The organism is Salipiger sp. ABN3_019 (assembly GCF_056158605.1).
The window spans coordinates 1-112,297 of the sequence record NZ_JBSWTP010000006.1; the positions used below are offsets into that span (position 1 = coordinate 1).

The 112,297-nt window shown below is 62.3% G+C and carries 104 protein-coding genes and 2 pseudogenes (1 of these 106 cut by a window edge); 58 read left to right on the top strand and 48 right to left on the bottom strand.

The features are described from left to right. Positions 1–125 precede the first annotated feature (125 nt). Both ACXAD2_RS06380 and ACXAD2_RS06385 read right to left on the bottom strand, forming a co-directional pair. On the bottom strand, positions 126–1,088 hold the full coding sequence (locus tag ACXAD2_RS06380; protein ID WP_475168330.1) for an alpha/beta hydrolase: 963 nt from the start codon (positions 1,086–1,088) through the stop codon (positions 126–128). An 80-nt stretch (positions 1,089–1,168) separates the two neighbouring features. Next, positions 1,169–2,101 carry an alpha/beta hydrolase gene (locus ACXAD2_RS06385; protein WP_475168331.1) on the bottom strand — a complete coding sequence of 311 codons (933 nt, stop codon included), beginning with the start codon at positions 2,099–2,101 and terminating at the stop codon, positions 1,169–1,171. A 117-nt stretch (positions 2,102–2,218) separates the two neighbouring features. On the opposite strand from ACXAD2_RS06385, the gene ACXAD2_RS06390 reads away from it, so the two are divergent. After that, positions 2,219–3,124 (top strand): LysR family transcriptional regulator, encoded by a 906-nt coding sequence (locus tag ACXAD2_RS06390; RefSeq protein WP_475168333.1) that lies wholly within the window; start codon positions 2,219–2,221, stop codon positions 3,122–3,124. Here ACXAD2_RS06390 and ACXAD2_RS06395 read toward each other — a convergent pair. The 3 genes from ACXAD2_RS06395 to ACXAD2_RS06405 form a co-directional block, all read right to left on the bottom strand. After that, positions 3,065–4,099 carry an ion transporter gene (locus ACXAD2_RS06395; protein WP_475168336.1) on the bottom strand — a complete coding sequence of 345 codons (1,035 nt, stop codon included), beginning with the start codon at positions 4,097–4,099 and terminating at the stop codon, positions 3,065–3,067. The two genes, ACXAD2_RS06390 and ACXAD2_RS06395, sit on opposite strands and share 60 nt — an antisense overlap. Next, positions 4,096–5,301 (bottom strand): low temperature requirement protein A, encoded by a 1,206-nt coding sequence (locus ACXAD2_RS06400; RefSeq protein WP_475168337.1) that lies wholly within the window; start codon positions 5,299–5,301, stop codon positions 4,096–4,098. Before ACXAD2_RS06400 ends, ACXAD2_RS06395 begins: the two co-directional genes overlap by 4 nt. Before the next feature lie 355 nt (positions 5,302–5,656). Next, positions 5,657–6,751: an aldo/keto reductase gene (locus ACXAD2_RS06405; RefSeq protein WP_475168339.1), complete on the bottom strand. Its 1,095-nt coding sequence runs from the start codon at positions 6,749–6,751 to the stop codon at positions 5,657–5,659. 91 nt (positions 6,752–6,842) lie between these two features. On the opposite strand from ACXAD2_RS06405, the gene ACXAD2_RS06410 reads away from it, so the two are divergent. From ACXAD2_RS06410 to ACXAD2_RS06420, 3 genes are all read left to right on the top strand, one after another. Continuing rightward, complete coding sequence (locus ACXAD2_RS06410) at positions 6,843–7,730, top strand: LysR family transcriptional regulator (RefSeq protein WP_475168343.1); 888 nt, start codon at positions 6,843–6,845, stop codon at positions 7,728–7,730. Positions 7,731–8,677: 947 nt separating this feature from the next. Then, positions 8,678–9,433, top strand: a complete 756-nt coding sequence (locus ACXAD2_RS06415; protein ID WP_475168347.1) for a DeoR/GlpR family DNA-binding transcription regulator — start codon at positions 8,678–8,680, stop codon at positions 9,431–9,433. Beyond that, complete coding sequence (locus ACXAD2_RS06420; protein ID WP_475168349.1) at positions 9,426–10,613, top strand: MFS transporter; 1,188 nt, start codon at positions 9,426–9,428, stop codon at positions 10,611–10,613. The genes ACXAD2_RS06415 and ACXAD2_RS06420 overlap by 8 nt, the downstream gene beginning before the upstream one ends. Positions 10,614–10,859: 246 nt before the next feature. On the opposite strand, the gene ACXAD2_RS06425 is transcribed toward ACXAD2_RS06420, so the two are convergent. The 4 genes from ACXAD2_RS06425 to ACXAD2_RS06440 form a co-directional block, all read right to left on the bottom strand. Next, the gene (locus ACXAD2_RS06425) at positions 10,860–11,303 is read right to left on the bottom strand and encodes a hypothetical protein (RefSeq protein WP_475168351.1); all 444 of its coding nucleotides are present in this window, start codon (positions 11,301–11,303) and stop codon (positions 10,860–10,862) included. A gap of 137 nt (positions 11,304–11,440) precedes the next feature. Further along, positions 11,441–11,677 (bottom strand): hypothetical protein, encoded by a 237-nt coding sequence (locus ACXAD2_RS06430; RefSeq protein WP_475168353.1) that lies wholly within the window; start codon positions 11,675–11,677, stop codon positions 11,441–11,443. Between the two features lie 660 nt (positions 11,678–12,337). Beyond that, a complete protein-coding gene (locus tag ACXAD2_RS06435; protein ID WP_475168355.1) occupies positions 12,338–13,372 on the bottom strand; it encodes a DUF7146 domain-containing protein in 1,035 nt (344 codons plus the stop codon). A 353-nt stretch (positions 13,373–13,725) separates the two neighbouring features. Further along, positions 13,726–14,121, bottom strand: a complete 396-nt coding sequence (locus ACXAD2_RS06440; protein ID WP_475168356.1) for a DUF3768 domain-containing protein — start codon at positions 14,119–14,121, stop codon at positions 13,726–13,728. Between the two features lie 471 nt (positions 14,122–14,592). On the opposite strand from ACXAD2_RS06440, the gene ACXAD2_RS06445 reads away from it, so the two are divergent. Genes ACXAD2_RS06445 through ACXAD2_RS06455 form a run of 3 tightly spaced genes read left to right on the top strand, consistent with a single transcriptional unit; the run spans position 14,593 to position 15,335 of the window. Next, the gene (locus ACXAD2_RS06445) at positions 14,593–14,775 is read left to right on the top strand and encodes a hypothetical protein (protein WP_475168358.1); all 183 of its coding nucleotides are present in this window, start codon (positions 14,593–14,595) and stop codon (positions 14,773–14,775) included. A 13-nt stretch (positions 14,776–14,788) separates the two neighbouring features. After that, entirely contained in the window at positions 14,789–15,055 is a 267-nt protein-coding gene (locus ACXAD2_RS06450) for a type II toxin-antitoxin system ParD family antitoxin (protein ID WP_475168359.1), read from the top strand. Beyond that, the gene (locus tag ACXAD2_RS06455) at positions 15,042–15,335 is read left to right on the top strand and encodes a type II toxin-antitoxin system RelE/ParE family toxin (RefSeq protein WP_475168362.1); all 294 of its coding nucleotides are present in this window, start codon (positions 15,042–15,044) and stop codon (positions 15,333–15,335) included. The genes ACXAD2_RS06450 and ACXAD2_RS06455 overlap by 14 nt, the downstream gene beginning before the upstream one ends. 85 nt (positions 15,336–15,420) lie before the next feature. On the opposite strand, the gene ACXAD2_RS06460 is transcribed toward ACXAD2_RS06455, so the two are convergent. Continuing rightward, on the bottom strand, positions 15,421–16,032 hold the full coding sequence (locus ACXAD2_RS06460; RefSeq protein WP_475168365.1) for a hypothetical protein: 612 nt from the start codon (positions 16,030–16,032) through the stop codon (positions 15,421–15,423). A 1,124-nt stretch (positions 16,033–17,156) separates the two neighbouring features. Here ACXAD2_RS06460 and repA point away from each other — a divergent pair. From repA to ACXAD2_RS06475, 3 genes are all read left to right on the top strand, one after another. Beyond that, positions 17,157–18,338: a plasmid partitioning protein RepA gene (repA, locus tag ACXAD2_RS06465; protein ID WP_475168366.1), complete on the top strand. Its 1,182-nt coding sequence runs from the start codon at positions 17,157–17,159 to the stop codon at positions 18,336–18,338. Further along, entirely contained in the window at positions 18,338–19,348 is a 1,011-nt protein-coding gene (gene repB, locus ACXAD2_RS06470) for a plasmid partitioning protein RepB (protein ID WP_475168369.1), read from the top strand. Before repA ends, repB begins: the two co-directional genes overlap by 1 nt. A gap of 331 nt (positions 19,349–19,679) precedes the next feature. Beyond that, positions 19,680–20,861 carry a helix-turn-helix domain-containing protein gene (locus tag ACXAD2_RS06475; RefSeq protein ID WP_475168371.1) on the top strand — a complete coding sequence of 394 codons (1,182 nt, stop codon included), beginning with the start codon at positions 19,680–19,682 and terminating at the stop codon, positions 20,859–20,861. A 1,268-nt stretch (positions 20,862–22,129) separates the two neighbouring features. Here the strand turns inward: ACXAD2_RS06475 and ACXAD2_RS06480 are convergent. Beyond that, entirely contained in the window at positions 22,130–23,392 is a 1,263-nt protein-coding gene (locus ACXAD2_RS06480) for a helix-turn-helix domain-containing protein (protein WP_475168375.1), read from the bottom strand. A gap of 229 nt (positions 23,393–23,621) precedes the next feature. Next, on the bottom strand, positions 23,622–24,371 hold the full coding sequence (locus tag ACXAD2_RS06485) for a hypothetical protein (RefSeq protein ID WP_475168378.1): 750 nt from the start codon (positions 24,369–24,371) through the stop codon (positions 23,622–23,624). Between the two features lie 287 nt (positions 24,372–24,658). Here ACXAD2_RS06485 and ACXAD2_RS06490 point away from each other — a divergent pair, with 287 nt between their 5' ends. From ACXAD2_RS06490 to ACXAD2_RS06560, 15 genes are all read left to right on the top strand, one after another. Beyond that, positions 24,659–24,943 (top strand): hypothetical protein, encoded by a 285-nt coding sequence (locus ACXAD2_RS06490; RefSeq protein WP_143015445.1) that lies wholly within the window; start codon positions 24,659–24,661, stop codon positions 24,941–24,943. Positions 24,944–25,055: 112 nt separating this feature from the next. Continuing rightward, positions 25,056–25,631, top strand: a complete 576-nt coding sequence (locus ACXAD2_RS06495) for a lytic transglycosylase domain-containing protein (protein WP_475168385.1) — start codon at positions 25,056–25,058, stop codon at positions 25,629–25,631. Positions 25,632–25,643: 12 nt separating this feature from the next. Next, on the top strand, positions 25,644–25,931 hold the full coding sequence (locus ACXAD2_RS06500) for a TrbC/VirB2 family protein (RefSeq protein WP_194137103.1): 288 nt from the start codon (positions 25,644–25,646) through the stop codon (positions 25,929–25,931). A 19-nt stretch (positions 25,932–25,950) separates the two neighbouring features. Continuing rightward, on the top strand, positions 25,951–26,280 hold the full coding sequence (locus tag ACXAD2_RS06505; protein ID WP_475168388.1) for a VirB3 family type IV secretion system protein: 330 nt from the start codon (positions 25,951–25,953) through the stop codon (positions 26,278–26,280). After that, positions 26,280–28,634, top strand: coding sequence for a VirB4 family type IV secretion/conjugal transfer ATPase (locus ACXAD2_RS06510; protein ID WP_475168389.1), 2,355 nt, complete (start codon positions 26,280–26,282; stop codon positions 28,632–28,634). The genes ACXAD2_RS06505 and ACXAD2_RS06510 overlap by 1 nt, the downstream gene beginning before the upstream one ends. Then, positions 28,631–29,347 carry a TrbJ/VirB5 family protein gene (locus tag ACXAD2_RS06515; RefSeq protein WP_475168391.1) on the top strand — a complete coding sequence of 239 codons (717 nt, stop codon included), beginning with the start codon at positions 28,631–28,633 and terminating at the stop codon, positions 29,345–29,347. Before ACXAD2_RS06510 ends, ACXAD2_RS06515 begins: the two co-directional genes overlap by 4 nt. Positions 29,348–29,362: 15 nt before the next feature. After that, entirely contained in the window at positions 29,363–29,623 is a 261-nt protein-coding gene (locus ACXAD2_RS06520) for an EexN family lipoprotein (RefSeq protein ID WP_475168393.1), read from the top strand. Positions 29,624–29,653: 30 nt separating this feature from the next. Beyond that, positions 29,654–30,541, top strand: coding sequence for a TrbL/VirB6 family protein (locus ACXAD2_RS06525; RefSeq protein WP_475168396.1), 888 nt, complete (start codon positions 29,654–29,656; stop codon positions 30,539–30,541). 47 nt (positions 30,542–30,588) lie between these two features. Next, positions 30,589–30,789, top strand: a complete 201-nt coding sequence (locus ACXAD2_RS06530) for a hypothetical protein (RefSeq protein ID WP_475168397.1) — start codon at positions 30,589–30,591, stop codon at positions 30,787–30,789. Continuing rightward, entirely contained in the window at positions 30,786–31,472 is a 687-nt protein-coding gene (locus ACXAD2_RS06535; protein ID WP_475168399.1) for a VirB8 family type IV secretion system protein, read from the top strand. The genes ACXAD2_RS06530 and ACXAD2_RS06535 overlap by 4 nt, the downstream gene beginning before the upstream one ends. Continuing rightward, positions 31,469–32,320: a P-type conjugative transfer protein VirB9 gene (gene virB9, locus ACXAD2_RS06540; protein ID WP_475168401.1), complete on the top strand. Its 852-nt coding sequence runs from the start codon at positions 31,469–31,471 to the stop codon at positions 32,318–32,320. Before ACXAD2_RS06535 ends, virB9 begins: the two co-directional genes overlap by 4 nt. 2 nt (positions 32,321–32,322) lie before the next feature. Next, on the top strand, positions 32,323–33,510 hold the full coding sequence (gene virB10 / locus ACXAD2_RS06545) for a type IV secretion system protein VirB10 (protein ID WP_475168403.1): 1,188 nt from the start codon (positions 32,323–32,325) through the stop codon (positions 33,508–33,510). Further along, on the top strand, positions 33,510–34,568 hold the full coding sequence (gene virB11, locus ACXAD2_RS06550; protein ID WP_475168406.1) for a P-type DNA transfer ATPase VirB11: 1,059 nt from the start codon (positions 33,510–33,512) through the stop codon (positions 34,566–34,568). Before virB10 ends, virB11 begins: the two co-directional genes overlap by 1 nt. Next, positions 34,565–36,697: a type IV secretory system conjugative DNA transfer family protein gene (locus ACXAD2_RS06555; RefSeq protein WP_475168408.1), complete on the top strand. Its 2,133-nt coding sequence runs from the start codon at positions 34,565–34,567 to the stop codon at positions 36,695–36,697. The genes virB11 and ACXAD2_RS06555 overlap by 4 nt, the downstream gene beginning before the upstream one ends. Then, a complete protein-coding gene (locus ACXAD2_RS06560) occupies positions 36,690–38,306 on the top strand; it encodes an LPD7 domain-containing protein (RefSeq protein ID WP_475168409.1) in 1,617 nt (538 codons plus the stop codon). The genes ACXAD2_RS06555 and ACXAD2_RS06560 overlap by 8 nt, the downstream gene beginning before the upstream one ends. 189 nt (positions 38,307–38,495) lie before the next feature. Here ACXAD2_RS06560 and ACXAD2_RS06565 read toward each other — a convergent pair whose 3' ends face one another. Beyond that, complete coding sequence (locus tag ACXAD2_RS06565) at positions 38,496–39,686, bottom strand: Fic family protein (RefSeq protein ID WP_475168865.1); 1,191 nt, start codon at positions 39,684–39,686, stop codon at positions 38,496–38,498. Between the two features lie 319 nt (positions 39,687–40,005). On the opposite strand from ACXAD2_RS06565, the pseudogene ACXAD2_RS06570 reads away from it, so the two are divergent. The 7 genes and pseudogenes from ACXAD2_RS06570 to ACXAD2_RS06600 all read left to right on the top strand — a co-directional run bounded on the left by ACXAD2_RS06570 (position 40,006) and on the right by ACXAD2_RS06600 (position 47,561). Further along, a pseudogene (locus tag ACXAD2_RS06570) lies at positions 40,006–40,923 on the top strand (DUF6635 family protein). Between the two features lie 363 nt (positions 40,924–41,286). Next, a pseudogene (locus ACXAD2_RS06575) lies at positions 41,287–41,588 on the top strand (helix-turn-helix domain-containing protein); the annotation flags it as partial. A 243-nt stretch (positions 41,589–41,831) separates the two neighbouring features. After that, complete coding sequence (gene arfA / locus ACXAD2_RS06580) at positions 41,832–43,337, top strand: arabinosylfuranosidase ArfA (protein ID WP_475168415.1); 1,506 nt, start codon at positions 41,832–41,834, stop codon at positions 43,335–43,337. Between the two features lie 3 nt (positions 43,338–43,340). Further along, positions 43,341–44,414, top strand: a complete 1,074-nt coding sequence (locus ACXAD2_RS06585; RefSeq protein ID WP_475168419.1) for an ABC transporter ATP-binding protein — start codon at positions 43,341–43,343, stop codon at positions 44,412–44,414. A gap of 68 nt (positions 44,415–44,482) precedes the next feature. Further along, on the top strand, positions 44,483–45,769 hold the full coding sequence (locus tag ACXAD2_RS06590) for an extracellular solute-binding protein (protein WP_475168422.1): 1,287 nt from the start codon (positions 44,483–44,485) through the stop codon (positions 45,767–45,769). 77 nt (positions 45,770–45,846) lie between these two features. Then, the gene (locus ACXAD2_RS06595; RefSeq protein WP_475168425.1) at positions 45,847–46,734 is read left to right on the top strand and encodes a carbohydrate ABC transporter permease; all 888 of its coding nucleotides are present in this window, start codon (positions 45,847–45,849) and stop codon (positions 46,732–46,734) included. Continuing rightward, positions 46,731–47,561 carry a carbohydrate ABC transporter permease gene (locus ACXAD2_RS06600; RefSeq protein WP_475168427.1) on the top strand — a complete coding sequence of 277 codons (831 nt, stop codon included), beginning with the start codon at positions 46,731–46,733 and terminating at the stop codon, positions 47,559–47,561. Before ACXAD2_RS06595 ends, ACXAD2_RS06600 begins: the two co-directional genes overlap by 4 nt. Before the next feature lie 158 nt (positions 47,562–47,719). Here the strand turns inward: ACXAD2_RS06600 and ACXAD2_RS06605 are convergent, their stop codons facing one another. From ACXAD2_RS06605 to ACXAD2_RS06620, 4 genes are all read right to left on the bottom strand, one after another. Continuing rightward, the gene (locus ACXAD2_RS06605) at positions 47,720–48,499 is read right to left on the bottom strand and encodes a FadR/GntR family transcriptional regulator (RefSeq protein WP_475168430.1); all 780 of its coding nucleotides are present in this window, start codon (positions 48,497–48,499) and stop codon (positions 47,720–47,722) included. Between the two features lie 752 nt (positions 48,500–49,251). Further along, a complete protein-coding gene (locus ACXAD2_RS06610; RefSeq protein ID WP_475168434.1) occupies positions 49,252–50,310 on the bottom strand; it encodes a 2,3-butanediol dehydrogenase in 1,059 nt (352 codons plus the stop codon). 66 nt (positions 50,311–50,376) lie between these two features. After that, positions 50,377–52,176 (bottom strand): NAD(P)/FAD-dependent oxidoreductase, encoded by a 1,800-nt coding sequence (locus ACXAD2_RS06615; RefSeq protein ID WP_475168438.1) that lies wholly within the window; start codon positions 52,174–52,176, stop codon positions 50,377–50,379. Positions 52,177–52,315: 139 nt separating this feature from the next. Continuing rightward, a complete protein-coding gene (locus tag ACXAD2_RS06620; RefSeq protein ID WP_475168440.1) occupies positions 52,316–54,046 on the bottom strand; it encodes a sigma-54-dependent Fis family transcriptional regulator in 1,731 nt (576 codons plus the stop codon). Positions 54,047–54,262: 216 nt separating this feature from the next. Between ACXAD2_RS06620 and ACXAD2_RS06625 the strand changes: the two genes are divergently transcribed. From ACXAD2_RS06625 to ACXAD2_RS06640, 4 genes are read left to right on the top strand one after another with little or no spacing between them, the layout of a single operon-like run. Further along, positions 54,263–55,288 (top strand): ABC transporter permease, encoded by a 1,026-nt coding sequence (locus tag ACXAD2_RS06625; protein ID WP_475168441.1) that lies wholly within the window; start codon positions 54,263–54,265, stop codon positions 55,286–55,288. Between the two features lie 2 nt (positions 55,289–55,290). Next, the gene (locus ACXAD2_RS06630; protein WP_475168444.1) at positions 55,291–56,187 is read left to right on the top strand and encodes an ABC transporter permease; all 897 of its coding nucleotides are present in this window, start codon (positions 55,291–55,293) and stop codon (positions 56,185–56,187) included. A 5-nt stretch (positions 56,188–56,192) separates the two neighbouring features. After that, a complete protein-coding gene (locus tag ACXAD2_RS06635; protein ID WP_475168446.1) occupies positions 56,193–57,035 on the top strand; it encodes an ABC transporter ATP-binding protein in 843 nt (280 codons plus the stop codon). Further along, the gene (locus tag ACXAD2_RS06640; RefSeq protein WP_475168448.1) at positions 57,032–57,778 is read left to right on the top strand and encodes an ABC transporter ATP-binding protein; all 747 of its coding nucleotides are present in this window, start codon (positions 57,032–57,034) and stop codon (positions 57,776–57,778) included. Before ACXAD2_RS06635 ends, ACXAD2_RS06640 begins: the two co-directional genes overlap by 4 nt. Positions 57,779–58,021: 243 nt before the next feature. On the opposite strand, the gene ACXAD2_RS06645 is transcribed toward ACXAD2_RS06640, so the two are convergent. Both ACXAD2_RS06645 and ACXAD2_RS06650 read right to left on the bottom strand, forming a co-directional pair. Continuing rightward, entirely contained in the window at positions 58,022–59,611 is a 1,590-nt protein-coding gene (locus ACXAD2_RS06645) for an ABC transporter substrate-binding protein (protein WP_475168450.1), read from the bottom strand. Between the two features lie 37 nt (positions 59,612–59,648). Next, positions 59,649–60,797, bottom strand: coding sequence for a mandelate racemase family protein (locus ACXAD2_RS06650; RefSeq protein ID WP_475168453.1), 1,149 nt, complete (start codon positions 60,795–60,797; stop codon positions 59,649–59,651). A 211-nt stretch (positions 60,798–61,008) separates the two neighbouring features. Between ACXAD2_RS06650 and ACXAD2_RS06655 the strand changes: the two genes are divergently transcribed. Further along, a complete protein-coding gene (locus ACXAD2_RS06655) occupies positions 61,009–61,770 on the top strand; it encodes a FadR/GntR family transcriptional regulator (protein ID WP_475168455.1) in 762 nt (253 codons plus the stop codon). A 142-nt stretch (positions 61,771–61,912) separates the two neighbouring features. On the opposite strand, the gene ACXAD2_RS06660 is transcribed toward ACXAD2_RS06655, so the two are convergent. The 8 genes from ACXAD2_RS06660 to ACXAD2_RS06695 all read right to left on the bottom strand — a co-directional run bounded on the left by ACXAD2_RS06660 (position 61,913) and on the right by ACXAD2_RS06695 (position 70,576). Beyond that, positions 61,913–62,428 (bottom strand): nucleoside deaminase, encoded by a 516-nt coding sequence (locus tag ACXAD2_RS06660; RefSeq protein WP_475168456.1) that lies wholly within the window; start codon positions 62,426–62,428, stop codon positions 61,913–61,915. Further along, positions 62,421–63,371, bottom strand: a complete 951-nt coding sequence (locus ACXAD2_RS06665) for an ABC transporter ATP-binding protein (protein ID WP_475168458.1) — start codon at positions 63,369–63,371, stop codon at positions 62,421–62,423. Before ACXAD2_RS06665 ends, ACXAD2_RS06660 begins: the two co-directional genes overlap by 8 nt. Next, the gene (locus ACXAD2_RS06670) at positions 63,368–64,336 is read right to left on the bottom strand and encodes an ABC transporter ATP-binding protein (RefSeq protein ID WP_475168459.1); all 969 of its coding nucleotides are present in this window, start codon (positions 64,334–64,336) and stop codon (positions 63,368–63,370) included. The genes ACXAD2_RS06665 and ACXAD2_RS06670 overlap by 4 nt, the downstream gene beginning before the upstream one ends. After that, entirely contained in the window at positions 64,333–65,763 is a 1,431-nt protein-coding gene (locus tag ACXAD2_RS06675; RefSeq protein ID WP_475168460.1) for a chlorohydrolase family protein, read from the bottom strand. The genes ACXAD2_RS06670 and ACXAD2_RS06675 overlap by 4 nt, the downstream gene beginning before the upstream one ends. Beyond that, positions 65,760–66,941, bottom strand: a complete 1,182-nt coding sequence (locus ACXAD2_RS06680) for an amidohydrolase family protein (RefSeq protein ID WP_475168462.1) — start codon at positions 66,939–66,941, stop codon at positions 65,760–65,762. Before ACXAD2_RS06680 ends, ACXAD2_RS06675 begins: the two co-directional genes overlap by 4 nt. A 2-nt stretch (positions 66,942–66,943) precedes the next feature. Continuing rightward, positions 66,944–67,918, bottom strand: coding sequence for an ABC transporter permease (locus ACXAD2_RS06685; protein ID WP_475168464.1), 975 nt, complete (start codon positions 67,916–67,918; stop codon positions 66,944–66,946). Beyond that, entirely contained in the window at positions 67,911–68,903 is a 993-nt protein-coding gene (locus ACXAD2_RS06690) for an ABC transporter permease (RefSeq protein ID WP_475168466.1), read from the bottom strand. The genes ACXAD2_RS06685 and ACXAD2_RS06690 overlap by 8 nt, the downstream gene beginning before the upstream one ends. 95 nt (positions 68,904–68,998) lie before the next feature. Then, entirely contained in the window at positions 68,999–70,576 is a 1,578-nt protein-coding gene (locus tag ACXAD2_RS06695; protein ID WP_475168467.1) for an ABC transporter substrate-binding protein, read from the bottom strand. 163 nt (positions 70,577–70,739) lie between these two features. Here ACXAD2_RS06695 and ACXAD2_RS06700 point away from each other — a divergent pair, with 163 nt between their 5' ends. Together ACXAD2_RS06700 and ACXAD2_RS06705 are read left to right on the top strand one after the other, a co-directional pair. Continuing rightward, complete coding sequence (locus ACXAD2_RS06700; RefSeq protein ID WP_475168470.1) at positions 70,740–71,426, top strand: GntR family transcriptional regulator; 687 nt, start codon at positions 70,740–70,742, stop codon at positions 71,424–71,426. Then, complete coding sequence (locus ACXAD2_RS06705; RefSeq protein ID WP_475168472.1) at positions 71,423–72,070, top strand: flavin reductase family protein; 648 nt, start codon at positions 71,423–71,425, stop codon at positions 72,068–72,070. Before ACXAD2_RS06700 ends, ACXAD2_RS06705 begins: the two co-directional genes overlap by 4 nt. 275 nt (positions 72,071–72,345) lie before the next feature. Here ACXAD2_RS06705 and ACXAD2_RS06710 read toward each other — a convergent pair whose 3' ends face one another. Together ACXAD2_RS06710 and ACXAD2_RS06715 are read right to left on the bottom strand one after the other, a co-directional pair. After that, positions 72,346–73,044, bottom strand: a complete 699-nt coding sequence (locus ACXAD2_RS06710; RefSeq protein ID WP_475168475.1) for a FadR/GntR family transcriptional regulator — start codon at positions 73,042–73,044, stop codon at positions 72,346–72,348. Positions 73,045–73,073: 29 nt separating this feature from the next. Beyond that, positions 73,074–74,075 carry a Gfo/Idh/MocA family protein gene (locus tag ACXAD2_RS06715; RefSeq protein WP_475168478.1) on the bottom strand — a complete coding sequence of 334 codons (1,002 nt, stop codon included), beginning with the start codon at positions 74,073–74,075 and terminating at the stop codon, positions 73,074–73,076. A gap of 224 nt (positions 74,076–74,299) precedes the next feature. Here ACXAD2_RS06715 and ACXAD2_RS06720 point away from each other — a divergent pair, with 224 nt between their 5' ends. From ACXAD2_RS06720 to ACXAD2_RS06740, 5 genes are all read left to right on the top strand, one after another. After that, positions 74,300–75,301 (top strand): Bug family tripartite tricarboxylate transporter substrate binding protein, encoded by a 1,002-nt coding sequence (locus ACXAD2_RS06720; protein WP_475168479.1) that lies wholly within the window; start codon positions 74,300–74,302, stop codon positions 75,299–75,301. 72 nt (positions 75,302–75,373) lie between these two features. Continuing rightward, positions 75,374–75,847 (top strand): tripartite tricarboxylate transporter TctB family protein, encoded by a 474-nt coding sequence (locus ACXAD2_RS06725; RefSeq protein WP_475168483.1) that lies wholly within the window; start codon positions 75,374–75,376, stop codon positions 75,845–75,847. Next, positions 75,847–77,367: a tripartite tricarboxylate transporter permease gene (locus ACXAD2_RS06730; RefSeq protein WP_475168486.1), complete on the top strand. Its 1,521-nt coding sequence runs from the start codon at positions 75,847–75,849 to the stop codon at positions 77,365–77,367. The genes ACXAD2_RS06725 and ACXAD2_RS06730 overlap by 1 nt, the downstream gene beginning before the upstream one ends. A gap of 37 nt (positions 77,368–77,404) precedes the next feature. Continuing rightward, positions 77,405–78,139 carry a ribonuclease activity regulator RraA gene (locus ACXAD2_RS06735; protein WP_475168488.1) on the top strand — a complete coding sequence of 245 codons (735 nt, stop codon included), beginning with the start codon at positions 77,405–77,407 and terminating at the stop codon, positions 78,137–78,139. 2 nt (positions 78,140–78,141) lie between these two features. After that, the gene (locus tag ACXAD2_RS06740) at positions 78,142–79,656 is read left to right on the top strand and encodes an aldehyde dehydrogenase (NADP(+)) (protein ID WP_475168867.1); all 1,515 of its coding nucleotides are present in this window, start codon (positions 78,142–78,144) and stop codon (positions 79,654–79,656) included. An 88-nt stretch (positions 79,657–79,744) separates the two neighbouring features. Here ACXAD2_RS06740 and ACXAD2_RS06745 read toward each other — a convergent pair whose 3' ends face one another. Beyond that, positions 79,745–80,236, bottom strand: coding sequence for a lactoylglutathione lyase family protein (locus tag ACXAD2_RS06745; protein ID WP_475168490.1), 492 nt, complete (start codon positions 80,234–80,236; stop codon positions 79,745–79,747). Positions 80,237–80,335: 99 nt separating this feature from the next. On the opposite strand from ACXAD2_RS06745, the gene ACXAD2_RS06750 reads away from it, so the two are divergent. Beyond that, positions 80,336–81,220 carry a LysR family transcriptional regulator gene (locus tag ACXAD2_RS06750; protein ID WP_475168493.1) on the top strand — a complete coding sequence of 295 codons (885 nt, stop codon included), beginning with the start codon at positions 80,336–80,338 and terminating at the stop codon, positions 81,218–81,220. Between the two features lie 47 nt (positions 81,221–81,267). On the opposite strand, the gene ACXAD2_RS06755 is transcribed toward ACXAD2_RS06750, so the two are convergent. Next, the gene (locus tag ACXAD2_RS06755; RefSeq protein WP_475168494.1) at positions 81,268–81,831 is read right to left on the bottom strand and encodes a carboxymuconolactone decarboxylase family protein; all 564 of its coding nucleotides are present in this window, start codon (positions 81,829–81,831) and stop codon (positions 81,268–81,270) included. Positions 81,832–81,966: 135 nt separating this feature from the next. Between ACXAD2_RS06755 and ACXAD2_RS06760 the strand changes: the two genes are divergently transcribed. Further along, complete coding sequence (locus ACXAD2_RS06760; protein ID WP_475168496.1) at positions 81,967–82,578, top strand: TetR/AcrR family transcriptional regulator; 612 nt, start codon at positions 81,967–81,969, stop codon at positions 82,576–82,578. Here ACXAD2_RS06760 and ACXAD2_RS06765 read toward each other — a convergent pair. From ACXAD2_RS06765 to ACXAD2_RS06785, 5 genes are all read right to left on the bottom strand, one after another. Further along, the gene (locus ACXAD2_RS06765) at positions 82,557–83,864 is read right to left on the bottom strand and encodes an MATE family efflux transporter (RefSeq protein WP_475168497.1); all 1,308 of its coding nucleotides are present in this window, start codon (positions 83,862–83,864) and stop codon (positions 82,557–82,559) included. The two genes, ACXAD2_RS06760 and ACXAD2_RS06765, sit on opposite strands and share 22 nt — an antisense overlap. Next, positions 83,861–85,144 (bottom strand): TRAP transporter large permease, encoded by a 1,284-nt coding sequence (locus tag ACXAD2_RS06770; RefSeq protein ID WP_475168499.1) that lies wholly within the window; start codon positions 85,142–85,144, stop codon positions 83,861–83,863. Before ACXAD2_RS06770 ends, ACXAD2_RS06765 begins: the two co-directional genes overlap by 4 nt. Beyond that, positions 85,144–85,683: a TRAP transporter small permease gene (locus ACXAD2_RS06775; RefSeq protein ID WP_475168500.1), complete on the bottom strand. Its 540-nt coding sequence runs from the start codon at positions 85,681–85,683 to the stop codon at positions 85,144–85,146. Before ACXAD2_RS06775 ends, ACXAD2_RS06770 begins: the two co-directional genes overlap by 1 nt. Positions 85,684–85,732: 49 nt before the next feature. Continuing rightward, positions 85,733–86,719 carry a TRAP transporter substrate-binding protein gene (locus ACXAD2_RS06780; protein ID WP_475168502.1) on the bottom strand — a complete coding sequence of 329 codons (987 nt, stop codon included), beginning with the start codon at positions 86,717–86,719 and terminating at the stop codon, positions 85,733–85,735. 168 nt (positions 86,720–86,887) lie between these two features. Then, positions 86,888–87,583 (bottom strand): GntR family transcriptional regulator, encoded by a 696-nt coding sequence (locus tag ACXAD2_RS06785; protein WP_475168504.1) that lies wholly within the window; start codon positions 87,581–87,583, stop codon positions 86,888–86,890. Between the two features lie 223 nt (positions 87,584–87,806). Here ACXAD2_RS06785 and ACXAD2_RS06790 point away from each other — a divergent pair, with 223 nt between their 5' ends. The 6 genes from ACXAD2_RS06790 (at position 87,807) to ACXAD2_RS06815 (ending at position 95,583) form a co-directional block, all read left to right on the top strand. Then, positions 87,807–88,901, top strand: coding sequence for an ABC transporter ATP-binding protein (locus ACXAD2_RS06790; RefSeq protein ID WP_475168507.1), 1,095 nt, complete (start codon positions 87,807–87,809; stop codon positions 88,899–88,901). Next, positions 88,898–89,893: an ABC transporter permease gene (locus ACXAD2_RS06795; protein WP_475168509.1), complete on the top strand. Its 996-nt coding sequence runs from the start codon at positions 88,898–88,900 to the stop codon at positions 89,891–89,893. Before ACXAD2_RS06790 ends, ACXAD2_RS06795 begins: the two co-directional genes overlap by 4 nt. Before the next feature lie 5 nt (positions 89,894–89,898). Further along, positions 89,899–90,780, top strand: a complete 882-nt coding sequence (locus tag ACXAD2_RS06800; RefSeq protein ID WP_475168510.1) for a carbohydrate ABC transporter permease — start codon at positions 89,899–89,901, stop codon at positions 90,778–90,780. Positions 90,781–90,818: 38 nt separating this feature from the next. Beyond that, positions 90,819–92,384 (top strand): extracellular solute-binding protein, encoded by a 1,566-nt coding sequence (locus tag ACXAD2_RS06805; protein ID WP_475168514.1) that lies wholly within the window; start codon positions 90,819–90,821, stop codon positions 92,382–92,384. 121 nt (positions 92,385–92,505) lie between these two features. Continuing rightward, positions 92,506–94,815: a DUF4962 domain-containing protein gene (locus ACXAD2_RS06810; protein ID WP_475168516.1), complete on the top strand. Its 2,310-nt coding sequence runs from the start codon at positions 92,506–92,508 to the stop codon at positions 94,813–94,815. Positions 94,816–94,839: 24 nt separating this feature from the next. Beyond that, positions 94,840–95,583: an SDR family NAD(P)-dependent oxidoreductase gene (locus ACXAD2_RS06815; RefSeq protein ID WP_475168517.1), complete on the top strand. Its 744-nt coding sequence runs from the start codon at positions 94,840–94,842 to the stop codon at positions 95,581–95,583. Positions 95,584–95,869: 286 nt separating this feature from the next. Here the strand turns inward: ACXAD2_RS06815 and ACXAD2_RS06820 are convergent, their stop codons facing one another. Next, positions 95,870–96,265 carry a hypothetical protein gene (locus ACXAD2_RS06820; RefSeq protein ID WP_475168520.1) on the bottom strand — a complete coding sequence of 132 codons (396 nt, stop codon included), beginning with the start codon at positions 96,263–96,265 and terminating at the stop codon, positions 95,870–95,872. Positions 96,266–96,594: 329 nt separating this feature from the next. Continuing rightward, positions 96,595–97,107 (bottom strand): TetR/AcrR family transcriptional regulator, encoded by a 513-nt coding sequence (locus ACXAD2_RS06825; protein WP_475168521.1) that lies wholly within the window; start codon positions 97,105–97,107, stop codon positions 96,595–96,597. Positions 97,108–97,189: 82 nt separating this feature from the next. Between ACXAD2_RS06825 and ACXAD2_RS06830 the strand changes: the two genes are divergently transcribed. Beyond that, positions 97,190–98,260: an alcohol dehydrogenase family protein gene (locus ACXAD2_RS06830; RefSeq protein ID WP_475168523.1), complete on the top strand. Its 1,071-nt coding sequence runs from the start codon at positions 97,190–97,192 to the stop codon at positions 98,258–98,260. Positions 98,261–99,048: 788 nt separating this feature from the next. Here the strand turns inward: ACXAD2_RS06830 and ACXAD2_RS06835 are convergent. Both ACXAD2_RS06835 and ACXAD2_RS06840 read right to left on the bottom strand, forming a co-directional pair. After that, the gene (locus tag ACXAD2_RS06835; RefSeq protein ID WP_475168524.1) at positions 99,049–99,873 is read right to left on the bottom strand and encodes an aldo/keto reductase; all 825 of its coding nucleotides are present in this window, start codon (positions 99,871–99,873) and stop codon (positions 99,049–99,051) included. Positions 99,874–99,927: 54 nt separating this feature from the next. After that, positions 99,928–101,109: an MFS transporter gene (locus ACXAD2_RS06840; protein WP_475168526.1), complete on the bottom strand. Its 1,182-nt coding sequence runs from the start codon at positions 101,107–101,109 to the stop codon at positions 99,928–99,930. A 43-nt stretch (positions 101,110–101,152) separates the two neighbouring features. On the opposite strand from ACXAD2_RS06840, the gene ACXAD2_RS06845 reads away from it, so the two are divergent. Then, a complete protein-coding gene (locus ACXAD2_RS06845; RefSeq protein WP_475168529.1) occupies positions 101,153–102,091 on the top strand; it encodes a LysR family transcriptional regulator in 939 nt (312 codons plus the stop codon). 9 nt (positions 102,092–102,100) lie between these two features. Here the strand turns inward: ACXAD2_RS06845 and ACXAD2_RS06850 are convergent, their stop codons facing one another. Beyond that, a complete protein-coding gene (locus ACXAD2_RS06850; protein ID WP_475168532.1) occupies positions 102,101–103,138 on the bottom strand; it encodes a zinc-dependent alcohol dehydrogenase family protein in 1,038 nt (345 codons plus the stop codon). Between the two features lie 140 nt (positions 103,139–103,278). Here ACXAD2_RS06850 and ACXAD2_RS06855 point away from each other — a divergent pair, with 140 nt between their 5' ends. Continuing rightward, positions 103,279–103,758, top strand: a complete 480-nt coding sequence (locus ACXAD2_RS06855; protein ID WP_475168534.1) for an Lrp/AsnC family transcriptional regulator — start codon at positions 103,279–103,281, stop codon at positions 103,756–103,758. Positions 103,759–103,984: 226 nt separating this feature from the next. On the opposite strand, the gene ACXAD2_RS06860 is transcribed toward ACXAD2_RS06855, so the two are convergent. Continuing rightward, positions 103,985–104,893, bottom strand: a complete 909-nt coding sequence (locus ACXAD2_RS06860) for a LysR family transcriptional regulator (RefSeq protein ID WP_475168537.1) — start codon at positions 104,891–104,893, stop codon at positions 103,985–103,987. Between the two features lie 132 nt (positions 104,894–105,025). Between ACXAD2_RS06860 and ACXAD2_RS06865 the strand changes: the two genes are divergently transcribed. Continuing rightward, on the top strand, positions 105,026–105,706 hold the full coding sequence (locus ACXAD2_RS06865; protein ID WP_475168538.1) for a type 1 glutamine amidotransferase domain-containing protein: 681 nt from the start codon (positions 105,026–105,028) through the stop codon (positions 105,704–105,706). Between the two features lie 49 nt (positions 105,707–105,755). Here ACXAD2_RS06865 and ACXAD2_RS06870 read toward each other — a convergent pair whose 3' ends face one another. The 3 genes from ACXAD2_RS06870 to ACXAD2_RS06880 form a co-directional block, all read right to left on the bottom strand. Further along, positions 105,756–106,868 (bottom strand): zinc-binding dehydrogenase, encoded by a 1,113-nt coding sequence (locus ACXAD2_RS06870; protein ID WP_475168539.1) that lies wholly within the window; start codon positions 106,866–106,868, stop codon positions 105,756–105,758. Positions 106,869–107,181: 313 nt separating this feature from the next. After that, positions 107,182–107,883, bottom strand: a complete 702-nt coding sequence (locus tag ACXAD2_RS06875; protein ID WP_475168541.1) for a glutathione S-transferase family protein — start codon at positions 107,881–107,883, stop codon at positions 107,182–107,184. After that, complete coding sequence (locus tag ACXAD2_RS06880) at positions 107,870–108,478, bottom strand: NAD(P)H-dependent oxidoreductase (protein WP_475168543.1); 609 nt, start codon at positions 108,476–108,478, stop codon at positions 107,870–107,872. Before ACXAD2_RS06880 ends, ACXAD2_RS06875 begins: the two co-directional genes overlap by 14 nt. Before the next feature lie 133 nt (positions 108,479–108,611). Between ACXAD2_RS06880 and ACXAD2_RS06885 the strand changes: the two genes are divergently transcribed. Then, positions 108,612–108,989: a winged helix-turn-helix transcriptional regulator gene (locus ACXAD2_RS06885; RefSeq protein ID WP_475168546.1), complete on the top strand. Its 378-nt coding sequence runs from the start codon at positions 108,612–108,614 to the stop codon at positions 108,987–108,989. Positions 108,990–109,300: 311 nt separating this feature from the next. Further along, the gene (locus ACXAD2_RS06890; RefSeq protein WP_475168549.1) at positions 109,301–109,495 is read left to right on the top strand and encodes an MHC class I heavy chain; all 195 of its coding nucleotides are present in this window, start codon (positions 109,301–109,303) and stop codon (positions 109,493–109,495) included. Positions 109,496–109,525: 30 nt separating this feature from the next. On the opposite strand, the gene ACXAD2_RS06895 is transcribed toward ACXAD2_RS06890, so the two are convergent. The 3 genes from ACXAD2_RS06895 to ACXAD2_RS06905 all read right to left on the bottom strand — a co-directional run. Then, positions 109,526–110,275 carry a hypothetical protein gene (locus ACXAD2_RS06895; RefSeq protein WP_475168551.1) on the bottom strand — a complete coding sequence of 250 codons (750 nt, stop codon included), beginning with the start codon at positions 110,273–110,275 and terminating at the stop codon, positions 109,526–109,528. A 715-nt stretch (positions 110,276–110,990) separates the two neighbouring features. Further along, positions 110,991–111,281, bottom strand: a complete 291-nt coding sequence (locus ACXAD2_RS06900) for a hypothetical protein (RefSeq protein WP_475168554.1) — start codon at positions 111,279–111,281, stop codon at positions 110,991–110,993. 381 nt (positions 111,282–111,662) lie between these two features. Beyond that, positions 111,663–112,297, bottom strand: the 3' portion of a protein-coding gene (locus ACXAD2_RS06905) for a HEAT repeat domain-containing protein (RefSeq protein WP_475168556.1). The gene runs 919 nt beyond the window's last position; 635 of the gene's 1,554 nt are visible here — the last part of the coding sequence; the start codon falls outside the window, past its right edge; its stop codon occupies positions 111,663–111,665.

Here is a 112,297-nt window from a genome sequence, read left to right on the forward strand (position 1 = left end):
GCACCGAGCCCAAAGCGGACCCATACAGCCCCCGGTCCAGATCAGCGGCGGACCAAGAGACCTTAGCTGACGCTTTCAGCATGCAACGGCTCGATCCCGCAGCGCAGGACCGAGCCGTCTTGTCGTCAGTCAGCTTCGGCAGCGGCGGTGTCTTCTTCGCCGAGATGCGTATTGAAGAATGGAACGATCTTCTCCAGCGCCAAGCCGACCGGCTCTTCCCGGTCGTAGAGGTCGTAGTGGGACCAATCCTGCAGTTCGACCAGTTGCCGGTCCTTTGATGCCATCGCGCGGCCGTAGATTTCCATGCCGTCCCGATAGGCCCCAAAGGCGCCGACCTTCTGGCCGATGACCACCATCATCGGCTGGGTCAACAGCGTCTCGGCGAAGGCAAAAGCATCCCATGACAGGGTCTTCTGGGCATGGCTGAAGACCATGCGTGTCGCGCCCCCAGTCGCCTGACCGCGCGGGGTCTTGTAGTAGTCCGTCGCCTCGAAAACGTCGCGCTCCGTCATCCCCGCCTCGCGGGCCGCATCAAGGCTGGCAGGCAGCAGTTCATTGACTTGCAGCTCTGCGCCGCGCGCCTCGGCGCTGCGCTGTGCGGCCATGGCGGTCAGCGCGCCGACCGGATCGAAGCCGCTGAACCCCTCTCGGAAGAGGCGACCGAGGTTCACCGGGGTGATCCCGACCACCGCCTTGATCCGTTTCTCGGTCAACGCGGCATTCAACGCGTAGCCGCCACCACCGCAGACGCCGATGACCCCGATCCGATCCGCATCGACGAAAGGCAGCGTCACCGCGTGGTCGATCACATGGCTGACGTCCTCAACTCGCTGGCTCGGGCTCTCGGTCCAGCGGGGGCTGCCACCGGACGCGCCCTGATAGCTCGCGTCGAAGGCAATGACGACGTAGCCCTGCTCGGCGAGCGCCTTGCCGTAGACGCTGCCCGAGGTCTGCTCCTTGCAGCTTCCGAAAGGGTGGATGCTGACGATCGTCGGGTAGCGCTTGGCCGCGTCGAAGGCGGGCGGCAGGAGAATGTCCGCCGCGATGTGCCAGGCCATGTCGGGGTTCTGAAATGTCACGCTTTCCATGGTTTGAACTCCTTGGGTGTTAAATTGGCAGAGGCTGCCCCGCCCGCGATCCGGGCGGGGCACGCATCGTCCGCGCCGGGTCAGGCGCCGAGCTTTTCCTGGAAGAAGGGTGCCAGCACGCTGACCGCCTCATCGACGAATGTCGCGCCGTCGTAGAGGTCCATGTGGTTGGCGCCGTCGACGACGTGGAACGTCTTGTCGCCGCTTGCGGCACGGGCATAGAGGTCGTCGCTCATCCATTTGCTGCCCGCGACACTGCCCGCCACGATCTGCAGGGGCTGGGTCAGGAAGGCCTCGGCGAAGTTGTAGGCGTCGTAGCTGATCAGCTGGGTCAGGCTGCGGGCCAGCCCGTAGCCCGGGGCGGTGGCGCATTGCGCGCGCTGGGTGTGGTAATACTCCCAGGCCTGGCGAAGCTCCTCGTTGGGGGCATCTTCTTCCTTCAGCGGCGCCATCGGGATCTGCGCCAGATCGCCGCCGGTGGCGAGCGCCTGTGCATCCGCAGTGCGGGCGGCGGCGCCAGCTTCGAGGAAGGGCAGCGCGTCGGCATCGGCCACGTCGTTGTCCCAGCCATTGCGGAACATCGCGCCGATGTTGACCGCGCTGACCGTGCCGACGGCCTTGATCCGGTGATCGTTGATGGCCGCGTTGGCGGTGTAGCCGGCACCCGCGCAGATCCCCATGGCACCGATCCGGTCGGTGTCGACGTAGTCGAGCGTGGTCAGATGGTCGATGACCGCACTGACATCCTCGGTGCGGATGTAGGGGTTCTCGAGCTGGCGCAGGCTGCCGCCGGACTCGCCCTGGTAGGAGGCGTCATAGGCGATGGTCACGAAGCCCTGCTTGGCCAGTTCCGCGGCATAGGTGCCGGCGGTCTGTTCCTTCACGCCGCCGCCGGGGTGCGAGACGACGATGGTCGGGTATTTGGCGCCCTCTTCGAAGCCCTCGGGCAGGTTGATGACGGCCGACATCTCGACGTTCGGGTTGTTGGTGTTGGCGAAGGTGATCTTGGTCATGGTCGTCTCCTTATGGGTGGGATCGAACCGATCCGTTGGTGATGGAGCCAATATGACGCTTGAGCCGCTCAGTGATTAGACGGTAAGTTCTTCATAGACCTATAAGTGGGATGATAAATGCGGCGCGAGGATATCGCCGATCTGACGGCCTTTGTGACGGTGGCCGAAGAGGGCAGCTTCACCAAGGCCGCAACCCGGCTGGGCATATCTCAGTCCGCGCTGAGCCAGATCGTGCGGCGGCTCGAGGATCGCCTCGGGCTGCGCCTGCTGGCACGCACGACGCGCAGCGTTGCCCCCACGCCCGCAGGCGACAGGCTGGTCCGCCGCCTTGGTCCGCTGCTGCGCGAGATCGACAGCGATCTCGCCGAGCTGAGCGAATTCCAGGACACGCCGACAGGCAATATCCGCATCACCTCGGTCGAACATGCGGCTAAGACCATCCTCATTCCAGCACTGGCCGAGGTGCTCCCCGACTATCCCGACGTGAACGTCGAGGTCATCGTCGATTACGGGCTCGTCGATGTCGTGGCCGACAGGTTCGATGCTGGCGTGCGGCTCGGCGAGCAGGTGGCGAAGGACATGATCTCGGTGCGTATCAGCCCGGACATCCCGATGGCGATCATCGGCGCTCCCGCCTACCTCGCGCAGCATCCCGTGCCGAAAACCCCCGAGGACCTCGTCGAGCACCGGGCGATCAATCTGCGACTGCCGTCATCCGAGACGATCAACGCCTGGCGGCTGGCAAAGAACGGCGCGGCAAAGCGGGTCCGGGTCGAGGGCGCGCTCAGTTTCAACACCGTCGAACTGATCCGGAAAAGCGCTCTTCTGGGGCAAGGTCTGGCCTATCTCCCGCGAGACCAAGTCGAAGACGATCTGGCACGGGGGGCGCTGAGCCAGGTGCTGGTGGACTGGACGCCGCCGCTGCCGGGCTATCACCTCTACTACCCGAACCGGCGGCACAGTTCACCGGCGTTCCGGCTTGTCGTCGACGCGTTGAAGGCTCGGCTTCGCCGTCTCTCCTGACTTGCCGCTGGCCACCTTGCGACTGTCGAAGACATGGCCGCAGGCGGGGCAGCAGCACTCCCCGCGCGGCACCTGCCGCAGACGGACCTCGGAAAGGATGGCATGGGCGATGTCGCGGCTGATGCCGAGCTCGCGTCGCAGCCGCTCGATCTGGCGGCCCTCCTCGAGATCGATCTTGCCGTCCTCCAGCGCCAGCCGAAACTCGTTGCGCAGATGGTCGCGGCGGCGGTGCAGGTGATCGGCAAGACCGCTGGCGATGATACCGGCGGGCAGTGCCGCCATGCCGACGCCGAGCACGGTGATGAACCCGCCGAAGACCTTGCCCAGAGGCGTGATCGGCGTCACGTCGCCGTAGCCCACCGTGGTCAGCGTCACCAGCGCCCACCACATGGCGGCGGGGATCGAGCCGAACTCCGAAGGCTGCGCCTCGTGCTCGACGAGATAGGCGCCGGTCGCTGCGAAGACGAGCAGGATCGTCAGGATCGAGAAGGCCGCCACCAAAGCACCCGCTTCCTCGCGGATCACCGAGATCAGCACCGAAAGCGCCGGGGAATAGCGCGTCAGCTTGTAGATGCGGAAGAGCCGCAGGATGCGCAGCATCTGCAGGTTCGAAGTGAAAAGGAGCCCGATGAAGAACGGCAGCACCGCGCCGAGATCGATCAGCGCCATCGGGCTGCGCATGTAGTGCAGCCGGGCGCGCCACGGCGGCAACTTGGGCTCACGCTCGGCGCTGGCCCAGACCCGCAGCATGTACTCGACCGAGAAGATCGCGACCGAGATCGTGTCGAAGGCCCGGAAGCTGGCATGATGCGTGGCGTAGATGCGCGGCACGGTCTCCAGCGCCACGGCAATCACGTTGGCGATGATCAGCAGGATGAGCGCGACGTCGAGCACCCGCGCCAGCTTCGGCCCGGTCCCGGGGTGTTCAAGCAGCAGGTAGGCCCGCCGCCGGAGGCTTTCCTTGCCGGCGCTCACGATGCCGGGGTAGCGCGCAGGTCACGGACTGCGCGGTAGAGCGGCACGCCGATCTGCGAAAAGAGCGCGATGCCCCAGCCGAGGTTGCCGATGATCGCGGGCACGTAGGAGTGGATGAAGAACATGAAGATCGCCATGGCCACCCCGAAGAGCCGCAGGCCGCCGGTATGGTAGCGCCGGGTCTCGTCGCGGCCCTCGACCAGCAGTTGCAGCACCCAGAGCGCCGCCAGAAACACCGCGAGCCCGATCGTGCCAAGCGCCCCGTAGCCCGGCGGATAGGGCTCGAGAAAGCCGACGTAGACCTCGCCTGCAAGCGCCACGCCGATGGTCACCGCCGCCCAGAGGATGGCGATATGGGCAAACCAGTAGCATAGCATCAGCGGCACCTTGCGTGTCTTCAGCTTGGCCATGCCCGCGCTGTCAAAGTAGATCCACGCCAAGGCAAAGAGCGACAGCCCCCCCATGGCGATGTTGAAAAACGTGCCGGGATAGGCCTCGTCGATGCCCTTGTCCGCGAGCGTGACGCAAAGCTTGAAGAAGCCCTCGCCAAGCAGGATCAGCATCAGCAGACCGAAGCGTTCCGACAGGTGGCCAAGCCGCGGCAGGAAGCGCTCGAAGCGCAGCGTGCCGATGCCCGGCAGCAGGTACATCAGCTGGATCATCACGATCCCCGCGCCGAACACCCAGTAGGCAAGCGGCCGCGGGAGGACGGCCGAGACCGCGAAGACCGCAGCAAGGATGAAGAAGTTCCGCCCCATCTCGGAGGCCAGCGAGGTGCTCTCGGCGCCGAGATGCCGCGCCCGCCAGTAGAGCCATGCGGTGAGCGCCCGGTTCAGCGCGTAGCCGAGCGCGAAGAACGGCCAGCCTCCGTGGGTGATCTCGGGGATCGCCGCGGCGATGAACATCATGGTGACGATCTGCACCGCCATGGCCACGCGGTGCGGGATGTCGGTCGAGATGTAGAGCGAGTTGTAGACCGAGTTGTCGGCCCAGGCGAAGAAGATCGCGATGAAGAGGAAGCTGTAGGTCCAGAACCCGGCCCAGTCGAGGTGATGCGACAGGTAGTTCCCGAGCAGGAAAATCGTCACCACATGCACGAGGTCGTAGAAGAGCTCGACCCAATGCACGTGGTTGCTTGCGCCCCCCTCGACATCCAGATGGTGCCGTGGGCGGGTCCAGATCGGAAAGTCCTTGAGCGGCATGTCTTCTCCCTCGCGAAGCGATGTCTGCCCTATAGGGGTAGAGAAGGAACGGCAGGTCGCAAAACTCTTTTTGGATTGAGGAAGGTGCTAAGCCCGGGCTGACGGCCTGATCCTGACAGCATCGGCGTGACTGCGGATGGGCAATGGCAGCTTTGTCCGCTTCGCTCCCGTTCAGGCAGCATGCGGCGAAGGTCGGCAGCAAGCCCAGATTTGCCATCCGTGGACGGGACTGCGAGGGCCCGAGAACAAGAGAAGTTTCATCTTCGGCTCCGCGCTTCCGCCCTGTGAAGGTCATTGCCTGCTGGTGGAACGGAGCATCTCTGCCCCGCTCCCAACAAATCCCGTCCGCCCTTGATCAGGCAGGCCGAGCCACCTTCATGCCGCCATGGAGCATTTCGCTGGGTAGATTGAAGATGAAATACGGATTGAGGGACGGCAGCACGCTTGCGGCGTCGAGGCGCGCGCGATGATCCTCCGTCATTTCCAGCGACAGAGCGGCGAGGTTGCCTTTAAGTTGCTCCGGTCGGCTCGCTCCCAGAAGAAGCGAGGTCACGCCGCGTTGGCCCAGCACCCAGGCCAGGGCAACCTGCACCATCGGCACCTCGAGCTCGGCGGCGATGTCGCGAACGGCGTCCACGATGTCAAAGTTCCGCTCGGTGAACAGCATCCCACCATAGGGGTTGGCCCCGTTCAGACGTTCCCGCGGTTGATCCTCGGCGGTGTCGGCTGCATTGGGCACCGTGGCGCCAAGGGATGCGGCGCCGAGCTTTTCCCGACCGTACTTCCCGGTCAGCAACCCGCCGCCCAGAGGGCTCCACGGCATCATACCAAGGTCGAATTCGCGGGCCATGGGCATCAGGTCCAGCTCGACCCCACGCTCCACCAGAGACCAGGCGTATTGCAGGCCGATTGGCCCCGGCAGGCCGTGCGCCGCGGCCAGGGTTGCAATCTTGGCCACATACCAGGACGGCGCGTTCGAGAAGCCGTAGTAGAGGATCTCGCCCCGCGCGACGGCATCGGCGAGCGTGCGCAGCACTTCCTCGGCAGGGGTCAGCTGATCCCAGACATGGACCCAGAGCAGGTCAATTCGGTCCACACCCAGCCGCTTCAGCGACCCCTCGATGCCAAGGCGGATGTTATAGGCGCCATTACCTGCGTGCATCGGCGTGCCTTCGGACCGCGAAAAGCCCGCCTTGGTCGAGATCACCAGCCGGTCGCGCATGCCGCTTTCCTTCAGGAAACGGCCCAGCATCCTCTCGCTTTCTCCACCGCTGTACACATCGGCGGTGTCGATCAGGTTGCCGCCAGCTTCGACATAGGTGTCAAAGATCGCGCGGGCGGTCTGCGCGTCGCTCCCCCACCGACCTGCGCCGAAGGTCATGGTGCCAAGTGCAAGCGGACTGACGATGAGGCCGGAACGGCCAAAGGGTCTGTATTCGGTCATGTGCATGGTGTTCTCCTTTGTCCCCCCAAAGGTAAGAGGCTGCATCGTCGCGGATTAGATGGTACCTGTGCCATGAGCCTGTGAGGACAATTCAGCAATGGCACGAATGCCACTCAATGATCTGGCCGCCTTCGCCGCGGTGGCCCGCACGCGCAGCTTCACCGCCGCGGCGGCAGAACTGGGCGTATCCCCCTCTGCCCTCAGCCATGCGATGCGGGGTCTGGAAGAACGCCTCGGCGTCCGTCTTCTGGCGCGCTCGACACGCTCCGTTGCTCCGACAGAGGCGGGAGCGTCCCTTCTGGATCGCCTCGGCCCGGCCTTGGCAGAGATCGACGCCGGCTTGGTGGAGCTTTCCGCCTTTCGTGACGAGCCCGAGGGGATCGTCCGGATCACCACCTTTCACTGGATCGCGCAGACCTTTCTGGCGCGGCGATTGCCTGCGTTTCTGGCGGCGCATCCCGGCATCACCGTGCAGGTCACGGTGGACGACAAGCTGCAGGACATCGTCGCGGATGGCTTCGACGCGGGGCTGCGGTTTGGCGATGACATCGAAAAAGACATGATCGTTGTGCGCGTCGGCCCGCCGCTGCGGCATCTCGTCGTGGCAACGCCAGACTATTGGGCGCGCCATGGCCGCCCGGCGCAGCCACGCGACTTGAGTGAGCATCCTTGCGTTGCTTACCACAAGCTGAGCAGCGGGGGCATCGCTCCCTGGGAGTTCGAGAAGGACGGGCGCGAGCTGCGGCAAAGGGTGGAGGGGCCGCTGATCTGCAATTCCTCGGATCTTGCGCTGTCGCTGGTTCGGCAAGGTGGCTGCGTCAGTCTCCACATGGAGGAAGACGTGGCCGCGGACCTTCGCACGGGCCGTCTGGAAGCAGTGCTGGAGGATTGGACGCCGCCCTTTGACGGCGTTCATCTTTACCACCCCAGCCGCCGACAAAGCCCGCGCGCACTGCGCGCCCTGATTGATTTCCTGAAAGGGTAGCGAGGCTGGGCCCGTCCGGGCTCTGCCGATTGGAGACCCGCCTACAGCAAGGCTGGCTGTCCGGATCACAGCACGCAATCGGCCGGGTAAAGGTCCGCAAGGTCACATCGGCAGTGCCGCCGCTGCTAACAACTTCATTGTCACGCTTCATTTGCACCGACTGGTCGAAGAATGACAGAAATGTCCCGCACTACCGACGCTCCTGACCGCCACAGCGAAGGTCCGCGTCGAGTTAGGCCCCGCAGTCAGAGGCAATGCTTCTGACGACAAGGGCAGAGCTAAGTGGTGCCGCTCACACGCGGGAAGACCGTCACCCGAAGGGACGAGACTTACCCGCTGCATCAACCATGTCGGCGCGACGCGGCCGGGCTCGTAGAGACCGGACGCATCGCACTCGGCCGGCAGGGAGATCTGAGGACAATGCTCGGGGAGCGCGCCGGCAACGCCGGGGCGTTCCTAGGGCCCGATCCTGGGTGCCCCCGGTCGGGAGTTGCCCAGGCCTCCGATCCGCGTGACAAAGAATTGCCGACGGGCCACACTTTCTCTAGCTCTATACGCATGACGCCCGGCTCCGAAAACGTGACCTGCCTTGCCGCCTATCGCGCGGAGAGGCTCCGTGCGCAAATTCGGCACTGTCTCTGGGAACTCAGGCAGCGCAACGGGTCCCGGTCCCGTCCTGAGATGAAGTCACTCGAGAACGAGCTGAGCATCATGTGCCTCCATCTCGCCAAGCTCAATGAGGCCCAGGAAACCCGGTAGTCGAGCCATACGCGCGGGCCAAACCCGCACCCTCTGCGCTGTGTCGATCTGCCATCACCACACTCGGCAAAGCGTGAAAGACTCCCCTTTCGCCGACATCGCAAAGCACAAGCACCGCGCAATATTGCACAACACAGCAAAATTCAGCATATAATTGCAAATTGTGGAAACAACCCGCAGGCTGGCACATGGCCCTCACCCTTCCCGACGCGCGGCAAGACGCACTCCGCGCGCGTCTGACACGCGGCCAGACGCTCGAGCTTTCCGCGCTTTCTCAGGAATTTGCGGTTTCGATCGACACCGTGCGTCGTGACCTGAAGACGCTCGAGGCAGAAGGTGTCGCGCGCTGCGTGCGCGGCGGGGCAATGCCCGTGAGCCGCCCTTCCGGCACCGCGCTGCAGCGCATGGCATTGGCCGAGCCAGGCCACGACGCTCTGGCATCAAGAGCTCTGCCGCTAATCGAAGATGGCATGGTTCTGCTGCTCGACGGCGGGGCAACGGTTCACGCGCTGGCGCAACTCCTGCCAAGCCTCCCGAACAGCCTTGTGGTTACCCCGGCTCCGGCGGTGGCGCTGGCCTGCCTTGCGGCGGGCATTGACACGCAGCTTGTCGGGGGACGCTTGTCGCCGAGCGGTGCAATTTCCGTCGGCCATGGCGCTGTCGCGGCGCTTTCCGACGTCGCGGCGGACATCGCTTTTCTCGGCGCCTGCAGTCTCGATCCGGCCTTTGGCCTAGGCGCCGATGATCTGGGTGAGGCCGAGGTGAAGCGCGCCATGGCCGCGGCAAGCCACCGGTCCATTGCCTTGGCCGGCGCGGAAAAACTGGGGCGGCGCAGCCGTCACCGCGTTCTCAACTGCCAGGACCTCGACATGCTGATCACGGATGCCAGCCCGGAAAGCGTCACCCTATATAAAGAGCAAGGGGTCGAAATCTGTCATGCCTGAACTCAGAACTCCCTGGCGGGCGGTAGCCGCCGCGTTTGCCTTGAATGGCGTTCTGCTCGGATGCTGGGCCTCGCGCATTCCCGCCTTCGTCGACCGGCTTGGCCTCGACGAGCGTACGCTCGGCAGCCTCCTTCTGGTCATGGGGGCCGGGGCTCTGACCTCGTTTCCGCTGGCCGGGCGGCTCTCCGATCGGTTCGGTGCGGTCCGGCTGACGCGCTGGATCGCGCTGGCCTACCTCGGGTCGGTGATCGTCCTGGGGATATCGCAGTCGCTGGTCGTGCTTGCCGCTGCGCTCTTCTTCTTCGGAATGTGCCACGGCTCGATGGATGTGGCGATGAACAGCTGGGCCAGCGAGGTCGAGCGCCACATGAAGCGCTCGGTCATGTCGTCCTTCCATGCCATGTGGAGTCTCGGCGCGGGGCTCGGCGCGGCCGGTGGCTATTTGGCGACCCTCGCGGGCGCCTCGACCGGGGTGCATTTTGTGCTGGCCGCGGTGCTCTCTGCGGTGCTCTTCGGGCCGTTCCTGCGCCTGCCATGGCAATCCCAGATGCGTCTGGCACAGGCGGGCGAGCCTCGCGCGCCGATCTTCGCGGTGCCGCGCGGATCACTGCTCCTGGTGGCGGTCATGGCTCTGGCGGCGGGCTTGGGCGAAGGCGCGGCGGTAGATTGGAGCGCGGTCTTCCTGACCGACACGCTGGGCACGCCGGAGGCGCAGGCGACATTCGGCTACGCGGCGTTTTCCATCACGATGGTCATCATGCGGTTGACCATCGGCACCCTCATCACCCGCTTCGGCGCAATAACGGTCGCGCGTGGCAGCGGGCTGCTTGCCGCGGCGGGCTACGCGATCTGCGCCGGCACCGACGCGCTGCCGATCGCTCTCGCTGGATTCATCTTGATGGGCATGGGTTATGCTGCGGTGATCCCCATGGCCTTTTCCCGCGCTGCCAATGACCCCGTGGTGCCCGCCGGGCAGGCCATCGCCTCGGTCGCAACGCTGGGCTATGGCGCCATGCTCTTCGGACCGCCGCTGATCGGTTTCATCGCGCATGCGACCTCGCTGAGGGTACCCTTCGCCATGGTCGGCGGCGCAGCGCTTCTGATCGCGATCTGCGCTGGAGCGCTCGGCACGACCCGGAACTCCCCGGATGCTTTGCCTGGAGAAGGTGGCCGGGCCTGAAGAGGTTTGCGGCCGTACTGCTCGGCTCGCGCAAACATTGCCCGATAGGGTCCGCGGAAATCTCAATGAGGGACGCTGAATCCGGAACTCTGTCGCTGCAAGGCCAAGTCCGGCCGACAAGAATGCGAGCTCGGCGCAATTTGGAGCGTCTCGCCAACCTCAATGGCACGCAAACGGCAAGACGTCGGGCAAAAGGGTGCCAGGTCGCGCTTCTGAACCGACGGCGGTCTCCACGCGCCGCCGCTGTCAAACCGGTGTAGAGGCCGTACCGACTGGCTTTGAGCTTGCCGCTTCGGGATACTGCGCCTTCGCCGCTTCCGACACGGCCGCGGTGGCATCGTCAGTCGCCTCCGCCGTCAACTCGCTCATCGCCGTCCCGCAGCCCTTCATGACCTCGGCAAGTGCAGCGGCCACGTCCTGAGCGAGCTGGGCCTGTGCCTGCGAGAACTCCCCAAGCGCGGGACCATATTCAGACCGTTCCCGGACTTCGGACAAAGTCCTTAGATTACCCAACGCTTTCTTGGTCGACGATGCGAAAACATCCGTCGACAGAGATGCGGCTTCCAGAGCGATGCTCGCGAACTTCCCTTGGAATTCCGAAAAAGCGGCGAAGCTGGACGTAACAGCTGCCGCGTCATAGGGCACCGACATGCTGTATGGAGCCTTTCCGAAGGCCGCTTGGGTTCCCATGCTGATCTCCTCGAATGCAGGGTAAGTGAATGGCAAAAAGTGTGTTCGCTGCGCTGCAGCATAACAAGAGATTCCTTAGACGGTGTTCAAATGTCAGGGCTGAGTGGTGAAGTGGTCCCTGAAAATCGGACACTTTGCTAAGCTTGAGCGCCGGCGGCGTGGTCGAGGATCAGGCTGGTCATCAGTTCGGTCAGCGTTACCCGCGCCTCCTCCGGCAACGTCTGCCAGTGCGGCGCCGGGACCAGATCGGCGTCGCTGGGGCGAGTGAACAACTCGAGCTGTTGTGGTGCTGGTCGGCATGGCATCGGCATCTCCTGGAATCGCCTGTTGGGAGCTCGATGTTGCGCTCGAATCTGGCATTTGCGATGCGCCATCACGAACGCCGGCCGCATCGTGCAGCAATGCCGCCATAGCTCGCAAAGCCGCCACTGAGGCAACCGGCGTCACCGCGACTTGCCAGCACTGGCAGGCCGCCCGATCGAACATCCAGACGGGAACCTCCAGCCGTCGATCCGACGAGATACCGCTCAGGCTACAGCGAAACGCAGCCCAGCCCGCCTTCGCGATCACGTCGTGTACGTGAACAACTCGCTCCGTCCAGGGGTGCCAAAGGTAGAGCACCTCGCGCTCCTCGGTCCCGTGGGTGTTCTGTGATTGAGTTGTACAACACCGAGCGCCCGCATTCGGCACTCGGCGGCAGAACACCGGTCGAGGCCCATCAGGGCCCTGACCTACAGGCGGCAGCATGATCACCAGGCAAGCTTAGCAGCGCCGCAAACCTGTCCGGGAAATGGGGGCCACCTCATGGCGAGTAGTCGCCGGTAAGCATCTCCTGGCGCTGCGGCAATCGCGCAGGCCGCGAATGGAGACGCCCGGAAATTGAGCACTGCAGCTTGGGCCTTTGCACGCAAAGAACATCGAGGCTCCCATCCACCTAGTTGCCCACCGCAAATGTGGATAACTCCGCGCACCGGCCGGTTTCACGCAGTGACGCAATGGCGGCCACTTGATGCGCAACGCTCAGGGTCGCCCTCTCAACTCTTCAGCGCGATGCGCGCCAGATCGGCGCGCTCGAGCTGGCCAAGAAGCCGCTGCCGCAGCGCGGCTACGCCATCCTCCCGCAGGTCATCGTTGAAATCACCGCGTCTAGGCACGAGCACCGAAACCGAAATGCCTGCGTCCCTGGCCCGAGCGCTCAGCTTGTCCGCTGCGGCCTGCCCGGCATCGTCGAGATCTCGCGCAATGTAGAGCTGGCGGATCCCTTCGGGCAGGTCGACGGCGCCGAGGTGCGCAGCAGAAAGCGCAGCCCAGACCGGAAGACCCGGGAGGGCTTCGCGGAGCGAGAGCATGGTCTCAAGACCTTCACCGATCGCAAGGCACTCGCCCGGGGCGTCGATCTTCACGGCGTTGCCCAGAAGTTCCCCCATGGCCCGGCGTTGCACCTCGACCGGCGCCTTGTCCGACCCATCCTCTGCCAGCCAGGTGCGATGTACGCCGCGAAGGCGCCCTGCCCTGTCGGTCACCGCCGCGATCAGCGCGGGACGCGGCTTGGACGCGGTCTCGTCATGGTCTCGATGCCAGCAGCGGGGATGAAAGCGCAGCGCCGATGCGGAGGCCGCGCGGGTGATACAACGGCTCTGGAGGTAGGTTTCTGCGAGACTCCCGGGAAGTGGTATCGTCCCCTCATAGAGACGCTTTGCGGATGTCCGTTTGCCAGATGGGCTCTTGCGCGTTCGAGGCGTGCTCGGATGCGCCGCCGGCATGGGGCGCCCGAGATGTGCACGGACCTCCGCCAGCAAATCGGGGAACCGGGCGATCCCGGTCCGCGCCTTGATGATGTCGAGCAGGTCGCCGTATTCGCCCGTCGCACCATCGGTCCAGCGGCCGCGTGCGCCCTTGCCTTCATCAGGGCCGGTAAGGCGCACGTAGAGCGAGCGCCCGGGCGTGTTCTGCAGGTCGCCAACCAGCCAGTACCCGCCTTCGCGCCGCCCGGCGGAGAGATAGTGCCGGCACACGCTTTCGGCATTCTGTGCCAGCTCGCGCAGCAGCTCCTGAGTTTCGGTATTCATAGCAAAATCAACCTTTGCGTGTAGGTATTCCCCGAGCGATCTGGATATGCAAGCCTCTGAGGGAACGCGAAAATCTGGCGCCGCGGAAATCCGCTGACCCCTACTGCCTCAGCGCCAAGCAGACGCCGTGGTCGACACGTGTGTGGGGCCATGCGAGATCGCGGCGGCGTTCGACGACTTGTTCGCGTTGAAGGTTTCAGGTAGGTCTGCCTCAGCCCTATCGGGGCTGAGGCGAAGGGCTCAGACGGCCCCGTGCTGGATCAGGAAGCGGCGTCCGATGCCAAAGCGATCGCCCTTCCTGAGAAGCGCCCAGGCCTCGACCAAGAGACGCCCCTTCATTTCAGAACCCATGATCAATACTCGCTCGGAAAGAGCAGGGTCAGCACGCGGCGCGTTTGCGCATCGTCCAATGGATCTTCGGCGCCATAGGCGTAGTCCGCATCGAAGATATCAATCTTCCACCAGACCACCTTGCCCGCGATAGTGACCGCGCCGAAGGTGTGATCCCCATAGGGGTCATTGTCCTCGGTGAACTCCGCAAACGCTGCCACCGCGATCTGGGCACGGGTCACGAAGTCCAGACCTTCTTCGGCGACACCACGGGTGCAAACAACCCGCCCCTGATAGACCGGATGGCCTCCCCGGATCATCGCGGCGCGGAATGCGTCATTTGCCGCCGCAACCTGCCGGGCGATCACCTCGGGATCGTTGCCAGCTTGCTCTAGGGGTACACTGTGCTCTTCAGCCATATCGGCCTCCTATCTTCTGAGGCGGTTCGGGCTTGGTGCCTGCGTCCCGCCGATGGGCTCGGCCTCGCCACTCTGATTTGGCGAAAACCATGTTTTCGGCGGAACAGAGTGGGGTGGGCGAAGCCCGGCCCACGGGCCTGAGCCGGACAGTCAAAGGATCGCAGACGGGGATGGTGCGGCCCGCAGGCCGAAGGCCGAGGACACGGTCCCCGGCGGAGACGACGCGCAGCGCGCGGCGCTTGTCTTTTGACTTTCCGGGGCAGGTCTGTTGGCGGACATGAACTGAAACATGCCATGGCTGGGGTGAGCGGGCGCAGCCCGTCGATCCCCTGCCCTGACTTTCGAGATCATGCGAGACGCGCGCCCCGCGCGGCTCTCAACTCAGATCCCCTCGGGACCGATGGGCGCCGCCCTTTCCATCAGTCGTTGGAAATCTTCCGGGCGATACTTCGCAAGCGCAGCACCAGAACCATGGACCTGAAAACCGTGGTCCTCCGGTCCGCGACCTTCCCCGGGATCTCCAAAAGGCATGCCGCGCTCGGGCTTGGTCGCGCCGAGCGCTCGCAACTCAGCGGTTTGCCAACACCGCCGAGCAAGCAGAACATTGGGGGCGAAAAAGCCCACATAGATGCGAACTATTATGATCTATTATGAAAGAGAGTTCGCCATGTCTCGACTGACCATCTCGATGCCCGCCCAGATGAATGAGTGGGTAGATGCCCAGATCAGCACCGGCCGCTATGGCAACGTCAGCGAGTATTTCCGCGATCTCGTTCGCCGCGACCAGGAACGCAGGGAAGCCGCGATTAACGAGTTCCGCGCGCTGCTCGATCGTGCAGAAGAAAGCGGCGTGAGTGACCGCTCCGTCGCGGAAGTCCTCGAAGCTGCACGACAAGAAGCCCGCCCAAAAGGCCTCCTGCGTGGCGACACCTGAACTATCAAGGTCGGCAGAGCGGGACCTTATTGATATCTATCTCTATGGGGTCGAACACTTCGGCGCTGCTCAAGCTGAACGCTACGCAAAGAGCCTCGCCGCGAAAATCGCGACTGCGGCGGACAATCCGCGTATCGGTGCAGACTACAGCCATGTACGCCGCGGGCTGCGCCGCTACGAGAACGTATCCCATGCTATATACGACCAACCGACGTCGGACGGCATATTCGTCCTGCGCATCCTCCATGGCCGCATGGATCCCGCCCGCCATTTGGCTTGACCAAGGTACCGCCGGTGCTTGATCGTCGTAACGCTCGACGCGTACTGGGCCCGTTAACCCCGACGTCGGCGATGTGTGCCGAAGTTCATTCGTCCGCCCCCTGCCCCTCAACTGGCAGGATCAGTTGCCCTGTGTCGATCATCGGCGCGTCAGAGGCGATGAAACCGCCCAGCCCTGCGACTGCATCCTTGGAATCCCGGCTACTTGGATACCTTCGCAAAGCATCGTGCAGATCGTAGGCAGCCGCGCGGGCGTCTTCGTGCACGTCAGCCGTGACTTGGTTCCAGCAGTTGAGAAACTCTTCGACCTCACGGAAATACATCTCAAATTCGGCATATATTTCATTGCCGGAGTATCCGGCGTCTTGGAGGTAGCTCGCTTCAGGCTTCACCGGCTCGATGCAGGTCTCGGCCTGCACAGCAAGTGGTGACAAGAGCACCAAGGGCAGGGCCAAATGGACGGGACGCGGCACGACTTCGCTCCTTCTGTAGTCACGGCGCTCGGTCACGCCGATCAACTCTTCAAACCAATTCGGCGCGGAATGCCTCATCCGCCGCCACTGCACCTTCCAAGCGGCACTCTCCGGCGACACTTGCGTTCGGTCCGGGCTTCGCTCGAACGTCTCGCCGATAGACTGAGCCTTGACCACCCCGTGGCCCCGAAACGAAGGCATTCCGCCAAACAAAGCCAGGATCACGATGCCCTGCGCGCCTACAGCGTCACATCTGGTGCCTAGCCGCCTGCGGCTCAAGCGACTGGTGCGCGACAGAGTCCGCTCTCCCCAGGGCGAAGGACGCACCGCTGGTAAACAATCGCGGTAAAGCCGCAAACATCTAAGAAAATCAGAATTTTACATGTGACGCTGATTGGCGTCTTTTCGCCAATTCCCTCAGCTCGAGGTTCAACTCAAAGATGATTTTTCCTAGAGATTACCCGTTCGCGCCGAAACCGGAAAACGAAAGCAGCCCGGGAACCACGTTGCAAACTGAATGCCTCGCGATCCCGTTTTGCGACGCACCACCAGCCATCCGCGTGCCCTTCGCGGTAGCCGAGGCGATGAGCCTATCCTGCCATGGTTTTCCTCCATGCGCGCGATCAGAAGAACCGGAAATAAAGGAGCAGATTATGGCTCAATTCTCAGGCCTCCCTAAAAGGCGCGTTGCACAAATCTTACTTGGAAATGCTGTCCGCAAGTTCCTCGAGATGGGGGGTCGACTAGAGTATGACCCTCGAATGGAGGCCAAGACAAAGAGGACTCTGTGGTATGTGATCGGAGTTACCGGTGACGGCAAGACTGAACTGCCCGTGTACACGGTCGCTGGACAGCCCAAATGCTTCCGCACTGCCGACGCGATGATCCGTTACCATTGTGAGATGTGCCCAGACGACCGAGAGTTGACGATCCGCCTGCCCAAGATGGCTTAGTCCAACAGTAGGATGGTCTCACCGTAGGCCATCCTGCGCCACGCGGGCGGGCTAGCCAAATGTTCGTGTGGCGGAGGAGCGCGCGAAGGGCGAGCGCACGGAAGCACCAACAGGCCGGCACCCTTCCCGTTTGCGGCCATTCACACAGAATTGAAAAAGGACTGTCGGGGCGCTCTAGTGATGCGAGTTTACGTCACTTGCATGGCTGTGGATAACAGCTGTCGGCGTCGCCTGCAGGGCAGGAAAAGATAGTTAACCCACTGATTAACAATATACAATCATCATATTACTGCCAAGTCGACTTATCGCTGCACCTCCGCCCCCAACAGAAAATGGTGGAAATTCAGTGAGAAGGTGATAAGCAGGTCTCAATGATATAAGAACGTCGAGGGCAGCATGAGCGGTATTCGAGGCTCGCAGAGGCTGGAGAACTACGCTTCCAAGCTCATCAAGAGCTTGCAAGACCACACGGCCGAAATCTTCCCACCGGATGCGCAGAAGACGCTCCGTTCCTACTCAATGAAGGAAGTGGGCGACCTCATCGGCGTCAATCCCAACACATTCCGGCACTACATCAAGACCTATGCCGACCAAATGCCCACCGGCAAGCTGGTCAACGGCAATCGCCGGTATTTCACCGCCGAGGAAATGCAGGAGATCCGCGAGTTCCTATGGAAAGAAGGCCGGATCGGCATCAAGGAATATCGTCGCCGCCAACCGGGCGAGGAGATGAAGGCAATCACGGTCTTCAACTTGAAGGGCGGGGTCAGCAAGACAAGTTCGACGGTCCACCTCGCGGAAATCCTTGCTCTCCGGGGGTATCGGGTGCTTGCGGTCGACCTCGACGCTCAGGCCTCTCTGACGAACCTGTTCGGCCTCACCCCCGAGGCCATGCCGGACATGCCGAGTTCCTATAACGTCATCAGCTACAAGAACCCTTTGCCAGTGCGCGATGTGATCCGGAAGACTTACTTCCCGGGCATAGACATCATCCCGGCGTCTATGGACATCATCGAGTTCGAGTATGAGACTGCTCTCTCCTTCCGCGATGGCGGCACCAGTTCTCCGTTCCACAGCAGGATGGCGGAGGGGCTCAGCCAGGTGCCCGATGACTATGACATTGTCCTCTTCGACACCCCGCCGCAGCTTTCATTCGCGGTGATCTCTGCCCTCTTCGCGTCGAGTGGGATGATCATTCCGCTCACCGCGTCGATGCTGGACGTGATGTCGCTATCGACCTTTATGACGATGGCGGCCGAGCTCATGGCCGTCGTCGAGGAGCAGGATCAAGATAAGACCTACGATTTCATCAGGTTCATGATCACCAGATATGAGACCGGTGACCAGCCTCAGCTGCAGGTGGCCTCTTTCATGCGCACCGTCCTTGGCGATGCGGTCATGAACAACGAATTCCTCAAATCCACTGCGATCGGCGATGCCGCGAACACCAAACAGCCACTATTTGAGGTCGAGCCGCGAGACATCACCAAATCGACTTACGACCGGGTCATGGCCTCAATCTCTGGCATGGCTGACGAGGTCGAAGCAGACTTGCGCAAAGCATGGGGACGAACCTGATGGTACGCAAAAACGTCTTTTCGAGCACACTTCGTGAGGCCATGTCCGGCTCCAAACAAGAGCAGCAGGAACCGCACGCAGACGAAACTATTTCGGAGCCCCCTGCCCCGCCAGCCGCCTCGGCTTCTCAGCAGCATCAGAAGCCCGCAGCAGCGAGCACGCCAGGCAAGCGGAGCAATCCCAACGTAGAGATCTTCAGGAAGTCATTCCAAGAACAGATGCTGCGTACAATGCAGGATGTTGATCCGGATCGGGTGGACAGCTCACGTTTCCAGGACCGGCTCGATGTTTCTGAAGAACTCGAAGGACTTAAGGACTCGATCCGCGAAAACGGGCAGCAGGTGCCTGTCCTGTTGCGTCGGGTGGCGGGGGACCGATTCGAAGTGGTCTATGGGCGGCGGCGTATCATGGCTTGCCGCCAGCTCGGTATTGATGTTCGCGCAATGGTTGTGGACATCAGTGATGAAGACGCGCTGATCGCACAAGGACTTGAGAACGCGGCGCGCCTCGAAAACAGCTATATCGAGAAGGCTCTCTTCGTGGCCCAAGTCACGGAAGCGGGTTACAGCCTCTCCACGATACAGAAGGCGCTCGACATCGATAAAACGCAGGCGTCGAAAATGCGCGGTGTCATCCGCGATGTCCCACGCGAGGTCATTGCCGCGATCGGGGCGGCACATGGCGCAGGTCGACGGCCGTGGGAAGAGTTACGCAACGCGCTCTCGGGCGATGACGCTCCGGGTCAAGCCCGTCTCCTCAAGATGATTGACGAGGAGTTGCCAAGCCACGAGCGACTGAAAAAGCTACTAGTTTTGCTACGGCAAGCACGACGTACCGAACACGCGGCGCTTGCCCCAGATGTGAAGATCGGCAACGGAGATTTCAAGCTCGATCGAACTCCGCGCTCACTTACCGTCAAGGCGCATCGCAACGCGCCAGAGGCTTTCCTACAGCATCTCGAAGAAAACCTCGAAAGAATATATCAGGAGTGGCAAAATGATAACGCCTAACTCATTGATTGTAAACGGATTTGGACTGCATTCAGGGCTTCCTTTCCGACTTGGAAAGGACTTGGCGGCAGTTGTCCGAAAGGCAAATCTTGCATTGCATTGGCGATTGCCCACCGGGCAATAGCAGCTTTCGGAGAAGAAGAGCGCCCGGCCAGGCACCGGGTTGAGGTAAACGAGCAGAAAAAGGAGCAGACCCCAGCAAAAGAAAACCCCCCAAAGACAGTGTCTTCAGAGGGCTTCTGTTCTGTGTAGCAACTAACAGATACCCGAAATCAGATTCACTGACAACACCGATTTCGGTGAACGGGTAGCTTTTGCCGTCTGAAATGGCATGAAATCCATAAAATCCGCGGCATTCAATGCCGGGGCGCGGGAGAACTGCGTCCAAAGCATGGGACCGGTTTTCCGCCCGATCCGGCGCTGGTCCCTCTTCGACCTAGTAAAGGCCTCCGCAGAAGCGCTTGCGCTCAATCCAGGCGACCTAACAGCTCTGCGAGCAATGCTAACCTTCCTTCCCTTGAAGGACGGCAACGGCACAGAAGTGCCCGCTACGCATGAAATGCTACTCATCTGCTATGCATCGAACGCCTCCATTTGCGAACGGACTGAAGGCATGGATGAAAGCAACCTAAGGCGACACATTCGCAAACTGGTAGACCGCGGACTCGTCCGCCGGAAAGATAGCGCGACCGGCAAGCGTTTCCCCCTCAAGAGTGCCGGCGTCGTAGTCGACGCCTTCGGAATCGATCTTCGACCTTTGTTCCAAGCTGCTGAGCACTTGCAGGGCATAGCCACCAAAATTAGAGAGGAAGAGCAGTTGCGACGGAACTTGCGCAGCGAAGCCTTTTCCTTGCGCCGTCGCGTTCTGGATTTGAAGACGCCTTTCGACGCTTCCACACAGAGCTTCCTCAATGGCCTCACCAACTTTCTTCGTCGGAAGAGCACAACTGTTCCTCAGATCGCAGCAGCCCGAGATCGACTGATCAACCTGCTTAAGGCACCCTGCCCCTCACGGCCGGATCATCCCACCTCGAAGACATGCGGCCCGCACGCGGGCAACACTAAACCGGTTGTCGAACACCTCAACAACACAGAATGTTCAGGAGTCCTGCCTCGAAAGGATGACACAGAAACCGGTGATTTGCCCGCCAGCGACGGACGATTTACCCGCCAAGTAGAGTCACATACTTTGAGAAAAAAACTTACACAGCTACGAAAGGCGAAGAACTCGCCTGCCGTAACCTACGCCGACTTGCTGAGAAGAAATCCTCATGCCGCAAGCTTCCTTCCCGAGGTGGAACCAAGTGACCTAGGCTTGGTCGAAGCTCTCTATCGATTAGGGGTAAGCCTTGGCATAAGGAACGCGCCATACACGGTAATTCTCCAACGCCTAGGTCTGCACAAACTCGTCGATATTTTCGACCAGATGGTCACTCGGGTAGAGACAATCAGCAATCCCCAGCGCTACTTTGAAGTGGCTGTCGCGCAGAGTATGCCTACGGACTATTCTTGATTTAACTCTGACCCGTGCCTGTCGGGGAAGCCATGGAGAGAACTGACGCAACCCTAAGTGTCCGTCTCGCTGAGTGTCCCGAAAGCCGTTCGGACGCAAAGCAACCCTTCGGCTTCAGTAGGACCGGACGAGTTGCGCTGATCGAGCGATTATGTCGCCCTAACGCTGTGTGCCAATGTCAGAAGACTGACTTTCAGCATGCTGTATCCACGTTTCACAGACACTTGGTTGTGGACTGTTTTGCGTGGCTGAGAGTGCCATCTGCCACTTCAGGAAAAGTTCTACACGCCTTTAGAGCCACGCCGGCCATTGGTCTTAACGGTAGGAGACTGGCTTAGGTGCGCCCATCTGAGTTCGGGGATATCGTAGCTATTGCCCACTGGGCAATAGGCAATAAAAGCGAGGAACTGTAGGGCGGCCGACTGAGGAAACTTCCTGTCGGATAGCACTCTCAGACAGGAGGTTTCGGTTGCCGATCAGCCAAACAGTCTTGGTTCTCACTGAACTCCAAACCCGACGTTTGAATCAGATGACGCTCTCGTTAAGAGCCTGCTGGCGCTCAGTAAGAACACGAAGAAGCCCTATTGCCCGGTGGGCAATAGCTTGAAGGATCAAGAAGCTTGGCTTTGATATGTTTTGGCCCTTTCGAAGCCCCCTACCGTTGATTGAGAACGGCGGCGGCATGTTGAACTCCGTCCGAAGGAAGCCCAACCAAATCGCAGGCTCAGGATCTACTTCGGGGAACCCCTTGGATACGACGTCGATTTTGCACCCGCTGGGGGCGTCATACGTGTGTGCCTGAACCAATCCAGAGAAGCTCAATTACTGCAGCTCGGTGCCAATCTCAGAACTCGTGAGGTGTGCGTTAACGTCGCAAAATGCCACCTGCTGTGACAGGTCGGAGCCATCTCGAAAATATGAATTCAACCAAAAAGCGCTGTAAGCCTGAAGTTAGCCTTTGCCCGGTGGGCAATAGCACCCGGCACTCCGACTAGCGCCGTTTTTTGGCCTTAGCTGGCTGCGTGTTGGTTTAACCAAGAATGGTACGCAGCACCGTGCTTCGAGATCGAGTTACATCCAAGCTATTTCTCCAAGAGCTCTTGGTACTTCCTAATCGATAGATTCCCAGTTCGGATACCAAAGTCTTGTGCTCCGAAGCCACCAGCGAGAACAGTGGGCACGAAAGACAATAGATTCAAAGCGCGCCCCGCGCGCCGTGAAAAAAGTTGCGGTCAGGTCTAGGCTGATTGCAGAGGGCCACAACTCCGTCACTCCTGCGTTCTCTGCGGACATGCGATCTCTTCCAAAGCTCTGACCAGGTCCAGGTCTCCACGGCGGAAATCTCGCAGCATTCCTTCGAGAGCCCCCGCAGGACACGTATCAGCTCGCGCGCGCTCAGAATGCTTTGCATCGACGATGAGCACAGAGATTGCAGCACTCGCTGACCCCATCGCACCGCGGAGTTTCCTCCACATGGCGGGATGCGCACCCATCTCCGGGAGCCTGTTCTGAGCCGAGACGACGAAATCGTAGAACACAAGCTGCCGCTGTCCGTAGCGGCGCATATCCAGGTGAAGCTGCATTTCCTGCGAGCATAGCGCGTATAGGCGTTCCGGCCCTAGTGATGCAAGAAGCACCGCCTGACCTTCTCCTGTCTGCCCGCGGCTCAACAGCTCTCCTTTAGCCCCGGCCTCCTTCGGAGGTTTGTCCTGATCGCTGTAGCTCCGATCCTCCAGCTCAATATCATCAGAATGCCGAGCGTCATCCACCGCTTTTGCCGAAACTCGACCAGCGCCTTGAGTAGGATCTTGGGTCATATCTTGTATCAAGGGGCGCTCGTTTTCGCAGGTCCGACCGCTTGATTTTCGCGCCTCACTCAGAGTGGCTGCGATCTTTCGGCACAGAGCGGCAGCTTCCGCTTCATGCAGAGTCAACTCTTCCAGCGACATGCGATGCAACTTGGCGGCCGAAGGCCACGCATCGAGCTCAGCATGAAGGGCCGCGGTGATCTCGTCACCTCGGGTCCTGTCAGCAAGTTCCGCTAAGAGCATCAGCGCGCGCCGCTTGTGGGCGCTGCGCAGACCGCGGAGTTGCCCGTGGGCCCTGCGCGTCTTCTCGAGTGCCTCTCGTAGGCCAAGGAACTCTTGCACGCGGGCGATACCGCGGCCGAAGAAGACACCGCAGCCAGCGAACCCGGATCGCGCACCGTTCGCCATGGTCCGCTTCTCGATGAGGCCAGCGCGCTCCAGGATTTGCTCATGTGCACGGATGCGGCAGGGGGAGACTCCGCGCTTTCGCGCGAGCTCGGTCTGACTGAGGTAGCAGCACGGCTCCTCTGCGCCGGTCTTGAAGGATCGCGGGCGCGCGGCTCCGATCATCGCGCGGAAGGTCATCATGGCGGCAGCCCCAATGCCGACGGCACTGGCGATGGCATCGACGAGGTTGACGAAACCATCGCGCTCCATGCCACTGGGAAGTGTGGGGAAGGGGCCATGTTGTCGGCCATGGCTCCATTGTTGCATCACTGTCATTCTGCTCGGTCCTTCTTCTTGAGAACGCGAGGCGGCGTGCAGACAAACCTCTCCCGATCGCACAGATGCGGTTTGGGGTTGTCCGTCATGTCAGGAAGCTGCTAGACCGTGAACATGTCAGTGTTCTTTTCAGGGTTTGCAGACCCTGAAGCTCTTGAGCTTCCCCGTGTAAGGCTGCCGCCTTCGCGGGGTTTGCTTTTTTAGAGGGGGCTGATCCTTTCGGGAGATGTCAGTAGTTCACCTGCTCGAACCCATAGGTTCCGCTATGGTCTCGCCAGTCGACGAACACCGCGCGGGCATGGACGGTTGGACAATCCTCACCCCAACCATCAAGTCCTTCGAATGCGTTCGGCAGGTCGTCGACGCTGCTGTCTGACCAATCAAACGCGCCCTGGACCCCATAGGTCCCGATCTGAACGTTCTGAGTGCGCCGGCAATGGCTCTCTTCGCTGCCGATCTCTCGTTGTCTGGCGAAAGCGACATGATAGACTCGGATCGAGCGGACAAAGTCAAACTCCGGGCCGCTGATATCGACATCGGCAGCAAGGGATTGATTGCCGTCCTGCGCCGCCAACGTGAGCGCGGTCATCGGGTCGGTGGACATGGCCCCGAGCGTCTGGCGCAGAACCGAGGGCAGAACCGCCGTGCCAGGTTCGTGGACGTCTGGCGCACTTCGCGCCGCGATTGGCACGAGAGGGGGTAGGGGAGTTTGGTCGCGATCTCTGTCGTAGCTGGCGCCGAGCGGGCAGTTCCAGATTTGAAGGGGCGGCTCGATCGGCGATGGGGTGATGCGCTCAAAGAAGGTCTCGCGAGCTTCGGCGCACTCCGCGGTGGACGGCCAACCGCCTGCGAGACAAATCAGGATCGCGCAATCAACCTGGTAGGCCTGCGCCGTGCGCGGGGCTCCCACTGCCAACTCGGAGGCCAGGATGGCCACACCGGCGATTTTCCGCGCATGCCGGATTCTTAACTTAGCCACGTCAACTGACCTCCATCTTCCGTAGGGTCCGGGCTCCCGCACGCTTCGTGTTGACGTTAGGGAGCCCGCTATGAAATTAAGGCGAACAAACACGGGACATGCAGCCTCAGGTTGCGCCTTGGGCGGGTAGATTTCAGCAAACGCCGATTTTGTCAAATTCGCGTTTCAAGCTTTTTCGAAAATGGCATGAAAGGCGATTTTGAAAATAGGCCTTTCTCGTTGTGGCTGGGTGTGTTTCAACGTTACCCATCACCTGGCCAGAAAATCCCGACGACAGGTGTCCCCGAATGAAAAAACAACGCCCGATTACAAGCGATGCAGTACAAGGCTTCCTTCAGGATGGTGGCAAAATTGAATACCGCCCGATCGAGGCTTCCAGAGGATGGCACTGGGAGCTTTGGGCGATCCGCCCTGACGGGTCGGAAACCGTCGTCATCTCATCCAAGACCGGAGATGACCGCGTCTTCAAATCCGCGGACGCGCTGGTCAACTTCCATCTTCGGACGTTCCCCGGCTCCGAAGGTGTCTGGGTTCCGATCCCGAAAGGCGCCGAAAGCCAAGACGCCAAATGACCGGCTGGGCGCATCCCGCGCCCAAATCCGCCTGCCTTTTTCTGGCGCGCGTCTCTCTCTGACCCTCTCAGCATTCCTTGCGGGCTTGCCCGGGATCGCAGACGCGGAGCCGATGAATGCCGCTGCGTTCCGCGCCCTGGCTGAGAACTGCGCGCCAGGCGTTTCACCGAGCGTGATGGAAAAGCTCGTCGCCGCCGAGAGTGGCTTTGAGCCATACGCAATCGGCGTGAATGGCCAAGGACAGCGATCTTACACGGCGCAAAGCGCCGAGGAGGCTGCGCAACTTGCGCAGCGCCTGATCTCCGAGGGCGCCTCCATCGACATGGGGCTCGGGCAGATCAACAGCGCCAATCTCGAGTGGCTTGGTCTGACGCCCGTCACCGTCTTCGACGCCTGTCGCAACCTCGACGCTGCGCAGACTGTGCTGCGCGAGGGTTACGTCCGCGCGCGTGAGCGCGGCGCGGAGAAGGGCACAGCCTTGAGACAGGCCCTGTCATCTTACAACACCGGATCGCCGACGCGCGGATTTGCGAATGGCTATGTGGACCGCGTCCTCGGGGGAGGGCAGGGGGCCGTCCCCGTAGCTGCCGCGGCACGTCAGGCGGCGCCCCGCGGGCAGGCCGATCCGCCGGAGGGCTGGGATGTGTTCGCCACATCAAGCGGCTCCGGAGCCCACGTCTTCCAGTAGAAGGATTTCACCTTGAAACGTTTCCTGCAACGTCACCGGTCCGCCGGTGCGCCGATCTCTCTCGCCCTGATCCTGGCCCTTGTCGCGCAGCCCGCAGCGGCCGCCGGGTTCACCGATTTCCTGAACAATATTCTCGACGAGTTCGAGAGCGCCAAGCAGCCAATCGCGCTCATCGCGATCATGTTCATCGGCGCGGGCTGGCTTTTCAATTTCGTGGACCTGCGCCGCGCGGCCTGGGCCGTCGGCGGGGTCGTGATGATCTTCGCGGCCTCCGAAGTTCTGACGATGATCACCGCGTAGGGCGGGGCAGGGGGCTTTGATGACCAGGGAAAAGCTCAACGAGGATACGTTGTTCCTGGCGCTGACGCGTCCGGCAATGGTCTTCGGCATTCCGATCGAGGCTTTCGCGATCTCCTGCGGGCTTGGCGGCCTTGCGATGATCGTGGCGGACTCGATTGCTTATCTGTCCTTGGCACTCCCGCTTCTCGCGCTCGCGCGGCTGGTCGTCGAGCGTGACGCCAACGCCTTCCAGATCTTCTTTCGGTGGCTGGATACCAATGCCCGCTGCCGGAACCGCAGCTTCTGGGGCGGATCGTCCTCCTCGCCGCTGCAGTTGCGTCGGCGGCACCTGCTCGAGGAAATCGATTGATGGGCTTTGCGCGCAAGATCAGAACCGAGAGCACCGCCGAGCGCTACCTGCCGTGTCTGCGTCATGCGGATGAGCATGCGATCATCACGCGCATTCGCGGTGCGTTTCAGATGATGAAGCTTGAGGGGGCGTCCTTTCGAACGGCGGACACGCGCCACATCAATGTCCTGCATGACACTCTGAGCCATGCGCTGCGCAGCATCGCAGGCCTTGGGGTGATGGTCTATGTCCATGTGATCCGCAGCCGCGACGAGGGCTCTCCGGCGGGCGTGTTCACCTCCGATCTTGCCAGCTGGATCGACGGCGCCTACCGCGCCCGGCTCGAGCAGAAGCGCCTATACCGGAACGACATCTATCTCACGCTCTACATGCAGCCGCGGAACCTCCCGAGCGAGCACCTCGTCCGCGGGATGCGGCGGGCCCGCTCGCGCCAGATCGAGGTGGATCAGGCGCTATTGGACGAGCTCGATGACAAGGCGGCCCAACTTGCTGGGAGCCTCAGCCGGTTCCGGCCGCGTCGGTTGTCGGTTGTTCGCAACGACCGAGATGTTCTGATTTCTGAGCCTGCAAGCGTCCTGAAGCAGGTGATTTCCGGACGAAGTGCTGAAGTCCCGCTGGTTCAGGGTACGCTCGGCGGAGCGATTTATACCGATCGGGTGATCTTTGGCCGCGAGGCTTGTGAGATCCGCCATGCCGATGCCAGCACCTACGGGGCCATGTTCGGGCTCAAGGAATATCCTGCCTGGACCCGGCCCGACATGCTGGATGGCCTGTTGACCGCGCCGTTCGAGTTCATCCTGACCCAGTCGTTCCGCTGCGCGGGCAAGACCGACGCTCTGCGCCAGATGTCGCTGAAGGAAGGACGGCTACGCAACGCCAATGACCCGGCGCTGTCGCAGGCGGACGGGCTGCGGGCGGCACGCGACGAGCTGATGTCCGGGACCTTCGTCATGGGCGAGCACAATCTCTCGCTGCTCGTGCTGAGCGAGGATCCGGTGGCGTTGAAAGCCCGCGCCGCGGATGCCGTCACACTGTTGTCGGAAGCGGGCGCGGTTGTCGCGCGCGAGGACCTGGGCCTCGAGCCGCAGTTCTGGGCACAGCTGCCGGGCAACCACGCCCATCGCGCCCGCTCAGCGCTGGTGACCAGCCGCAACTTCACCGCTCTGGCCCCGCTGCACAACTATCCGACTGGACACCGCGCCGGAAACGAATGGGGCGCGGCCGTTGCGAAGCTCCAGTCGAGCGCGGGGACGCCGTTTTACTTCAATTTCCACGTCGGCGATCTTGGCCACACGTTCATCTGCGGTCCCTCCGGCTCGGGCAAGACTGTTGTGCAGACCTTCCTGCTCTCGCAGCTCGAGAAGTTTGGCGTGAAGCGCGTGCTTTTCGACAAGGATCATGGTGCCGAAATTTTCGTGCGGGCCTCGGGCGGCACCTACCTCGATTTCCAGCCAGGTCGGCCCACGGGGTGTGCACCGTTCATGGCGCTCAAGCTTGATGCCGCTGGCCAAGCCTTCCTTGTGGATCTCGTAAAGTCCATGCTGGGCGCGGATCGCGGCAGTTTCTCGGCCAGCGATGTCCGCCGCATTGAGCAAGCCGTAGCGGGGCTTGCCAATCTTCCGCGCGCCGAGCGCAGCCTATCGGCGCTGCGCGAGCTGCTCGGGTTCGGCGGCGGGGCAGAGGACATTGGCGCGCGGCTCGACCGCTGGACGCGCGAGGGCCGGCTGGGCTGGGTCTTCGACAATGCCGCCGATGAGCTGTCGCTCGATGCCGATCTCGTCGCCTTCGACATTACCGCTTTTCTCGACGATCCGGAAATTCGCAATCCGATCATGATGTATCTGATGCGGCGAGTGGAGCAGCTGATCACCGGCCAGAGGATCGCGATCTTCATCGACGAGTTCTGGAAGGCGCTGTCGGACCCGTATTTTTCCGATTTCGTGAAGAACAAGCTCAAGGTGATCCGCAAGCAGAACGGCATCATCGTCGCGGGCACGCAGTCGGCCTCCGATGTCATTGCAAGCCCGATCGCGCGCACCATCATCGAGCAATGCGCCAGCCAGATTTACTTTGGGACGGACCGCCCCAGCCGAAAGGACCTGGTGGACGAGTTCGGTCTTTCCGAACGTGAGTTCGAGATCGTGCAGAGCGAACTGCCCATGGGGCATTTCCTCATCAAGCAGGCCCAGAATTCGGTGGTCTGCGATCTCGACCTCTCCGGTCTCGACGAGGTGCTGACCGTTCTGTCGGGGCGCACCGCGACCAACGCTCTCATGCATGAGCTGCGGCAGCAGTACCCCGAGACTCGGGACTGGCTCCCACGGCTCCTCGCGACACGAAAGGACCTGGCATGAAACGGCACGCATTTCCCGCCGCGACCCTGCTCGCCTTGCTCGCCCAGCCGGTGCAGGCGCAGGGCGTTCCGGTGATCGACACCACCGCGCTGGCCAATGCCAAGGCAGAATTTGCCCAGCAGATCGCGCAGATGGTGCGGGAGCTCGAGCAGGCTCAGGCCCTTTACGCGTCGATCAACGGCATGACCGACATGGACTCGGTGGTGAATGCGCTCAACTCGCCGGAGGTGCGAGAACTGCTCGGGCCTGAAGCCATGCAGATCGCCCGGGACTTCGATGTGACAATCGACGATCTCGGTGATCTGGCCAGCACTGCCCAGGACGCGGCGGATTTCGCCTCTCTTGGCGGCACAGACATCGACGCCGAGGATTTCTACCGCAGCGAGCTCGATCGGATAACCAACCGCTCGGCGCGAGACACCGCCATCGGCGAGCGGATCGTGACCCTCTCGGACGACCGGCTCGAGGAACTCGATCAGCTCCGCGACAAGATCGGCAATGTCTCGACGCAGCGGGAGATGGATGCGCTCTCCGCCCGGATCGCGGTGGAGCAAGCCATGCTGCAGAACGACACCAACCGCATTCAGGGCCTTGCCATGCTGCAGGATGCGCAGACCCGCGTCGAAGACCAGCGCCAAGCGGAAATTGCTGCTCAACGCCGCGCTCGTGAAAGCGCTGGCTACGAGCGCATCTATGGCTCTGACGAATTCTAAGAAGGAGAACCTACCATGAAACTCGCCACTTCGATGCTGGTGACGCTGATCGCGGGCGCCGCGCTGACTGGATGCAAGGAAGAAGAAAACCAGACCGTAGAGTACTTCTCTGCTGACCCCGCCGCGCGCGCCGAGATGCTCGAGTCCTGCGAGGTTTCTGATCGTGCCACCGAGGATGCCAACTGCGTCAATGCGGACGAAGCGGAGCGCGCAGCGCAGCGCGATCAAGACAGCGAGGGCTTCAGCAATGTGTTCGGTGAGCCCTCGTTCGATTGACGTAAGCCCGCGTGGGAAGGGACTGCGGACATGCTGCAAGCTTTGTATGACAACTTCGTCGAGAGCCTGACGGCGAAGATGACGGATATCAGCGCGACGATGTCGGCAGAGTTGACGGCACCGCTGACCGCGGCGATGACCATTTACCTTATCCTCTACGGCTGGGCGATCATCCGCGGCTCTGTTCAGGAGCCGTTGCTCGACTTCACCCTGCGGGGCGTCAAGCTCGCCATCATCTGGACCCTTGTTTCTAGCGCCGGCGACTACAGCGCCTGGGTAGGGGACACGATCCTGAACGATATCCCGGACTTTGTTGAACTGCTCGCCGGGGGATCAACAAATTTGCCCTCTGATGCCGTCATGGCAATGGCAGGCCAGATCAGTGTGAAAGTTCAAGAACAGTACGGCTCGGGTTTGGCCGGCACGATGTACGGGTATGCCCTTTCGGTGGTCTTGATCCTTATCGCGGTGCCCTTCGCGGCCCTTGCCTTCGTTTCGAGCCTGCTTGTGCACTTCGGTCTCACGCTATTGGCTGCAATCGGTCCGCTCTTCGTCGCGTTCGCACTCTTCGAGGTGACGCGTGGCTGGTTTTTCGCCTGGCTTGGGCAAGCCATGAACTTCTCGATCCTGAAGCTTCTGGTAATCGTGCTAATGATGACCGTCACGGCGTTCATCGGTGACGTCTATGCCAGTTTCAACATCGAAGAGGCCGCGGCTTCGATCTCGGCTTTTCTGGTCGCGATGGCCTGCGGGACGATCTTTTTCTTCCTGCTGCCGTCCATCGCTTCGGCGCTGAGTGCCGGCACATCGGCTTCGACCGGCGCGGCGCAGCGCATGGTCGAGCGCAAGCTGTTTGGCACGTCCCCGCGTGCCCACGGCCCCAGTAGCGCGAGTGGCTCGGCAACGCGCACAGATTGAGGCCGACAAATCGGCCTCACCAACCTGCAAACCTCCAAGGTATAGAGATGAAATTTTCTGTCCTGCTCATGGCTGTTCTCGGCCTGACAGCCTGCGCGACAACCTCTCCGCTGCCGGATGTCGCGGGCACTCAGGTGCGCCCGCTAAACCCGACCAAATGGAACTACCGGGACGCGGTGCTGCAAAAGCAGAAGGAAATCGGCGTGTCGCCCCGGATCGCAGATACTCGGGGAGGCGCGGAGACATGAAACCCGCAGAGGACAAGGAATTTGCCGCCTATCTGAAAGAGGCGCGCAGCTTCGACTATGATCTGCGCCTGGCCGCCGAAAGGTCCAAGCGCACCGCCTGGATCATTGCAGGTGTCGCAAGCCTTCTCGCTGTGACCAGCGTTGCGGCGGTGGGGGTCATGGCACCGCTCAAGGAGGTCGTGCCCTTCGTGATCCGCGTCGACACCGCCAGCGGCGTTCCGGAAGTCATGACCAGCCTCGGTGATGGCGCCACAAGCTACGAGGAAACCGTCACCCGCTATTTCCTGGCGCGCTATGTCCGGGAACGCGAGGGCTACAGCTTTGCCGAGCGCGAAGCGATCTACCGGGAGGTGACGCTGCTCTCGGCCTCCGAGGAGCAGGCACGCTTCTCGGATGCCTTCAACGGCTCGAACCCCAACAGCCCGCAGTATATCTATGGCACCGACATCCGTGCAGAGATCAAGATAAGATCGATCTCCTTTCTGGGCGACGAACTCGCGCAGGTCCGTTTCTACAAGACCGCGATCAATGAGCGCGAGAACCTCCGGACCCAAACGCTCTGGGTTGCGACGATCGAATTTGGCTTCGACGGCAAGGCCGAGATCAGTGCCGAGGATAGGACCATCAACCCTCTCGGGTTTCTTGTGGAAAGCTATCGGGCGGATCCGGAGGTGCCGCAATGAGGTTTCGGGCCGCTCTTCTTGCTTGCGCGGTGCTGACGGCAGCAACGCCAGCACTCTCACTCGACGTGCCGCGTCCCTCGCGATCGGACACGCGGGTCCGGTCAGTCAGCTATAACGAATGGGACGTCGTGCGTGTGGTTGGCACAATTCGGACCACCGTGCAGGTTGTCTTCGCCCAGACCGAAGAGATCATCGATGTTGGAAGCGGCGATACGGTTTCCTGGGAAATCGTGCCGCGGGGCAACATCCTCTATCTGAAAGCGCGAGAGGCAAACCCGCCGACCAACCTGCAGATCGCCACGATGCGCGCCGACGGGACGACCCGGACCTACTCCTTCGAGCTCATCGTGCGCGAGGGGGCGATCACCAACACGTCCAAGGATGTCTATTTCCAGATCCGCTTTGCCTATCCGACCGACGAGGCCAACCGGCGGCGCGAGGCTGCTGCCACCCAGAAGGCCCGAGCCCAGGAACAGGCGGCCAAGGCTCGGCTGGCGGAGTCGGTGGCCACGTCGGGCTCAAAGAACTGGCGCTACCTCGCGGCCGGCAACCGCGATCTGCAGCCGACCCAAGCCTATGACAATGGCGAAATGACCGTGCTGACCTTCGCGCGCCGGACCCGCATGCCAGCCGTGTTCATCGTCGGCAGCGCGGGCACCGAGCGCCTGGCCAACACCACCGTGCGGAAAAACCAGGTCATCGTGCACGACGTCGCTCCGGAGCTGCGCCTGTGTCTCGGGGGAGAGGTGACCGCGCTTTACAACATGGGGCAGGGCTATGCGGTCGGCGGTGATGCGGGCACTGGCACCACCAGCCCCTCCGTTCGCCGCGAAATCATCGGAGAGTGAGCATGGCCGAGACCGAAAATTCGGATGAAACGCTGGAGGTCGCAGAGGCCACCCTTCCGGGCGAGCGGGGCATCTCGTCGTTCGCAGGGGCAAAATCCGCAGGGCTGACCGAGAAGAACAAGAAGCTTCTGGTCGCGACGGGCATCGTGTTCCTCGGGGCAATGGCCTTCCTGCAATGGCCGAGGGACGCCGAGCCTGCCCCGGAAGAGGAGAGGGAGCGTAGGGCCAGCACGATCCGCACCGCGGAAGATTTCCTACCCGCGGAACTTCCGGGGCAGGACGAGACGACATCCGCGCCTGAGCCTGATGAGGAGCCCGCGGCAGCAGAGGATCCCGAGGCGCTCGGACCCATTGAACGCGCGCGTCAGGAAGAGCAGCAGAGCCAGTCATCAGAACCCAGCGAAGCCGAGCAGCTCTTTGAGGCCTCGAAGCGCGCCCCGCTCATGGTGCATGCGGGCACAAGGACCTCAGCTGTGGGAGGCATTGCGCAAGGCGCAGCGTCCGCAGAAGGCGCGGCACCAACGTTCTTCGGCGGGGGAACTGCCGAAGGTGCCGGACGCGAACTCTCAGGGCTGGCCGCGGAACTGGTTACCGGCACGCGCGGGGCCGAGCAGGCTCGAGTGCTGGCCCATCCGAACCTGACGGTCACCCAAGGCACCGTCATCCCCTGCGCGCTCGACACGGCGATGGATTCCACCGCGCCCGGTATGGTGCGCTGCACCGTCACGGATGATGTCTATGCCACCACCGGCGCTGTCATCCTTCTCGACCGCGGCACAAAGATCGTTGGCGAGTACCGGGGCGGTCTGCAACGTGGGCAGAAGCGACTCTTCGTTCTGTGGACCCGGGCCGAGACGCCGGCCGGGGTCATCGTGAACCTGGGCTCGCCCGGCACCGACGCGCTGGGACGCACTGGTTTTGAAGGCGACATCGACACCCAGTTCTGGACGCGCTTCGGCGGCACGATGATGCTGTCGATCATAGATGACGCGCTGATCCTCGCGACCCGCTCGGGCACGGATGACGAGAGCAGCTATGAGAACACGCGCGACGCAGCGCGCAGCCTTGCGGAGACCGAGCTCGAGAGCACGATCGATGTGCCGGTCATCCTGCGCAAGAACCAGGGTGAAGAGGTCTCGGTCATGGTGGCCCGCGATCTTGATTTCTCCAGCGTGTACCGGCTGCGATGATGCAGGTGCGTGACACGGGTCTTGCAGAGCCGAGAGCTGCCAGCAGGGACGTGCCCTCGGCTCTTGCCTCCCACCTGGCACCGCTTGCGCCTTGGCTCGGGCGGAGCGACGTGCTCGAGATCTGCATCAACCGTCCCGGAGAGGTGTTCGTCGAAGACGCCTCCGGAACCTGGGAGCAAGTCTCCGCCCCGGCGTTCACATATTCCTTTTTGCAGGGTCTCGTCGCCACCGTCGGGAGCTGGACGCGCCAGCAGGTCAATGATCAGACCCCGCTCCTGTCTGGCGCCCTGCCGGGCGGCGAGCGGATTCAGATCGTCCTGCCGCCCGCGGTGCCCGACGGCACGATCAGCATAACAATCCGGAAGCCGGCCCAGAAGAGCTACACGCTCGACGATCTGATGGCCCAGGGCATGTTCGAGGCTATCAAAAGCTGTTCGACGGACGGCGGGTTGAGTGCGGAGGACGAGCGCCTTATTTCACAGCACCGCGACGGCAGCTGGCCGGCGTTCCTGACCTCGGCCGTGCGGGCGAAGAAGAACATCCTCGTCTCTGGCGCCACCGGCTCGGGCAAGACCACGTTTTCCAAAGCGTTGCTCCCACTCATCCCGGCGCACGAGCGGCTGATCACGATCGAAGACACGCTCGAGTTCGACCTGCCGCATCTGAACGTGGTGCGGCTGATCTACTCCAAGGGGGAGCAGGGCCCGGCGCGCATCACCGCCCGCGATCTTCTGGAAAGCGCCCTGCGCATGCGCCCGGACCGGATCTTCCTACAGGAGCTGCGGGATGCCGCGGCCTTTTACTACCTACGGAACGTCAACACCGGCCACGGCGGATCGATCACGACGATCCACGCAAACTCTCCCGCGCTCGCCTTCGAGCAGATGGCACTTCTGGTCAAGGAAAGCGACGCCGGCCGGGATCTCAGTCGCCGCGAAATCAAGGAGATGCTGATCCACATGGTCGATGTCGTCGTGCAGCTCAAACGCACCGAGGTGGGGCGCCGCGTCACCGAGATCCACTTCGATCCTGCTCGGAAATTGGGAGGCGGGGCATGATTGTTCAGAACTGGCATCGGCTCGGCACGCCGGCGCGTGCCGCCGCAATCACCGCCGCCGCCGGCATTGGCGTGGTGGGCGGGCTCATGACCTCGGCCTACGCCCTGCAGTGGGGCCTCAACGTTCCGGTGCATCTGCCCCGCGACTTGCTCCTCTGGCCGCGCGCGGCGCTCGCCGGATACACCGATCCCGAGACCCTGAAGTGGGTCAAGCTTGCCGGCTATGCCGGGCTTCTACCTGCTGCTGTCCTGGGAGCGGCTATCCTCAAGGCTAAGCCCAAGCCGAATGTCCACGGGAGGGCCGAGTTTGCCCGCGAGCGCGACATCCGGGGCGCGGGCATGCGCTCGAGCGCCGGTCTGATCGCGGGCTTCACCTCGGCGCGCCCCCACAAGACTTACGGCAAGCCCGTGGACAGATGGGGCAGGGCGGTCGAGCACGGCGGGAAGCTCAAGATCCACAAGGCGGGGCACCTCAACGCCCACAACCTGCTGCTGTATGGCGGGGATGAGCACGTGCTCCTCTATGCTCCGACCCGCTCGGGGAAGGGTGTCGGTGTGGTCATTCCGAACCTGCTGAACTGGCCAGGCTCCGCTGTCATTCTCGACATCAAGAAGGAGAACTGGGCACTGACCGCCGGTTTCCGTAAGTCGGGAGGGCAGGAAGTCTTCCTCTTCGATCCGCTAGAGCCTTCCGGCAAGACACACCGCTGGAATCCGCTGGCAACCGTACGTCGGGGCACGGAGTTCCAGATTGAAGACCTGCAGCGCCTGGCCGATCTCTTCATCCCGGTGGCGTCCAAGGACCCGTTTTTCGACCGGGCGGCGCAGACCGCCTTTGTCGGCGTCGGTGGCTATCTCGCCGAAGCCCCCGAGCAGCCATTCACGCTTGGGGAGATTTACCGGCAGCTTACGCTGACCCCGTCGTTTGCAAAGACGTTCCGCAACCGCATCGAGGACCGCGCGAAATCTGAACGGCCGCTCTCGGTGCAGACTGTCTCGACGCTGAACGACTTCCTGTCGAAGAGCGAGAATACCTTCGAGAGCGTCAAGTCGACCATCACCGCCAATCTCGGGCTCTTCGCGAACCCCATGCTGGACCGGGCGACCGCGGCGTCGGACTTTGATTTTGCCGACCTGCGGCGCAAGCCGATGTCCATCTATGTCGGCATCTCGCCGAACAACCTTGGCCGCCTCGCGCCGCTGATGAATTTCTTCTTCCAGTCCTGTGTCGATGCGAACATGCAGGAACTTCCCGAGCAAAATCCGGCGCTGCGGCACAAGGTGCTCCTTTGCATGGACGAGTTCGCTTCGGTGGGCGAGCTGCCCGCCTTCAAGCGCGGCATTGGTTATTTTGCCGGCTATGGTCTCAAGGTGCTGACCATCGTGCAGACCCCGGCGCAGCTTGCCGATATCTACGGTCGCGACGGCGCCGATGCCTACATGGACAACTCTGGCGTCAGCATTGTCTTCACGCCCAAGGGGCTGACAGAGGCGAAGAACCTCTCCGAGCGGCTCGGCACTCTGGGTGTCGAGGTGGAGAGCGAGAGCAAGTCCAAATACCTGGCCAATCGCCAGGGCACGACCGTCAGCCAGAGCGAGCAGCGGCGGTCTCTCATGTTGCCGCAGGAACTGCTGCAGATGGACCAGAGCGAGGCCCTGGTGCTGGTCGGTGGCCACCCGCCGATCAAGGCAAAGAAGATCCGCTATTATGCGGAAGCTGCTTTGCTCAAGCGCACGAAGATGCCGGCGCCGCATGTTCCGTCCATTGCTGGCAGCACGCTCGAGCGCGAGCTCGCCTTGGTCAAGGCGCAGAACGCCATGCTGATCGCGCGCCAGGCGGAGATGCAGGAAAAGGTCGATCACATCCTCAGCCTGCAGGCCGCTCATGCGGAGAACATCGCCAACGGCGAACCCGCGGAAGTGCCGATGTCCGACGCGGAGATCGCTGATCCGAGCACGATTTCCTACGAGCGGCTGAGCCTGACGGGACATCAGCAACAGGCAAAGATTGCAGAGCTCAACACCGCCGGAACGATCGGAACGAAAGAAGGCGCCATCGAACTGCTCGAGGCCTTTGGATGCGGCGACATCGCGAACCAGCAGGGCGACGAAAGGGATGACCATGGCTGAGAAACAGAACGAGGTGGGGTTCACCCTTTCCTACGCCGGCAATGACACCGTGGCGCGGTTTGCCACGGCAGCGGAGGCGGGACGGGCATTCTCCGATGCGGATGCGGGACAGCAGCCGCGGGTCATCGAGGCAGTGGGGCAGGGCGTACGCACACTGGCCTCGACCGTTACCATCGGGACAGACGTGCAGAAATCGGTGCCGGCGCTGAAGAGCTTGCCCGAGGTTTCGACGAAGGAGATCGGTTCCAAATCCCGTGAAGGGTTTGGGGAGACCGACCTCGACTTCTGGACCGCGTATCATGAGCGCGTTGCGGAGCAGAAGCGCGAGAACACCGTGAAATTCCGGGCGGCCGAGGTCGCCGCAACAGCGCGGGAGGACCAGGGCGTGGGGGCGATCGCGCCGGACGAGGCCACGAAAGCCCGGGCGGGGGAGGATCGGTTCTCCCTTCCAGCCAGCTACCATGACCGTTTCCTGGTGACGAAGGCCGCGCATCAGCAGGAACTCTATCGATCCTACGAAGACGCCCGCCCGGCAATCAGCGACACGGGCGACCGGCTCAGTACCCGCAACGCAGATCGCGGCACCGCGATGGACATGATCGAGCTCGCGGCGCACCGCGGCTGGCAGAACCTCACAGCCCGGGGTCCGGAAGAGTTTCGCCGCGAGATGTGGATCGAGGGCACGGCGCAGGGCCTGAAGGTCCAGGGTTATCGACCGTCCGAGAAGGATCGCGAAGAAGCCAGTCGTCGGGGGCAGATGCTCGGCGAGCGCGTGCTCGAACGCACGGATGGTGAGCAGATCGAGCGCGGCGGCAGTACAGCAGGGTCGTTGCGATCTGACGGGCCGGCGAAGGACGGAAACGTGGTGCGGATGCCGCGCGCCAACTTCGCCGAGGGGATCACCGGCACGATCACCGAAATCGGCTCTGCACCCTACCGCAATCGCGAAGGCGCCGATCCCGTGCCATTCATCGAACTCACGCGCGAGGGCGGAAAAGCAGAGCGTCTCTGGAGCGTGACTCTGCCGGACGCTGTCGAGAAACATGACCTCAAGACTGGGGATCAGGTGACGCTGTATTCGCCGGGGGTAGAGCCGGTGACCTACAAGACCGTCGACAAGAAGACTGGCCAACAGGTCGAAAGACAGGGGCATCGGCGTCTTTGGGATGCGCGGGATATTGAGCGAGCGGCAGAGATCAATCGGGGCGAGCCGAGTGTCGTTGAGGCGCAGCCACAGGAAAAGTCGGCAAATTCAGCAGAGGAGGGAAGTGGAGTGTCCGACAAAACACGGGAGCAGGAAATGTCTTCAGAACGTCTCGAGGATCGCATCAAGCACTACGAGCCCGGCGATCAGGCTGTCAAAGGCCCTGCCAGCGTGCTGGCGCATATGGACGCGCGGATGCGGGCCGGCGGGGTGTCGGAAAAGGATCGCGAGGCGGCGCGAGAGAATGTCGCCAAGCTCCTGTCGCAGGGGCTGCAGGCTGGCAAGTCGGTGCGGGTTCAGAGCTTGGCGAATGTTTCCAGGGAGCAGGAGAGGACGGCGCAGATTACCGGGCAGGTGGCTGAGAAAGATCGGGGGCGTGGGGTGCAGAAGGGAAAGGAGCGGTGAATGCCGCGCGTGCCGTGGTGGGTTGCGGGATTTCTGAATTGGGTCCTGTCCGCATGCTCTTGGGAGTTGCGGCCTTGGTCTGGCTGGAACTCCAAATCTCGATGCGTTCGGCACTATGCCATTGACGGCGCTTTGGTCCGCGGACCCTAGCTCCACCTGAGGTAGATCTCGCGCCCGTGACGTGCGGCATCAGGCTTCAAAGAGGCGGGGGAAAAGCATCTCGTGCGTCTGACTGGGGAAGCGCAGTTGCAGGGGCGCGCGGGGCGTGGTGGATCCCAGCACCCCATCATCGGTGAGTTCCTTGATAACGGCGCGTGCGGTGCGCGGGGCCACGCCCAGGATGGCCGCTGCATGGCCGCGGTCAACTTCGCCCCGAACGAGGACTACCCGCAACAGATCGGACGCGCCGGCACGGAAGTCGCGGCTTGTCGCATAGCGCGCGAGACGCTTGCCCATCCCGTCAAATCCCAGAAGCTCGTCCATGAACTCTACCTGGTCGAGACAAACCTTCAGGAACCAGTCGGTATAGGTGGTTAGTGCCGCCAGGGAGAGATTGCCACGCCCGTCGCGATCGCCCTGCCGAACCCGGTCGGCCAGATGCATCATTGACTTGTACTCGTCGCGCCCGGGTAGACCTCCCTCCAGTCCGCGGGCGAGCCCCCGGGAGACCGACCAGAGGCCGCTGGCACCGATCCCGGCATGATGGGCCAGAGCATGGCTCATGAGCCGACTGACGCGGCCGTTGCCATCGTAGAACGGATGGATGAAGTTGAGCCGGTGGTGGGCCGTGGCCACCGCGAGGATCCGGGCCGTCTGCCCGTGCAGCCAGTCAAGCCGGAAGCGCGCATGGAAGTGATCCATGAAGGCCGGCACCTTGTCATGGGGCGGAGGTACATGCTCGCCGATCTCCACGTCCCCGTCACGCCATTCTCCCGGCACCATGACCACCGGGTGCGCGCCTTCCCGGATCGTCAGGGCGGAGGCGTCGAGGTCCCGGTAAAATTCAGCGTGAAGCCAGCGGATGAAGTCGGGTCCGGTCGGATCCTCGAGCGTGCCGGCTGCGGCCTTCGCATCGATCTGCGCCTGGATGCAGACGTGGGCGGCGCTTTCCTGTTGCAGGGCGCGGCGCTTCGGGTCGGCATCAAAAGTGCCTGACAAGGCGCGCTCAATCTCCCGGGGCCGGGTGTTGTTGCCCTCGATCCGGTTCGAGTAGTAGCTGTTCATCACCCGGATCATTGAGGCAACCTCGGCCAAGGTCTCGGCGGGCAAGTTTCGACCCAGCTTTGTGGCAGCCGTCGCTAAAGCCAGGGCGGAGTCCGCCAGCTTGATCGGCAGATCCTCGATCCGGGCGGGCTCGATTCGCGTTGGGGCGATGATCATCTCGGCCACTCCGGAACTCCATTTCGTGCCACTAAGTTGCTTGTCTAAGTATCTGCAGTATGGAGGCTTATTCAAGTTTATTGCAATTTTATGCCACTAGGGCACGCCACTATTTCCTGCCACTCCGCCCGACCGCTAGAAGTCCCGATGAGGCTTCCCGAGCCGGTGAAGGAGATAAACTACGGCCAGACAGTGCTTTTGCGGCGGGGCCGCGTCCGTGTGGAGGCATGCTAGGTATTGCTCATGGCTTGGAAGCCAGCCGCGGTCACCTTATTTGCAAACAGGGCGGGCAGGGGGCTTGGCCCGATGAGAGGACAAAATGCAGCGCGGCGCGATCCAGCCTTCGGAGCCCAAGGACTACTTTTCTGCAGCGCGGGCACGCGTCGATAATTATGCCAAATCGACCTTCTCCCTCGCGGGCTCGGCCCGGCTGCATCGCAGGGCCCTGGGTTTGGATGTCCTCTGTGCTCCGCTCAACGTGGTCTTGGCGCCCCTTCATGCGCTCCTGCGCCTCATTTCACTCTTGCTGCGCGCGGTGCGCCTGAGACGCGCTGCAGCCCTTTTGAGGCGCGTCCATCTGATCCTGCCCACGCGCACGGCTCGCACGGTGGAGGAGGGGCTTCTCGAGCATGTATTTGCCCTGCCGGACGGTCCGGGACGCTCTATCGCCGATCGCTTCGCCGAGGCTCCTCCTCTTCGAGATGACACTTCCCTCAGCGAAGATGAAACGCGCAGGCGGGCGGAGCCGGCCGCAGCGACTATCAAGACCTAAACCGGCACCCGGTCGGCCGTGGCCGAAATGACCACGGCGCTGCTGACAATCTGCTTCGGGGCCTGGCTGTTCCTTCGCCTGACGCCGGGCATGCTGTCTCTAGCGCCTGCGCTGGCCGATAGCTATGCCATGGACGCCGCGATCGGGAACTTCCCACTCGGGCGTGGGCTGGGCGGCCTCTGGTATGGCGCATTGCCTGTCGGCGCTTCGCCTCTGGCCATTGTCACGGTCGCCCTGATGCTGATCGTATCGGCGGCCGTCCTAACGGCCTTTGCGGGCATCCTTGCCGATCCCGTCCAGACCCGGCTCGGTGTTCACCAGGCACGTCTGCGTCGGTTGGTCACCGCGGTGGAGCGGGATATGTCGGGGTCGGACTCGGTGACCTTCGCGGCGCGCGAACACCTCTATGCGCGGGTCTTCGACATCGCCGATATCGCCGGCGGACTGTTCAGGCACTTCCGCTGAGGTCAGCCTGGATCAGCCCTGAACACGCGTCATCGCCCAAGCACCAAAAGTACCAGGTGTCCGGCATGGGCCCACTCCTCGTTGGAGCGAGCGGTAGCTTTGCGTGGCCTTTTCCTTCCGAGCATCTTCTGGACGATCTCGCAGTCTTTAGACCCAATGCCGTTAGCCTTCCCCTGCCCAGTTGGGGTACCCCGCTTGGTCGCGAACTCATTCCTAGAGCTGATGATCGCGGAATGGGCTGACTGGGCACGGCAGACCTCGTTACATATTTCGACGTTATCCGCAGCACAGCGATAGAGCGGGCACATTCTAAACTCCATTGCGACAATTCCCTATCTTGCTGGACAGGAAGGAGGACGGATGATGGCGGACACAGAGTCAGTCCTTCGTGGCCGGCGCAGTATCGAAGAGATGCTGAACGCAAAGCTGCCAGTCAGTAGGATTGCCGCTGAACTCGGCCGTCACAGGTCCAGCGTCTACCGAGAGATCAAGCGTAATGGTTTTGTCGCTGACGAGCTCCCGGAGCTGAACGGCTACTATGGTGTCGTGGCGCACAAATCGGCGACTGAGCGTCGTGCAGGGCGACGCAAGCTCAACTGGCTTCCTGCCTTGCGCGAAGCCGTAATCGACCGTTGAAGGAAGGTTGGTCTCTGGACCAAGCAGCATTGGGCTCTGCCTGTGCTGCGTGTTTTTTTAACCACGGCCTCGGCCGCGGTTGCGACCGCTTGCGATCCCCGGACGCCCCAGCGCGAGCCCGGGCCCGGCTTTGCTTTCGGCAGCCGGCGGCCTCGAAAGAAAACCCCAGGAAACATGGACCTTTCGCTGCTGATTTTCCGGCGAGGTGGAACACCTGTTGACAGCGCGCCGCCTTGCCGTTCTTTTGTAGGACAAATAAGGAGGAGAGTCGGATGCGGGTCACTGCTGCCATCCATCGCGCGTTTGAAATCGCACAGATTGACGACAGGCTGTATGCCGCGTTCATCGAACACATGGGCCGGGCCATCTATTCCGGCATCTACGAGCCGGGGCACCCACAGGCGGACGAGCATGGCTTCCGCCGGGACGTGGCGCAGATGGTGCGGGACCTGAAAATCCCCGCCATTCGCTACCCGGGCGGCAACTTCGTTTCGGCCTACAACTGGGAGGACGGGATCGGGCCGAAGGAGGATCGTCCGGTGCGGCTCGACCTTGCGTGGCGCAGCAAGGAAAGCAATCAGGTCGGGATCAATGAATTCGCGATCTGGGCCGAAGATCTTGGCATCGACATGATGCTGGCGGTCAATCTCGGCTCGCGCGGGATCTCGGACGCGCGCAACTTCATGGAATACGTCAACCACCCGTCCGGTACGCATTGGTCCGATCTGCGCCGCAGCCACGGCGTGGAACAGCCCTACAACGTGAAAATGTGGTGCCTTGGCAACGAGATGGACGGCCCTTGGCAGATCGGCCACAAGGAAGCCAAGGAATACGGCCGCCTTGCCGACGAGACCGCCAAGGCGTTGCGCCAGCTCACTCCCGGTGCCGAAATGATCGTTTGCGGTTCGTCCAACGACGAGATGCCGACCTATCCCGACTGGGAGCGCGGCGTGCTCGAAGAATGTTACGAGAACGTCGACTACATCTCGCTGCACAAGTATTTTGGCAACTCCAGCAACGACACGCTGAACTTCTTCGGCAAGGTCGAGGAGACGGGCCGCTATATCCAGTCCATCGCTGGGGTGATCGACTTCGTTAAGGCCAAGAAGCGCGCCAAGAACGACGTCTACATCTGCTTCGACGAGTGGAACGTCTGGTACCACAAGCGTCAGCAGGATTCTGAGAACTGGAAAAGCTGGGACTGGCCGGAAGCGCCGGAACTGCTGGAAGAGGATTACAATTTCGAGGACGCGCTGTTCGTCGCCTGCCTGCTCAACGAGTTCATCCGACGCTCGGACCGGGTGAAGATCGCCTGTATCGCGCAACTGGTCAATGTCATCGCGCCGATCCGCGCCGACAAAGGCGGCAAGGCTTGGCGGCAGTCGATCTACTGGCCCTACCAGCTTGCCTCGCTTTACGGGCGCGGTACCGCGCTGCGGGTCTCGGTGGACGCGCCGACCTATGACTGCGCGGTGGCCGACGATGTGCCGTATCTCGACGTGGCGGCGACCCATGACCCGGCGGGCGGCACCGTCACTTTGTTCATCGTCAACCGGCACCTGACCGAAACCGCCGATCTGCGGCTGGCGCTGACCGGCTTCGAGGGCGCGTCGGTGCTGGATCATCAGGTGATGGCGGGCCACGATCTGCGCGCGACGAACGGGCCAGACAGCGAGGCCATCGCCCCGGCGCAGGGCAGTGGCGTTGCAGTCGAGGACAGCACGCTTGGCGGCTCGCTCGCGCCGCTGTCCTACCATGTCGTCCGGCTTAAGGTGTAAGCCATGTCGGGCGTGAAGCTAACAGGCGTGAAGAAATCCTTCGGGGCGCATGATGTCATCAAAGACGTGTCGCTGCAGGTTCCGAAGGGGGAGTTCGGGGTCTTCGTCGGCCCCTCGGGCTGCGGCAAATCCACTTTGCTGCGGATGATTGCCGGGCTGGAGGAAAGCAGCGGCGGCACCATCGAGATCGGCGGGCGCGACGTGAGTCATGTGGAGCCCGCCAAGCGCGGCGTCGCCATGGTGTTTCAAAGCTACGCGCTCTACCCGCACCTGTCGGTGGCCGAAAACATGGGCTTCTCGCTGCGTCTTGCCCGTGCGCCGCGCCACGAGCGCGAGGAAAAGGTGCGCGAGGCGGCGCGGATCCTGCAACTGACGGATCATCTCGACAAGAAACCTTCGGCGCTCTCGGGCGGGCAGCGTCAGCGCGTCGCCATCGGCCGCGCTATAGTGCGCGAGCCCGAGGTGTTCCTGTTCGATGAGCCGCTGTCGAACCTCGACGCCGAGCTGCGGGTGCAGATGCGGCTCGAGCTGACGCGGCTGCACCGGCAGATCGGCGCGACGATGATATATGTCACCCATGATCAGGTCGAGGCGATGACTCTGGCCGACGACATCTTCGTGCTGAAGGGCGGCCACGTGATGCAGGCCGGGCGGCCGCTGCATCTCTATGACGACCCCGACAACCGCTTCGTCGCCGGGTTCATCGGCTCTCCGGCGATGAATTTTGTCGACGCCGTGGTCACCGGCAGCGACACCGGCTCTATCACGGCGCAGGCCGAAGAGGGCGTGCTGCGCGCGGCGCTGCAAGGGCCGAAACCAGCCGAGGGCAGCCGCGTTGTGCTGGGCGTTCGGCCCGAGCATCTCGCCCCGACTGAGACTGGCGGCTTGCCGGTGACGGTGGAGGTGGCCGAGGAGCTAGGCGGCAATTCCTATCTGCACACGCGCTCTGCGACGGGCGCGGACATCGTATTCGAACGGCGCGGGAGCCGCGACCGACTGGAAGGTCAGCGGCTCAATATCGGGGCGGAGCCGGACAAGGTTTTTGCCTTCACGCCCGAGGGGCAGAGGCTTCGATAGGGTCTGCTGGAGGGCGGACCCAAACAGGACGAGGCGCCTTTCGCCTCACGGTCAAGGAGGAGGACCGAATGAAACTGAAGACATTGGCACAGGTCTCTGCAATCGCGGCGCTTGCCGGTATCGGCATGCCCGCCTTCGCGCAGCAGACCGTCACGTGGTGGGATTTCTTTGCGGGCGGCGACGGCGTGCGCATGAAAGCGCTGATCGAGGAGTTCAACGAGGAACACCCCGACGTGCAGATCGAGGGCACCACGCTGGAATGGGGCGTGCCCTTCTACACCAAGGTGCGCACGTCCGCCGCCGTGGGCCGCGGCCCGGACCTGATGACCTATCACCTCTCGCGCATGCCGCTCGGTCTCAGCGAAGGGGTCCTTACCCCGATCACCGATGCCGATCTCGAGGCGGCGGGCCTCAGCGAAAGCGATTTCTTCGCCAGCTCGCTCGACGCGGCCAAGGGGCCTGATGGCACACTTTACGCAGTGCCCTTCGATATCCACTCCATCGTGCTCTACTACAACAAGTCGTACCTTGAGGGGACGCGCTTTCTCGACGAGGAAGGCCAGTTGACCGGCATCGAGAGCCTCGCCGATTTCGAGGAAGCGATGCAGGTCGCCGCCGACAATGGCTCGGAAAGCCCGGTCACCTATGCCACCGGCGACGACGGCGGCACCTACCGCGTGTTCTACACGCTGCTTTCGCAGCTGGGCGGTACGCTGATCTCGGACAACGGCGAAGTGCTGCCCGGCGACAGCGCCGAGAAGGCCGTGCAGGCGGTCGAGATCATGACCAACTGGCACGAGCGGGGCTGGCAGCCCGAGCAGGCGCTTTACGAGGCTTCGGTGGCGCTCTTCACAGCAGGCAAGTCGGCGTTCCAGCTGAACGGCGTTTGGGAAGTGCCGACGATGAAAGACCTCGAAGCCAGCGGTGACCTCGGCTTCGAATGGGGGGCGGTGGAGATCCCCAAATTGATGGACACCCAGACCACCTGGGCGGACAGCCATGCCTGGGCGATCCCGGTGCAGGGCGACGAGGAGATGGCTCCCGAGAAGCGCGAGGCGGTCATGCAGGTGATCGGCTGGATGGAAAAACACGCCATCCAATGGGCCGATGCGGGTCACATCCCGGCTTACAAGCCGGTGGCCGAGAGCGATGAGTTCAAGACCATGGAGCCGAACGCGACCTACTCGTCGCTGGCCGATGGTGCGACCTATGATCCGCGCAGCGAAGTCGCCGGCGTGGCCTCGCCCGCTTATGACGCCGCCGTCAACATCATCTCGCCCGCCATGCACGGCTACCTGTCGCCCGAAGACGCGGTCGAGCAGGTCAAGTCCGAGCTGGAAAGCCGGATGAACTGAGGCGCCCCCTGCGCCATGGCCCCCGCGCGCGCATCGGCACGGGGGCTGAATACCCCTCTGGGAGGAGAATTGATAACATGGCCATGATCCGGAACCGGTCACGGCACAGGCTGGTGGCATATTCGCTGATTCTGCCCTTCGTGGCGATTTTCGCGCTGGTCTTCGCCTATCCGGTGATCGAGGTGGTCCGCATGAGCTTCACCGACGCCCCGCTGATCGGCGGCGGCGAATGGGTGGGCCTCGACAACTACGCGCGGCTGCTGTCCGACAAGCCTTTCTACAAGTCGCTGGTCAACAACGGCTACTTCGTGCTGCTGACGGTGATCCCGACGACGGTGATCGCCCTGATCATCGCGCTGGCAGTGAACCGGCTGTCGGGGCGCATGCAGGCGCTGGCGCTGGTGATGTTTTTCATGCCCTATGTGCTACCGGTCTCGGTCGTCACGCAGATCTGGGCTTGGATGCTCGACTTTCAGTTCGGCATCCTGCAGCCGGTCATCGAGTTTTTCACCGGCAAGCCCGTACCCGTCTTCAAAAACCCCTTCTGGGTGATGCCCGCGGTAGCGGTGGTGACGATCTGGTGGACCAACGGCTTCAACGTGCTGCTGTTTCTCGCCGGTCTGCGCAACATTCCCGGGGAGCTTTACGAGGCGGCCAAGCTCGACGGCGCGACGCGCAAGCAACTGTTCTTCAAGGTGACATGGCCGTTGCTCTGGCCAGTGACCGCGCTGGTGCTGACCCTGCAATTGATCCTGCAGCTGAAGATTTTCGACCAGATTTATCTTCTGTCCGAAGGCGGGCCGTTCAACTCCAGCTACGTGCTGCTGCTGATGGTCTACCGCGAGGCCTTCCAGCTGAACAATGGCGGCTACGCGGCGGCCATCTCGCTTGTGCTGTTCTTGATCATCGTGGTGATCTCGGTACTGCAATTCCAGATCCTGCGCATCGGGGGGAAGGACAAATGACCCGGCAGAGACGTTTCGAAAACCTCGCCCTCACGGGAACGACACTGGTCGCCGGGCTGATCTGGATCTTCCCGCTCTACTGGGCCTTCGTCACCTCGATCCGCTCGGAGAACCGGGTGGTGTCGGACTCGGCGGGGTTCTTCCCGGATGAGTTCAATCTGTCGTCCTACGTGGATGCGCTGTTCAATACCTCGCTGGTCGATTGGTACATCAACTCCATCGGCACCTCTGTGATCATCACCGCGGTGGTGCTGCTCACCGGCATGATGTGCGCCTATGCGCTCAGCCAGATGCAGTTCGCCGGTCGCCGCCTGCTCTACGGCGTCGTTTTGGCCAGCTTCATGGTTCCGGCGCAGGCGCTGGTGGTGCCGCAGTTCGTGCTGATGAACGATCTCGACCTGATCAACCGCTGGGGCGGGATCATCCTGCCGCAGCTGGTCGTGCCGGTGGTGATCATTGTCTACAAGCAATTCTTCGACGCGGTGCCCAAGGAGATGAAAGAGGCAGTGGTGCTCGACGGAGGCGGCGACTACACGCTGCTCTTCAAGGTCTACCTGCCGCTCAACTGGGGCATCACCACGGCGCTCGGCATCATCACCTTCATCATGAGCTGGAACGCCTTCCTTTGGCCGTTCCTCGTCATCACCACCGAGGACATGATGACCATTCCTGTCGGAATTACGCAGGTCAACGACGCCTTCGGCGTGGCCTACGCGCGGATCATGTCGGTGGCGCTGCTGGCGGCCGCGCCGGTGGTCATCGCCTATCTGATCTTCCAGAAACGCGTGACCGAAGCCGTGATGATCTCGTCCGGCGTGAAGGGCTGAAGCATTCCGTATCCTCCCGGGTGCCGCGGTTCCCGGACTGTGCCCCGCCGCTTGTCGGTGGGGGCATTTTTTCCGCTGGATGCGGATATTGAGACGCGGGCATTTTGTGAAAGCGCAGGTGCACGGAGGCCTGCACAGTGGGGGACCCGTGGGGCAGTTCAGATCTTCAACGTTGGCAGCCCGAGATCGAAGACCGTTGTCCCCTTGGAATCGAGCAGCGCCGTGTCCACCAGTTCGGTCATCAGGCGGCGAGCGCCCACCGGGTCGCGGTTCTCGATCCTTTCAAACACGGCCGCATGTTCCTCGACCGGGTTGCGGGTGTGCGGATTGGACATGTCGCGGTACCGAAACGCGGTGGTATGCGCGACGGCAGCGGTGATCCCTGCCGCCAAAGACAGAAGAACCGGATTGTGAGAGCTGATCAGGATGGCGCGGTGAAAACTGGCGTCGGCATTGTGCCAGCTGTCCTCGGTCATGTCGCAATATCGCATGGCATGCAGCGCGTCGCGGAAGAGCTTAAGGTCTTCCTCGCTGCGGCGCTTTGCGGCGAAGGCGGCGGCGGGCGGCTCAATCATCGCCCGCATCTCGTAGAGCGCACGGATATACCAATCGGGCGGCGTGCCGCTCTCGAAGCTCCAGCGCACAACGTCGGGATCGAGGAGCGACCATTGCTCGTGCGGGGTGACCCGGGTTCCGCTGCGGGTGCGCGTCACCAACATGCCTTTGCCCGCCAAGCGCCGCAGTGCTTCGCGGTAGGCGCCACGCGAGATACCGGTCTGGGCCAGAAAATCCATCTCTTTCGGGATCGGCTCGCCCGCGGCGACGACACCGCTGACGATCTGGCGCCCGAGCCAATCGGCAATGGACTCGTTCTTGCGCTTTTCCGGCGCAGCGAGCGTGTCAAAGGCGACCTCAGCGGTGTTTGATTTGTCCGACATATAGAGACATTAGCCTGCGCCAACGCGGTGTCAATTGGCGTAGAGCCAATGCGGTAAAAAGTATAAAGAAAATTATATGTGTTTTGACAAGCAGGGTCAGAATGAGCGCCAGGACCCTCCAGATAGATTATGCCCTATCGTGGGCGCGTATCTTAAGTAAAGTTTAAAAGCGGGGAAACTCTGAAACCGCAGTAACGCGAAACGTGCGTAGTTCATCGGTTCTGAGATCAAACGTACCTAGAACTTATTTTGGCCTTATCCGAACCAACTCGGCACATTCTAGCACGGTCGCGTCTGTCAAAGTGTTCAGATCAGGTGCTTTTGGGGGCCGGCGCAGGGCTGCTTTGCCAAGCGCCCTTAATGTAGTTGCCAACCGCATGCAGAGAATGGATAAATTAGCGCTTGCAATATGTTACTCACGCGCCCGGAGCCCAGGCGGGTTCAGTGCACGCCGTCGGCTGAGAGTTTCGCTAAGGCGACGAGCCGTCCACCGAGGAATGGACGGGCTACGACCAGCTGCCATGCGGGGTTGAGGTGATTTATCGCGCGACCACAGCCACTACGGCCCGAAGCCCCAGAGGGTCGGCATTCGGATAGATTTGGGAACGGTCGCGTTCCGCGCATTCTATCCAGGCGGAGACCATGCAGGAAGGGCCAAGCGCCGCCGTCGCAGTCGGCTCAGGTTGCAGGCTGGCGGAGCTTCCTTTTGGCCAGTCCTTCGGCGTTGAGTGCAACAGGTTCCTGGCCTGACTTCAGTGCCAGTCCGGCGCTTCGACGAGGATTTTGACGTGCGATTTCTCGGCGACCAATGCCTCGAACCCTTCACTGACGATCTCGCCTATGCAAATTCGCTTGGTCACCAGCTTGTCGGCGCTGAAATAGCCCTGTGTCATCAGCTCCATCACCGCGGGATAGACGTTGCGATAGGCGATGGTGCCCTGCAGCTGCCGTTCCTTCAGCACCGCCGTGTTGGGATGGAACGACGCCTCGCCCTCCCAGATCGACACGATCAACGTCTGACCCTCGTGCTGCGTCGCGTCGATGTATTGCGGCAGGACTTGCGGCACGCCGGTGACCTCAAAGGCGACGTGCACGCCGCCGGTCGCCGCCCGGATCGCCGCGACGGCGTCTTCGGACATCGGGTCGATCGCACTGGTCGCGCCAAGCTCCAGCGCCTTCTGCCGACGCACCTCGGAGGGTTCCACCACGTGAATCTGCGAGGCCCCGGCAACGCGCAGCGCCTCGACCACCAGCAGCCCGATCGGCCCGGCGCCAAATACTGCTGCCATGTCACCCGCCTTGATCTTCGACAGGCGCACCGCGTGCAGCGCCACGGCGGCGGGCTCAACCAGCGCGCCCTGCTCCATTGACAGCGCGTCGGGCATCTTGTGCACCATGCGCGCCGGGACAACCGAATGGGCGGCGAACCCGCCATGCCCACCGGAGAGGCCGACGAAGCCCAACTGGTCGCAAAGGTTGTACTTCCCCTCTAGGCACGCCGGGCAGCTACCACAGGCAAAGATCGGCTCGATGGCGACACGATCACCCGGAGCCAGCCCGGTCACACCATCGCCCAGTTCGGTCACCACGCCGCAATATTCGTGGCCCATGGTGATCGGCGCCTGATCGTGGCTGAGCGGATGGTCCTCGCCCACTGGCACGAAGATCGGACCGGCGAGGTACTCGTGCAGGTCGCTGCCGCAGATGCCGGTCCAGGCGACCTTGACCTTCACCTCGCCGGAGCCGGGGGCGGGCTCGGCCACATCCTCGACGCGGATATCCTTCACGCCGTACCAACGTGCTGCTTTCATGTGTCTTTCTCCAAGTCTTGAAAAGAGTATGCGCCCGGCCCGGGAGGGAGCCGGGCGCGAAATGCATCACGCCAGGTGATGCACTTCCTGCAGGCCGTAGACGGGGGTGTCCAAGCCCTCCATCCGGGCCTTCAGCTGCAGCGCGAGATAGAGTGAGTAGTGCCGAGACTGATGCAGGTTGCCGCCGTGGAACCACAGGTTCTGCTGCTGCGTCGGCTTCCACATGTTGCGCTGCTCGCCTTCCCAGGGGCCGGGATCCTTGGTGGTGTCCGACCCTAGACCCCAGACCTTGCCCACCTTGTCGGCGACCTCCTGGCTGATGAGGTCCGCCGCCCAACCGTTCATCGAGCCGTACCCTGTGGCCATGACCACGAGATCGGCCTCAAGTCGCGTGCCGTCGGCCAGCACCACCGCCGTTTCGTCGAAGTGATCGACCTGGCCCTTCACCAGCTTCACCTCGCCGTCGATGATCAACTGGCTGGCGCCGACGTCGATGTAGTAACCCGAGCCACGGCGCAGGTACTTCATGAACAGCCCCGAGCCGTCGTCGCCCCAGTCGAGATCGAACCCCGCCTTTTCCAGCCCGGCGTAGAACTCGGCGTCCCGTTCGCGCATCTGGTCGTAGAGCGGGATCTGGAACTCGTGCATGATCTTGTAGGGCAGCGAGGCAAAGATCATGTCGGCCTTCTCGGTGGTCACGCCGTTCGCCAGTGCCTCCTCTGAGTAGAGCGCGCCGAGTCCGATCTCCATCAGCGTGTCCGAGCGCACGATATGCGTCGACGAGCGCTGCACCATCGTCACATCGGCATCCGCTTCCCAGAGCGCCGCGCAGATGTCATGGGCCGAGTTGTTCGATCCGACCACGACCACCTTCTTGCCGCTCCAGGCATCCGGACCGTCGTGCTGCGAAGAGTGCTGGATGGTGCCTTTGAAGCTGTCCATACCGGGGAACTGAGGCAGGTTCGGCTTGCCCGACATGCCGGTCGCGAGCACCAGCTGGGTCGGCTTCAGCACCAGCTTCTCGCCGTCGCGGTTCACCTCCACGCTCCAGGTGCCCGAGGCCTCGTCGAAGCTTGCCTTCTCGACCGTGGTACGCGTCCAGTAGGGGATCTCCATGACCTTGGTGTACATCTCCAGCCAGTCGCCGACCTTGTCTTTGGGCGTGAACACCGGCCAGTTGTCGGGGAACTTGATGTAGGGCAGGTGGTCGTACCAGATCGGATCGTGCAGGCAGAGCGACTTGTACCGGCTGCGCCACTGGTCGCCGGGACGGTCGTGCTTGTCGAGCACGATGGTCGGCACGCCGAGCTGCCGCAACCGCGCGCCGAGCGCGATGCCGCCCTGACCGCCGCCGACGATCACCGTATAGGGCTGTGTGTCATAGCCGAGCGAGGCTTCCTCTGCCTCGCGGCGCTCCTTCCAGCTGCTGCGGTTCTTCTGCGCGCCATGCTCGGCGCCCATCGGGCGGCGCGTGCCGCGGTTCTCCTCGAAGCCCTTGAGTTCCTGCAGCGCGGTGAGAAACGTCCAGATCCGGTCATCCTTCAATCGCATCAGGCCCCAGCCGCGTCCGGCGGCCGTCTCGAAGGTGATCCACGCGGTGATCACGCCGCCGTCCTCGGAAGGCACCTCGCCCGGCTGAATTTGGAAATTGCCGGGACGGGTCTGCGTGAGCTGCTCGCCAAGCATGTCGGCGACCCCCGCAGGGCCCTCGACCGTCTTGAGGTTCCAGCTGACCGAGATCAGATCGCGCCAATAGCTGTCGGTGGCAAACAGGGCCGCTGCGGCGGCGACGTCGCCTTCCTCCAGGGCGGCGTTGAGCCGGTCGAGCACCTCCTGCGTGCGGCTCACGGTGGTTGAATCGAGCATCGCGTCTCCTCCTCTGCGCGTTGTTCTGCGAGGAGTATCGCGGGAGGCTGGCGCGGCGTTCTACGGCAGGTTGCCTCGGACTGTGCGAAAAATGGGCGCCGCGCTGCGGCATGTTGCGTGCGCAACGGCGCGCAACAGCTCAGCTTGGGGGCTGCAGGCCGGCTTTGCGCAGGCGCCGCAGGACCGTAGAGCGATTGACGCCGAGGCGGCGCGCGGCGCGGGCCATGTTCCAGCCGCAGGCCTCCATCACCTGCTCAAGCTGCTCCTCGGCATCCGGCGGTTCGGGCAGGCTGTCGACCGGCGCAGGCAGGTCGGGCAGGTCGATCACCCGTCCGTCACAGAGCGCAATGGCCACGTCGAGCACCTGTTCCAGTTCGCGCAGGTTTCCGGGCCACGAGCGGCCGAGCAGCGCCGCACGGGCCGAGGGCGCCAGCCGCATGTCCTCGGGGGCGCGCCGATGCAGGACCCGGTCGAGCAGCCAGCCGAGATCGCGGCGCTGGCGCAGCGACGGCAGCCGGAGGGTCGCGCCGGCCAGCCGGTGGAACAGCGGGCCGGGCAATGCCAGGGCGGCGGGGTCGGCGCAGGTTGTCACGATCGGGCGCAGGCAAGGACCACCATCCAGAACGGCGGTCAGCGTCGGTGCCGTGTCGGCGGGCAAGTCCTCGATGCGGCGCAGCACGAGGGTAGTGGGGCCGGTCAGTGTTGCGGTGGCCTCTCGCAGAACGTCGGGCGACAGCCCGGCGCAGTCGAGAGACAGGAAGCCATTGGCGGTGCCGACCATGTGGATCGCATGGGCCAGCTTGGTCTTGCCGGTCCCGGTGGCACCGGTGATCAGCAAGGGCACCGAGGTGCGGGCCAGCTTTGCCGCCTGCGCCAGCAGTTGCGCCATCGCCGGGTCTTCTCCGGCAAGTCCCGCGAGAGGGCCGCCGCGGCGGCTGCTGCGCGGTGCGGTGCGCGGCGCCTGCGGCGCGATGGCATGGCCGAAGAGCGCGCCGCCGTCACGCATCTCGATGATCCGCTCTTCTGTGGGACGGTCGCGCATCAGGTCGGGCAGATCGTCGACGCTCAGCCCCAGCACCTCGTCGACGCGCCGCCCGATCACTTCGCCGCCGTCTGGGAACAGGCGCCGGGCGGCCCGAGTGTAACCGAGTACGCGACCGCCGCCATCAAGGCGAACGGCAGACTCGGGATCGACGTCGAGGAATTCCGGGCTGGCCGACAGGCGCAGCACCCAATCGCGGCGACTTTCGGCCATCAGGTTCGCCATCTCCACGCGCCGCGCGGCATTGGTCACGAGGCTCATGGCAAGGTTCTGGCTGCGCTTGGGGGTCGGCGAGCGCAGCAAGGAGATGTCAAGCACCGCTGCAAGCCCGCCGAGACTGTCGAAGATCGGCGCGGCGGTGCAGCTGAGCGTGGTATGCGCATTGCCGAAATGGTCGTCCTGATGCACCGTCACCGGTTCTTGCGTGACGATGCAGGCGCCGACGCCGCAGGTGCCGGCAAGGTTTTCGGACCAGTTTGAGCCAAGGTAGAGCCCGGCTGCCCGCAGATCGTCGACGAAGAGATCATCGCCGAAGAAGTCGACGCAGACGCCCTTGCCATCGGTGAGCAGCAGCACGTAGTTCTGCCCCGCGACCTGCCGGAACAGGCTCTGCAGGCTGGACCGCGCGGCACCGATCATCCATTCCGCCTGCTTGCGATGGTCGCGAAGCTCGCTCTCGGTCACGATGTAAGCGGGATCGCGGCGCATGGGGTCCATGCCGTAAAGCTCGACGCATCTCCGCCAAGAGGCCGAAACGAACCCGTCTCGGCCGGTCTGAGAGCCTCCCAAGACCTGCTCGATCTCCTCGACGTGTCGCCGTTCGCTCATGATGCCACCCTCTTGGCGACAGATGCTAACACGAGCGCAGCCTGTCGAAGTACAGACTTTCGTGGATGCCACCGAGCGCTGTCCTGCCGCAAAGCACCTCAGGCACCTTTGTGTCAGGGGATAGAGCATCCTTGACAACGACAATCCTGTATAACAGGTTTGTCGCACATCATGGGCGCTTGCCGCCCTGTGCCGGATCAAGGAGGAGGAGCTGGCATGACCTACGACACCCGCCGCAGATGGGCGGCGCTGGCCGGGCAGGGGGAATCTGTTCTCGTCACGCTATTCGGCCTACTGATCCTGACTTTCGTGATCGGGCGCATCATGCCCACCGACCCGGTCCGCGCCATCGTCGGGGAGGACGCGACGCGCGAAGTCTACGAGACGGTGTACCGCCAACTTGGCCTCGACCGGCCGATGTGGGAGCAGTTCTTCGTCTACCTGCGCGATGTGGCAACATTTGATTTTGGGACCTCGATCCGCACCGGCCAGCCGGTTCTTCAGGACATCCTCCACGTGCTGCCCGCGACCATCGAGCTCGCGACCTTCGCCATCCTTTTCGGGGCTGGTGTCGGCATCCCGCTCGGTGTGCTCGCGGCGGTGAAGAAGGACCGCTGGCAAGACCAGTTGATCCGCGTGTTCAGCTTGATGGGCCACTCGATGCCGATATTCTGGACCGGGATGATCGCGCTACTGATCTTCTACGCGGGCCTTGGCTGGGTCGGCGGTTCGGGCCGGATGAGCCAATTCTACATCGGCATGGTGCCCGAGACGACCAACTTCCTGCTGATCGACAGCATCATGGCAGGGGAGTGGGACGTCTTCCGCTCGGCGCTCAACCACATTGTGTTGCCGGCCTCGCTGCTCGGCTATTCGTCCTCAGCGTATATCACCCGGATGACCCGCAGCTTCATGCTCGACCAGCTTGGACAGGAATATGTGACCACCGCGCGGGTCAAGGGCCTCAGCCGCCGCCAGACCGTCTGGCGTCATGCCTTTGGCAACATCCGCGTGCAGCTAGTGACCATCGTGGCGCTCGCCTACGGCGCGTTGCTCGAGGGCGCTGTGCTCATTGAGACGGTCTTCGCTTGGCCCGGTTTTGGCCAATACCTGACCTCTAACCTGCTGATCGGCGACATGAACGCGGTGATGACCTGCGTGCTGATCGTCGGCGTGATTTTCATCGCGCTGAACATCCTGTCCGACCTGCTGTACCGCATCTTCGACCCGAGGACCCGATGACCATGTCCGAGACCACTCCCGCGGCCGAGATCCGCCGCCGGATGCCGCAATCGCTGATCGCCGCCGGGAACATCCTGCGCTTCCTTGCCAAGACCCCGACTTCGGCCTTCGGCCTGCTGGTGCTGGCGGCGCTGATCCTCACCGCGCTGTTTGCGCCACTCATCGCGACGCATGATCCCTACATGCAGGACCTTACGAACACGCTGGCACCCCCGGGCGGCGGGCACTTCTTCGGCACCGATGAGCTCGGACGGGACATCTTTTCGCGCCTCGTGCACGGCTCGCGCATCACGCTGACGATCATCTTTCTCGTGACCATCGTGGTCGGCCCGCTGGGGCTGTTGGTGGGCACGGTGGCGGGCTACTTCGGCGGCAAGACCGACGTGGTGCTGATGCGGGTGACCGACATCTTCCTGTCGTTCCCCTCGCTGATCCTGTCACTGGCCTTCGTCGCGGCGCTGGGGCCGAGCCTCAACAATGCGATCATCGCCATCTCGCTCACCGCCTGGCCGCCTATCGCGCGGCTGGCGCGGGCCGAGACTATGACTTTCCGCAGCGCCGACTATATCGCAGCGGCACGGCTGCAGGGCGCGAGCCCGGCGCGAATCATCTGGAAGAGCATCGTGCCCATGTGCCTGCCCTCGGTACTCATCCGCCTGACTTTGAACATGGCTACGGTGATCCTCACGGCGGCGGGGCTGGGTTTTCTCGGGCTCGGGGCACAGCCGCCGATGCCGGAATGGGGCGCGATGATCGCCACAGGGCGGCGCTACATGATCGACAGCTGGTGGCTTGTGACCTTCCCCGGCCTCGGGATCCTGTCGGTTAGTCTGGCGTTCAACCTGCTGGGCGACGGGCTGCGCGACGCACTTGACCCGAAACAGATGATGAAGAGGTGAGAGCCATGACCAGTGATCCCATCCTCGATATTCGCAATCTGTCGCTGCGCTATCCTGGTGCCGACGAGCCAGCGGTCCGCGGCGTCAGCTTCACCCTCGGGCGCGAGCGGCTCGGCATCGTCGGCGAGAGCGGCTCGGGCAAGTCCACCGTCGGCCGCGCGATCATGCAGCTACTGCCCGATGCAAAGATGCGCGCCGACGCCATGCGCTTCGAAGAGGTCGACATACTGAACGCCTCGGAGGCGCAGATGCTGAAGCTGCGCGGCGCGCGGATGTCGATGATCCTTCAGGATCCCAAGTATTCGCTGAACCCGATCCGCCGCTGCGGTGACCAGGTGGCCGAGGCCTACCGCACCCATGTGCGCTGCTCGAAGGCGGCGGCGCGCGAAAAGGCGGTGGCAATGCTGGCGGCGGTGCAGATCCGCGATCCCGAGCGGGTCTACGAGCTCTACCCGCATGAAGTCTCGGGCGGAATGGGTCAGCGCATCATGATCGCCATGATGCTGCTTACCGATCCCGATCTGGTGATCGCCGACGAGCCGACCTCGGCACTCGACGTCACGGTGCGGCTGCAGGTGCTGAAGATCCTCGACGATCTGGTAAAGGAGCGCGGCATCGGGCTGATCATGATCAGCCACGATCTCAACCTCGTGCGCAACTTCTGCGATCGGGTGCTGATCATGTATGCGGGCCGGGTGGTCGAGACGCTGGACGCGCGCGATCTCGACCGTGCGACGCATCCTTACACGCGTGGGCTTCTGGCCGCGCAGCCGCGCATCGGCGGCGCGCGCGCGCCCCTGCCGGTGCTGCAGCGCGACCCGAGTTGGACCATGGAGGCCCCCGCATGAAACCGCTGAGCATTGAGAAAATGTCGATCCGCTTCGGCGCGGTAACAATTCTGCCCGAGGTGAGCTTCGAGGTGGCACCTGGGGAATGCTTCGGGCTCGTTGGCGAGAGCGGCTCTGGCAAGTCGACGGTGCTGCGCTGCGCATCGATGTTGCTGGGTAACTGGCACGGCGATGCCAAGGTCGGCAGCCGATCGGTGCGCGAGATGGACCTGATGGAGCGGTGCCGCACTCTGCAGATGGTGTTCCAGGACCCCTACGGTTCGCTCCACCCGCGCCATTCGGTGCGCACCACGCTGTCGGAACCGCTGAAGATCCACCGGCTCGGCGATACCGAGCGCCGGCTCGCGCAGGCAATGCGAGACGTTGGCCTGCCGGTGGAGTTCCTCGATCGCTACCCGCACCAGCTGTCGGGCGGGCAACGCCAGCGCGTTGCGATCGCCCGTGCGCTGATCCTCGAGCCCGAAGTCCTGCTGCTCGACGAGCCGACCTCGGCGCTCGATGTCTCGGTGCAGGCAGAAATCCTCAATCTTTTGGTTCGGCTCCGCGAGGAGAAGGGATTCACCTACGTCATGGTCAGCCACGATCTCGCGGTGATCGACCACATGTGCGACCGCTTTGCGGTGATGAAGGCCGGGGACATCGTCGAGGTGCTGCCGCGCGAGGCGATCCTCGACGGATCGGCCCGGCACCCCTACGCGCAGGAGCTGATTGCAGCCAGCCTTGCCTACGAGGGCGCGGCGTAGGGCATCTTTAACGACAGTACGACACCCCCTCCCTGCCGCATGGCAGGGAGGGGTTTTTCGTTGGGGCAACGGCAGTTCCTTGTCGGTTCCGATGACCAGTCCAGGCCGAATGGGCGAGGGAGCTTAGGCAAGGGCACTGATCCGCCCGGAACAAAGGCGAAGCCTGCTGGCCAGCCAACAGCCGACACACAAAAAGGGCGCATCCCGTGGGATGCGCCCTCTGCGTCTCCTATGGTTTGCCGCTTAGCGCGACTTCACCACGTCTTCGAAGCGCGACACCCAAGGGTCGATGATCACCCCCGATACGTCGTCCTGAAAGGCTGCGGTGACCACCCGTTCCGAGAACGGCTGGATCGAGGTCACCTTATCGTCGATCATCTGCTGGATCTGCTCGTACTGGGCGATCTGCGCGTCGGCGTCACGCTCCACCAGTGCGCTCTCGATCAGCCCGTTCAACTCGGTGTCCTGATAAGAGGTGCGCCAGCTCTGGTAGTTGGTCAGCCCCGCCTCGTCGCTGTTGTCTGGGTTGTAGACCAGCGCGCGCAGGTTGCTGTCGGGGTGCGGCTGCTGGCCGCCGCCGCCGCGCCCGACCAAGAGCTCGAACTGCCGCTCGCGCATGGCGCCATAAATCTGCCCGCCATCGCCGGTGATGATCTCGGCATTGATCCCGGCCTGTGCCAGCGTGCCCTGAATGGCAGTGGCGCTGTCGAGGAACTGCTGGGTCGAAATCACCCGCAGAGTGGTGTCGAACCCGTCGGGGAAGCCCGCTTCGGCGAGCAATGCCTTGGCCTTTTCGATGTCGAGCGCGTAGCCCGGATCGGACAGGGCTGAGAAGGCGCTGCTGTTGATCACTCGCTGGCGCTCGACACCGAAATAGGGCATGATCGCGCCGTTGATGCCTTTGTAGTCAATGAGGTAGCGCAGCGCCTCGCGTACCTTGGGGTTGGCGAACTTCTCGTCGGCGGTCGAGGCGGCAAGGTAGTAGAAGCCGGCGCTCGGCACGGTCTCGACGGTGATCTTCTCGTCCTTTTCCAGCGCGCGCAGGTCGGGCGCGGCAAGGCTGAAGCCCACATCGATGTCGCCCTGCTGCAGGCCGAGCCGCTGGCTCTGGCTTTCTGGCAGGTGGCGCATCAATACGCGCTTCATCGCGGGTGCGTCACCCCAGAAGTCGTCGTTCCGCGTGAGGATCACGTATTCATTGGCACGCCACTGGCCGAGGGTGAAAGCCCCCGAGCCTGCCGAATTGTTGGTCAGCCAGGCCTGTCCCTGATCGTTGCCCGCATGTTCCTCGACCAGCTTGCTGTCGAGGATCGAGCCGACGCCCGCCTGCGAGATATACATCAGGATCATCTTGGGATCGCCCGCCTCCGGCATCACCATCCGGAACGTGTGATCGTCGATCACCTGAAACTGCTCATCCACCCCATCGGCGGTGAAGCCGCGCGAGTTGAGGCCCGAGGATTGCGACTGGCCAAGGGTCATCACCCGGTCAAAGCTGTACTTCACATCTGCTGCCGTCACCGGGTTGCCAGAAGCGAAGGTGGCATCGGAGCGCAGGTGGAAGGTGATGCTGAGGTTGTCCTCGCCGATCTCCCAGCTCTCCGCGAGACGCGGCATCAGCGCCTTGGTCTCGGGGTCGAGCTCGACCAGCGCGTCGTAGACGTTGTTGAGCACCTGCACCGCCTCACCGCCGGTGATCGCGGCGGGATCCATCGTGAGCACGTTGGTCATGGTGAAAGCGACGATCAGCTGGTCGTCGGGGGTTTCGGCCAGCACTGGGCTGGCCCCCGCCAGCAGCGCCGAGAGCGCCACGCCCGTCAGGAAATGTCTCATAGGTTCTCCTCCCAAAGCTCTAGAGACCCGCGCCGGTTCAGCAGACGCGGTTGTTTTCGATGAGGTCAAAGTTGATGTCCTCGCCCAGACCGGGACGGTCAGGGACATGGACGTAGCCGTCGCGGTCCATCGGGTCGGACAGTGTGTTGAGGTAGTCGAGCCCGTCGTCGTATTCGAGGAATGGGTGCAGAAGGCCACGCTCGTACCATTTGCAGTTCCTCGTCGCGGCGACGACGTGCAGATTCATCGCGGTATTACCATGCACCTCGCATTCCATGCCGAAGGCCTCGGCCAGATGCATTGTCTTCAGCGCCGGGGTGATGCCGCCGACATCGTTGACCCCGGTGCGCAGGATGTCGCAGGCACCAGAGGCGATCCATTCGGCGCGGTGCCAGTGCTTGCCCGCCGCGCTTTCCGGACCGACCACGGGAATGTCGAGGTTGTCGGCCAGCCAGCGGTAGGAAGACATGGACTGTTCGTCCATCGGCTCCTCAATCCACGCAAAATCCAGCTTCTCCAGCCCCCGGCCCAGTTCCAGCGCCTCGGTACGCTTGTACCAGTGGAAGGCGTCGATCATCAGCGCGATGTCGGGGCCGACCGCCTCGCGCACTGCGGCGCAGGCCTTGAGGTCCATCTTCACATCCGGCGCCCAGCTTACGGGGGGCATCCATGTATGCAGCTTGATGCCCTTGTAGCCGCGCGCCACTAACGTCTCGGCGAAACGGCCGTAGTCCTCGGGCGTGGCGAGCCCACCCTCGATCTCATCGCCGCACATGATCGAGCCATATGCCAGTACCTTGTCGCGGTAGCCGCCGATCAGCTTGTATACCGGCTGATTCAGCGTGCGACCCGCCAGATCCCAGAGCGCGCAGTCGATCACCGCCAAAGTCCGGTCGGTAAGCTGTGCCGCCGAGCCGCGCTGCCAGTGTGCCAGATCCTGCCACAGCCGCTCGCGGTCACGGTGGTCCTGCCCGATCAGCACCTTCTTGATGTACTTGTCGATAACATGCGGGCGCGCCACCTCGGGCGGGCAGAAGGAATGGCCCTCGATTCCGTCCTCGCTGCGGATGGTGACGATGGCCTGCTGCACCTCGTGCTCGGGGCCGGGATGGGCGTGGCCCGCGCTGTCGGAATGACGGCGGGTCTTGTGCCGGAAAACGCGCACGGACACGTCGGTGATGATCACGGGTGGTCTCCTCCTCTCCGCAGGCAGGGGCGCCCTGCGGCAACCTGTATAACAGGAACGTATGATATGTATCTTCGGCAGGTCAACGGTTTTTCCGGGATGTTTCGCGACAAGGCGGCTGATCTTGCCGTAATAAAGCTGATTTTTCTGGCGTCCCGATCCCCGGTTCGGCTAGACTTCCTGTTGTACAGAAATACGCAGGCGCGAACCTATGACCGACATGAATGCTCTTCTCTCGCCCACCGGGCAGGCCGCTGAGCCGTCGCCCGCGCGCACCCGTGCTGAGCTGATCGCCGCCGGGCTGCGGCGCGAGATTGAGGCTGGGCGCTTTCGTCCCGGCGACCGCCTGCCCAGCGAATCCGAGCTCACGCGCATCCACTCTGTCAGCCGTACCGTCGTACGCGAGGCGCTTGGCCTGCTGCGGTCCGAGGGGCTGGTGGAAGCGCGCAAGGGTTCTGGGGTTTTCGCGCTCGATCCGGCGCAGGCGCGGCGGGCGCAGCCGTTCGCCGATCTCGACATGGAGCGGCTCTCGGGGGTGATCGAGCTGTTCGAACTGCGATCGGCCTTCGAGATCCGCGCCGCAGGCCTCGCTGCCGCCCGGCGCTCGGCGCAGCAGATCGAGGCAATCCTCGCGGCCAATGCCGCCGTCTCGAAAGCCTTCGAGGAAGGCGGCAACACCCGCGAAGCAGACTTTGCCTTCCATTACGCCATCGCGCAGGCGACACAGAACAAGCGGTTTCCCGAGTTCCTTGCTCTGATCCGCCCCGGCATCGTGCCCCGGGTCGAACTGGAGGCCGGCAAGAGCGGTACGCCGCGTGCCTACAAGCCGAACCCAGATCTTGTGCAGGAGCACGCGCGTATCGTCGATGCGATCATCGACGGCGCGCCCGAGGCGGCGGAAGCAGCGATGAAGGCGCACCTCGAGGGCAGCCTCGCGCGCTATCGCGGCCTCTTGCGGGGCGCTGATGGCTGATTGTTTGGTTTGCGGCTGGATCAGTTGGACCTACCGGCGGGCGTTCTCCTTAGCAAATCTATCGGCCGGCCAACCGACGCGGATAGTAACTTAATTCGACTTCCTACGCGACCGATCGGCGGAGGTTGGCGGTCGTCTTTGGTCAAGTTTCCAGAGCTGTGTCTAGAGAGCTCGACGCCTTGTCGGCCCAGAGCTGCAGGATCCGCGCGGCCTCAGCATCTTGGTGCCGGGCGCTGACCATCGTCCGCTCCGGCGCGGGCAGCCCGCACTGCGCCAGCATGTTGTCGACATCGATGGGAAACCGCGCGCTTTCCGGCAGCTCCCCGAGCGCCGCGCCCGCCTGTGCCATGTCCGCCGCGTAGTAGAGTTCCGATACCCCGGCGATCAGCATCGCGGCGACGCAGAGCGGGCAGGGCTCGCAACTGGAGTAGAGCGCCGCACCGCGAAGATCGACGGTGCCGAGATTGCGGCAGGCATCGCGGATCGCCTCGGTCTCGCCATGCGAGGTCGGATCGTGGTTGAGCACCGAGCGATTTATGCCCTCGCCGACGATTTCCCCATCGCGGATCACCACTGCGCCGAAGGGTTCCGTGCCCGGTGTGGTCAGCGCTTGCGCCGAGATCTCGATGGCACGGCGGAGGAAACGGTCTTCATACATCGGCGCTCTCCTCGGCGGCGAAACAGGCAACGCGGCGTTGATGGACATGTACCTCGCGCTGCGGGCGTTCGCGCTTGCAGCGATCGAAGGCAATCGGGCAGCGCGGATGGAAGCTGCATCCGGGGGGCGGCGACACCGGCGAGGGCACCTCGCCGCCCATCGGCACGCGGTCGCGCTTCGGGGCTTCGAGGTCGGGGATCGTATCGAGCAGCATGCGCGTATAGGGATGCAGCGGGCGGGCAAAGAGATCGGCGGTCGGCTGGATCTCGACGATCCGCCCGAGATACATCACGGCGATCACATCCGCCATGTGCCGTACCACCGACAGATCGTGACTGATGAAGAGGTATGTGAGCCCCATTTCTTTCTGCAGACGCTTCATCAGGTTGAGCACCTGCGCCTGCACCGACACGTCGAGCGCCGACGTCGGTTCATCGCAGACGAGGAACTCGGGCTTGCCTGCCAGCGCGCGGGCGATTGAGATACGCTGGCGCTGGCCTCCCGAGAATTCGTGGGGGAACTTGGCCGCATCGGCGGGGGCGAGGCCAACGGTGCGCAGCAGCTCATCAACGCGCGCCATGACCTGCGGCTCGGGCGTCTCGGGGCGCAGCGGTTCGGCGATGATCCGGCCGACCCGCCAGCGCGGGTTGAGCGAGGCATAGGGGTCCTGGAAGATCATCTGCATCTTGTCGGGATCGCCGTTGAAGCGGATCGCGCCGCCGGAGGGCGCGTGCAGCCCGGTGACCAGCTTGGCGATGGTCGACTTGCCGCAGCCGGATTCGCCAACCAGCGCCAGGGTCTGGCCAGGCTGAATATCGAAATCCACCCCGTCGACAGCGCGCAGAGTGCGCCGCGGCTTGCCTTCGAGCAGGCGGTTGAGCCAGGGGGCGGAAACGTTGAACCGGCGCTCCAGCGCGTCGACTTCGAGGATCGGTCGGGTCATGCGGTTTCTCCGGTCAGGGCGAGCCAGCAGGCGGCGCCGGTGGTTTCAAGCCGCGGCGTGTCGCGGCGGCAGCGCGGTCCGGCATGGGCACAGCGCGGGTTGAAAGCGCAGCCCTGCGGGATGCTGTCGAGCCGCGGCATCGCGCCCGGGATCATCTGCAGCTCGTCCATGTCCTTGCGCAGGCTGGGGATCGAGCCCATCAGCCCCTCGGTATAGGGGTGACGGGGACGGCGCACCACGTCCTCGACCGCGCCGAGCTCGGCCAGCCGCCCGGCGTACATCACCGCGACCCGGTCGGCGGTTTCGGCGATCACCCCCATGTCATGTGTCACCAGCATGACCGCCGTTCCGCGCTCGCGACAGAGCCGCTTGAGCAGCGCGGTGATCTGCGCCTGGATCGACACGTCGAGCGCGGTAGTCGGCTCGTCGGCGATGATAAGTTCGGGCTCGGCACAGAGCGCCAGCGCGATCACGATGCGCTGCCGCATGCCGCCCGAGAACTGGTGCGGGTAGTTGTCGATGCGCTCCTCGACCGCCGGAATGCCGACCTCGCGCATAAGCTCGAGCGCGCGGGCGCGGGCGGCACTCTTGCTCAGCTCGGTGTGCAGGCGAATGGTCTCGACGAGCTGATCGCCGACCCTGAACAGCGGGTTGAGCGAGGTCAGCGGGTCCTGGAAGATCGCGCCGATGCGACGGCCGCGCACCTTCTGCATCTCGCTCTCGGTCAGCGTGTCGATGCGGGTGCCCGAAAGGCGGATCTCGCCGGCGGCGATGCGGCCCGGCGGCTCGAGCAGGCCGAGGATCGCCATGCCGGTCATCGACTTGCCGGCACCGGACTCGCCGACGACGCCAAGGATCTCGCCGCGTCCGATGGTCAGTGAGATATCATCCACGGCGGTGAGCACGCCGCGACGGGTGGGAAACTCGACGCGCAATCCGCGCACGTCCAGAACAGGGTCGGTCATCGCTCGCTCCTTGGGTAGCTGGGGCGGAAGATCTCGATCACCGGCGGATGGCCGGCGGTGCGGTCGGGGTACTTGGCGATCAGCCCGTTGAACTGCGCCTGCGCGCGGGCCATGTCGGCGGTCTCGTCGCAACCGGGGATCTTGCGGTCGTTCATCACGCGGCGCCCGTCGATCCAGACATCGCGCACGTCACGCCCCGAGGCCGCGGTCATCAGGCTCTGTACCGGGTCGGGGGTCTGCAGCGTGCGGCCGAAGTCGATCACCGTGATGTCGGCGCAGGCTCCGGGCGCGAGCAGGCCGAGGTCGGTCCGGCCAAGCGCGCGCGCGCCACCCAGCGTGGCCGCGTCGAACATTTCCTCGCTGCGCAGCGCGTCGGCGCCGGCAACTCGCGCGGCCATCATGCCGATCTGCATGTTGAGGATCATGTCCGGCGGCCAGGTGTCGGTGCCGAGCCCGATGTTGATGCCACGCGCCCGGCAGGCCGGGAAGGAGCGCAGCAGGCCACCGTGTCTCACAGAAACCAGCGGGCAATGGACCAGTGTCGCGCCGCGCTCGGCGATCAGTGCGAAGTCGCGCTCCGAGGCATGGGTTCCATGCGGCAGCAGCCAGTTGCTTCCCAGCGCGCCGATCCGGTCGAGCCAGTCGATCGGCGTGGTGCCATGCTGCTCCTGCACCAGCCGCAGCTCGGTGGGCGACTGGCAGCAATGCTGACGCACCGGCGCACCCATCTCTGCCGCAAGCGCCTGTGTGCGGCGCAAGAGCTCTGCGGTACAGGTCTCGATCCGGTCCGGGGCGAACATCGCGCGGATCCGGCCGCCTGCGGTGCCGCCGATGCGCGCGGCAAAGGCTGCAGCGTGCTCCAGCCCCTGCAGTCCGCGCGGTTCGTCGTAGATGGCGCGGATCGTGCCCGCCTCGTCGGTGACCTGCCCGCCGGTGCGATAGGCGGGGCCGAGGTAGACGCGCAGCCCCAGCTCCTCGGCGGCCTGTGCGGCGGCGTCGAACTCGGCCACGGTCTCGCCCCAGGCGCGGTAGAACAGCGACGCGATGGGCAGGGCGGTGGTGATGCCGTTGCGGATAAGCTGCGCGAAGGCAAAGCGCTTCTGGAAGGCTAGCTCTTCGGGCGAATACATCTCGTAGGGGCCGCGCGCGACGTAGCTCTCGGGCCAGACCCGTCCCGTCTTCCACGCCGGTCCATTGTCATAGCCAAGGATGGTCGTATCGAGGTCCGACAGCGCGTCGAGGTCGATGAACCCGGGCGAGATCACCGCCTCCCCGTAGTCCACGCGCTGCGCGACGTCACCGTCGAAGCCGCGCCCCACATGCAACACGCGGGAGCCCTCGATCACCACCACCCCGTTCTCGTGCACGACATGGCGGCCGTCCTCGTGGCCGATGACCCAGCGGGCCGAGAGCAGGGTGCGGCTCATGGCGCGTCGATCACGGCTTTGCCGCCCCGCGCGACGACCATGCCGCGTTTGAGCACCAGCGCCCGGGGCGCGCGCAGCGCGACCGCCTCTGCCAGCGTCTCGCCCTCGACCAGCACGGCATCGGCCTGATCGCCGAGTTCCAGTCCGTAGCCCTCGACCTCCATGATCGCGGCGCCGCCATGGGTGCAGATGTCCAGAGCCAGTTCGACCTCGTCGTCGCGCCTCAGGTTGTTGCGCAGCCCGACGAACATCGCCCGTTCCAGCATGTCGGCGTTCCCATAGGGTCCCCAGGTGTCGCGGATGCCGTCCGAACCCGCGCCGGTGAGGATGCCCGCCGCCTTCAGCTCCTTGACCAGCGGCACCGGCGCCGAGGCCGGGGCGGTGGTTATGATGTAGATGCGCTCTTCGGCGAGCTGCTCGTGCAGCAATGCGACATAGGCACGGTCACTCATGCCGAGGCAGAAGGCGTGGCTGACGGTGACCTTGCCCTGCATCCCGTGGGCTCGGGTCCGGCCGATGATCTCTTCCATCGAGAACCCGCCCATCAGGTTACGCTCATGCAGGTGGATGTCGATCGGCTTGCCATGCTTTTCGGCGAGCCGGAACACCGCATCGAGATGCCCCTTGGGGTCGCGCTCGATGCCGCAGGGGTCGATGCCGCCGACAACGTCGGCGCCGAGCGCCAGCGCCTCATCCATCAATTCGACCGTGCCGGGTCGCGGCATCATCGAAGACTGCGGGAAGGCGACGATCTCGATATCTACGTAGCCCGCCAGTTTCTCGCGCGTGGCCATGACTCCCTCGATGCCGCGCAGCCCGTGGTGGGTGTCGACATCGACGTGGCTGCGAATGTGGGTGGTGCCATGGCTGATCGACAGGATCGCCTGCCGCTCGCTCTGCACCTGCGGGTCGAGCCCGAGCGAGACCTTCACCTCGCGTTCGTTGTCGATCTTGTCGATCAGCCGCGGGCCGACCTCGTTGCGGTACCACGGCAGGCCGAGCAGCGACTTGTCGAGATGGGTGTGTGCCTCGACCAGCCCGGGGATTAGGATGCGACCGCCGCAGTCGATGACCTGGGCACCCTCGGGCGCGGCGGCGGCAAAGCGGCCGTCCACGATGTGCAGGTCGGTGGCAGCAGCGCCCATCGGGCGCACGTTCTTGAGGGTCTTTGCAGTCATGGTCATCTCAGTTTCGGGTTGAGCGCATCGCGCAGCCAGTCGCCGATCATGTTGACCGACAGGACGATCAGGCACAGCTGGATCGCGGGAAACACGACGATCCACCACAGGCCGGAGAAGAGGTACTGGTTGCCCACGCGGATCAGCGTGCCGAGGCTGGGCTGGTCCGGCGGCATGCCGACGCCGAGGAAGGACAGCGTCGCCTCGGAGAGGATCGCGAGGCCGAAGTTCAGCGTCGCTGCGACGAGGATCGGGGTCAGGCAGTTGGGCAGGATGTGGTGCAGCATGATCCGCCAGGCCTTCACCCGGATCAGCCGCGCCGCGCTGACGTAATCCTTCTTGCGCTCGACCATCGCCGAGGCGCGCACGGTGCGGGCGTATTGCACCCAGGACGGCACAGCGATGGCGAGGATCAGGATCGGCGCGGCCAGCACATCCTTGAGGTGCGTCGGCAGCGCGGCGGTGGCAACGGCAGTGATGAGGATGGCGATCAGGATGAAGGGCATAGACAGCAGCACGTCGCCGATCCGCATGAGCACGTTGTCAATCCAGCCGCCGAAGTAACCTGCGATGAGCCCCAGAGAGAGCCCGACCGCCAGCGCCACCATCACCGAGGCAAAGCCGATGACGAGGCTGATCCGCGAGCCGTAGAGGATCGCCGAGAGGATGTCGCGGCCCTGCGTGTCGGTGCCCAGAATGTAGGGCCATTGCCCCTGCGCGTTCCAGATCGGCGGAATCTCGGCGTTCCACAGTTCGAGCGCGGCGAGGTCGTAAGGGTCCTGCGGCGTGATGAGGGGTGCCAGCAGGGCGCTCAGCGCCACGAGCGCCAGCAGGCAGGCCGCGAAGATCGCGCTGGGATGACTGCGGAAGGAATACCACAGGTCGCTCTCGCGCAGCGCGGCAAGGCGCGTCCGGCGGGGCAGGGCGGTCTCTGCGGGGGGCTTCGGAGTGTCGGTCATGGGGGAGATGTCAGCCATTGGCCCCTCCGGCTTTGGCGGCATCGTCGCGCAGCCGGGGATCGACCCAGGCGTAGGTCACGTCGACCAGCGTATTGAGCAGCACGAAGATGAAGGAAACGAGCATCAGGTAGGCGGCCATCACCGGGATATCGACGAAGGTCACCGCCTGGATGAAGAGCAGCCCCATGCCGGGCCATTGGAACACCGTTTCGGTGACCAGCGCGAAGGCGATGAGGTTGCCGATTTGCATGCCGGTGAGGGTGATCACCGGCATCAGGCAGTTGCGCAGCGCGTGCACCCAGTGCACCCGTGCCTTCGGCACGCCGCGCGCGCGGGCGAATTTCACGTAGTCGCTGCGCAGGGTCTCAAGCATCTCGGCCCGCACCAGCCGCATCACCAGGGTGATCAGGAAGGTCGAGAGCGACAGCGCGGGCAACACCAGCGCCGCGCGGCCCGAGGAAGTGAGCAGCCCGGTCGACCACCAGCCGATGTCCACCGTCTCGCCGCGCCCGAAGGCGGGCAGCCAGCCGAGACTGACCGAGAAGCCGAGGATCAGCAGGATGCCGACCACGAAGCTCGGTAGCGAGACGCCGACGATCGAACCCAGCTGCAGCGCGTTCGCCAGCCGCGAGTTGCGGTGCACGGCGGTGATCACCCCGAGCGGGATGCCGACCACGAGCGAGATCGCCGTGGCCACCAGCACCAGCTCGAACGTCGCCGGGAACCGCTCGCCGATCAGCACCATCACGTCCTGTTGGTTGCGGTAGGAGATGCCGAAATCGCCCTGCGCGGCGTTGGTGACGAAGCGCGTGTACTGGGTGACGAAACCGTCGTTGAGACCCAGTCGCTCGCGCAGCTCGGCGCGGTCGGCCTGCGTCGCCTGCTCGTTGACCATCATCTCGACGGGATCGCCGAAGAAGCGGAATATCACGAAGGCCAGAAGCGCTACGGCGAGCATCACGAAGGCCGCGTTGGCCGTGCGCTTGATGAGAAAGGCGAGCATGGCTCACTCCTGTCTTGCGGGAGGGACGGACCCACCGGCTGTCATCATGTCTCGAGGGGTTAGGACGCGGGGGCAGGTGCCCCCGCGCGCCTGTCTCAGCTGCCCTGGCCGACTTGCGCAAACCACAGGCGCGGCTTGTTGTCGGGGAAGAGCGGCATCTCGCTGACATCGTCGGTCACCGCCCAGGCCATGGGCTGCTGGTGCAGCGGGATCATGATCATCTCGTCCTTGACGAACTGCAGGGCCTCGGTCTCGAGCGACAGGCGGGTGTCGGTGTCGAGCTCGCTGCCCGCCGCGTCGATCAGCGCGTCCAGCTCGGGATAGGACCAGCCACCCCAGTTGAAGACGCCCGAATTGCCCTCTTTGCTGTGGAAGATCTGCAGCAGCGGCGAGTAGGCGTCGAGCATTGGCAGCGTTGCCCAGCCCAGCGTGTAGATGTCGGTCTGGCCGTTGGTCCGCTTCGGCGTCTGCACCGCGCGCGGCGCCACGTCGAGCTTGGGGGCAAGCCCGATGCGCGACCACATGGAGGCGATGGCCTGACAGAACTGCTCCTCGTTCACCAGCCCATCGGCGAGGCAGTTGAACTCGAACTGCAGGCCCTCGGGCACGCCGGCCTCGGCCAGGAGCGCCTTGGCTGCATCAGGATCGTATCCAAGAGTTGTATCCAGTTCTTCCGAATATCCAGGGATCGGCGGTGCCACGGTCGCACCGGCGGTGCGGGATTTGCCGCGCATCACCCGGCTCTGGATCAGGTCGAGATCGATCGCCTTGTAGAGCGCCTCGCGCACGGATTTTTCTTTGAAGGGGTTGGGCTCGCCCGACACCAACGTGTCGCGGAAAGGGAAGCCGATCATCACGGTGCGCAGGTCCACGCCCTCGAGAACGTCGACGTCGGGCGCGGCGGCGAGGCGGGGAAGATCCTGCACCGGCGCGTCATTGGTGAAGTTGATCTCGCCGGAGAGCAGCGCCGCGACGCGGGTCGCCGCCGAGGTCACCGGGGTCAGCTCGATGCGGTCGAGATTGTGTTGCGGCTCATCCCACCAGTCGGCGTTCGCGACGAAGACGGTCTTGGCGTCGGGCTGACGGCTTTCGGCTTTGAACGGGCCGGTGCCATTGGCGTTGTAGGTGGCATAGCCCTCGGTGCCCGATCCGATGTCGGTGGGCAGCAGGGAATCGTGCTCGACCATCCACTCCTTGTCGAAAATATGAATGTTTGTCAGGTCGTTGAGCAGAAGCGGGTAGGTGCCGTTGAGCGTGATGTCGACGGTAAGATCATCGACCACCTTCGACGAGACATAGGCCGGGAGGTTGCCCTTCAGCGGCGAGGTCTCATGGCTGACGCGCTGCAGCGAGGCAACCACGTCCTTGGCGGTGAAGGGGTTGCCGTTGTGGAAAGTGACCTCCTCGCGCAGCTTGAAGCGCCAGGTGACCTTGTCGTCGAGAATCTCCCAGCTGGTGGCCAGCGCCGGTTCGATCTTGAGGTCGGCATCGTAGCGCACCAGCCCCTCGTAGACGTGGTTCAGCACGTTGATGGTGAAGCTGTCGCCGTAGGAATAGGGGTCGAGCGAGCCGATGTCCCGGTTGGCGCCCCACTTGAGCACGTTCTCGGCCTGCGCCGTTCCGGCGAGGGTGGCGAGCGCCGCCGAGGCAAGCAAAATCTGTCTGAAAGTCATGGTCCCGTCCCTGTTGGTGATTGTATTTGGGAATCGATGAAATTGGATACGATACGGGATTGATGCGGTATCGTATCGCGCTTTGCAAGAAAAATGTATCCAATTGACGAGGTCGTTTGGATACGCTAGGTGAGTGCAAAGAAATGCTACAAGGCTCCGGGCCATGACCGAAAAAACGACACTCACCGACGCCGTGCACACGCTGCTCAAGCGCGCCATCATCGAGCAGGCCCTGAAGCCGGGCATGCGGCTGCCCGAGGACACGGTGGGCGAGCAGTTCGGCGTGAGCCGGACAATCGTGCGCCACGCTTTGGTGAGGCTCGAGAACGAGGGTCTGGTGGTCACCCGGCGCAACCGCGGCGCCTTCGTCGCGGAGCCCTCGCTGGAAGAGGCCAAACAGATCTTCGAGGTCCGCCGCGCGCTCGAGGCCGAGGTCATCCGCATCCTTGTCGAGCGCATCCCCGCCAGCGGTTTCGACCAGCTCGAGGCGCATGTGCGCAGCGAGGAGAGCGTGCGGGGAAAGGACGGACCGGTCTCGATCCGGCTTGCGGGCGAGTTCCACACGCTGCTCGCCGAACTGACCGGCAACGCCGTGCTGTCGCGCTACGTCGGCGAAGTGGTGCTGCGTTGCTCGCTGATCATGGCGATGTACGCCAAGTCGCACTCATCAGACTGCGCCGTGGATGAACATTCGCAGATCATCGAGGCGATCCGCGCCGGCGATGCCGCCCGCGCGACGCAGATCATGGACCATCACCTGGGTGCCGTTGCCGGGCGGGCCGAGCTTGAGCAGAAACCGGACAGCGTCTCATCGATCCTGTCCCGCTACGGAAAGGAGCTTGCGACGTGACGCACCACGCGCTCAACTTCGCGGAGCTGACACCCCGCGAGGCTTACAAGGTCATGATCGGTACGATCGTGCCGCGCCCGATTGCCTGGGTCACGACGGTTTCGCCCGAAGGCGTGGTCAACGCCGCGCCCTATTCCTTCTTCAACTGCCTGTCCGCCGATCCGCCCATCCTTGCACTCGGTGTCGAGAACAAGCCCGACCGCAGCTTCAAGGACACGGCCTACAACATCCGGATGACCGAGTGCTTCACCGTGAACATCGTCGACCGCGCCAACGTCGGGACGATGTCGGTGACGGCCGCCGCCTTCGGCCCCGATGTGGACGAGCTCGAGATGGCGGGTCTCACCGCGGTTCCCGGCGAGAAGGTTGTCTGCCCGCGGATCGCCGAGGCGCCGGTTTCCTTTGAATGTCGCCGCTACCTCGGGATCGAGGTCAGCTCGGCCCGGGAGATCATCCTCGGGCAGATCGTCATGGCGCACGTGCGCGAGGACGTGATTGACCTTGGGACATACTATTCGGACCACGAAAAGCTCGACGCGATCGGGCGCATGGGCGGGAACGGATACGCCGGCACACTGGACTATTTCGACCTGGCGACGCCTTCGGCCGAAGAGGTTCTGTCTGCGCGCAAGGCGCGGGCCTGACGGCTGTAAGAGTGCGTGATCGCGGCCAAAGGAGGAGACCTCGGGTCAGATTCGAGGTTTGATATGTCTACATATTTCAACTTTATGCGAGGCTGGGTGAGCTCTCAGCCCGATCATCTTCCCTGAGCGCTTCTTCTCGATGGCATGGCCTCCGTACCCCGCACCGGAATAGCCGGCGCAACTCGCAACAGAAACGCGGGCGGCGAGGCCCTCGATCCAGCCAGATCACACCGGGCGGTGAGGGGCCGCGAAGAGTGTAAGCCTAAAGCTGCCCATCACTTTTCTTGGCCGATAAACATCCGGTTCTTGGCGGCGGTGATGTGCGCGCGCATGGCTCGTTCCGCACTTCCGTGGTCCTTGGCGCGGATGGCATCCAAGATGGCGTGGTGCTCGGAGAGCACTTTCTCCTGCCGCTGCGGTTCATCCAGCATCGTCAGTGAGCGCGATAAGGACACGCCAAAAGCGATCTGGTGTCGCAGCAATTCAAGCGTCGAGACAAAGAACACGTTGTGTGAAGCTCGCGCGACTGCGAGGTGAAACCGCTGGTCAGCTTCTGTCGCCAGTTCTTTCTCCTGATAGCGAGCTTCCAACTCTCGCAGTGCCTTCTCGATGTCGCGAAGGTCCTCTTCGTCCCGCCGGCGCGCCGCCCAACCTGCCGCAGCGCCTTCCAAGTCGATGCGAAACTCGTAGCACCTCTGGATGTCTGTGATCGAGCCGAGCGAGACGAAGCTCCCTACTTTGCAGTCAGGTCGGCGTACGACGTAGCTGCCGGAGCCTCGGCGCGACTGGACAATGCCGTCGGTGCGGAGTCGGGCAAGTGCGGCCCGCACGACGGGCCGCGATACGCCGAACTCTTGCGTTAGAGACTCCTCGTTGGGCAAACGGCTGTGCAGTTCGTAAGTTTCGTCGGTAATCCGCGTCAGAAGGTGCTCATAGACCTGGTCTGCCAAGGATGGTTTTCCGGCGCTGCTCACGTTTGCCTCCGTTGTGGACGTGCGCACGGTTAGATCTCGATCCCCGCGGCGCGATAGATGCTTTCCATAAGCCGCAATGTTTTGAGGTTGTCCAGCCTATCGGTCTGGAACTTTCGCCCGCTGCGCAGTCCTTCGGTAAAGTCAGTAACCGCGCCGGTGAAGCAGGCCTGGTAGTTGGCCGTGAGGTCATGCTGTGATACGGCGTCCGGTCGCGAGAGCAGCGTGATCCGGTCGCGATCGTAAATTAGGGTGTCGGTCTCGCCCAGAAGTTCCAACCTGTCTGTCGGAAGTGGCGGGTGTCCGGGAGCGGCGATGTTGGCATCGATGACGACCAGCGCGCCATTCTCAGCGCGTAGCTGTATCAACGCGACATCCTCGCCTTTCAGATTCGGGTTAATGCGGTCCAGGGTTGCGCTGACCACGTCCAATTCGCCGATGATCGCGCGCAGAGCATCCAAATGGTGGATCAGCACTTCGAACACCAAGAGGCGCTGGAAATCCGCGAGATAAGGCTGACGCCCCAGTAGAAAGGGCTTCTTGCCTTCGTAGTCCCACACCGCCGAGGCGCGGACCGTCATGCGAGCATGACGCAGCCTGCCGACCTCGCCGTCCTGCATCCGTTGCGCGAGCTCGGCGTAATGCGGACGAAAGCGGTAGTTTTCATGAATCATGAAGCGCACGCGCTCACCCACATCAGTGATGAGAGCCTCGGCCTCGGCCACCGTAGGGGTCATGGGCTTCTGGCATATCACGTGCACGCCCTTGTCGGCGGCGATGCGCACCAGCGGCGCGTGGCTGCCCACCGGGGTAATGATGTCGATAGCGTCGGGCTGGGTCTCGTCCAGCATTTCCGCCATGTCGCCGAAGACGTGAGAGATACCGAAGGCCTCCGCTTGTGCGTGTGCTTTGTCCTTGTCGGGATCGCAGATTCCAACAATCTCAACGCCTGCCTGCGCTTGCCATCCAATGAGGTGAAATTGGCTGATCGCTCCGGCACCTGCGATCGCTACCCTTAGTGTGTCATTAGCCATTTCCGGCCCTCCCATGTTCCTGTTTGCTTGTCTCGCCTAAGTTACCTCTATTGACACTTCAATACTAAACATTACAAATCCAGACAAATCAGACCAAAGCACCGTGCTTTATAGGTTCTGATTCGAGCCAGAATTCGGCATATGATCGAAGAAATCTCTTTGAAAGAGGTGTGTTCGGTGCATCTCGTCCGAATGCTGGATGTAGATACCCAAGGGAGGGACGTATGACTAATTATTACAAAACTTCGCGCCGCAGCTTCGTGACTGGTGCGGCCTCGATGTCAGTTTTGGGTTTGGCAGCCGGTCCGGCATGGGCGCAGGTTTTCCCGGCGCGTCCAGTGACGACGATCGTGCCGTGGGGCGCAGGCGGCGGTACAGATGCCACGGGTCGCATGATCGCGGCTCTATTGGAAAAGCGCCTCGGTCAGCCGTTCAATGTTGTGAATCGGACTGGTGGGGCAGGGGTCATCGGTCATTCTGCGATCGCGACTGCGCCGGCTGATGGTTACACCCTGGGTGTTGTCACCGTGGAAATCGCGATGATGCATCATCTCGGGCTGACCGATCTGTCCTATCGGGATTACACTCCGCTGGGCTTAATGAATGCCGACAGCCCGGCGATCACCGTGTCGTCGAACGGCGATTATCAGGACATTGCGTCGCTCACCGAAGCGGTGAAAGCGTCCGCACCGGGCACATTCAAGGCATCCGGTACCTCACAGGGAGGCATCTGGCATCTTGCCCTGGTGGGCTGGCTACAGTCGCTGGGTCTCGATGGTAACCACGTGACTTGGGTGCCATCTGAAGGCTCCGCGCCGGCGATGCAGGATCTAATCGCCGGCGGCGTGGATATCGTGACCGTATCGTTGGGTGAAACGAAGGCGATGGTGGATGCGGGCCGGGCGGCGAACCTGGCGTTGATGGGGTCGGAGCGCGCTGCCAGCCATCCGGACGTGCCGACGCTTATCGAGACTGGCGCGGCGGACTTCGCCCTGGCGACCTGGCGGGGCATCTGCGGCCCGAAGGACATGCCTAAGGATGCCGCTGCCGCGGTTGCCGCCGCATTGGCGGAGATCGCCGAAGATCCAGAGTTTATGGAGTTCATGAATGGGCGCGGCTTTAACATCCGATATCTGGACCCCGAAGCGCACGGCCAGATGATGGCCGATGCCGATACCCAGATGGGTCAAACGATGGCCGCCGCCGGACTGATTTCCAACGGCTGACCTCCAATTTCGCGATTGAGCGTCCGGGCCAGTTCGGTCCGGTCGCAGCTATTTTCGACTTTGGGGGGAGCCATGAAAGTTACCGACGCGCTTCTTGGCGCATTCTTTGTTCTGTTTGGCGTCGTGGTGCTGTGGCAGGCATCACAGTTTCCGGACTTCGCTGGCCAGCCCTACGGCGCGGCTCTGCTGCCCTCTCTGTTGGCGGCAGGCTTCGTCGTTTCAGGCGCGGTCCTCATACTACGTGACCTGCGGGCGCGGCGTTCCGTGTCGGGTCCATGGGTCGCCTTGGTGCCTGACCTTCGCGCAGGCGGTACGCCTGCGCTGCTGGCAGTTCTGGGCAACGTTCTGGCTCATATCGGGTTGTCGCCGCTGCTGGGCTTTCTTCCCGTCGCAGTGATTGGGCTATCCGCACTCTTCGTGGTTTTGCGCGTGCCAGTGGTGCAGGCAGTGTTGATCGCGCTGCCCACGACGATTGTATGCTGGTGGCTCTTCGCTGGTCTCCTTCGTGTGCCGCTGCCGCGCGGCCTGATGGGCGGGGTGCTGTGATGCCGGGCATTGATGTTCTTTCGCAGGCTCTGGTGCTGGTACTTTCGCCCGAGGTGCTCGTTACGGCGCTCGTCGCCGGGGCCTTTGGCATGTTCATTGGTGCAATGCCGGGCCTCACAGCCACCATGGCCACGGCACTTCTGGTGCCGCTGACGTTTTTCATGGAGCCGATACCGGCGTTGGCGGCAATCGTTTCGGCCAGCAGTATGGCAATCTTTGCCGGGGACATCCCCGGCGCGCTCCTGCGCATTCCCGGCACGCCCGCCTCTGCCGCCTATGTCGAGGACAGCCACCGATTGACCCTGCAAGGTCGCCTGAATGAGGCGTTGGGGACGAATTTGATCGTCTCTTGCATCGGTGGCTTGATCGGCATCGCCGTACTTGTGGTGGCCGCGCCGCTGCTGGCGGAATTCGCGCTGAAATTCACCTCGTTCGAATATTTCTGGCTGGCGACGTTGGGTCTGTCATGCGCGATCTTCGTGGCTTCCAGTGATCCGGTTAAGGCAGCTGTGGCACTGTTGTTGGGACTGCTGCTGGCTACCGTTGGGCTGGACCCAACCACCGGCGTGCCGCGCTTCACCTTCGGGGTGACGGACCTTCTGGCGGGGATAGAATTCATCCCGGCGATGATCGGGCTATTTGCGCTGGCCGAGGTTATGCGCGGCACGATTCGCCTACATGGCCGCCGCGGGGTGGCAGCGACGCCGAAAGCTCCCGGCCCGCTGTTTAAGGGCGTCGGCGGCATAATCCGACGCCATCCGACCAATGTTGCGCGTGGTTCGTTGATGGGCGTGCTGATCGGCGCGCTGCCCGGGGCAGGGGCAGATATCGCCGCCTGGATGTCCTATGCGGTGTCCAAGAAATTCTCGAAGACGCCCGAAAAATACGGCTCCGGCCATGTAGAAGGCATTGTCGACGCTTCAGCGGGCAACAATGCGGCGATCGGAGGTTCTTGGATTCCGGCGCTGGTCTTTGGCATTCCCGGCGACAGCGTCACCGCCATCGTGATCGGTGTGCTTTACATGAAGGGCATGAACCCCGGCCCGACCGTGTTCCTGACGAACCCGCAACTGATCTATGCAGTATTTATGATCTTCGTTTTGACGACGTTGATGATGGTGCCCCTGGGCTGGGGTGCGGTGAAGCTGTCGAAGCAGGCGCTACGCGTGCCGTCGTGCGTGCTGCTTCCTATCGTTCTGCTGCTGTGTATCGTCGGCGCCTTTGCCATGACCAATTCCGTGTTCGGGATAATGATCATGTTCGGCATGGGCGTGGCAGGCTGGTTGCTTGAGGAAAACGAGGTGCCGGTGGCGCCCATCATCCTCGGCCTAGTGCTTGGCCCAATGTTCGAGCGCATGTTCATGACTTCGATGATCAAGTCCGGCGGTGACCTTATGGCGTTCTTCGAACGCCCCATCGCCGCGACTCTTGGCGCTGCCGTGTTGCTCTTGTGGACCTTCTCCGTGGCAAAAGCGGTGCGTCAGCGCCGCCTCGCCAAACTGACACCTACGCCGCGTTAACCGCGGCCCGCTTTCAATACAAAGGATGGACCCAGACATGAAAGACGAGACAGCCTTCGTCCTGTCCGAAGAGACCCGGCAGAAGCTGCTGAAGGTCTCGACCGCCTCGGTTGCGACCGCACTTTACAAGCGCGGGCTGCGCAACCAGTTCGTGCAGGGCGTCGTGCCGGTGGAGCGAAAGCCGGTGACCATGGTCGGCCAGGCGTTCACTCTGCGCTACATCCCCGCGCGTGAAGACCGAAACCCGCTCACAGCCTTCCGTAGCCGCGAACACAAGCAGCGCGTCGCAGTCGAGACCTGTCCGCCGGGGTGCGTATTGGTAATGGATGCCCGCAAGGACAGTCGCGCGGCCACCGCGGGGTCCATTCTCGTGACGCGGCTCGCAAAGCGCGGTGCAGCGGGTGTGGTGTCTGATGGCGGAGTCCGAGATGCTTTGGGGATTGGAGCTCTGGACATGCCTGCTTATTTCGCCTGCCCTTCCGCCCCGACGAACCTGACGCTGCACGAGGCGATCGACATCAATGTACCGATTTCATGCGGCGATGCTCCAGTGTTTCCAGGTGATGTGATGCTCGGCGATGCGGATGGCGTGATGGTGATCCCCGCACATCTTGCTGAAGAGATCGCCGACGAATGCACGGCCATGGAAACTTACGAGGATTTCGTTCTGGATCAAGTCGAGGAAGGGGCTGGCATCATTGGGCTCTATCCCCCCACGGATGATGAAAACCTGACAAAGTTCGCAGAATGGCAAGCACGCACGGGGCGCTGAACATGACTTATCGTTTCCACGGCGCTCACCTGATCGCGGGCGAGAGAGTTTCATCCGAGATGACCTTCAAATCCTCACCTGCCACTGGCGAAGCAGCAAGTTTCTCTGCTGGCGATCCCCAGTTGGTCGAGCGCGCATGCGCCGCAGCAGGGCAGGCGTTCGCGGGCTTTGCGACGACTTCGCGTGAGCAGCGCGCCAAGTTGCTTGATGAGATTGCAGACCAGATTGATAAACGTGGCGAGGCAATCACCGTCGTCGGCGCCGCAGAGACCGGCCTGCCGGAGGCGCGACTTCGGGGCGAGCGTGGGCGCACAACAGGCCAACTTCGCCTCTTCGCAACACACATCCGCGACGGTGCTTACCTTGACCGGCGCTATGATGAAGCGTTGCCCGACCGCGAACCTCTGCCGCGCCCCGACTTGCGCATGATGCAGCGTCCTATCGGCCCGGTTGCGGTGTTTGGCGCATCCAATTTTCCGCTGGCCTTTTCGGTTGCAGGGGGTGACACGGCCGCCGCGCTCGCTGCGGGCTGTCCGGTGGTGGTCAAGGGCCATGAAGCCCATCCTGGCGTCAGCGAAATTGTCGCGGACGCCATCACCGAAGCAACTACGGATTCTGGCCTCGATCCTGGCATCTTTAGCCTCGTTCATGGCGGAAGCCGCTCAGTAGGCGAGGCTCTTGTGCAGGACCCACGGATCAAGGCAGTTGGCTTCACGGGGAGTCTTGGTGGGGGACGTGCCCTGTTCAACCTTTGTGCCGCCCGTCCGGAGCCGATCCCATTTTTTGGTGAGCTGGGCAGTGTCAATCCGATGTTTGTTCTGCCTCACGCGGCCGCTGCTCGTGGTCGCGAAATCGGTGCCTCCTGGGCCGCGAGCCTGACCATGGGGACTGGACAATTTTGCACGAACCCAGGCATTGCGATCATCGTCGACGGGCCAGAAGCGGATAACTTCCGTGACGCTGTGCGTGCTGCATTGGCTAAGATGGCGCCGCAGACCATGCTGACGGACGCCATGGCGATTGCTTTCAATGAAGGGGTGGAGCGCGTGGCGGGGGGCGCCGGCGTGCAGGCGCTTATACGCAATGCATGTGATGGCCGTTCGGCGCTGCCGCAGTTGTTCGAGGTTTCCGCACAAGACTGGCTGGCCGAACATGCGTTGTCCGAAGAGGTCTTCGGGCCTCTTGGTCTGATCATTCGGGTCGCGGACGCGGCCGAAATGGAGCGGGTTGCGGGGAGCTTCGTGGGGCAATTGACTGCGACCCTACAGCTCGACGAAGGTGACACCGATCTTGGCCGCGTTCTTTTGCCTTTGCTGGACAAGATGGCGGGGAGAGTCCTTGCGAACGGTTTTCCCACCGGGGTCGAAGTGTCCGGCGCGATGGTGCATGGCGGACCATATCCGGCTTCGACGAACTTCGGTGCAACGTCTGTAGGAACGCTTTCAATCCGGCGTTTCCTGCGTCCGGTTTGCTACCAGAACATTCCCGAGGCCCTGCTGCCCGAGGACCTGAAGTAGCCCCACGCATGGCAGATTGGGGTGTAAGGCCACCGGTCGCCCCCTATTACGCCGCCCCGGATCGTCCGACCAGGGGCGGCGCATCGCATCAGGCATAAGCACCGGCTGAATAAGTCAGCTCGTAGCTGTGCGAATAGAGCTCGAAAATGTTCCCGAAGGGGTCTTCGACGTAGACCATGCGATACGGCTTTTCACCAGGAAAATACTCTCGCACAGGCATCCGCTGCTTGCCACCGGCGGCGACGATCCGTTCCAACAACGCTTCGAGATCAGGTTCTTGAATTGCGAAATGGAAGGTGCCGTGGCGTCGGTAGTCGAAGTTGTTCTCTGGTTCATAGTTTCCTTTGAACTCGAAGAGCTCCACGCCAATCCCGTCCCCGGTGGACAGATGTGCTATGCGCAGAAGTTGCCAGCCCGGCCCGAAGACATCGGTGCACATCGTGCCAATGGCGCTGTCATCTTCGGTGACCTCGCTCGGCGGCATCAGCACGTAAAAGCCCAGGGTTTCAGAGTAAAACTTCACCGCTTCTTCAAGGTCGGGAACCGAAAGGCCGATATGGGAAAAGGTACGTGGGGTCATGTTGGTCTCCTATGATCTCGTGCAGGAGAGGTAGACAGCGGGAGGGGTTTTGTGAAATTATCAAATCACATCCTAATCCAAACAATTCGTAATGAATGCATGCTCAACGCTACCTGGATCGAGACCTTTACGGTCCTCGCGGAGGAGGGCCATTTCACGCGCGCGGCGGAGCGGCTGAACATGACACAACCCGGCGTTTCGCAACAGTTGCGCAAGCTTGAGTTGCAGATCGGCAAGGCGCTTATCTTGCAAGAAGGTAAAGGGTTTACGCTTACGCCGGCGGGTGAGGTCTTGAAAGATCTCGGGTTGAAGCGCCGTGTGGAGGAACGCGCGCTGCGTCAGGCGATCAGCCGCGATGAACCTGACATCGGGGAGTTGCGCGTTGCTTGCTCCGGCAGCTTCGCCATGATGTTTTACCCGCAAGCCATTGCTATGATGCGCGAAGCTGAGGCGCTATCGATTCACGTGGAGGCGGCGCCGAGTAGTCGCGTTTTGGAGGGGGTCTTGAATGGGGACTTCGATCTCGGTGTCATCGATGAAAATCCGGGCCACCCTCGCATTGCCGCGCAATACATCGGTCGGGAGGAGTTGTGCCTGGTTTTGCCCGAGGGCACCCCTGAGCCGGTGGGCTTTGGCGCTCTCGAAGTCCTCGGGCTGGTCGCGCACCCCGATGCTTATAGCTACGCAGATGACCTATTTTCCCATAATTTTCCTTCAGAATTTTCTGGAGCAGATCGCCTGAAGATCCGGACGAGCGTGAACCAGATTGGTCAAATTCCAACCCCGGTCGCATCGGGTGTTGGTTACACTCTTTTGCCTCGCAGTGGTTTGTCTGCTTTCCCTGATGCACATCGGATAAAGATCGCAAAGCTGCCGCAACCACAATTTCATGAGCTTTGGATGATTACGCGGCGGGCCATTGTGCCGAGCAAACGCTTGCATCGGGTCATGAAGGTGGCACTCAGTCTCGCTGAGACCCTGTAATTAGGAGGCGGCGCAGCCCCAGCGCGCCGCCTGCCATTTGTATGACGTCAGCGTTCTGCCTTCGGCGTCCAAGCGAACTGCTGCATGGGCGCATCCACGGGCGTCTGGGCGAGATGGTTGGTATAGTTGCTCATCACCTTCTGGGCGATGCAGAGCACGATTTCCAGCACCTGCTGTTCGCCATAGCCGGCGGCGTAAAAGGCCTCCAAATCGCCGTCGCTCGGGTTCCCACGGCTGTCAGTCATCTTCACCGTAAAGGTGCGAAGCGCTTCCAACTTGGGTGTGGGCAGCGGTGTTTCGTCCCGCAGCGCGTCGGAGATTTCGTCGTCTACCTTCATCATCTTGGCGATGCCGGTGTGGGCGGGCACGCAGTAATGGCACTGGTGGTAAACGTTAATGGTCTGCCAGACGACGGTTTTCTCTTCGGCGTCAAATGAGGTCTCTTGGGCAAAGAGACGGTGCAGTACTTGGTATCCATCCAGCAGCGAAGGCGCGCGGGCCATGACAGCGTGCAGGCCGGGTAGCCGGCCAAATGCAGCTTTGGATTTTTCGATCAGCGGAACGGCGGCGGAGGGGGCGGTGGTCTCGTCGAGTTTTTCAAACTTGGTCATTCTGTGGCCTTTCGTATCAGACTGGTAAGGCCAATCTGCTTATTATTGAGCGAATGCTCAAGTATCAATTTGAGTGATTGCTCAAAGTTTTTGTGATCCATTGCACCTTGTTCGCCGCGCGCTTTAAGTAGAGCAATGGCACGCACCGCTTCATATGACCGTGATACCGCCCTTGAGGCCGCGATGATCCTCTTCTGGAAGAAAGGCTATCATGCCACGTCTCTGAAGGACCTTGAGGGAGCGCTGCACATGAAACCTGGGTCGATTTACGCGGCGTTTCAGAGTAAGGAGGCGCTTTTTCGCGCCACGCTGAACCGTTACGCTGAGCGCATGACAAGAGAGATGGAGGCCCTGATCGCGGCCAGCGAGACGCCGCTTGTGGCGCTCCAAGGGTACCTCGAGGGTTTGGCAAATCTTGCCCCGTGTGATCGTCCCTCGACGGCCTGCATGTTGGTGAAGTCGCTTCTGGAGCTGCCTGACGACGGCGAACTACGCAGCTTTGTCACCTTGCATCTCGATCACGTGGAGCAGGTAATTGGAACGGCTCTTCGGGCTGCGCAAGCGAAGAACGAGTTGCCGGCGTCGATGGATACAGCACGATTGGCGCGACGCATTCAGACCTACATCTTCGGCCTGAAGGTTCAGGCTCAGAGGGAGACCGATCCTAAGCGCATGCGAGAGTTGTGCGATGATCTGGCGTCTGAGATCGGACGCGCAGCGACGAATCAAGCTCGCCAGAGCGCCTGACGTACGCCATTGTGGAACGGCCAGAGCTTCACGAGCTCTTCGGCAAGAAGTAGTGCGGCCACCCAGACGACGGGCGCGTCCAACCAGAGCACCAGCGCCGCGCTGAGTGGCACTTTGAAGGCCCATTGCGACCACAAAAAGATGTGCATCACGTAGACAGTACGCCCGGCAGCGCGCAGCGAGTTGCCACAGATCGCATTCGAATTCTTGGGCCAGGGGAGTAGGATTAAAACGGGAAGGAAGCTGATCAATGCAGCGCGGGTCTCCGGCGCCAGCGAGGGATAGAGTGGATCCGAGGAAAGGATCACCATTGTATAGAGGCTCGCCACTACCGCGGACATGATGAATGCTCCTTTCCATGCCATTCGCAGTGTGCCGCGCAAGCTTTCTGAAGGGCCTTCGCGGCCAAGATGTTGCGCTACGAAAATGCCGACCGCTTGCGCCCAGGCCATGCCGAAGGTGCCAGCCACCTGTATCCATGGAAGGATCAGGGTCAGCGCCGCGAACTGCCGGACATCGTAAGCGGCATAAATCAACATACAGACGCTGGAAGACGCCTGCGCACTGAAGAAGGTCGCGGCCACTGGCAGGGCAAAGGCCAAATGCGATTTCATGCCCAGCCAAAGAGGCGGCATCTCGATGTCCGACACTGGTCGCAGTCGCAGTCCGATCAAGTACCCGACGCGCAAAACGGCACCAGCCACGCTGCCGATCGCTGCGCCAGCCAAGCCCAGGTGTGGCAGGCCGTAGTGTCCGTGGATCAGTGCCCACGACAGGGTGACATTCACGGGCACCGACAAGAGATAGCTGATGAGTGGCCTCCGCGTGTCGCCAGTTCCGTTGCAAAAAGCTGAGAGGCTCTGAGCTACAGCTTCGCTGATCACAACGCCGACGAAGATGATCAAGTAGGTGCGCGCACCCGCTTGAACATCAGAGTTCTGTCCGGACATGGCGAGCAGGCTGTCGGCGGCCAGCCAAAGAGCGCCGAGACCCAAAAGGCAGACCATCAGGCTGATCGCCAGCCCTTCGTGGAAAGTGGCGCGCAAGCGGGAGGGGCTCCCTGAGCCATATGCCTGCGCCGCAAGGATCTGCGAAGCGTTGGCAAAGGCATTCTGTGCTCCCAACAGTAGCCCGCCGATGGCACTGGCGAGGCCCATCGCCGCCAGCGCCTCTTCGCCCAGGGGGGCCACCAGCCAGGCATCGATGACGACGATGCCATGCAACATCAGCATTCGAACCGCCATGGGCCAGGCGAGGCCTATAAGTCTTCGGGTTTCGGAACTCATTCCAGAAGCACGGACGGCAACCAGAGCGATACGCCCGGCACGTAGGTAACCAGCATGAGTGCGCCGAAGATCGCGAGGTAGAAGGGCCAGATCGATTTCAACGCCTGCTCCATTCGGATGCGGCCCACGGCGCAGCCGACAAAGAGGCACGTGCCCACCGGCGGTGTGCAGAGCCCGATGCCGAGGTTGATCAGCAGCATGATGCCGAATTGCGTCGGTTCCATCCCCAAGCTCTTGGCGATGGGCAGGAAGATTGGGGTGCAAATGAGGATCAGTGCCGCCATGTCCATGATCATCCCGAGGATCAGAAGGATCACGTTGATCATCAGCAGGATGATGATCGGGTTGTCAGAAACTGTGACCAGCAAATCCGACAGTTGCGCGGGCACCTGATAGAGAGCCAGCAGATAGGCGAACGAACTGGCAAAGGCGATAAGGATCATCACCATGGCGGTGGTTCTGACGGCGCCTGTGACCGCTCTTCGGAAGTCCTTGAGCGAAAGGCTGCGATAGTAAAATACCGTCAGCAGCAGCGCGTAGATTGCACCAAACGCGCCGGACTCGGTCACAGTGAAGATGCCCGAGAGGGTGCCCCCGACAATGATCACTGCGGTCATGAAGCCAGGCAGCGCATCGAGAGCCGCTTCTCCGACGGCTTTCCAGCCGGGAAAGGGCTCGGCGGGGTAATTGTGCTTCGCAGACAGGATGTAAGCTGCCACGGCGAGGCAGACGCACATGAGGATGCCGGGAATGACGCCGGCGAGAAACAGGCCTGAGATAGAGATGCCCCCACCTGCGGCTACGGCGAAGATGATCATGTTATGGCTGGGAGGAATGACGATGCCTGCGATGGAACTTGTTACTGTGACATTCACGGCGAAGTCCGGGCGGTAACCACGTTCCTTCATGACTGGCACCAGGAGAGAACCCAAAGCCGAAATATCGGCAACAGCAGAGCCCGAAATGCCTCCGAACAGCATGGACGAGAAGATGTTGACCATCGCCAGCCCGCCCTTGAGGTGCCCCACAAGCGCGGACGCCAGTCTGACGAGACGGCGGGCAATGCCGCCATGCAGCATGATCTCGCCCGCGAAGATGAAGAAAGGGATCGCCAGCAGCGAAAAGACCGAGACGCCAGAGGTCGCGCGCTGGAAGGTAATCACGGCAGGAAAGCCCTCAAAGGCAAAGGCTGAAGCTGCGGCAAGCCCCATCGCGAATGCGACGGGCATGCCAATGACGACACCCGCGGCGAAAATGCCAAGAAGAATAGCTAAACCCATCACATCACCTCTTGATCGATGGGAAGGTCCAGCGGCGACCAGGTCCTGAAGCGCCAGATGCGCAGCACTCCACGAAGCCCAGCGAAGAGAACCATCAGAGCGCCGAGCGTGGTGATCGCTGCGGTCCGCACCGCCTCGGGCAGTCCGAGCATTGGCAGCACCGTGTCCATGCCGAAGGCCATTAGTTCGAGTCCGGCCAACAGAATGAGAAGACCGAAGCCCGCGAGCACAAAATCAATCCCGATCATCATCAGCTTTTGCAGCGGCACGGGCAGCATATCGCGGAATAGGGTAACGCCAATGTGTGTGTCCTCCCGGACCCCGGCGGCGGCACCGAGAAAGGCGATATAGCAGATCAGTAGGAGCGCGAGCTGTTCTACCCAAGTGGGCGTCACGTTCAGGACATAGCGGCCGAAGACCAGCCAGCCGAAGGTGACAATCAGGACGACAAGGGCCACCGAGGCCAAGCCCATGCACAGCGTCCGGACAAGGTCGAGGCCCTGCTCGATCCGCCGGTAAAGGATCGGTACTTTTGACATGAGTAGTCTTTCGAAAGTCGGGGGCCGCAGCGCGCGGCCCCCCGTGGCGTTACTCGGCAGTGCGGATCAGGTTGACCAAGTCGGTCAGCGCAGGGTTCTGCTCAAGGAACTTGTCGTAGACCGGAGCCATCGCTTCCTGGAACGGCGCCTTGTCCTCGATGGTGTTCACTTCGGTACCGCCGGCCTTAACCGTCTCGATGCTGGCGGCCTCGCGCTCTGCCCAGAGCTCGCGCTGGTAGTCCGCGCTCGCCCGGCCCGCTGTCATCACGATCTCTTGCTGCTCCGGGGTCAACGTCTCCCAGGTCTTCAGCGACATGCAGAGGCATTCCGGAATGATCAGATGCTCGGACAGCGAATAGAACTTTGCCACTTCGTAGTGGTTGGTCAACTCGTAGCTGGGGGGATTGTTCTCGGCGCCGTCGACCACCCCTGTCTTCAGGGACTGGTAGACCTCTGCAAAAGCCATGGGCGTCGCGTTGCCGTCCATCGCAGCGATCATGTCGACGAAGAGATCGTTGGACATGACGCGCACCTTCAGGCCTTCAACATCGGCAGGCGTGTTGATGGGGCGCACGGAGTTGTAGAAGCTGCGGGCCCCGGCCGCGTACCAGCCGAGCGCCTTGATGCCCTTGGCTTCCATGCCTGCGCCGATGGCGTCGCCCACTTCGCCGTCCATCAGCCGGTACATCTCGGGCACCGAGGCAAAAATGAAGGGCAGTGACACCACGTTGGTCTCCGGCACGACAGGTCCCATCGGGCCGAGGCTGAATTCACCGAAATCCAGCGCGCCGAGGCGCATTTGTTCGATGGCGTCGGGCTGCGAGCCCAGCACTCCATTGTGGAATACCTTGCCCGTGATCTCGCCGCCGGTCTTTTCGGTGACTTCGTCGATGAAGCTCTCCATGGCGATGGAGACGGGATAGTCCTCTACGTGAATGTTCCAGCCGCGCAACGTCTGGGCGGTGGCGGTAGAGGTCAGCCCCGCCGTTAGGGCGACAATGGCGGTGGTGCGAGTAACGCGAGTGAGAAATGTCATGCGGTTCCTCCCTGAAATGCATGTGCCGGGCGTCTCCTCAAACGCCTTGGCGAGATGCAGCATCTTTGTATTTTTACTTGGATACAAGATGATTCTTGCCAATTTGGAAATTGGCGAGCCAAAATCCCCCGCTCAAGGCGGGTCTCGGAGCGACGAGTGAAGGGAGGTTTAGGCGTCGCCGTCTTCGAAATAGGCGGCGCTGTTCACCCGTATGGCGGCGATTGTTTCGTCCAGCCGGGACAGATGTAGCATCCCTGCGCTGGCAGCTGCTTCGGGGTCGTTCGCCTTGATCGCTGCCGCGATGGCTTCATGGTCGGCAATCAGTTCCGGCATGCGCCGCTCTTTTGCCAACCCCAGAACGCACAGCCGGTCAACCTTCGCCTTTTCCGACCGAATGACGTCGAAGGCATAGGGTACACACCCTATCTTGCAGATTTGCTCATGGAACTCATAGTCGAGCTTGCCAAAGCCCGTATAGTCATTCTCGGCAAGCGCCTTGTGCTGCATCGCAATACAGGCGTCGAGTTGGTAGCCGTCGGCTTTTCCGCACTTTTTCGCGGCTTCCCGCAGTGCCGCCGCCTCTACTGCGGCGCGCACGAAGCGGCTTTTCTCGATGGCGCGGGCCGAGAACTTGCGCACTTCCGTGGCCTTTTTTGGTCGCACGAGAATGAGGTCCATCGCTTCAAGCCTGCGGAAAGCGTCACGCACGGGCTGGCGAGAAACGCCAAAACGCTCGGCGATGTCGGGCTCCGAGATCCGCGTGCCGGGCAGGAGGCGCAACGTCGTGATCTCGCGGTAAAGAAAATCGACGATCTCGTCGACGGTGCTGCGCTTGTCCTTGGGTAGGTTGGTGATCTTGTTCATGCGCGCTCCTCCGGATCCAGGTCTTATAGCCCGCGTGAGGCTGCCGCCGCCAGTGAATCATGATCGGCGCTGACGAAGGATTGACGCCATGTGGCGCTCTTGCGCCCAACATACTGGTATCCAAACTTGGATACAAGAATTGACAGGAGCACAGAATTGCGCCACCTTCTCCGTCAGACAAAGGGCTACCCCAGGGTGGCCACGCATGGGGGGAGGAGACCACATGTCCGGAGTCCGTCTCGACGGGATCGTCAAGAAGTATGGCGCCTTGCAGGTCGTCCACGGCATTGACCTGGACGTTCAGCCAGGGGAATTTGTCGTCCTTGTGGGGCCTTCCGGCTGCGGCAAGTCGACGACGCTGCGCATGATCGCAGGGCTCGAGGAGATCAGCAACGGCACACTGACCATCGACTCCAGCGTAGTAAACCGCATCGCGCCGAAGGATCGCGACGTGGCCATGGTCTTCCAGAACTATGCGCTCTACCCGCATCTGAACGTGGCGGACAACATTGCCTTCGGCCTGCGCATTCGTAGAGAGCCGAAAGACATCATCACCTCGTCGGTGGATGAGGTCGCGCAGATTCTGGGACTGACGAAATACCTCGACCGGCGGCCAGCCGACCTATCCGGAGGACAACGCCAGCGCGTTGCTATGGGGCGCGCCATCGTGCGCCGTCCCAAGGTCTTCCTGTTCGACGAACCGCTTTCGAACCTCGATGCCAAGCTGCGCACGCAGATGCGCGCCGAGATCAAACGTCTTCACAAGCGTCTGGGGGCGACGTCAATCTACGTGACCCACGATCAAGTGGAGGCCATGACCCTCGCTGACCGCATCGTAGTCATGAGCGACGGTCACATCGAGCAGATCGGTACGCCGATGGACCTTTTCCTCAACCCGGCCAACACATTTGTCGCCAGCTTCCTCGGTTCGCCGCCAATGAACATGGTCGAGGCGACCGTGGCCGCAAAGGACGGCAAGCCCTGCGCCTCTTTTGAGGATCAGGCGCTCCCGCTGAACGCTTTGCCTGGGCTGAAGTTGGGGCAGGAGATCACGTTGGGTATCCGGCCGGAGTTCGTCACGCTCGGAGACGGAGTGAAGGTCGAGGTCGATCTGGTCGAGACATTGGGCTCCGAAGCGCTGATCCACGCGAGCCTTTGCGGCAACCCGTTCGTCATCCGGCACGCCACCATCGGCGGCGTGCCTGCCATGGGCAGCCACGCGGAGTTTTGCGTGCCACCGCATCTCCTCCGGGTCTTCGATGGCGCCACCGGCCGTGCTCTGGAGGGCCAGCACACGCCAGTCGAGGCGGCGGCATGAGCGATACGACCGACATTGAAGGAACGCCGACCGAAGGCGTCGTCATAGAGGCCCGCGAAGCGCAACGCCATCGTCAGCCATCGCGCATCGTCAAGGTGGGCGACCATGTCCGCCGGGAATGGCAGCTGTACCTGATGTTATTGCCGACCATCATCTGGCTCGTCGTTTTTCTCTATAAGCCAATGTACGGGCTGCAGATTGCCTTCAAGGACTACTCGATCTTCCGCGGCATCGATGGCAGCCCCTGGATCGGGCTGGAGCATTTTCAGACGCTGTTCGGCAATGATCAGTTCCTGCGCGCGCTGAAGAATACGATCATCATGAGCTTCTACACGCTGCTCTTCGGTTTCCCCATGCCGATCCTTCTGGCCTTGATGTTCAACGAAGTGCTGAACCAGACCTTCAAGAAGACTGCGCAGACGATTGTCTACCTGCCGCACTTCATATCCTCGGTAATCATCGCGGGCATCGTCATCACTGCCTTCAGCCCTTCAGCCGGGATCGTGAACACATTCCTTGGCTGGTTCGGGATAGAGCCTGTGTATTTCCTGACACGTCCCGAGTGGTTCCGTCCGATCTTTGTGGGCACCGGCATATGGCAGGAGGCTGGCTTCCAGTCGATCGTCTACCTTGCGGCTATCGCAGGGGTGTCGCCGACGCTTTACGAATCCGCCGTGGTCGATGGTGCGAACCGCTGGCAGATGATGTGGAAGATCACCATTCCCAGCATCCTGCCAACGATCATCATCATGCTGATCATTCGTATCGGAAATATCCTCGAAGTGAGCTTCGAGATGGTGATCCTTCTCTACCAGCCCGCCACATATGAGACCGCCGACGTTGTGAACTCCTTCATCTATCGGCAGGGCCTGCAATCGGGACAGTACGACTTTGCCGCTGCCGCCGGCCTGTTCAACGCCGTGGTCGCCTTCGTCCTGGTGATGACTGCCAACTCAATTTCCAAGCGCTTCTCGCGTACATCGCTCTGGTGACAGCAATGGCAAACATGAACCTCTACTCCCGTGGCGACAGGATCTTCGTCATCGTGAATATGGTGCTCATCGGGCTTTTCACACTCTCGACGCTGTACCCTTTCATCTACATGGCCTCGCTCTCGGTAAGTACCGGGTTCGAGGCTCGGGCGGGGAACGTGGTGCTGACCCCGGTGGGCTTTACGCTGGAGGCGTATAAATACGTTCTTTCCGACCCGCAGTTTTGGATCAGCTACAAGAACACCTTCATCTACACGATCTTTGGCACCTTGATGAGCCTCGCTTTCATCATTCCCGGTGCCTACGCCCTGTCGCGGCCGCAACTCTACGGCCGGAGATTCTGGAACCTCGTGGTCGCATTTACCATGTGGTTCAACGCGGGGCTCATACCCTTCTTCCTGAATATGCGCGACCTTGGCCTGCTGGACAGCTATTTCGGCATCATCATCGGCTTCGCGGTCAACGGCTTTAACATCATCCTGTTGCGCAACTTCTTTGAAAGCGTGCCGCAGAGCTTCGAGGAAGCAGCGCGCATGGATGGCGCCAATGAATTCCAAGTGCTCTGGAAGGTCTACGTGCCGCTTTCGAAGCCGGCCATCGCCACGGTTGCGCTGTTCTGCATCGTGTCACGCTGGAACGGCTTTTTCTGGGCCATGGTGCTGTTGCAGGACGAGGAGAAGATCCCGCTACAGGTCTTCCTGCGCAAGGTCATTGCTGACCTCAGCGACGACGAGGAATTCGCGAGCACCCTGCTGACGGCGGCCTATTCCTTCGAGACCATCAGCGCCGCCATCATCGTCTGTTCGATCATCCCGATCCTGCTCATCTACCCGTTTCTGCAGAAGTACTTCACCAAGGGGATCCTTCTTGGCGGGGTGAAGGAGTGACCAAGACGGACGCAAGACTTCGCAAAAGGGAGGAAACCATGCGAGTTGTGAAGACTGCCCTGGCCATTCTTGGCTCGACGGCCCTGACATCACCGGCCTTTGCCGACACTGAGTTGCCTATTGTGGACAAGCCGCTCGAACTTAGCATCCACATGCATTGGCCGCGTGCCCAAGGGTACGGACCCGGCGGGGATACCTCGAAGATTTACCCGGTCGAAGAGGTCGCCCGCGAGCGTACCGGGGTGCATCTGGTCGACCAGACCTCTGGCCGGAACACCAAAGACAACAACGAGGCCATGAACCTGCTGCTGGCGGCGGGATCCATGCCCGATATCGTCGGTGGCAACAACATCCAGCAGCCAGTGAACCAATACGGGCCCGAAGGCGCCTTCGTGGCACTGAACGAACTGGTCGCGGAGCACGCGCCCAACATCAAGGCATGGTTCGACGGACATCCCGATATCTGGAACGCCATCGCTTCCTACGACGGCAACGTCTATTACATCCCGTATCTTCCGGACGGAAAATATGCCCGTGCTTGGTTTGTGCGACAGGACTGGTTGGACCAGCTTGGACTGGAGCGCCCCGACAACGTTGATGAGCTCTATGATGTGCTGGTGGCTTTTCGCGATCAGGACCCGAACGGTAACGGGCTGAAGGACGAGGTTCCTTTCTTCGCGCGCGATTGGGAAGAGGTGCTGCGCCTGCTGGTGCTATGGGATGCGCGCTCTACCGGGGCCGATGTGTATCACCAGTTTTACGTCTCAGAAAATGGTGCGGTTGTTCATCCTTATGCACAGGAAGCCTATCGCGACGGCCTTGCCAATATCGCCAAATGGTACGCCGAAGGGCTGATCGATCCCGAGGTGTTTACCCGCGGCTCGTCTTCACGCGACTACCTTCTGGGTGAAGACCTTGGCGGCATGACGCACGACTGGTTCGCATCGACCTCCGGCTACAACGTCGCGCTCGCTGACAAGATAGAAGGCTTCAATTTCATCCCGTTCCTGCCGCCGAAGTCCGTGAGCGGCAAGCGGATCGAGGAGAACCGCCGTATCCCGATGAAACCCGATGGCTGGGCGATCACCTATGCCAACGAACACCCCGTCGAGACGATCAAGTATTTCGACTACTGGTTCTCGGAGGAAGGCGCGCTGCTGGCCAACTTCGGTGTTGAGGGTAAGACCTGGACCATGGTCGACGGAGAGCCGGTCTTCACCGAGGCAGTGTTGGAGTTCGGCCAGCCGGTGAACAGCCAGATGTATCTGGAAGGCGCGCAGATCTATCGCGGCTACCCACAGGACTATCGCTACGAGTGGCAGTGGACGCGGGACTCGGCGCGCGAGGGTATCGAGCTCTACGACACCGAAGATCTGCTCGTCGATCAGTTCCTTGGCGTTTCCTTCAACAAGGAAGAGCAAGAAGTCTACGATAAGTATTGGCCTACTCTTGTGACCTATATGCTTGAACGCCAGCAAGCCTGGATCCTCGGCTCCGGCGATGTGACGGCAGACTGGGACAGCTACGTTGCGACGCTCGACAAGATGGGGCTATCGCAGGTGCTGGAGGTCATGAACTCGGCTTACGCACGCCAGTACAACTGACCCTTTCCTGACGCGCCGCCGAACCACCGGGGCTGTCCCGGAGCTGCGCGGCAGCATGGCGAGGGCAGGGCGCTCCAATCTCTGCCCCGCCAATCCATTCATTCGATCCGAAAGATACCCCATGCACGGTACAGCCCTTCCCACGCTCGACGAACCGCGCGCCGGTCGCCTGATGATCCAATACGCGCCGGTCCCGGAGACCGAGATCACCGAGAATCCGCCGCGTTTCACTTGGCTGCCCGTGGTCGAGGACGAGGCGCTCTATGCGCTGCAGATCTTGCCGGCAGATGGTGGCGAAAGCCGGGAGTATGGTCCGATCCACTGGAATATGTTCACGCCTGACGCCCCGCTGCAGCCGGGGAGTTACCAGTGGGCGTATGCGGTCTGCGACGAGAGCGGCGCCGCTCTGACGCCCTGGTCCGAGGCGCGTAGTTTCACCATTCCCGAAGGACTGCCTGAAACTCCGCTGCCTTTGGCGGCGGATCGCTACACGAGCAGCGACATGACCCACCCGCGGCTGTGGTTGAGCAGCGATCGGTTGGCAGAATTTCGTAAGGCATTGAAGACCGACCCGGGCCACTGCGGCTGGGATGTTTTCTACGAGAAATCCGTCCTGCCATGGATGGACCGAGAGGTGATGACCGAACCTGCGGGCTATCCGAACCATCAGCGCGTCGCACCTGTATGGCGTCAGACGTATATCGACCTGCAGGAAGTCTGGTACCGCATCCGCCACCTCGCCATCGGCGGTGCCGTCACAGGCAACGCGGAGATGATCGGCAAGGCCAAGGCGCAACTGTTGGAGGTCGCCAGTTGGGACCCGATGGGCGTAACCTCTCGCGCCTATACTGACGAATGGGCTTATCGCGTGACCAATGCCTTGGCTTGGGGCTACGACTGGCTGCACGCGGATCTTTCCGATGACGAACGCGCCACGGTGCGAGCGGCGCTTCTGGCTCGCACCCGAGATATCGCTGAACATGCGATGCTAAACGCCAAGATTCACGTCTTTCCGTACGACAGTCACGCGGTGCGCTCGGTCTCTTTGACGCTGGTTCCGGCCTGTATTGCCTTGTTGGGCGAGGATGAGGATGACGAAGCGCGACGCTGGCTGAACTACTGCATCGACTTTCTGTCAACGGTCTATTCCCCTTGGGGCGATGCCGAAGGTGGTTGGGCAGAGGGCACCAATTATTGGATGATGGGGGTGGGCTACCTGATCGATGCCGCCAATCGGCTGAAGTCCTTCACCGGCATTGACCTCTACAAACGTCCGTTCTTGCGCAACACCGGGGATTTTCCGCTGTTCTGCAAAGCCCCGAACACCCGCCGCGCCACTTTTGGTGACAACTCGACCCAAGGCGACCTGCCTTGCATAAAGACCGGCCTGAACCTGCGCCAGCTTGGGGGTGTCACCGGAAATGGCGCCTTCCAATGGTATTGCGAAGAAAACCAGCGTCTGAACCCCGGCACCGAAGGGGCCTTCTACAATTGGGGATGGTGGGACACGAATTTCGACGAGCTCGCGTTTCGCACCGACTATCCCGAGATCGAGGCGGTCCCTCCCGAAGGAGGCCTGCGGCACTTCAGAGGAATTGGCTGGGTCGGCGTTCAGCATGAGATGGCCAACCCAGACGAGCACATTCAGTTTGTGTTCAAGTCCTCTCCCTATGGGTCGATCAGCCACAGTCATGGCGACCAGAACGCCTTCTGCCTCGCGGCTTATGGCGAGGATCTGGCCATCCAGTCCGGCTACTACGTCGCGTTCAATTCGACCATGCACCGGCAGTGGCGCCGCCAGACCCGCTCGAAGAACGCGATCCTGATCAATGGAAAGGGTCAGTACGATGGCAAGGACAAGACGCGCGCCATGGCCGCGACGGGCCGCATATTGGCCGCCGAAGAGCGCGAGGACCACATCTATATCGCGGGCGATGCGACCGCCGCCTACCAGAGCCTCTCGCCGGAAGTCACACTTGCCGAGCGCGAGATTTACTTTGTCCGCAACTCTTACTTCGTGATCGTCGACAAGGTGGACGCATCAGAGCCGGTGACCTTGCAATGGCTGCTACACGCCAACAACCGCTTTGAATTGGGTAAGACCTCGTTCCGCAACACGGGTGAGCGGGCGGGCTTCTACGGGCAGGTCGTCTGGTCCGAGTCCGGCAAACCGGACATTAGCCAGACCACGGCCTTCCCCGACGTTGACCCCAAGGACTACGAAGGGCTGCACGTCTCTACCTATTTGACGGCGGACTACCCGGCGGCCACGCGTCACCGCATTGCGACGTTGCTGGTGCCATACCGGCTGGATGCGCCGAAGCGCGTGTTCAACTTCATGGACGACCAGGGCTACGACGCCGATCTCTATTTCACCGATCAGGGCGAGCACACCTTTAAGGTGGTGATGAAAAAGCTCGCCAACAGCTGAAACAAGAACTGAAAAGGACAACTCATGCGTTTCAAGGGACAAACCGCCATCGTGACCGGCGGCGGGCGGGATATCGGCGCGGCCTGCGCCATCAAGCTCGCGGCAGAGGGCGCCAATGTCGCAATCAACTACTATGCGTCTGCCGAGGGGGCGGAAAAGGTCGTCGCGCATATCAAGGACGCAGGCGGCAATGCGATCGCCGTTCAGGGCGATCTGATGGACCCCGCTCAAGTCGATAAGCTCGTTCAAACCACGGTCGACACCTTCGGCGGGCTACACGTTCTGGTGAACAATTCCGGCGGGCTGGTGGCGCGCAAGACGATCAAGGAGATGGATCTTGAGCATTGGAACAAGGTCATGGACCTCAACCTGACCAGCGTTTTCATGATGACGAAGGCGGCTCTGGCGCACATGGAGAAAGGCGCCATCATCAATGTCGCCAGCCAGGCCGCGCGCGACGGCGGTGGGGCAGGGGCCGCGGCCTATGCCGCATCCAAAGGTGCCGTTATGACACTGACCCGAGGCTTGGCCAAGGAGCTGGGACCGGACATCCGTGTCAACGCGCTGTGCCCTGGCATGATCGACACTGACTTCCACAACATCTTCACCCCGGATCAGGCGCGTCGCGGCTACGAGGCCGCGGCACCTGTCAAACGCCAGGGGACGCCGGATGACGTGGCCAACGCGGTCGCATTCCTGGCTTCGGACGAAAGTGCTTTCATGACCGGCGTCAACGTCGATATCAACGGCGGCGTCCTGTTTAGCTAAACCCCTTGCCCTGCCGTCTTCCGGCAGGGCGAATGAGCTGCGAAAGTGCATGATCGGATGCTCCGATCATTTTTGGTGGACTCTCACCCCGGATCTGCTTTCGCAGACGAGAGTGGAAAAGTTATCGCGGCTTCGGTGAAGAGTTACCGCAATCGCCGCTCAGTGTTGTGCTTGGGGAGGCCTGCGGCGGCGCGGTTTTGCTGGCCGAGAGTGCGGCCCTGCACCGCAAAATGCGAAGGGCACGCCCTGCGCGGACGTGCCCTTCAAATTCGGAGCTTTAGTTGTTTCAGGCCGGTGCAGACGTCGTCTTGCGCGCGGAGGCCGCGTTTGTGGTCTTCTTGACGGTTGTCTCAGCCTTCTCGGCCGCGCTGGCAGAGACCGAGCCCATCTGCTCGCCCGCGGCCTGCGCGACTTCGAAAAGCGCTGCGGTGGTGCTCTGGGCAAGTTCCATCTGCGCCTGCATGAAGCCTGCGAAGGCCTGACCATATTCCGAAGGCTCACGCGCAGCGGTCAGCTCGCGCATGTTGCCGAGCGCTTTCATGGTCGAGGCCGACAGCACTTCGTTCGACTTCCCGGCGGTGTCGAGCGCGACATCACCGATCTTCGCGTTGTACTCGGCAACCGATGCCAGTCCGCCCTTTGCGAGGTCTGGGTTGCATACGTTCGGGATCGCGCCGAACATCTTGGCGAATTCGTTTTGAGCAGTCATGAGGTCCTCATCGTGGGTTTCGTTTGGTCCCCACTTACATGAATGCTGCGGTGCAGCATTTCAACTCCCCCCCGAAAATAGGCGTAAGAAGGGCATCTTCTGGCGCTTGACTTACGGTAGGCACCGGCACCGCAAATCTTGGTTGAGCAAAAATGCGATCGCCGAGCCGAGCTCTTCAACGGAAGAGGATCGGTGCGGCCTTGCGGCAGCGCGGCGTTGTCCTACCGGTGCGCCGGACAATGCTGTAGTTCGATTTCGCTTTGGGTGGACGCAGAAAACTGTCGGAACCGATGTGGCGATAGCTATTCGAGCGAAACCCCGAGCGCGCGGCCCAATCGCTTGGCGGCCTCGACGGCTTCATCACCGCGCAACGGCCAAGCCTGGGTCAGACCCTCGATGATCACGAGCAGTTCGGTCTCGGCCGCAACGAGGCCGGTTGCAGCTGCCGCTTTTGACGCGACCTCCGCCTTGTGACGCTCAAGAAGCCACCGGAGCGGTTCGTTGTTGGGGTCGGCCGCCACGGCGGCATGAAACAGACAGCCATGTGACGTCTCGGTCGCCATCCATATGCCGACCCTCGCGAGAATCGTGTCGGCCGCTTCTTCGGTGCCGTCCGGCAGGCCATCGAAGATATGCGAGAGGTAACGCTGATGCCGGTTTTCTAACGCCGCCAGAACCATGTCGGCTCGGGAAGGAGTGTATTTGTAGAGCGTGCGCAGGCTCACGCCGGCGGCATCTCTCAGATCCTCGACGGAGGGCTCCGCGAAACCGCGGCTGGCGAAAGCTCGCTCGAGCCCGGCGGATATCTTGCTCATCATGTCTGCCATGGTTGACGGTGTAGAATGATCCCTCTACCTACGCAAGTAGAGCGTTCATTCTACACTGGAGCAATCTTCGATGACACTGCCTGCAACAATGAAAGCTGTTGTCCTTACCGGACATGGGGGGCTCGACAAGCTGGAATGGCGCGAGGATGTGCCGGTCCCTCAGCCGGACGCGGGAGATGTCCTGATCCGCGTCGGTGCCTCGTCAGTGAACAATACCGACGTGAACACCCGGACTGGCTGGTATTCCAAGTCCGTGCGGGGCGACACGAACTCGGCGGCCACGGAAGGATACGGCGGCGCCTCAGATGCCGACGGCGCGTGGTCCGGAGCGCTGAGTTTTCCGCGTATCCAGGGCGCCGATTGCTGCGGCAGGATCGTCGCGGTTGGTGAGGGCGTGGACCGCGCTCGCGTCGGCGAACGGGTTCTGGTGCGACCGATGCATCGCCCGAATGGTGCGGAGCCAGATGCCCTCGTGACCTTCGGCTCCGAGCGTGATGGTGCCTTTGCAGAATTCACGACCGTGGAGTCCGAGCATGCCCTGAAGATCGACAGCCCTCTCTCTGATATCGAGCTCGCGTCCTTCCCATGCGCCTTCTCGACCGCCGAGGGAATGATCCAGCGCGCGATCTTGGGCGCGGATCGGGTGCTGATCACGGGAGCCTCGGGGGGTGTCGGCTCAGCCGCCGTGCAACTTGCCAAACGACGCGGCGCCCATGTCACAGCGGTCACCAGCTCCACGAAGATGGAGGCGCTCAAGGAGCTTGGAGCCGACATCACGATTGATCGCAACGAGCCGGTCCCCCAGGACGCCTTTGACGTCGTGCTCGACCTGGTTGGCGGACCGCGTTGGCCTGCATTGTTGGATGCGCTGGTGCCGAAAGGCCGCTACGTGACCTCGGGCGCGATCGCTGGGCCGATCGTCGAGCTCGACCTGCGAACTCTATATCTGAAAGACCTGACACTTGTCGGGAGCACCCGGCAGGACCCAAGGGTCTTCGCTGACTTGGTAGGCTATATCGAGGCGGGGGAGATACGTCCGGTAGTAGCTGAGTGTCACCCGCTGCACGAGTTGCGCGCCGCCCAGGAGGCTTTCCTTGAAAAAGCTCATATGGGCAAGATCGGCATAGAGATTTGTGGGTGATAAAGCCAGATGGTGCCCTTTCACGACGGACCAGAGCCAATGTCGTGGAAGGGCTCGAAGCACACTTGCGGTAGCGCGGCACGCCGGGCCGCACTTCAACGTCGTTCCCGGCCCAGTGCTAAGCTTGGCATCCGGCCTCGTTGTCGCGCTACAGCATCTTCGAAGCGGCCATTGACCGCTCTCGGCGTCTGGCGTGAGCTTAGGCCATGCACTTCCGGCCTCAAGACCCGCGGAGAAGCTCAGCAGGCGAATTTTGGCGCGCTGAAGAGGCCGTATTCAATCAGCAGCGCGCCACCCATAAGAAATACCCCAGCGATCTCTGTTGCGACCGCACCAGTGTTGCCTCGGCCAAATACCGAAGGTCGTGGCTCTGGAAAATTGAGCGCCTTCTGACCCTCGGCATTGTGCCGCGGTTCTCGTAGCATGGCCAATGGTGCGCCAAAGCATCGACGTCTTTAGGGCTCTCGCCCATGACATGCGGGTCGGCATCCTTCAGCTGCTGGTAAGGCGGAGACCCAATGGCACTTCGGCGATGGAGGTCAGCCGTCTGTCTGCTGAAAATCGAGCCCTCGACCCTGTCAGGTCAGCTGGCCACCTCGAAGCGGTCCTGACTGGTCAGCACCGAGCGTCAGTACCAGAAATGCCATTATCCCCCGCGTCTTGATGCAACGAATGGGCTGCTGCGTTTCCAGCTGGAGGATTGCTGCGGTGCGATGAAAGCGCCTGTGCGGGCACCGTCTGCCCGCCTAAGGGTGGATGGCTGGGGTGCGGGGCGCACCCCAACCGGTTCAATCCCAATCGGGGGCAAGCCCGTCGGGCGACACGATGCGCCCGTCAGGCCGGGAAAGCGCGTCGATCCGGGCAATTTCTTCTGCGGTCAGCGCAATTTCAGCCGCAGCGAGGTTGCCGGCAAGCCGATCCGCCTGCGCCGTCTTGGGGATCGCAATCCCGGTCGGCTTGTGCAGCACCCACGCCACCGCGATAGCGGCGGGAGTGGTATCATGGGCATCGGCGATCTCTTTCATCACCGGGTCGGTCATCACGCCGCCTTGGGCCAACGGGGCATAAGCCTCGACCGGGATGTCGAGCCCCTCAAGGTGGGATAGCAGTTTCGACTGGTTGATGAAGGGATGCAGCTCGACTTGATTCGCGGCAATCGGGGCGCGCAGGATGCCCCGGGCCTCCTCTACTTGGGCGATGGTGAAGTTCGACACGCCGCCAAACCGCACCTTGCCTTCATCAATTAGGGCGTCCAGCACCGGCAGGGTTTCGGACAGGGGCACCTCTTTCGACGGCCAGTGCAGCAGCATCAGGTCGATGTAGTCGAGGCCAAGCGCGGTCAGTGAAGCCTCGGTCGCCTTGCGGAAATCGGCGGCGGCAAAATCCCGGGGCAAGATCTTTGTGGTCAGGAAGATCTGATGCCGCGGCACGTCCGAGGCGAGGATACCTTCGCCAACCTCGGATTCGTTGCCATAGGCTTGTGCAGTGTCGATGTGGCGATAGCCCTCGGACAAGGCGGCGGCGACGATGTGGCGCGCCTCGCCCGGCTCCATTCGGAAGGTGCCAAGTCCAAGGTTGGGAATGCCAGCGGGACCGATGTTTCGGATGGTCATAGTATGTTTCTCCTTGGGATTGGATCCGGGGGTCATCTGTCCCCGGATCAGGTTCTATTCGGCCGGAGCCGGGTTCGTGTCCGGGAACTCAAGGCGGGCCGCCAGGCGGGTCAGGATGATACCGGCAGCAACGACCGCGGCCCCGACCAAAGGCGTGGCGGCAAGGCCCAGGCCTTCGACCACGTGGCCACCGCCCCAGGACCCAAGCGCGATGCCCAGGTTGAAGGCCCCGATGTTTAGGCCCGAGGCCACGGCCACGGCATCCGGCGCTACCTGCCGCGCCGTCGCGACCGTATAGGCTTGAAGCGGAGGCACATTGGCAAAAGCGAAGCCACCCCAGAGCGCGACCACTGCAATCGCCCAGACCGGAGAAGTGATTGCCAGGCCAAGGGCACCAAGCAGCAGAGCAAGACCGGTGAAGATCAACGTTAGCGCGGGGATCGGACCAGTTTTGTCGGCCAGCTTGCCGCCCAGGATGTTGCCCGCCGCCACAGAGGCCCCGTAGAGAAGGATGACAAGGCTAACTGAACTGGCGGACAGGCCGGTCACATCGGTCAGCATCGGAGCAAGGTAAGTGAAGGCGATGAAATTGCCACCATAGCCCACGGCCGTGATCAGGTAGACAAGCAGCAACCGGGGCGAGGTCAACACGCGGGCTTGGGCGCTCAGGCTGGCTGGCGCAGGGCGGCTGAGGGTCGCGGGCACCAGCAGCGCGCTTGCCAAGAGGCCGACAAGGCCGAGGGCCACCACGCCAAGGAAAGTCGACTGCCAGCCGAAGGTTTGGCCGATCCAGGTGCCAAGCGGCACGCCGGTCACAAGAGCAACGGTGAGGCCGAGGAAGACCGTGGCGATGGCCGAGTTCTCTTTCTCGCGATCGACAAGATCCGTCGCGATGGTCGAGGCAATGGCGAAGAAAACGCCATGAGCCAGCCCTGTCAAGAAACGCGCGGCGATCAGGCTGCCGTAGCCCGGTGCAAAGGCCGCGAAAGCGTTGCCAGCAATGAACAGCGTCAATAGCGCCAGCAGCAGCGTTTTGCGGGGCATCCGCCCGGCGAGCGCGGTCAGAACCGGCGCGCCGATGGTTACGCCAAGCGCATAGAGGCTGACCAGCAGCCCCGCGTTTGGAAGCGAAACGCCAAGGTCTGTGGCGATGGTAGGAATGAGGCCGACGATCACGAATTCGGTGGTTCCGACGGCAAAGGCGCTGATGGTCAGCGCCCACAAGGCAAGGGGCATGGCCCGGTCTCCTGCGGTTGTGTGTTTAGGATCGACAGTCCAGATGGCAGGTCTTAGCCTTTGCGTGAACGAGCAGTATCGGAATGGGCCTTTGCGAAGGACGCACGAATTACCTCAGACCCGTGATCTCGCCGCCTTTGTCGCGGTGGTCGAGGATGGCGGCTTTGCCGAAGCGGGACGGCACCTGGGCGTGGCTCCGTCGACCCTCAGCCGAACGGTGGCGAGGCTTGAGGGCTTGCTTGGCCTGACGTTGCTGCGCCGGACAACGCGGTCAATCGAATTGACGCCTGAGGGGCGCGATTTGCTGGATGCTGCGCGAGGTATCCTGGCCCGGACCGAGGCGTTGACCGACCTCGCCGCCGGCAGCCGTCGCCCGCGCGGGCCGCTCCGGATCAACGCGCCCGTGCCCTTCGTGCTGCACATCCTCGCCCCGCGTCTGGCCGAGTTCCGCGCGGCCTATCCCGAGGTGCAGCTGACGCTCGACATGACCGACAGCCTTGTCGATCTGATAGGGTCGCATGCCGATGTTGCGATCCGCTTCGGCCCGCTTCCGGACAGCGACATGCTGCACCGCAAACTCGGGCGCACGCCGTGGAAACTTGTAGCCGCCCCGGAATATCTTGACCGCATGGGTTGGCCTTCGTCGCCGCAGGACCTGAAGGCGCTAGAGCAAGTGCGCTTTGCAGCGCCCGAGCATATCAACACCCTGCAATTCAAGGGGATGCCCGAGCCGCTTTCGCTGCCGACCTCGGTGGTTGCGGGCAATGGCGAAGCGGCCCGCCGGCTTGTTCTCGGAAGCCTCGGCATTGCGCGGTTCTCCGACTTCATGGTGGCTGACGATATCCATGCCGGCCGCCTTGTCGAATTGTTCGCCGGCGAGTTGGAAGCCGCGCCCCTCGATATCACCGCGCTCTACCTCACGCCAACAGCCGGTCTGCGCCGACTTGCTGTCTTTTTGGATTGGGTCGGTGGGATACTGTGAGGCCCGAGCTCAGAACCGGGTGATGACGGTTGCGCCGATGGACTGAAATTTGTCCATTTCCATAAGTTCCTGCGGGGCCTCGGCAAGGCTGATCCTCTTGCCCACCAACCGCGACGGGTCGAGCCGTCCACTCGCCACCATGTCCAGCATCGCGCCGTAGCGGTGTGCCTGCATTCCATGGGAGCCGAGCAGCTCGATCTCCTGACCGACGATTTTCGGCATCGGGATCGCGGGGGCAGCTTGGTCCCCCAGCATCAGCCCCACCTGCACGTGCTTGCCGCGCGGCTTGAGACAGAGGATCGAGTTGGTCATGGTTGCCGGGTGCCCCAGTGCGTCGAGCGAGACATGCGCGCCGCCTTTGGTGATCTCCTGGATGGCGGCGGGCACGTCGACCTCGCGCCCGTCGATGACCGCCACCGCGCCGAGTTTCTGGGCCATGGCAAGCTTGGCCGGGTCGAGATCGACACCGATCACATTCGCGCCCGCTGCCGCGGCGATCATTACAGCCGACAAGCCGACGCCGCCGCAGCCATGCACCGCGACCCATTGGCCGGCGCTGACTTTGCCCTGGTCGACCACTGCCCGGAACGAGGTGGCAAAGCGGCAGCCTAGGCTGGCGGCGGTCGCAAAGTCCATCGTCTCGGGGAGCGCAACAAGGTTCAGGTCTGCCTGATGGATTGGCACGTACTCCGCAAAAGATCCCCAATGGGTAAAGCCCGGCTGTTCTTGGGTCAGACACACCTGCTGGTTGCCGGAGTGACATTCCGAGCAACTGCCGCAGCCGCAAATGAAGGGCACGGTGACCTTGTCGCCGACCTTCCAGGTCTTCACGTCCTTGCCCACAGCTTCAACCACACCGGCCAACTCGTGGCCCGGCACATGCGGCAAATCGATGTCACTGTCGTGCCCCATCCAGCCGTGCCAGTCGCTCCGGCAGACACCTGTAGCGGCAACCTTGAGCACGACACCATGCGGTTCGGGGCTCGGGTCGGCAACGGTGGTCAGCTTGAGGGCTTCTTGGAACTTCTCGAAAAGGACGGCTTTCATGGCAGGGTCTTTCGATTGAGGGCGAACTGGCGGGAGGATAGCCCCATGCTTTCGAAATAACTTTGCCATTCTTCCCCTATTTGGCGATATTTGAGGCAGTATCCTCTATCGGGGGGAAGCATTTTGAAGGAATCCAGCCCATGCCCGAGATCGACGGTGTAAACGCCGCGCTTCTGAACCTGTTGCAGGACGACGGCCGCATGACCAACGCCAAGCTCGCCGAAAGCCTCGGCATGAGCGAAACTCCTTGCTGGCGTCGGCTGAAACGGCTCGAGGAAAACGGCATTATCGAAGGCTACCAGGCGAACCTGAATTGCCGCAAACTCGGCCTCGGTGTCATGGCCTTCGTCCAGCTGCGCTGTTCCGAGCATGACCAAGTCGCCACCGCCGAGTTCCAGCGTCTCGTCCAAACGACGCCCAACATCCTGGCGTGCCACAACACCACTGGCGCGGACGATTTCCTGCTGATTGTGGTGGCGAAGGATCTCGACGACTACAGCGTGTTTGTCGACAGCACGCTACGGCGGCTTCCCGGGGTGACCAGCATCCGCTCCAATCTGTCGCTGAAAGAAATGAAGGCGTCGAGCAGGCTGCCGGTCACCTCAGCTGTTGGCGCTTGAAAGACCGGCGGTGCCGACGAATACCCAAAAGCAGACTATCTCTTGAGCAGCAGGCCTCAGCGGTTATTCTCGCCGTGCGCAGAGGATAAGCTGCAGGCGCGGCATATTTGGAACATTTTCCTTGAATGGATGCTCAACGCCCCCGCTTCCGACCGAAGCCATGCTCCGTCTCGGGTCGAAAGCGGCAACGCGCAGGTGGCTGCTAATCGCTTGCCCCTCACGCTGCTCAGAACCCTCTCCCTTCTACGACTGAAATGGCGTTCAGAAGCTCTCGAAGCCAGATGTGGCGTGCGTCGCTCCGATTGTGTGGGTGCCAGGCGACCTGGGTCGGGAATGTTCCCAGGTTCAGTGGGACCGGCATGTCCAGAAGCCCGTGAGGTTCGGCGATCAGGGCTGCGATACGTGCAGGGACAGTGGCGATGCCTCGGATGCGGGCGACGGTAGGGGCTGCTGTCAGGAAATGCGAGACGATCACCGCGGTGTTGCGGCGTAGGCCTGTGTCGGCGGTCAGCTTGTGTAACCCGGTGCGCCATTTTCCGGGCGGCGCCACGACCACATGCGGTAGCCGCTCATATAGGTCGCGATCCAGGGTCGCGCCGTCTGCCAAAGCCTCGTGGGCTACGATACAGCGGAATCCATCATTGAACAGCTGCGAGACCACTAGGTCTTCCGGTGGAGGGGCAAACCGTCCGACGGCGAGATCGAAACTTTGCCCGGCAAGGGTGCGCGGATCCAAGTCAGGTCCGATCGGGGCGATCTCGAGCTGTGCCCTGGGAGCGTGGAGCGCGAAGGCCGCGGCCAGAGGCGGAGCGAGCACAACCTCCGCGTAGGGACCCAGCAACAGCCGGAAGCGCCGCGTGCTTTGAGCCGGATCGAAAGGCTCGGCGGCACGGAACGCCCGTTCGAGCCGGTCCAGCCCGGCCGCGACGTCCGCCGCGATCTGCAACGCCTTCTCGGTCGGCTCGACGCCGTATCTGGCGCGCAGGAAAAGCTCATCCCCCAGAGCGACGCGCAGACGAGCAAGCGCCGCGCTGACGGTGCTTTGCGACTGGCCGAGGCGCCGCGCCGCAGCGGTGACATTGCGTTCTTCCATCACGGCGTGGAAGACGCGCAGAAGAGAGATGTCCGGGCTCATATGTCCAGCTTACCGATATCTGACATGCTGCGCATCAATTTCTCGATCTGCGAATTCGTCCCATATCAATCCGGAGACGTTCCTGCAGTGACCCTCGCGGGACGTTCCGAGACAATGCAAGGAGACCTGAAAATGGCACGTATTTTGATCCTGTCCACTGCGGCCGATGTCCTTGGCGATACCGGCAACCCCACCGGCGTTTGGTACGAAGAGCTGGCGAGCCCGTATTACGCGTTCCTCGACGCGGGCCACGAGGTCACGCTGGTGACGCTTGGCGGCAAACCTGTTCCCATTGACCCGAATTCCGACGTGACGGGTGAGGAGGCCCCGGCCTCGGTCACCAGGTTCCGCGCAGATGCGGAGGCAACGGCGCTGCTGTCGAGCCCCGGCCGCCTCGAGGACGAGGACGTCACCGCTTATGATGCGCTTTACATTCCGGGCGGCCATGGCGCGATGTTCGACCTCACAGAAAGCGCGCTTGCAGCCAAGGCCATTGGCAAGGCCTGGGACAGCGGCAAGGTCGTCGCCTCGGTCTGTCATGGCCCGGCGGCCTTTGCCAAGGTCGTGGATGCGAATGGCCATCCAATCGTGAAGGGCCGCAAGGTCACGGCGTTCACGGACAGCGAGGAGGAGGCAGTGGGGCTGGTCGACGCAGTGCCGTTCCTTCTGGAAACCAAGCTGCGTGAGCTCGGGGCTGACTTCGAGAGCGTCGGCGACTGGCAACCCCATGCCGTGGCCGATGGCCGGCTGGTGACCGGGCAGAACCCGGCGTCGTCAGAGGCGGCGGCGAAGAAGGTCCTCGAGCTTCTGTAACCTTATGTGGCGCTGCCCGGCGACGGGCGGCGCCTCTCTGCCCTGCGGGTCAGCCCCAAGGCGTGACGAGGTATTTCTCGCCCGTGCGCATGGCGCGGTAGTCCAGCACGGCCTTTTTGGTCAGCATTTCCTTCAACGTGACGCGAGATTTGTAGCTGCTGGCAAAGGTGCTGGTGAGGTTGTCACGCACCCGCTTTCGCATCCGGCCCATGGTCTCCTGCCCAATCGACTGCAGGAACGGGAACAGAAGCCAGCCAGATAAGGTCCAGCCGAACCCGTAGCTGGGGGTCAGCACGGTGGGGCTGGTGTCGAGGCGGCCGTAGATGAACATGCGTTTCGGCTGGTTCGATCCGTAGCGCGAGTACTCGGGCATCTGATCCCTTGCGACCTGCTCCATCGCGCGGAATGCGGTATCGACCAGCGTGCCGCCCCCCACGGGATCGAAGCCGTAAAAGGCGCCTGTCGCACGAATTGCGTCGGTCAGCTTGTCCATGAAATCGTCTTCGGAAGAGTTGACCACATGCTCGGAGCCAAGCCCCTTCAGCAGCTCCACCTGATCGCTCTTTCGCACGATGTTCACCAGCCCGATGCCATCCTCTGCGCAGATGCGCGTCAGCATCTGGCCGAGGTTCGAGGCCCCGACAGTGTGCAAGATGGCGTTCTGTCCGTCGGCCCTGGCAGTCTCCACAAAGCCGAGGGCGGTCATCGGGTTGACGAAGGCGCTGGCGCCTTCTTCGGCGGAATGCTCGCCCAGCGGGAGGCACATGTCCGCGTCGGAGAGGCAATACTGGCTGTAGGCGTTGCCCGGGACGCAGGAGACGCGCTGCCCTACCAGCGCCTGCGCAGCATCACTGTCGCCAGCGGCGATCACCGTGCCTGCGCCTTCGTTACCAGCGGGCAATTTCAAACCGTGACGGGCTTTCGATGCGGCATTTGCCGCATCGGGCACCCGGGCCACGAACTTGCCCGGCGTGTAATCCGCGTTCTCCATGTCGGCGCCGCCGACGAGAATGGCTAGGTCCGAGGGATTGATCGGCGCGGCTTCCATCCGCACCAGCACCTGGCTGTGGGTGGGGTCGGCAAATGAAACGTCTTCAAGCGCGACGGTCAGTGTGGCGTCGGCCTCGAGTGTGGTGAACAGCTGTTTTCCGGTGGTGGCCATGCAAGAGCCTCCTTCGCGTTTCATCGGGTGATGTGGATCTAGGGCCAATTCCGACGCATCCAAAAATTCTGCATCCGGCACATGATAGGTAGTCGGCGCGACTGGAAAGGGCTCCGAGCGGGCTTGCGGAGCTGTAGCGAGCCGTAGACATGGCTGGCAGCCGCGCCCGCCGCTCCCGGCCCAATCTCGACCTCTAAATGCAGCTCATGTGCCGCATCGCAGCACCTTCAAGCGGACATAGCCGCTAGCCAATACTTTTCGAGAGGATGTGACGCGCTGACGAGACCATTCCCAGACCCAGCGCGTCATTGGTTCAGCGGAACCTGGCTGCGTTCTCCAAGGCCGCAGCATCCGTGTCGCCCTTACCGAAGGCCGACGGTCGCGGCTCCGGCAGTTGCAGAGCTTCCTGGACCCGCGGCATGGCGTCGATGCGGTCGAACCACGCCTGCAGGTGCGGCAATCCGTCGACGCTCACAGTGGCCCAGAAGTAGCTGCGCGCCCAAGGGTACGTCGCAATATCCGCGATGGACATCGCATCCCCGACCAGCCACTCGCGCCCGGCAAGCCGCGTGTCCAGCACTTCGAGCAGGCGGCGGCTTTCGGCAACGTAGCGGTTGATGGCATAGGGCACCTCGTCCCCATTCGGCTTGGCGATCCGCTGGAAAAACATCGCCTGACCCATCATCGGGCCGATCCCACCCATCTGGAACATCAGCCATTGCAGCGTCTCTGAGCGCTCCTTGGGGTCGTGGCTGAGGAACCGGTCGTATTTCTCGGCGAGATACCACAGGATTGCGCCGCTCTCGAACACTGCGAAATCATCGGCGCCCCGATCAACAATGGTCGGGATGCGGCCGTTGGGGTTCAGGCGCAGGTAATCCGGAGCCTTCTGCTCTTTCTTGCCAAAATCGATCGGCACCAGTTCGTAGTCGATCTGTGCCTCATGCAGGAAGATCAGCGGCTTCCAGCCGTTCATAGTATTGGCGGTATAGAGGACAATATCAGGCCGCGTCATTGCTAAGCTCCTCGAATGTCATGGCAAGATGGGCGTCGAAACGGGCGAGGTCGGTGGCCACGTCGGGGTTTTTCATCACGTCGAAGGCCCCGAATGTCGGAAGCGGCCTCATGCCGAAGAATTTGGCATTCAGATGGACCGGGCGCAGGAGATCATCCAGCGACATGCCCTCGAAGAACGGCTCTGCCGGATCGTCGAAGGCTTCGGCCGGAGCGTTCAGCGTAGCCGAGATCATGTAATGCGTGCCTGCCAGCTTGCCGCCCATGCCGTAGTTCGCTTTCGGTGCGGCGGCGCTGCGGCCATCGCCATTGCTGAGCTGCCCGCCCATGCCGACCGTGTAGACCTCATCCATGTATTTCTTGAACGACCACGGCACGCCCATCCAGTTCACCGGAAATTGCAGGAGGACAATGTCCGCCCAGAGGTGATGGTCCACCTCGTCCTGCACGTCGTAACCGGCCGCGACCGTGGTCAGGCGGACCTCGTGCCCCTGCGCCTCAAATGTTGTCTTGGCGCGCTCCGCGAGCGTTTCGTTGAGTTTACCGGGGGCAAATTCGTAGGGCTGCGCGCCGTTCAGGATATGGATTTTGCTCATCTGGTCTCTTCCGTTGTTGCTGCGCCCGCTTGACTTTCGCGGCGTCCTGAATGAGATGAACGTGGCGGGATGCAAAAGCAACCAGTATACTTTTGGTAACCTAGACCGGCGCGGATCAGCGGAGCGCAGACAGATGGATGCAAAGATCGAAATAGACGCCGCAGGCCGACGGAGTGCGACGAATGCCTGCACCGAACCCTGCGCCATCGAGCGTGGGATGCGGATCATCGGAGGAAAATGGACTGGCTCGATCCTCTGGCACGTAAAGGACGGGCCGGTCCGGTTCAACGACCTCGCCCGGATGATCGGCGGCGCATCAAAGAAGATGATCACGGAACGCTTGCGGCAACTCGAAGACCAGGGGCTGGTCAGGCGCGAGGTGTGTGACACCGCCCCGATCTCCGTGGTTTACGAGATTACCGATTTCGGTCGGACAGCCTTGGGTTTCCTGGATGAGCTTCGCAAGTGGAGCGAGGGCCTTCCAGGGACCTTGGCCGCTGAAAAGCGATAGCCCCCACATCGCGCAACTGGCCCAGTCCGGACCTCCGACGCCGCACGAAAGCTCTAGGCTAGATCGATTAACTGGATGAACAATACATAATTCACATTACGCGCCAAAGAACAAATATCGAACATTTGATTTGCCGCGCCGCACTTTGGGCATCTATTCACACTACAAGTCTTGGGCAGAAGCTAGCGCAATCTGCCTGAGGTTGAAATCTCCCCTTGCCGTGACCGGGCCCGATCGTCGACGGTGGAAGAAAGCAGAACACTGCTACAGGCAAGACATCGAGCGACGGCAACACTGCGCTGGAGGAAGACATGTCAGCCGAATGGATCAACATCCAAATCATGGAATGCGAAGACGTGGTCGGCCGCGCCGTCACCGTGTTCAGGCAATCTGATGGAACCCACCAACGCTATGTTCTGGGCAACGGGCGCAAGGTCGAGGCGAACGCGGACGGCACCTTCGTCATCCCGGAGTTTGCCACGGAATTGCGGGTCATGGGCATCTAGGAAGGTCTGTAGCGCGGGCCTTGAGAAAGGCTAGGCAGCTAGCTTTTTCCGGGTTCGTGCTGCGAGGCCGCGCATGACCTGCTCGAAATCGCCCTCAGCAAAACGTGCGACCCCATTGTGTGCGGCGCAGACGGACTTCGTGCCGCACCATCGCGCACCGATTTCCTCTAGCCAGCGGCAGAACTTCTCTTCAGCACCGTCCTCGGCATTCATCGCCGCCCCTAGCGTGGGATGCAGGACGAGCCGCGGCACGTACCCCCGCAGAGCTCCTGGCACAGGCAGAACATTCAGCGTGTCATCGACGTGCAGAGACCCGCTGGCCGGATGAAATGCCAGGAGTGAGCCTGCATGCACCTTCTCATTTTCAGAAAAATACTGGATGCCCCACGGCAGCGAAAACTGGAGATCGCGAGAATACCGCTCTGCCACCGCTGCGCTTTCCACGCGCTCAGCTTCCCAAGGCACCGAGGTGCAGACACGATGATGCCGCTCAGAGCCGTAGAATTTCGCTTTTGGGAAATCCCGAGCCATGGCAGCGCAGTGCAGCGTGTGGAACGGGTGAAGATTGAGGACCGCGTCCACCAGACTGCCATCCTGGGTCAGATCCATGACCAGCTCGCGGATTTCGCCATTCAGCGTGTAGCTGTCGAGGAATACGAAACGGCCGCTCTGCAGCCGAACGATCGAGACCTGAGTCCCGACATTGACGACACCGGCCAGCTTCATGGTGCAGCGGATATTCCAGAAGCCGCTCCCAAGGTTTACCAACCTGCGCGTCATCGCTCTCCCCTCCTGTAAGTCTGCGCGAGTTTCCGTCGCCAGTTCTTTGCGGACGTAGCGCGATAGACACCTTCGACGAGGCGTCGCAGAATGCGTGCCGCCTCTAGTGACAGTCTTGTCCAGCCCCTGAAGTCCAGAATGTGACCAGTACGGATCTGGCAGCACGCCAATTCGCGGCGATCTTTGCCAATCGCGGGCTACATCGCACAGAGATTGCGGACTTCTTGCAACAGAATCCGCTATAATATACTGATTATATTGCGAAATATTCCACATATCGGGACCATCGACGTGCGGCTTCCACTAGTCCCGAGAGGCCGTGCCTGCTGACCCGGCAGGAGGCGGCGCGGCGCGCTTTCCCCGAGCGCAAAAGGACCGCGTCGCCGATTAATCGTGGCAACTCCGCAGTATCGACCTTTAAGATGTGACTAGTGGTCTGCGGACGGCGGCAGTAGGTTTATAGCGGAGCTCGAGCTGAAGCAGCTCTGCGGACAGCTTACAACACGCCTCGCAAAAGCCTCGGCTGGAAGTCCCCGGCCGAGATTTTCTGAGACAGATGATGGAGGAAATGGGCCGACGCTCCTACGGTCACAGGTAGCGGGAAGCGCGCTTCAAGGAACGCACAAGAGCTGCATGATCTCGTTGGTTCGAAAAACAAAGAGAGCGCCCCAGCAAAGGGGCGCTCTAGAAAACCTGAAGGTCTGTTCCGTTAGCTTTACTCGGTGTAGAGCGGAACCATGAGAACGGTGGTCTCGATTCCGTACGGCAGGATCGTGACGGTGTGAGTTTCAGGATCATCGCCGGCGATATCGATTTGGCTTGCCGCTTCACAGACCTTTGCGTGCGCTTCTGTCTGAGAGCTTGAACGCTCTTCAGCTGCAGCTGCGATTTCCTCAGAAATTCCGACAATAAAGTCGTCACACTTTACTTGGGTGATGTTTGCGAACCCAGCACTGGCGGACAGCGAGAGTGCGAGAGAGAGAATTGAAACTTTAATAATTTTCATTGGTATTTCTCCGAAATTTCAGTGAATTCGATGCTGTCCGATAACGCTGCGTAAAGCAACGACAAGTCATTGCGACACATAGATTTCACATTTATGTCATGTTCCCCATCATTCACGATCGTGGTCTTACGCCTTTCGTTGTTGGCGCCAGATTGTCCTCATGACCTGTTTCAGGATGAACGCCTTTTACGCTGCTGTGAACTTCGATGCCTTCATGCGTTTCCGCTCCTTTCCGCTAGAGAAAAAGGATCGCGTCGCTAATCATTCGCGTCAATTTCACAGTATCGATCCTTCGAGACATAAGGCCGGGTGCGCTGTCAGGGAAAGAAAGCGAGCATGAGAGCTTTCGCACCCGACTAGAGGTTGATTTTATTTATGTGACTAGTCCGCTGACGGCGGCGGCAGCAGGTCCATGTCCTCGCCGGTCAGCTCGCGGCGCATCATCTGCAGCGTCACGTTGCCGGGGTTCCTTGCCAGCGCGGTATCGAGAAGCGCGCGGCCCTGGGCCTCGTCGCCGGTGGCAAAGGCGATGCGGACCTGCATGATCCAGGCGTCGCTCAGTTGCGGGTCGAGCCGGGTTGCCTCGGCAAAGGCATTCATGGCGGCGGGCATGTTGCGCATCACCAGCGCCATGCCACCCATCTGCAGGTGGGTTTCCGGGAAGTCGAGGCGGCTGGCCATGGAGGCCTGCCATTCGCCGAAGGCGTTGCGCAGGGCCGTCTCGTAGCGCTGCGGCATGCGGGCAATCTGCGCGTCGAGCAAGGACTGCGCCGCCGCCATGCGCACCGAGCGCGACGGATCGCTGAGCGAGGCCATGATGCGCGGGGCGCGCTCCATGGCGGGGGCGGCGCGCTGCAGGCGGACGGCGGCGCTGCGCACCAGCGGATCGGGGTCCTGCAGCAGCGCCTCCAGCGCCGCCGCCTCGGCCGGATCGCCCGCCTGTTCCAGCAGGTAGATCGCCGTGGCGCGCACGATGCCAGCCATATCGCTGTCCTGCGACAGGCTGCGCAATTCGG

Bases quoted from the DNA above. Each gene is read 5' to 3' on its own strand.
- ACXAD2_RS06630 (WP_475168444.1), top strand. From the start codon at position 55,291: ATGTCCGAGACCACTCCCGCGGCCGAGATCCGCCGCCGGATGCCGCAA.
- ACXAD2_RS06555 (WP_475168408.1), top strand. From the start codon at position 34,565: ATGATTGTTCAGAACTGGCATCGGCTCGGCACGCCGGCGCGTGCCGCC.
- ACXAD2_RS06420 (WP_475168349.1), top strand. From the start codon at position 9,426: ATGCCTGAACTCAGAACTCCCTGGCGGGCGGTAGCCGCCGCGTTTGCC.
- ACXAD2_RS06685 (WP_475168464.1), bottom strand. From the start codon at position 67,918: ATGGCTGACATCTCCCCCATGACCGACACTCCGAAGCCCCCCGCAGAG.
- ACXAD2_RS06865 (WP_475168538.1), top strand. From the start codon at position 105,026: ATGGCACGTATTTTGATCCTGTCCACTGCGGCCGATGTCCTTGGCGAT.
- ACXAD2_RS06700 (WP_475168470.1), top strand. From the start codon at position 70,740: ATGACCGAAAAAACGACACTCACCGACGCCGTGCACACGCTGCTCAAG.
- ACXAD2_RS06525 (WP_475168396.1), top strand. From the start codon at position 29,654: ATGCTGCAAGCTTTGTATGACAACTTCGTCGAGAGCCTGACGGCGAAG.
- repA (WP_475168366.1), top strand. From the start codon at position 17,157: ATGAGCGGTATTCGAGGCTCGCAGAGGCTGGAGAACTACGCTTCCAAG.
- ACXAD2_RS06855 (WP_475168534.1), top strand. From the start codon at position 103,279: ATGCCCGAGATCGACGGTGTAAACGCCGCGCTTCTGAACCTGTTGCAG.
- ACXAD2_RS06390 (WP_475168333.1), top strand. From the start codon at position 2,219: ATGCGGCGCGAGGATATCGCCGATCTGACGGCCTTTGTGACGGTGGCC.
- ACXAD2_RS06780 (WP_475168502.1), bottom strand. From the start codon at position 86,719: ATGACATTTCTCACTCGCGTTACTCGCACCACCGCCATTGTCGCCCTA.
- ACXAD2_RS06825 (WP_475168521.1), bottom strand. From the start codon at position 97,107: ATGAGCAAGATATCCGCCGGGCTCGAGCGAGCTTTCGCCAGCCGCGGT.
- ACXAD2_RS06645 (WP_475168450.1), bottom strand. From the start codon at position 59,611: ATGAGACATTTCCTGACGGGCGTGGCGCTCTCGGCGCTGCTGGCGGGG.
- ACXAD2_RS06680 (WP_475168462.1), bottom strand. From the start codon at position 66,941: ATGACTGCAAAGACCCTCAAGAACGTGCGCCCGATGGGCGCTGCTGCC.
- ACXAD2_RS06535 (WP_475168399.1), top strand. From the start codon at position 30,786: ATGAAACCCGCAGAGGACAAGGAATTTGCCGCCTATCTGAAAGAGGCG.
- ACXAD2_RS06665 (WP_475168458.1), bottom strand. From the start codon at position 63,371: ATGACCCGACCGATCCTCGAAGTCGACGCGCTGGAGCGCCGGTTCAAC.
- ACXAD2_RS06835 (WP_475168524.1), bottom strand. From the start codon at position 99,873: ATGACCATCCGAAACATCGGTCCCGCTGGCATTCCCAACCTTGGACTT.
- ACXAD2_RS06585 (WP_475168419.1), top strand. From the start codon at position 43,341: ATGTCGGGCGTGAAGCTAACAGGCGTGAAGAAATCCTTCGGGGCGCAT.
- ACXAD2_RS06765 (WP_475168497.1), bottom strand. From the start codon at position 83,864: ATGAGTTCCGAAACCCGAAGACTTATAGGCCTCGCCTGGCCCATGGCG.
- repB (WP_475168369.1), top strand. From the start codon at position 18,338: ATGGTACGCAAAAACGTCTTTTCGAGCACACTTCGTGAGGCCATGTCC.
- ACXAD2_RS06440 (WP_475168356.1), bottom strand. From the start codon at position 14,121: ATGGCTGAAGAGCACAGTGTACCCCTAGAGCAAGCTGGCAACGATCCC.
- ACXAD2_RS06870 (WP_475168539.1), bottom strand. From the start codon at position 106,868: ATGGCCACCACCGGAAAACAGCTGTTCACCACACTCGAGGCCGACGCC.
- ACXAD2_RS06515 (WP_475168391.1), top strand. From the start codon at position 28,631: ATGAAACGGCACGCATTTCCCGCCGCGACCCTGCTCGCCTTGCTCGCC.
- ACXAD2_RS06510 (WP_475168389.1), top strand. From the start codon at position 26,280: ATGGGCTTTGCGCGCAAGATCAGAACCGAGAGCACCGCCGAGCGCTAC.
- ACXAD2_RS06845 (WP_475168529.1), top strand. From the start codon at position 101,153: ATGGCAGGTCTTAGCCTTTGCGTGAACGAGCAGTATCGGAATGGGCCT.
- ACXAD2_RS06560 (WP_475168409.1), top strand. From the start codon at position 36,690: ATGGCTGAGAAACAGAACGAGGTGGGGTTCACCCTTTCCTACGCCGGC.
- ACXAD2_RS06880 (WP_475168543.1), bottom strand. From the start codon at position 108,478: ATGAGCAAAATCCATATCCTGAACGGCGCGCAGCCCTACGAATTTGCC.
- ACXAD2_RS06895 (WP_475168551.1), bottom strand. From the start codon at position 110,275: ATGACGCGCAGGTTGGTAAACCTTGGGAGCGGCTTCTGGAATATCCGC.
- ACXAD2_RS06725 (WP_475168483.1), top strand. From the start codon at position 75,374: ATGAAAGTTACCGACGCGCTTCTTGGCGCATTCTTTGTTCTGTTTGGC.
- ACXAD2_RS06565 (WP_475168865.1), bottom strand. From the start codon at position 39,686: ATGATCATCGCCCCAACGCGAATCGAGCCCGCCCGGATCGAGGATCTG.
- ACXAD2_RS06900 (WP_475168554.1), bottom strand. From the start codon at position 111,281: ATGAAAATTATTAAAGTTTCAATTCTCTCTCTCGCACTCTCGCTGTCC.
- ACXAD2_RS06805 (WP_475168514.1), top strand. From the start codon at position 90,819: ATGCGAGTTGTGAAGACTGCCCTGGCCATTCTTGGCTCGACGGCCCTG.
- ACXAD2_RS06480 (WP_475168375.1), bottom strand. From the start codon at position 23,392: ATGACAGTGATGCAACAATGGAGCCATGGCCGACAACATGGCCCCTTC.
- ACXAD2_RS06625 (WP_475168441.1), top strand. From the start codon at position 54,263: ATGACCTACGACACCCGCCGCAGATGGGCGGCGCTGGCCGGGCAGGGG.
- ACXAD2_RS06810 (WP_475168516.1), top strand. From the start codon at position 92,506: ATGCACGGTACAGCCCTTCCCACGCTCGACGAACCGCGCGCCGGTCGC.
- ACXAD2_RS06800 (WP_475168510.1), top strand. From the start codon at position 89,899: ATGGCAAACATGAACCTCTACTCCCGTGGCGACAGGATCTTCGTCATC.
- ACXAD2_RS06740 (WP_475168867.1), top strand. From the start codon at position 78,142: ATGACTTATCGTTTCCACGGCGCTCACCTGATCGCGGGCGAGAGAGTT.
- ACXAD2_RS06475 (WP_475168371.1), top strand. From the start codon at position 19,680: ATGAAATCCATAAAATCCGCGGCATTCAATGCCGGGGCGCGGGAGAAC.
- ACXAD2_RS06735 (WP_475168488.1), top strand. From the start codon at position 77,405: ATGAAAGACGAGACAGCCTTCGTCCTGTCCGAAGAGACCCGGCAGAAG.
- virB10 (WP_475168403.1), top strand. From the start codon at position 32,323: ATGGCCGAGACCGAAAATTCGGATGAAACGCTGGAGGTCGCAGAGGCC.
- ACXAD2_RS06405 (WP_475168339.1), bottom strand. From the start codon at position 6,751: ATGCACATGACCGAATACAGACCCTTTGGCCGTTCCGGCCTCATCGTC.
- ACXAD2_RS06615 (WP_475168438.1), bottom strand. From the start codon at position 52,176: ATGCTCGATTCAACCACCGTGAGCCGCACGCAGGAGGTGCTCGACCGG.
- ACXAD2_RS06755 (WP_475168494.1), bottom strand. From the start codon at position 81,831: ATGACCAAGTTTGAAAAACTCGACGAGACCACCGCCCCCTCCGCCGCC.
- ACXAD2_RS06605 (WP_475168430.1), bottom strand. From the start codon at position 48,499: ATGTCGGACAAATCAAACACCGCTGAGGTCGCCTTTGACACGCTCGCT.
- ACXAD2_RS06640 (WP_475168448.1), top strand. From the start codon at position 57,032: ATGAAACCGCTGAGCATTGAGAAAATGTCGATCCGCTTCGGCGCGGTA.
- ACXAD2_RS06885 (WP_475168546.1), top strand. From the start codon at position 108,612: ATGGATGCAAAGATCGAAATAGACGCCGCAGGCCGACGGAGTGCGACG.
- ACXAD2_RS06610 (WP_475168434.1), bottom strand. From the start codon at position 50,310: ATGAAAGCAGCACGTTGGTACGGCGTGAAGGATATCCGCGTCGAGGAT.
- ACXAD2_RS06730 (WP_475168486.1), top strand. From the start codon at position 75,847: ATGCCGGGCATTGATGTTCTTTCGCAGGCTCTGGTGCTGGTACTTTCG.
- ACXAD2_RS06790 (WP_475168507.1), top strand. From the start codon at position 87,807: ATGTCCGGAGTCCGTCTCGACGGGATCGTCAAGAAGTATGGCGCCTTG.
- ACXAD2_RS06505 (WP_475168388.1), top strand. From the start codon at position 25,951: ATGACCAGGGAAAAGCTCAACGAGGATACGTTGTTCCTGGCGCTGACG.
- ACXAD2_RS06520 (WP_475168393.1), top strand. From the start codon at position 29,363: ATGAAACTCGCCACTTCGATGCTGGTGACGCTGATCGCGGGCGCCGCG.
- ACXAD2_RS06635 (WP_475168446.1), top strand. From the start codon at position 56,193: ATGACCAGTGATCCCATCCTCGATATTCGCAATCTGTCGCTGCGCTAT.
- ACXAD2_RS06775 (WP_475168500.1), bottom strand. From the start codon at position 85,683: ATGTCAAAAGTACCGATCCTTTACCGGCGGATCGAGCAGGGCCTCGAC.
- ACXAD2_RS06595 (WP_475168425.1), top strand. From the start codon at position 45,847: ATGGCCATGATCCGGAACCGGTCACGGCACAGGCTGGTGGCATATTCG.
- ACXAD2_RS06670 (WP_475168459.1), bottom strand. From the start codon at position 64,336: ATGACCGACCCTGTTCTGGACGTGCGCGGATTGCGCGTCGAGTTTCCC.
- ACXAD2_RS06385 (WP_475168331.1), bottom strand. From the start codon at position 2,101: ATGACCAAGATCACCTTCGCCAACACCAACAACCCGAACGTCGAGATG.
- ACXAD2_RS06410 (WP_475168343.1), top strand. From the start codon at position 6,843: ATGGCACGAATGCCACTCAATGATCTGGCCGCCTTCGCCGCGGTGGCC.
- ACXAD2_RS06715 (WP_475168478.1), bottom strand. From the start codon at position 74,075: ATGGCTAATGACACACTAAGGGTAGCGATCGCAGGTGCCGGAGCGATC.
- ACXAD2_RS06435 (WP_475168355.1), bottom strand. From the start codon at position 13,372: ATGAATACCGAAACTCAGGAGCTGCTGCGCGAGCTGGCACAGAATGCC.
- ACXAD2_RS06860 (WP_475168537.1), bottom strand. From the start codon at position 104,893: ATGAGCCCGGACATCTCTCTTCTGCGCGTCTTCCACGCCGTGATGGAA.
- ACXAD2_RS06745 (WP_475168490.1), bottom strand. From the start codon at position 80,236: ATGACCCCACGTACCTTTTCCCATATCGGCCTTTCGGTTCCCGACCTT.
- ACXAD2_RS06830 (WP_475168523.1), top strand. From the start codon at position 97,190: ATGACACTGCCTGCAACAATGAAAGCTGTTGTCCTTACCGGACATGGG.
- ACXAD2_RS06840 (WP_475168526.1), bottom strand. From the start codon at position 101,109: ATGCCCCTTGCCTTGTGGGCGCTGACCATCAGCGCCTTTGCCGTCGGA.
- ACXAD2_RS06445 (WP_475168358.1), top strand. From the start codon at position 14,593: ATGGACCTGAAAACCGTGGTCCTCCGGTCCGCGACCTTCCCCGGGATC.
- ACXAD2_RS06815 (WP_475168517.1), top strand. From the start codon at position 94,840: ATGCGTTTCAAGGGACAAACCGCCATCGTGACCGGCGGCGGGCGGGAT.
- ACXAD2_RS06425 (WP_475168351.1), bottom strand. From the start codon at position 11,303: ATGGGAACCCAAGCGGCCTTCGGAAAGGCTCCATACAGCATGTCGGTG.
- ACXAD2_RS06660 (WP_475168456.1), bottom strand. From the start codon at position 62,428: ATGTATGAAGACCGTTTCCTCCGCCGTGCCATCGAGATCTCGGCGCAA.
- ACXAD2_RS06590 (WP_475168422.1), top strand. From the start codon at position 44,483: ATGAAACTGAAGACATTGGCACAGGTCTCTGCAATCGCGGCGCTTGCC.
- ACXAD2_RS06770 (WP_475168499.1), bottom strand. From the start codon at position 85,144: ATGGGTTTAGCTATTCTTCTTGGCATTTTCGCCGCGGGTGTCGTCATT.
- ACXAD2_RS06430 (WP_475168353.1), bottom strand. From the start codon at position 11,677: ATGGCGCATCGCAAATGCCAGATTCGAGCGCAACATCGAGCTCCCAAC.
- ACXAD2_RS06750 (WP_475168493.1), top strand. From the start codon at position 80,336: ATGCTCAACGCTACCTGGATCGAGACCTTTACGGTCCTCGCGGAGGAG.
- ACXAD2_RS06400 (WP_475168337.1), bottom strand. From the start codon at position 5,301: ATGCCGCTCAAGGACTTTCCGATCTGGACCCGCCCACGGCACCATCTG.
- ACXAD2_RS06695 (WP_475168467.1), bottom strand. From the start codon at position 70,576: ATGACTTTCAGACAGATTTTGCTTGCCTCGGCGGCGCTCGCCACCCTC.
- ACXAD2_RS06530 (WP_475168397.1), top strand. From the start codon at position 30,589: ATGAAATTTTCTGTCCTGCTCATGGCTGTTCTCGGCCTGACAGCCTGC.
- ACXAD2_RS06415 (WP_475168347.1), top strand. From the start codon at position 8,678: ATGGCCCTCACCCTTCCCGACGCGCGGCAAGACGCACTCCGCGCGCGT.
- ACXAD2_RS06760 (WP_475168496.1), top strand. From the start codon at position 81,967: ATGGCACGCACCGCTTCATATGACCGTGATACCGCCCTTGAGGCCGCG.
- arfA (WP_475168415.1), top strand. From the start codon at position 41,832: ATGCGGGTCACTGCTGCCATCCATCGCGCGTTTGAAATCGCACAGATT.
- virB11 (WP_475168406.1), top strand. From the start codon at position 33,510: ATGCAGGTGCGTGACACGGGTCTTGCAGAGCCGAGAGCTGCCAGCAGG.
- ACXAD2_RS06495 (WP_475168385.1), top strand. From the start codon at position 25,056: ATGAATGCCGCTGCGTTCCGCGCCCTGGCTGAGAACTGCGCGCCAGGC.
- ACXAD2_RS06655 (WP_475168455.1), top strand. From the start codon at position 61,009: ATGACCGACATGAATGCTCTTCTCTCGCCCACCGGGCAGGCCGCTGAG.
- ACXAD2_RS06875 (WP_475168541.1), bottom strand. From the start codon at position 107,883: ATGACGCGGCCTGATATTGTCCTCTATACCGCCAATACTATGAACGGC.
- ACXAD2_RS06450 (WP_475168359.1), top strand. From the start codon at position 14,789: ATGTCTCGACTGACCATCTCGATGCCCGCCCAGATGAATGAGTGGGTA.
- ACXAD2_RS06820 (WP_475168520.1), bottom strand. From the start codon at position 96,265: ATGTTCGGCGCGATCCCGAACGTATGCAACCCAGACCTCGCAAAGGGC.
- ACXAD2_RS06795 (WP_475168509.1), top strand. From the start codon at position 88,898: ATGAGCGATACGACCGACATTGAAGGAACGCCGACCGAAGGCGTCGTC.
- ACXAD2_RS06850 (WP_475168532.1), bottom strand. From the start codon at position 103,138: ATGAAAGCCGTCCTTTTCGAGAAGTTCCAAGAAGCCCTCAAGCTGACC.
- ACXAD2_RS06380 (WP_475168330.1), bottom strand. From the start codon at position 1,088: ATGGAAAGCGTGACATTTCAGAACCCCGACATGGCCTGGCACATCGCG.
- ACXAD2_RS06600 (WP_475168427.1), top strand. From the start codon at position 46,731: ATGACCCGGCAGAGACGTTTCGAAAACCTCGCCCTCACGGGAACGACA.
- ACXAD2_RS06490 (WP_143015445.1), top strand. From the start codon at position 24,659: ATGAAAAAACAACGCCCGATTACAAGCGATGCAGTACAAGGCTTCCTT.
- ACXAD2_RS06675 (WP_475168460.1), bottom strand. From the start codon at position 65,763: ATGAGCCGCACCCTGCTCTCGGCCCGCTGGGTCATCGGCCACGAGGAC.
- ACXAD2_RS06720 (WP_475168479.1), top strand. From the start codon at position 74,300: ATGACTAATTATTACAAAACTTCGCGCCGCAGCTTCGTGACTGGTGCG.
- ACXAD2_RS06690 (WP_475168466.1), bottom strand. From the start codon at position 68,903: ATGCTCGCCTTTCTCATCAAGCGCACGGCCAACGCGGCCTTCGTGATG.
- virB9 (WP_475168401.1), top strand. From the start codon at position 31,469: ATGAGGTTTCGGGCCGCTCTTCTTGCTTGCGCGGTGCTGACGGCAGCA.
- ACXAD2_RS06620 (WP_475168440.1), bottom strand. From the start codon at position 54,046: ATGAGCGAACGGCGACACGTCGAGGAGATCGAGCAGGTCTTGGGAGGC.
- ACXAD2_RS06890 (WP_475168549.1), top strand. From the start codon at position 109,301: ATGTCAGCCGAATGGATCAACATCCAAATCATGGAATGCGAAGACGTG.
- ACXAD2_RS06785 (WP_475168504.1), bottom strand. From the start codon at position 87,583: ATGAACAAGATCACCAACCTACCCAAGGACAAGCGCAGCACCGTCGAC.